This window comes from Nocardia coubleae NBRC 108252 (assembly GCF_001612805.1).
GTDB classification, from domain to species: Bacteria; Actinomycetota; Actinomycetes; order Mycobacteriales; family Mycobacteriaceae; genus Nocardia; species Nocardia coubleae.
Genome location: NZ_BDBD01000013.1, coordinates 57,672 through 153,021, shown reverse-complemented (window position 1 = coordinate 153,021; position 95,350 = coordinate 57,672). Strand labels below are relative to the sequence as shown.

Here is a 95,350-nt window from a genome sequence, read left to right as displayed (position 1 = left end):
TGTTCGCGCGGCCGGGCCGCTACGCCGCTTCGCGGCGTCCCCTCCTCGAGGTCGGGGAAAGGTGGGGGCTGGGAATGCGGTCGTGGCGGACTTAGGTGTGCTGTCGGACTGGGGGGTGGCGGCCTACCTGCCAGTACACCGGGACCTCACGTAAGGCAGCTCCGTGTTAGCGTTTTAGTGCACATTCAGGCCGACTTTCCTGCTCGAGTCGATCGAGCAAGTGGGGGAACTGTGACCGACAACGACCATAATCCGACTTCTCCGCCCTGGCTGCAGAGTCCGTCGGCTGATACGGCCGACGCTGCGTCCGGTCCCTCCGGGGTGCAGACGGTGCGCGACGACGAGAACGAAGCCGTCGAGGCCGCTGCCGAACCGGCGGCCGAGAGCACCGACAAGCCCGATGAGCAGCCGCCCGCCGAGGCGGAGGTCGGGATCTCCGAGCAGACCGTCTTCCAGCCGGGCGGGTTCGTGCCCGGACCTTTTGCGCAGAACACGTTTTCGGTGCCCGACCCGTATCAGAGCGGTGGCGCGCACCCGGTGGCGAATGCCCCGGAGCAGCAGCCGTGGCCGGGTCAGCCGGGTCAGTATCCGACGGGTGAGCAGCCGTATCCCGGTGCGCCGCCGCAGCATCCGGGCCAGGAACCGCAGGCCGGGTTCGATCAGCCGCAGTTCCCCGGACAGCAGTTCCCGGGCCAGGAACAGCCGCAGTTCCCGGGACAGGAACCGGTCGCGCCGCAGGGCCCGCAGTCGGAGCCGATCTACAGCTGGGCGCCGCCGCCCCCTCCGATGTACCAGCCGCCCATGCAGGGCGGGATGCCGCCGGGTCCGCCGCCGGGCGAGTTCGGCCAGCCGGGTCAGATGCCGTCCGGAGAATTCGGGCAGCCCGGCCAGATGCCGGGTCAACCGCAACCGGGCGAGTTCGGGCAGCCGGGTCAACCGCAACCGGGTGAATTCGGTGGGCAGCCGATGCAGCCGCAGGGGCAGTTCCCCGGTGGCGCGCCGATGGGAGCGCCCGGCCAGCAGTGGGGCGCACCGCAGCAGCAGCCGTTCCAGCCGCAGCACATGACGCAGCCCGGGCAGCCGGGTCATTCGGTCAACGACCTGAATCTGCTGAAGCGGGCGCGTAAGTCGCCGCGCAGCGGGTGGCGCAAGGCTGTGCACAAGGTGTCCGGTGGTGTCATCAACCCGGGTGAGTCGGCGGCCGATGTGGTGCATCGCGACCTCGTCGAGCGGGTGAATCAGCCGGTGCGCGGCGACTACCGGATCGCGATCCTCTCGCTCAAGGGTGGTGTCGGTAAGACGACGACCACCGTCGGCCTCGGCTCCACCTTCGCCTCCCAGCGTGGTGACCGCGTGATCGCCATCGACGCCAACCCCGACCTGGGCACCCTCGCCCACCGGGTGCCGCGCCAGACCCGTTCGACGGTGCGCAACCTGCTCGAGGACCAGAGCATCACCCGCTACTCGGATGTGCGTGCGCACACCTCGCAGGCGCCGAGCCGGCTGGAAGTGCTTGCGTCCGAGCAGGACCCGGCCGTGTCGGAGGCGTTCAGCGAGGCCGATTACCGCAAGGCGATCGGCATCCTGCAGTCGTTCTACAACATCATCCTCACCGACTGCGGCACCGGTCTGATGCACTCGGCGATGGCCGGTGTGCTGGATATGGCGAGCTCGCTGGTGCTGGTCACCTCGCCCGCGATCGACGGTGCGCGCAGTGCGTCGGCAACGCTGGACTGGCTCGACCACCACGGTTACTCCAAGCTGGTCGAGCGCACGGTCGTGGTGGTGAACGCGTCGCGGCGCGGTGCCTCGACGGTCGACCTGGACCAGCTGCGCAAGCTGTTCCTCGACCGCACCCGCGCGGTGCAGGTCGTCCCGTTCGACGACCACCTGGCCGAGGGCGCCGAGATCGACCTCGAACTGGTGAGCAAGCCGACCCGGCGCGCCCTGTTGGAGCTGGCCGCGATGGTCGCCGACGATTTCGGCTACCACGGCCAGCAGCAGTTCCAGCCGGGTATGCAGGCCCAGTTCCAGACCGGGCAGTTCCAGCCGGGCCAGTACCAGCACGGTCAGTTCTGACGTAGTCGGCCGGCGTGGCCTCGCCACGTCGGCCGTCGCACCGCACAGGCCGGCTCGATGCGCGCCTGTCGAGTCGACCGGCCTCAGCGAGTCAGCACGTCCTCCGCGGCTGCCTCGAAGGCCGCGAGCACCGTGGCGATCGCCGGACGGCGATGCGCCTGCGGCCGGGTGACGATCTCGTACACCCGCGCCGCCCGCACCCCGTCGAGCCGCAGCACCGTCAGGTCCGGGTGGGCAACGGCGAATCGTGGCATCAGCGCGACACCGTAGCCCGAGGCGACAACTGTCTCGATCACCCGGAACTCGTTGAGCCGCTGGGCGATCCGTGGTCGCACCCCGGTGACGGTGGCGATGGAGTTGAGCACGTCGTCGACCGGGAAACCGCCGCGCACACTCACCCAGGTCTCGTCGGCCAGTTCCTCCGGCCGTACCGAATCCCGGTCCGCCAGAGGGTGATCCGCCGCGACGACCACGTCGATCGGTTCGCGCATGAGTACCCGCGCGGCGAGTCGTGGCCCGGCAAGCGAGGGTGCGCGTTCGTCGCGGTGGGTGAGCACGATGTCGTAGTCTGCGAGCAGCTTCCACGCTTCGCTCGGCGGCAGATCCTCGTCGCCCGCTACGAGTTGCACACCGCTGTCGGCGAGCGCGGTGAGCACCGGCGGCAGCAGCAGGGCGGCACCGGACGGGAACGACGCCACCCGCACCTGACCACGCGGCGACCCGCGATAGTGCGCCATCTCCGCCACGGCCCGATCCATGGCGGCGAGCACGTCGTCCGCGCGGAGCACGAGGGCCTGCCCGGCGTCGGTGAGCCGCACCCGCCTGCCGTCCGGCTCGAGCAGGGCGACGCCCGCTTCCCTGGCGAGCACCTTCAATTGCTGCGACACCGCCGAGGGTGTCATCGACAGCGCCTCGGCCACCGCGGCGACGGTGCCGCGTTCGGCGAGTTCCCGCAGAATCCGCAACCGGTCGACCGAAAACATGAAGTAAATCTACTTCATTCATCCACTTTAATTCGATTGTCCTGATGATTAGCCGACCGCACGATAGACCATGTGACCACCCGTGACCGCCTGCTCGGCCTGACCGTCGTCGTCCTGTGGGGCCTGAACTTCCTGGCCATCCGCATCGGCCTCGACCACTTCCCGCCGTTCTTCTTCGCCGCCCTCCGCTTCGCCGTCATCGCGCTGCCGGTGCTCGTGTTCATTCCGCGCCCGGCCGTACCGACACGCTGGCTGCTGCTCTACGGCGCCGGTTTCGGCATCGCGCAGTTCGCGTTCCTGTTCACCGCCATGCACCTCGGCATGCCGACCGGCCTGGCCTCACTGGTCCTGCAGTCCTCGGCGCCGTTCACGGTCGTGCTCGGCGCGGTGCTGCTGCGCGAACGGTTGCGGCCGGTGCAGATCGCGGGCCTGGTGGTCGCCGTGCTCGGGATGACGATCATCGGTGCCGACCGCATGGCCCATGCCACGCTGCTGCCGGTCCTACTCACCCTCGCGGGCGGCCTCGGTTGGGCGTTCGGCAATATCGGCGCCCGCAAGGCAGGCGCCGACTCCCCCGGCTTCGACCCGCTGCATCTGACGTTGTGGATGTCGGTGGTCCCGGTGCTGCCGCTGCTCGCCCTGTCGATGGCCGTCGAGGGCCCGACGACCGGTTTCGCGGCACTCGGCTCGGCCTTTGCCGCCGAAACCGGGCCGCCCGCGCTGATCGCCGTCGCCTACATCGCGGTCCTCGCCACCGTCTGTGGTTCCGGGCTGTGGACGTACCTGATGAGCCGCTACCCGGCCGGTACCGTGGCCCCGCTGTCGCTGCTCGTCCCGGTCGTCGGCATCGCCGCAGCGTGGCTCGTCCTGGACGAACAGCCCACGGCCGCAGCCCTTTTCGGTGGCGTGATCGTCATCGCGGGAGCCTTCGCGGCGACCACCGCCAAGGCCCTTCCGGTTTCGACGCCGACCACCGAACCGGCACCTGTCCCGGTCGATGCGGCGGTGGGTCAGTCCCTGCGTCCGCCGAGCGCACGCACGATCGGGAACGAGGCGAGATAGCCGAGCACACACAGCACCACCACGACGCCCAGCCCGATCAACGCCACATTCCGCGCGGTGTTGTCGGGCGCGGGCGGAGTGGGCGGCACGGCCAGCTGCACCTGGCGTCCCTCCGCGCTCGACGGCTTCTTGACCAGTGGAGTCGTCGTGTCGACATCGTGGGTGAGCGCGGCGACGGGGTCGATGGTGCCGAACCCGCCGTAGGGGTTCCAGCCCTCCGGGGTGGAGTGGGTGGTCGCCTGGATGCGATGGATCACCTGGGCGGCGGTGAGATGCGGGAACCGGGCTCGCACCAGCGCCGCCACCCCGGCGACATACGGTGCGGCGAACGAGGTGCCCGCGATATTGCTGTCGCCCTGGTTGGTGACGGTCGCGTACGCGAGCCCACCGCTGTTGGGATCCAGCGACACGATCTGCTCACCGGGCGCCGACACCCCCACCCACGGGCCGGGCACGGTGAACGACGAGGGCTGTCCGTTGAGGTCGACCGACCCGACCGAGAGCACGTATTCGTCGTACCAGGCGGGAGTTACGGCAGTAGCCAACGAATCCCACGGATCCGCACCAGGTTTGAGCGGGTTGATCCCCGGATTGCCGGTGCAGGCCTTGTTGTCGCTGTTGCCTGCCGAGGCGATGATGACCGCGTCCTTCACCGTCGCCGCGTACGCGACGGCCGCACCGAGCTTGCGGTCGTTCATCGTCGGTGAGCCGCAAGCGACTTCGGAGATGTTGATGACGGTGGCGCCCATGTTGGCCGCGTGCACCACGGCCTCCGACAGGCTCGACACATTGCCGACGCCGCCGCCGTTCTTGGGGTCGTTCGGGTCGACCTCGCGGCCCTTGGGCCGGTACGCGCTGGACGACTGCCTGATCCCGATGATCTGCGCCTCCGGTGCGACACCGGAGAAACCGTCCGTCGAGGACGGTTGACCGGCGATGATGCCCGCCACGAAGGTGCCGTGGGCGTCGCAGTCGACGGTGCCGTCGCTGTCGGCGACGTAGTCACCGCCGCCGATGATGTTCGGCAACCGGGGGTGGCGGGCGACGCCGGTGTCGATCACCGCGACGGTCTGTCCCGCGCCACGGCTGAACTGCCAGGCCGGTTCGAGACCGAGGAATTTCTGGGCCGGTGGGGTGGAGGTGGACGGGCTGGTCCGCGTGCTCGTGCACGGGTTCGCCGCTTCGACCTCGGTGTACGGCTTGGGCGCCCCGTCGCCCGGCAGGGCCGAGGCGTCGATGGCGGGCGGCCGGGCCGCGGCGGCGGTCGGCGTGCCGATGCTCACCGAACAGCCGACGATCCCCGCGACGAGAACAACCCGTGTGACTACGTTGTGCGCCCGCCGGCGCCCCCACCAATTCCCACGCACTGCGGCATTGTCGCACATCCGCCACCTACCCGGTTCGCCGGTGAACGGCCGGACCCGATTGCCGAATCGCCGCCGCGACCGGCCGGTGATCGCTAGCATGTGACCGGTCGGTTTCGAGCTCGGCGAACTGCGCACAGGTCGATATAGCCAGGTCTTCGCCGCGCTCTAGAGTGGTGGCAAATAGCAGGCAATACTCGAGCAAGGCAGCTGAACAGCGTATGGCGGAACAGCGGTGGCCCGTATCGCGCAGGAATTTTCTGCACGGCACGGTCGCAGCGGGGGTGGTAGCGGCGGGGGCCGTGACAGGAGTGCCCGCGAAGGCCACTCCACCCGGACGCCGGGTCGCGGTGCTCGGCGGTGGTGTGGCCGGGTTGACGGCGGCGCACGAACTCGCCGAGCGCGGCTTCGAGGTGACGGTCTACGAGGCGCGGGCACTCGGCGGCAAAGCGCGCAGCATCGCCGTTCCCGGCACCGGGCGCGACGGCCGGCCCGACCTGCCCGGTGAGCACGGCTTCCGTTTCTTCCCCGGCTTCTACCGGAACCTGCCCGACACGATGCGCCGAATCCCGGTGCGCGGCAATGCCGATGGGGTGTGGAACAACCTGATCGCCGTGCCCGAGGCGCGGTTCTCCCGGCGCGACGGCGACGACATCTCGCTCGCCCTGCCGGGCACGGGCCTGCCCGTGACCACCGCCGACGCGGTCCGCGAAACCCTCACCGCGACGATCACCACCACCTCGAAAATGCCCGCAAACGAGGCCGCGTATTTCGCCAACCGGCTGCTGGTGTTCAACAGCAGCTGCCAGGCCCGCCGATTCGGGCAGTGGGAGCACACCTCGTGGCGTGACTTCGTGCAGGGGCACACGCGCTCGCACGAGTTCCGCGCCATCGTGGCCCGCACGCTCACCAGCATCATGGTGGCCGCCAAGGAAGACCTGGCCAGCACGAGGACCATCGGCAGCATGGGTGAGCAGTTCCTCGGCAACCCGCTGGGCATCGGCAACGACGGCGGCCTCGACCGGGTGCTCAACAACGCGACCAATACCGCCTGGATCGACCCGTGGGTGGCGCATCTGCGCGGGCTCGGTGTGCGTTTCGAGCTGAACGCGCGAGTGGAGGAGCTCGTCGTGCGCGATCGGCGCATCGCCGCCGCGCGGGTGGCGGGGGTCGGCGAGGTCGACGCCGATTACTTCGTGGTCGCGCTGCCCGTCGAACACGCGCGGACCCTGTGGTCGGCCGACGTGCTGGAGCTGGCGCCGCACTATGCGGCGATGGACCGGCTGCACGTCGACTGGATGAACGGCATACAGATCTATTTCCGGGCGCCGCTGCGCATCTCACGTGGTCACGCGGCATATGTGGATTCGCCGTGGTCGCTCACCTCGATCAGCCAGAACCAGTTGTGGACGCGCAAGCTGCCCACCTTCGGCGACGGTTCGGTGGCCGACTGCCTGTCGGTCGACATCTCCGATTGGCACACCCCCGGCATCCTCTACGGCAAACCGGCCACCGACTGCACGCACGAGGAGATCTTCCGCGAGGTGTGGGCGCAGCTGAGCGAGCATCTCAACGATCGCGAACAGCTGTTGCGTCCCGCCGAGGTGCATTCGTGGTTCCTCGATCCGGGAATCTCCTGGCAGGGGGGCCGCAATGCCAATGCCGACCCGCTGCTCATCAACACCGCCGGTTCCTGGGACCACCGCCCCGAACCGCACGGCCCCATCGAAAACCTTTTTCTCGCAGGTGATTACGTGCGCACCGATGTGGACCTGGCGACGATGGAAGGCGCCAACGAGTCCGCCCGCGCGGCGGTGAACGCCCTGCTCGACGTGGCCGGTTCGGCGGCGCCGCGCTGCGAGGTGTTCCATCTGCGCCGCACGCCCGGCCTCGAACCGCTGCGCGTGATCGATGCCGACCGCTACGCCAAGGGCCTGCCCAACCTGTTCGACGTGCCACTGTGATCGCGACCGGACGCAGCTCACACCGCTCCCGAAAGTCAGCCGTAACACCGCGCACATAGACTCGCGTCGTGGCAGACATCTCGGTGCGTGGGCGCCTGGCCTTGCGAGCGGCGGCGGCAGCGTCGTGGGCTTCGCAGAAGGCGGGCCGCGGCAAGGGTTCGATGATCGGCGGCCTGATCGCGCTGAAAATCGATCCGACGATCATGACTCAACTGGGTCGCGACCGCCGGACGGTGCTCATCACCGGCACCAACGGCAAATCGACGACAACCAGGATGACCACCGCCGCGCTCGGCAGCCTCGGTCAGGTCGCCACCCAGGCCGACGGCGCCAATATGGACGCGGGCATCGTCGCGGCGCTCAGCCAGCACCCCGGGGTGGCGCTGGCCGCGATCGAGGTCGACGAGCTGCATCTGCCGCATGTGTGTGACGCGCTCGACCCCGCCGCCGTCGTGCTGCTGAACCTCAGCCGCGACCAGCTGGACCGGGTCGGCGAGATCAACATGATCGAACGCAAGCTGCGCGCCGGGCTGCAACGTCATCCCGATGCCGTGGTGATCGCCAACTGCGACGACGTGCTCGTCGCGTCGATCGCCTACGACCATCCCAATGTGGTGTGGGTCGCGGCGGGTAGCGGCTGGGCCGTCGACGCCACCAGCTGCCCGCGCAGTGGTGAACCGATCGTCTGGGAGGGTGAGAACTGGCGCTCCACCGGCGCCGATTTCCATCGCCCGCAACCGGATTGGTGGCTCGACGGCGAACAGCTGTGCGGTCCCGACGGTTTCCGCGCGCCCCTGCACCTGGCCCTGCCCGGCCGGGCCAATCGCGGGAACGCGGCCCAGGCCGTTGCCGCTGCCGTGGCGCTCGGCGCCGATGCGACCAAGGCCACGGATGCCACCGGAACGGTGCGTGAGATCGCGGGCCGCTACCGCACCGTCACCGTCGGCGAACACGACGCGCGGCTGCTGCTCGCCAAGAACCCGGCGGGGTGGCAGGAGGCGCTGTCGATGATCGAGCCGTCCTCGGCCGGGCTGGTGATCGCCGTGAACGGGCAGGTGCCCGACGGTGAGGATCTGTCGTGGCTGTGGGATGTGCGGTTCGAGCACTTCGAAGGGGTGCAGGTGGTCGCCTCCGGTGAAAGGGCCACCGACCTGGCCGTTCGCCTGACCTATGCCGGTGTGGAGCACACGCTGGTGCCCGATCCGGTGCGTGCCATCGCGTCGTGCCCCGCCGGGCATGTCGAGGTGCTGGCCAACTACACCGCGTTCCGCGATCTGAATCGTGATCTGGAGGCCAGGGCATGATCGGTCAGCGCCCGGAGGAGGCAGCTTGCGTAACCACGGAGGGCGCCCGAGCACGCCGAGAGGAAACAGCATGAGCGAGTCCACTGTGCGTATCGGGCTGGTGCTGCCCGATGTGATGGGTACCTACGGCGACGGCGGCAACGCGCTCGTGCTGCGTCAGCGATTGCGGATGCGCGGGTACGACGCCGAGATCGTCGAGATCACCCTCGCCGACCCGGTCCCCGATTCATTCGACATCTACACCCTCGGCGGTGCGGAGGATTCCGCCCAGCGCCTGGCGACCCGTCACCTGCAGCGCTACCCCGGCCTGCAACAGGCTGCCGCCAAAGGTGCTCCCGTGCTTGCCATCTGCGCCGCCATCCAGGTACTCGGCAACTGGTACGAGACCTCGGCGGGCGAAAAGGTCGACGGTGTGAGTCTTTTCGACGTCACCACCTCACCCCAGGACACCCGCGCCATCGGTGAGGTGACAACCACGCCCTTGCTCGAAGGCCTCTCCGCTCCGCTCACGGGCTTCGAAAACCATCGCGGCGGAACAACTCTCGGCCCCGATGCGAAGCCCCTCGCCCGCGTCACCCGCGGTGTCGGCAACGGCGTCGGCGACGGCACCGAAGGCGTCGTCCAGGGCTCGGTCCTCGGCACCTACCTGCACGGCCCCGCCCTGGCCCGCAACCCCGAACTCGCCGACTACCTCATCGCCCGAGCCCTCGGCATCTCCCCCACCGACCTCACCCCCCTCGACCTCCCGGTAGTCGACCGCCTCCGCCGCGAACGCCTCCGCGCCTGAGTCAACACCGCAGCGCGGAAACCTCGTACTGCAGGCAGTAGGGGTCGCGGGTGACGAGAACCAGATCCTCGCAGCGAGCCTGAGCGACGAGCATGCGGTCGAACGGGTCGCGGTGGATCAGGGGCAGGCGCGCCGCTTCGATGGCGTGACGCGCGTCTACCGACAGGGGCAGGAATCCGCTGCCGACGACTCGTTCCGGCAGGTCGGGCGGGCCGACCAGCTTCCCCGACGCCTGCTTCATCGCGATCTCCCACACCGAAACCGAGCTGAGGTACACGTCGGGGTCGTGGTCCAGCCGCTCGCGCAGCTCGTCGTTCAGCGCCGGATCATCGGTGAGCCACCACAGGATCACATGGGTATCGAGCAGCAGACTCATGCGCCGAAGTCGCGCGCGATGTCGGCGTTCGTCTCCGCCGAATCCCAATCCGGGGACAGCGTCACCCGTCCGCGCAGTGAACCCCGCGCCGTCCGATTCACCCTGCGCGTCAACGGCACCACCTTGGCGACCGGCGTCCCCGCCCGACTGATCACGATTTCCTCCCCCTGCTCCACCCGCTCGATGATGCGCGACAGGTTGGTCTTCGCGTCGTGAATATTGAACCGCTCCGCCGCGTCCCCAGCCATAACGCCTCCTTAGCTAAGAGGTTAGTCCGACCGCGCTCCAGCGTCTACCGTCAGCCGACCGGGGCGACGTCTACGGAGACGTCGATGGTGGAGGTGGCGGCTTCGGTGTAGATGATTCCGCGGAGGGGGGCTACGTCTTGGTAGTCGCGGCCCCAGGCGAGGGTGGTGTAGCGGTCGTCGGGAAGTTGGTTGTTGGTCGGGTCGAAAGGGAGCCAGGTGGTGGGGGTGGGGAGCCAGACGGCGGTCCAGGCGTGGGTGGCGTCGGCGCCGATCATGCGTTCGCGGCCGGGGGGTGGCTCGGTGGCCAGGTAGCCGGAGACGTAGCGGGCGGCCAGGCCGTGGGAGCGTAGGCAGGCGGCGGCGAGGCGGGCGAAGTCCTGGCAGACGCCTTCGCGGGCGGTGAAGACGTCGGCGACGCTGGTGCTCACCGTTGTCGAGCCGGTGCGGTAGTGGAAGTCGTGGTGGATGCGGGAGTTGAGTTCGGTGATCGCCTCCAAAAGTGGGCGGCCCGGGGTGAAGCTCTGCGCGGCATAGGCTTTGACGTCGGGTGTGATTTCGGGCTGGGTCAGGTCGAGGGTGAATTCGACGGCGAGGGGGCCGGTGCTCGCAGTCGGACGGGCCTGTTCCCAGGGGAGATCGGCGTCCGGTGGTGGGGGTTGGTCGACTTCGACGAGCGATTCGGCGGTCACCACGAGTCGGCGATGTTCCTGTGTCACATGGAAATACGTGGTGGCGTTGCCGTATACGTCGGGGCCTGCCGAGCGGTCGGACGGGCCGGGGTCGATGTGGATGTCGTGGGCGAGCAAGCGCTGGCCGGGAAACTCTCGTGGTGTGAGATACGCACGTCCGTAGGAACTGCTCACCTCATCGGAGTAGGCGTAGGTGGTGTGGTGCAGCACGCGGTAGGTGCTCATCCGACCACCCTCGCGCTGCCCCACAGGGGCTGAATGCCCTGCGGCACGGTCAACTTGGAAGTCTCGAACGATTCGGCCAGCTTGCGCAACCGCAAGTGCACCCCTTCCAGCAGTTCCACCAGTTCGGTGCGCACACCGTCGTCGGCGTGTTCCAGATCGGCGGGGTCGACCCGCCGCACCATGCGTTGCGCGTCGGCGAGCAGGCGTTGCGAACGCGACGTACCCGAACTGCCCGGCAGCGCCTGGAAACCGGTTTCGAGCCGGTCGAGTTGGTACACCAGCGAGCGGGGGTTGGCGGCGTCGAACAGCAACAGATCGGCCAGGGCAACGATCTGCGGCGCCCCACGATGTCTACGCCGGTACATGACCGCCGACTCGGTGGCCGCGAGCACCGCGTCGAACAGCACCTGCTCCTCCTCCGCCGGATGCTCACGCGCGAGCGTCGATTCGAGCAGCGCCGTCAGCGCGAGCCCGCGCTCCACCCGCTTGCCGATCTCCATCACCTGCCAACCCGTGTCGCGCACAAGGGATTCCGCACCGATGCCCGACAGGGCGAGCAGGGCCGCCAGCGACAGCGAATGCACCGACGACATCGCCGTCTCACCCTCGGCACCACGGAATTCGGCCAGCGCCCGGTCCACCGCACCGAGGATCATCCAGGTATCCCCCGACGCCTGGTCGCGCACAGCCCGAGCCGCCGACCCGTAATGGTCGATCGCGTAGGCCAACGACCCGGCCCGCTGCCGATCCCCGGTCAACGCCGCCAGATACCGGAACCCTGCCGCCGATGCCCCGACGACGCGAGACGCCGCGGCCGTTACGTCCGCGACCTCCGAACCGGGAGACGACTCTTCCTCGGCAGCCCTCGGCACGCGAGACACGCCGGTGCTCGACGCCTCCGGCGAGTCCGCACCGGACCCACTGTCGGCAGGCACCCCCGCCGCTCGCTCGGCGGGCTCCTCCATCGCCTCGAGAACACGGTCGGTACCGGTTGTCACCGCGAGCGCGTGCCACAGAACCGGCAGCGCCGCACCGCCTTCCAGCCACGGCCGGTAGCGATAGTCCTGATAGACATCGTGGGTCGCGGCGAGCAGCCGGACCACCGATTCGGCTCGTTCGCCGTAGCGACCCATCCAGAACAGGTCGTTGAGGACGCGCGGGGAACTCACCGCCTCCACCACCGGCGCGGCGCGGCGCGTGCGGTCCTCGTGCGGCAGATCGGCGGCGGCGGGCGCGGCGGCCGGGGCCGCCCGGACCCAGACATCCTTGGCCGCCACCTTGATCGCGACATGACCCGGTTCGCGCCGCAACCACTGCTGGCCGAGACCACCGGCCATCGCCGTGTACCCACCACGCCGCGCCAGCGAGAACAACCGCATCCCCACCGGGGCGGGCGCCAGCCCCGACCGCTCCTGCACCGACGGCGCGACGGAGAATTCGGCGGGTTCCTGACCCACCCACCGCCACGTCTCGGCCTCGATCCGTGCCGCGAGTTCCGCGCGTTCGGCGGCGGTGAGATTCGGCCCGAAGATGGTCGTCCCGTCGACAGCCGAACGGATCACCAGTTCACCGACATGGGAAACCAGATGGGCGCGTTCGGTTTCCATCTCACCCCAGTACGACTGCACCCCGTCGAGCAGCAGTTCCTCACCGAGGACCGTCCGCGCGATCCGTGGCAGGCACACGCTCAGCGCGGGTGATTCGAGCAGCCCGCTGCCGAGGGTGTTGACCACCGTCACCGCTCCGCGCCGCAACACCTCGACCAACCCCACGACCCCGAGCCGCGAATCGGGACGCAAGTCCAGCGGATCGGCGAATTCCGCGTCGACGCGTCGCAACACCACATCGACCCGTTCGAGACTGCCGAGCGACCGCATCCACAGCGCACCGTCGCGCACGACCAGATCAGCGCTCTCCACCAGCGGGAAACCGAGGGTCTGCGCCAGATAGGCCTGGTCGAAGGCGGTTTCGGACTGCGCACCCGGACTCAGCACGACCACAACGGGTTCCGCGCCGTCGGCCGATTCGGGGGCCGCCTCGGCGAGCATCGACCGCATCGCCCGCGCGAACGGGCTCAGCGGACGTGGCCCGGCGTGTTCGAACGACTCCGGGATCGCCGAGGCGACAACGCGGCGGTCGGCCAGCGCGTACCCGGCGCCCGACGGCGCCTGCGCCCAGTCGGCGAGCACCCGGAAGTCACCGTCACCGAACCGGCTGATGTCGCAGCCGTGCAGGAACAACTGATGCGTGCCGGGCACGGTGATGCCGTGCGCGGCACGCACGTACCCGGCACTGCCGAACACCACCTGCGGCGGCAGTACACCGGAGGTGAGCAGCCTGCGCGGCCCGTACACATCGGTGAGCACCTCGTCGAGCACACGGGAACGCTGCACGAGGCCCGCTTCCAGGCGGGTCCAGTCGTCGGCGGAGACCAGCAGCGGGATGGGATCGAGCCGCCACGGTCGGGCGCTGCCGTCGGGGCCGCTGTAGGTGACGCCGTCGTCCTCGATCCGCCTGCGCACCCGGTGATCGATGTCGGCCAGGCCCGCGACACCGCGCTCGGCGAAGGCCGCCGACAGTTCGGCCCACATCGGGCGAACCCGGCCCTGACCGTCGACCAGTTCGTCGTAATAGCCCCGGGTCGGCCCGCCGCATTCGTCGAACGGCGCGTCGGCCCGGCTCGCGGACCGGTACCGGGCGAACTGCTCGGCCACCTGCGCCCGCACGCCCGGCGCGAGTCGCGCCTCATCGAGCTCGGTCACGGGCCCTCCGTATCGTCGCCGGTCGACACCACGTACATCGGCCCCGATTCTCCCCCGCCACCGTCCCGAGCGGAGTGTTCCCGCCCTCGGTGAGTTCGGTCCGAGCACCTACGTAGGGTTGACCAGGTGAGCTACGACCACATCCTTCTGCCGTCGGGCGCGGCCTCCTCCCTCGACGAGATCGACGCCTACCTGACCGCGCAGGAAGGTCTGCCCGAAACCGACGCCATCGCCGAGATCGCGGCCGAACTCAACGCCCGCGACAGCGCGCTGCCCGAGGAGGACGGCTTCCTCAGCAGTCCCGTCAGCGGCCCGACCGGCGACACCCTGTTCGTGCCGTCGCCGTACGACGCGATCGGCTTCGTCCGCAATCTGCTGTTCGACCTGGCCACCCCGCGCGGCTACGCCGTCTACGACCCGCAGCTGTCGTGGCTGATCGATCCCGCCGGGCACATCCCGATCGCCGTCACCCACGGCGGCGCAGGCGAATTCCCTTATCTCACCGAGGAATTGGCGCACCGATGGGTAGCGGGCCTGGCCGCACCGAACCCGTACCTGATCGTCGAACGCGGCGAACAGAGCTACATCCAGACCTACCGCGACCCCGACGGCACCTACACCCTCGAATACCGCGACGGCTCGGCCGACCGGCATTTCGGGACGAAACTCGGCGACGCCGCCGAGGTCGCCCGCATCATCTGGGACTGGACCAACGGCAAACCCGTTGCCGACGAAGCGAACTGGGCCCGGGTCGAGCTCTAGAGCGCCCGGCGACCCGACAGCGCACGACCGAGCGTCAGCTCGTCGGCGAACTCCAGGTCACCACCCATCGGCAGGCCCGACGCCAACCGGGTCACGGTGAGCCCGGGGAAATCGCGCAGCATGCGCACCAGATAGGTGGCGGTCGCCTCGCCCTCGGTGTTCGGGTCGGTCGCGATGATGACCTCGCTCACGTCGACACCGTCGTCCTGATTACCGATGCGGGTCAACAGCTCCCGGATCCGCAACTGGTCGGGTCCGACACCGCTGAGCGGATCGAGCGCACCACCGAGCACGTGGTAGCGACCACGGAACTCGCGGGTGCGCTCGATCGCCTGCACATCCTTGGGTTCCTCGACCACACAGATCATGGTGCGGTCGCGGCGGGGGTCGGCGCAGATCCGGCACAGCTCGCCGTCGGCGACGGTGCCGCACGACACGCAGAACTGCACGCCGTCGCGCACCTTCTGCAGCACGGCCTGCAACCGGTCGATCTCCGGCGGCTCCACCTGCAGCAGATGAAAAGCGATGCGCTGCGCGCTCTTCGGACCGACGCCGGGCAGCTTGCCCAGCTCGTCGATCAGATCCTGTACCGGCCCCTCATACATCAGAAATCAGGCAGTCCGGGCATCGAACCGCCGAGGCCCTGCGACAGCGGGCCGAGCCGTTCGGCGGCCAGCTGCTGCGCGTTGGCCATCGCGTCGTTGATCGCGCCGATCACCAGGTCCTGCAGACCGTCGACATCGGACGGGTCGACGACCTTGGGGTCGATGGTGAGGGCGGTGATCTCGCCGCTCACCTTGATGGTCGCCTGCACGAGACCGCCACCGGCCTGGCCCTGCACCTCCGATTCGGCGAGCTCGGCCTGGGCCTGCATCACGGCCTGCTGCATCTGCTGGGCCTGGGCAAGCAGCGCTTGCATGTCGAACTGACCATCACCGGGTTGCACGAAGGCTCCTGTGTTGTCGGCGGCTGGCGCCGCGGGTTTTCGGCCCCGTGAGCCGCGGCCGACGACCGGATGGTGCATCGGGTGGGGGCTCGGGCCTTGTCCACGTACCAGCCTAGTCGGGGTGCCCGGAGGGCGGTGGCTGGCCTTCGGCGTTGCGCGCGGCCTAGGATCGGGACAGGTCGGGCTACGGGTCAGCAACCCTAGGAGATCGGATGAATGCCATGCGTGCTCGTCTGGTGACCACATCGGCTCTGTGTGCGAGCCTGCTCGTTCTCACCCCGGTCGGCGCCGCCGCCGATCCACCGACACCCGTCGCCGACTACGGCGCCGGATGCGTGCTCGACCCCGGCAATCGTGCCGCGACCATCGACTCACTGCGGTTCCGCTGCAGTGTCGGCCAACAGGACCAGATCTACCGCGACGCGGGCGCCGGTGCGGTGCCGATGGGCGTCACCAACGGCTGGGTGCTCCGTCCGGAACGGCTGGACGGCATCGCGCAGTCGGTGTGGATCGGCAAGGTGTTCCGCACGGGCCCCGACGGCGGCACACTGACGAACCGGGTCACCGGCGCCGGACTCGAGGCCTTCCCGGCCGATGTCTACCGGGCGCCCTCGATCCTCGACGCCGCCCCGGCCTGGGCCCTGAACTACCCCTCGCCGGTCTACGACGAGATCAGAGAGGTCACGCCCGGCGTCTGGCTCGGCTATTCCTGGTGGCGCGGCGGCGGCCTGCTCGCGGCATTCGTGCTCACCCCGGCCTGATCGTTGACCTTCCCGCTACTGGAGGGTGTTGGCTTGTCTCCATGACAGCCACCGTGACGATCGGCGAGTTCGCCCGCCTCACGCTTCTGAGCGTCAAGACGCTGCGCTACTACCACGAGATCGAGTTGCTCGAGCCGGTCGCGGTGGCACCCGGTTCCGGGTACCGCCGCTACTCCGTCGACCAGGTCGAGCAGGCGCACCTCATCCGCAGGCTGCGCGATCTGGCCATGCCGCTGCCACGAATCCGCGAGGTACTCGCCGCGCCCGACCCGACCACGCGCGACGCGACCCTGCGCGAACACCTCAGCGCGATGGAAGCCGAACTGCAGCGCACCAGGGACGTGGTCACCTCGTTGCGCGCGCTGCTCACCGTGCCCGCGCCGATGCTGCGGGTGGAATACCGGATCGAGCCGGCGTGCACCGCGCTCACCCGCACCGACCGGGTCGCCCGCGACGCCATCGGCGAATGGTGCGGTCTCGCCTTCGACCAGCTGTTCCAGACGGTGCTCGCCGCGGGCGTGACACCGGGCGGAATCGCGGGCGCCACCTACTCGACCGAATTCTTCACCGACGAATCGGGCGAGGTGAGCGCCTACCTGCCACTTCCCCCGGGCACGGAACTCACCCCGCCACCCGGCCTCGAACTCACCGACATGCCCGCCCGCCGCTACGCCGTGGCCGTGCACACCGGCGCGTTCGACGACTTCGACCGCACCTACGGCGCCCTCGGCAGCTATGTCGCCGAACACGACGAAGCCCTGGCCGACGAACCGATCCGCGAGCGCTACCTCGTGGGACCGCAGCACACCGACAACCCGGCCGAATACCGCACCGAAGTGTGCTGGCCCATCACCGAAGGAGAAACCCGATGACCCTCGCCATCGCCAATGTCGTCGTCGACTGCCACAACGCGGCCGCCCTCGCCGAGTTCTACGCCCAACTGCTCGACGTGCCCGTCGAACCGGCGGCCTCACCGTTCTTCGCCGAGATCGGCCGGTCGACAGGCATGTCGCCGGTGCTGATGTTCATCCAGGTGCCCGACCGGACGCCGGGCAAGAACGCCGTGCACCTGGACTTCCACTCGACGCAGTGGGCCGATGCCCTCGAACGCGCGATCGGCCTTGGCGGCAAGCACATCGGCGACTTCGACCAGTACGGCGTGCAGTGGGTGACCGTCGCCGATCCCGAGGGCAACCTCTTCGACATCGGCAAATACTGACTCAGGCCAGTTCGCGCTTCAGGTTCTCCAGCAGCTCGGCCTGGATCTTCTTCAGGCCGAGCGGCGCGAAGATGCCCTCGAAGATGCCGCCGATGCCGCCCGCACCCTTCCAGGTGGTGCGCACGGTGACGCGCGAACCGGTGCCCTCGGGCGTGACGGTCCAGGTGTTGACCATCGAGGAGTTGGCGTCGCGCTCGGTGAGAATCGAGTCCGCGACCGTCACACTGGCACGCACGTTGCGCACCCGCTTCTCGGTGGCCTGCAGGGTCCACTCCACCACGGTGCCCGCGCCCTTACCGCCCTCGATCACCTTGTAGTCGCGGTAGTGCGAGGAGAGGATGCGCGGACGAACCGTCTCGTAGTCGCCGATCGCCTCGAGGGTGCGCTGCGGATCCGCCGCGACGACGATCGAACTGCTTGCACTGACCTGACCCACCGTTGACTCCTGTGTTTTTTGGAGCGCTGGCGCGCTCGAGTTCGCGGCCCCGCCGGTCCCGACGATAGGCGGGGCTGGGTTACATCTTGCCTTGCGCCCCACTGCGTTGCCCTGTCAGGTGGGCCGGGAAGAAACAGCTGAGTGACATTTCACCGTGGCGTGCATCTATCTGGTAGCCGGGCGGGCGGGCGCGTACTAGCGTCGACACAGTGGCAGTGAGTCTTTTGGGTAGGGCCGGCCACGAACCGGCCGCACGCGAGTCTGGATACGCCGCGCACCGCGCGGGTGTGGAGCGACTGCTGGCAAGCTATCGCGCCATCCCACCGGGTGCCGTCGTCCGGTTGGCGAAGAAGACATCGAACCTTTTCCGTGCCAGGGCGGCGACGACCGCGCCCGGGCTCGACGTGTCGGGGCTGGGGCAGGTGATCGCCGTCGACCCGCAGGCCAGAACCGCCGACGTGGCAGGCATGACCACCTACGAGGACCTGGTGGCGGCCACCCTTCCCTACGGGCTCGCCCCGCTGGTGGTTCCGCAGCTCAAGACCATCACCCTCGGTGGCGCCGTCACCGGGCTCGGCATCGAGTCGACCTCGTTCCGCAACGGTCTCCCGCACGAATCCGTGCTGGAAATGGACATCCTGACCGGGTCGGGCGAGATCCTCACCGCGACGCCGACCGGCGAGCACGCCGACCTCTTCCACGGTTTCCCCAACTCCTACGGCACCCTCGGCTACTCCGTTCGCCTGAAAATCGAGCTCGAAGCTGTCAAGCCCTATGTCGCGCTGCGGCACGTGCGGTTCCACGACCTGCGCACGCTGGAAACCGAGCTGGAACGCATCGTCACTGAGCGCTCCTACCAGGGCGAACAGGTCGACTACCTGGACGGCGTCGTCTTCAGCGCCACCGAGAGCTACCTGACCCTCGGCGGGCAGACCGACGAACCCGGCCCGGTCAGCGACTACACCGGCATGGACATCTACTACCGCTCCCTGCAGCACGACGACGGCGTGAAGACCGACCGGCTCACCATCGCCGACTACCTGTGGCGCTGGGACACCGACTGGTTCTGGTGCTCACGCGCCTTCGGCACCCAGAACCCGAAGATCCGCCGGTTCTGGCCCAAGTCGTTGCGCCGCAGCAGCTTCTACTGGAAGCTCGTCGCGCTCGACCGCAAGTACCACTTCGACGACCGGCGCCGGGCCCGCAAGGGACTCGCGCCGCAGGAGCGGGTGGTGCAGGACATCGAGGTGCCGGTCCACCGCACCGCCGACTTCGCCGAGTGGTTTCTGCGCGAGATCCCGATCGAACCGATCTGGCTGTGCCCCTTGCGTTTGCGCGAGACCGGCGCCGCCGACGGCAGCCGACCGTGGCCGCTGTACCCCCTCGAACCGCGCCACACCTACGTCAACTTCGGATTCTGGTCGGCGGTGCCCACCGTGCCCGGTCAGCCGGAGGGGGCTGCCAACCGCGCCATCGAGAAGATCGTCTCCGAATTCGACGGACACAAGTCCCTGTACTCGGACTCCTATTACGACGAGGCAGAATTCGCGAAGCTCTACGGCGGCCAGACCTATACCGCATTGAAGAACCGTTACGACCCGGACCAACGACTGCTGAATCTGTATTCGAAGGCGGTGCAACGCAAGTGACGACATTCAAGGACAGATCCGAGATCCTCGCCGAGCTGGGAACCCGGCTCAGCATCGCGGAGGTGTTCGAGAGCCTCATCGACGGTGACATCCCTGTCCGGCTGACGGCCTACGACGGCAGCGCGACCGGGCCCGCCGATTCGCCCTACACCCTCGACATCAAGAACCCGCGCGGCATCAACTACCTGGCCACCGCACCCGGCGACCTCGGCATGGCCCGCGCCTACATCGCGGGCGACATGGTGGCGCAGGGGGTGCACCCCGGTGACCCGTACGACATCTTGAAGGCCATGCAGGACATGAAGTTCCATCGTCCGTCGGCCCTGTCGCTGGTGACCATCGCCCGCTCGCTCGGCTGGGAGCGGCTCAAGCCGATCGCCCCGCCGCCGCAGGAGACTCTGCCGCGCTGGCGCCGCATCGCCCTGGAAGGCTTACGCCACTCCAAGACTCGCGACGCCGAGGCGATCCACCACCACTACGACGTCTCCAACAAGTTCTACGAATACGTGCTCGGCCCGTCGATGACCTACACCTGCGCGGTGTACGGCGACCGCGACTGGACCCTCGAGCAGGCACAGGAGAACAAGTACCGGCTGATCTTCGACAAGCTGCGCCTGAAGGAAGGCGACCGGCTGCTCGACATCGGCTGCGGCTGGGGCGGCATGGTCCGTTACGCCGCCAAGCGTGGCGTGCGCGTCATCGGTGCCACGCTCTCGGCCGAACAGGCGGCGTGGGCGCAGCAGAAGATCGTCGAGGAAGGGCTCGCCGACCTCGCCGAAGTCCGCCACAGCGACTACCGCGACATCGTCGAGGGCGAGTTCGACGCCGTCTCCTCGATCGGTCTCACCGAACACATCGGGGTGCACAACTACCCCTTCTACTTCGGTTTCATCAAGGACAAACTCCGCGACGGCGGCCTGTTCCTCAACCACTGCATCACCCGCCCCGACAACACCCGAACCACCAAGGCCGGCGACTTCATCGACCGCTACGTCTTCCCCGACGGCGAACTCATCGGCTCGGGCCGCATCATCTCCGAGATCCAGAACCTCGGCCTCGAGGTCCTGCACGAGGAGAACCTGCGCGAGCACTACGCCCTCACCCTGCACGAATGGTGCAAGAACCTGGTCGCCAACTGGGACGCCTGCGTCGACGAGGTAGGCGAGGGCACGGCAAAGGTCTGGGGCCTCTACATGGCAGGCTGCCGCCTCGGCTTCCAGCGCAATGTCGTCCAACTCCACCACGTCCTCGGCGTGAAACTGAACAAGAACGGAACCTGGGACGTGCCGTTGCGGCCCTGGTGGCAGCCCTAGTACGGTGACCGGCCCGGGTGACCGGGCCGGTCAAGTCAGCAGTTCGTCGAGGAAATGGCCGGGCATTCCGTCCAGGATCGGATGCTGCTGGGTGTCGTGAGCCTGGGTGCGCAGGACGTGTAGGAGGCCGACCACGCCGGGGCCCGCGTCGAGCAAGGGGCGGGTCCAGCCGAGGTCGGCGCAGGTGCGCAGGACCGGCAGGACCAGGTTGGTTGCCTCGCCGATCCAGCCTGCCGCCGCGAGGCATTCCGCGAGTAGCAGGGTGGCGTCCAGTTCCGCGCGGGGGCGGGATTGTTCGAGGACACGCGAATACAGCACGCGGGCGTGGCGGGCGGCGCGGTCGTCGGCGCGCAGGCGCTGTTCGGTGAGGAGGGTGCGGATTTCGGCGACCTGCCTCGCCTCGGTGATGAGGGCGGCGGCGCCCGTTTTGCGGCGTCCGCCGTTGCCCGACGGGTCGACGACGATCCCGTTGGCGCCGTTGCCCGGCGGCAGCCCGAGGCGCGAGCGTTCCGCACGCACATGGGCGTCGAGGCGGGCCAGGCTGTTGGCCGCGGCCACGCGCGCGCCCTCCTCGAGCCGGGCGGCGGCGGTGTACTGGTCGCCGAGGGCGGCTTTCACGCGCGCTCCGATGACGAAGGTCGCGACGAGGAAGTCGACGGGGCCCACGCGCGTGAGCAGCTGGTGGCTCTCGTCGAGCAGCCGGTCGGCCATGGCCAGGTCACCGCGCCGGTAGGTCACCTCACCCAGCATGGCTGCCGCCACGCGCGCGGCGTCCGAGCGCGGCCCGGCCCTGGTGCGTGCTGTCTCGTAGGCCTCTTCGAGACAGGCGGTGGCCGTGGCGATATCGAGTTGTTCATAGGCCGCGGCGGCGCGGGCGCAGAGCCCGAAGACCGGGCCGAGCGGGTCTTTGGACCGAGCGTGATATTCGGCCGCCCAGTCCTGGGTGTCGGTGGCCGCGGCGAAATCGAACTCGCACAGGCGCACGAACGACATCAGGTTGGCCGCCGTCGAGACGATCCAGTCCGGCAGGCCGTCCGGCGCTTCCAGGCAGGTGGCTAGCTGATCGGCCACGCCCTCGGTGTCGTCGTGGGCCACCCGGTCGGCCGCTTCGAGAACCGTTGCCGCGCAGCGTTCTTCCGCCTGCTCGGGACCGCCGGTGCTGCCCCGGGCCAGCAGATTCGACAGCCTGCCGAGGGCGGTGCGGGCGGTGCCGGACTGTTGCAGGTTCATATTGGCCCGTGCCACCGCCATCAACAGCTTCGACCGCGAACTCACCTGCTGCATGGGCAGTTTCGACACACTGCCGAGCAACGTCGCCAGCCGTGACCCGTCGATGAGGTCCATGCCGCCGCTTTCCAGCAGGTCGGCGGCCAGTTTGAGATCGGTCGCGGCCAGCGCGTGATCCACCGACTTGCGCAGCAATTGATGCTCCGCGTACCAGCGAGCGGCCTTGCGGTGCAGCACCTTCGAGCGCCCCGGGTGGTCGCGTTCGAGACGAGCGCGCAGGTGCTCGGCGAACAGCGGCTGCATGCGATACCACTCCGGATCGTGCGGGAGCCGATGCAGGAACAGCTCGCGCTGCTCGGCCTGCTCCAGCAGAGCGGCACCGTCGGGCACGTCGGCGAGCAGGGTGGCCAGCGAACCGTTCACCCGCTCCACCACCGAGATCGCCATCAGGAATTCCAGCAGGTCCGGTTCCAGCGTGTCGAGTACGTTCTCGGCCAGATACTCGCGCATCCCGTGCCCGCCTTCGGCGAGCTGCACCAGCAGCTGACCGGGATCGGCGGTGCCGCGCAGCGTCAGGCTCACCAGCTGGATGGCGGCGGGCCACCCGTCTGTCGCGGCGTGGATCTGCTCGACCTGTTCGTCGGTGAGCGCGAACCCGTTGCGCTCCACCAGGATCTGGCGGGTTTCCGACTCGGTGAGCCGCAACGCCGCCGCGTCGAGCTCGACCAGCTCGTCGCGCACCCGCAGCCTGCTGATCGGCAATCCGGCCTGGTCGCGGCTGGTCACGACGAAACGCACATGGTGACAACCGTTGTCGAGCAGCGCCGCCATCGCCCGGTGCACGCCGGGGTCCTGCACGCGGTGCCAATCGTCGACGATGACGACCACCGGCCGGTCACTGGCGTGGATCTCGTCGATCAGCGTGGCGATCACGAACGCCACCGCATCGGACGGGCGTTCCTCCAGCACCTGCTCGAGCCCGGCGCCGACATCGGGACGCACCCGCCGGATCGCCTGGATCAGGTGCGCGAGGAACCAGATCTCGCTGTCGTCGTCGGAGTCGATACCGAGCCAGGCCACCGGAATATCGCGGGCGGCGAGGTCGGCGCGCCACTGGGTGGCGACGGTGCTCTTGCCGAAGCCGGCGGGCGCGTGGATCAGCGCGAGCCTGCGCAGACCACCCGAACGCAGGATGTCGAGCAGTCGCGGTCGGGGGAAGGGATCTCGCGCCGGGGTCGGCGGGCGGAACTTGGTCGCGGCGGTGGGCGGCAGGGTGCCGGTGGTCGGCTTGTGCACCGACACCGACGCGCCCGCCGGCTGCAGGGTGAGCGGCCAGCTGCGGCGCGCGGTGACCGCTTTGAGGGCTTCCGGTGGTGGCTCGGCGAGCTCGTCGCCGGTGACGAGCAGCGCCATCTCGTCGGGCATCTGACCGTGGGCGCGCTGCACGTCGCGCAGGAGTTCGCCGAATTCGTAGGCCGAGGCCGGGCGATCGGCCGGGTCCTGGGCCATGGCCTTTTCGATGGCGGCGGCCACATCGGCGGGGAAGTCCTTGGCGCGCAGGTCGGGGACGGCCTGCGTGGTGATGCGCAGGAACTGGGCGACGACCTTCTCCCCCGCCTGCCGCTCGAACGCGGCATGGCCGGTGAGCAGCGCGAACAGGGTGGCGCCGAGCCCATAGATATCGGACTGCACGGTCGGTTCATGGCCTTTGAGTACCTCGGGGGCCGTGAACGCGGGCGAACCGGTGATGAGGCTGCTCGAGGTCTGGAAGCCGCCGGGAATGCGGGCGATACCGAAATCGGTGAGCTGCGGTTCGCCGTAACCGCTGATGAGGACGTTGGCCGGCTTCACATCGCGATGCAGGATGCCCGCCCGGTGCGCCGACTCGATCGCCGCCGCCAGCTTCACGCCGGCGCGCAGGGTGTCTTCCCAGGTGAGCGGGCCGCGATCGTGGATGAGACGCTCCAGCGAGCCGCGCGGGCAGTACGGCATCACGATCAGCGGCAGGCCGGTGCCCGTGACGTCGACCTGCAGGATATCGACGATATTCGGGTGGCCCGACAGCCTGCCCATGGCCTGTTCCTCGCGCAGGAACCGCTCGCGGCTCTCCTGATCGATCTCCGAGGACAGCACCTTCACCGCGACGACGCGATCCAGCGCGGGCTGCACCGCCCGATACACCACACCGAACCCGCCGCGCCCGATCTCGGTGGCGTCGGTCAACCCCATCGCGTCGAGTTCGGCGACCACGGCCTCGTCGGTCTCACCCGGCGCGGTGGTCCGTTGCGTATCGGTCCCGACCGGCGACGATCCGGGTCGCCCATCCTGGATGCGCGTCGGCTCCGGTTCCATGTGACCACCTCTCGATTCGAAATGGCGTCACCGGTCTTACATATCCAAGCTAGCGCGATCCGGCATCCAACGGGTGGAGATTCGATGCAGTGGCGGCAACGGATGGCCCGACGGTCAGCGAACGGCCAGAACGATCACCTGACTGCGCTGACGTGCGCTGAAGTTGTTGTCCGCGACCAGCACCAAGGTCCGCTCGCCGGAGGACAGCCGAGGTCCCCATGTCATCGCCTCGATGTTGTCGACGGCCGCGACGCCGAGGTCGGTGAGGTCGGCGACGAGACGTTTGGTCACCGGACGCGCACCCGCGACGGGCGCGTCGAGGATATTCGTCGCGCCTGCCGTATCGATCTCGAAAACACGGACCCGGTTGCCCGCACCCTCGGCGAAGGCGCGCTCGAGCACCAGGAATCGGGTCGGGTCGACGGGATCGACGGCCAGGATCGCGGTGACGCCGTTGCTCGCCCGCCCGGGCTCCGGACGCGAATCTGTGAAGACCGGTTCGAGCGGATACGGGTACTGGGCGAGGAGTGGGCCGAACCTGGCCTGCACGGTGATCCGGGTGGTCGCGCCGCTCGTCGGCGTGGCCTCGGGCCCGTCGCCGAGCAGGGGTCCTTCCAGCGCGGTGACGAACAAGGCGCCGCCCGCCGCGAAGGTCGCCGCTTCGAGTGCCTGGTTCTGGCGTGGGCCCGAATCCGGCAGCATGCGTTCGTTTTCCGGGATCGGCAATTCGGCGACGAGACTTCCGTCGGATCGGGCGACGCGCACCGAGGGATCGGCAAGCACTCCGGCCCGCTCGCCCTCCTGCGTCCAGAAATAGTCGCCGGTCAGTGGGTCGACCCGAATGTCCTCCGGGTCGACCGACTTCGGCGGATACATCGAACCATCGGCGCGACGCAACGGAACGGTTCCGGTGAATTCCACCGCCCCCACACCGGTGTCACCGAGCGGGATCCGCGCCGTGTACACCCGGGCCGGGCTCTTCTCGGAGCGATCGTCGCTGATCAGCACGAAATCGTCGCTGCCGGGCCGGTAGTCGATGCCCGACAACCCGCCGACCACCGTGCCTCGAAAATCCAGGTCGTGCTCGATGACCTGCTCCCCGAGCACCCGCACCATCGGTTCGGCGTCACCGACCGGGGCCCACACCCCGGCCAGTACCGCACCGAACACCACCGCACCCAGCCGACGTCCCATGACCGGCACGCTAGCCACCCCGGAGTGCCGTCGGGTGAACGCCGTTCGAATACTTCCACCGACCCGGCCGGACAGCGCCGATCGGTAAGCTCGGGGGCAGGCTCGGGCGCGATTGTCGTCCGTGGAAGGGGGAGCTGAGATGACTTATCCACCACAGGATCCCGCGCCGTGGGGGCAGCCGTCGAAGGAGACGGCGTATCCACAGTTCGCGCAGGAAGTTCCGCCGCTCGCGCCGCCGCCGCGCAACTCCGGCGGGGCGTGGATCGTCATCGCGCTGGTGGTGGTCGCTGGGCTTGTCGGCGGCACCGGTTTGCTGGTGTGGGCGGGTAACAACGGGGTGGACGGTTCCGCGGTCGCGGCGTCGGCGACGGATGTGCCGTCGACCCGCAAGCCGACCACGACCAGCACCACGGGTAAACCACCGTCGAAATCCGGTGAGCGCCTGAGTTATACCGATTACGAAGGGCCGTGGGATTTCAAGTTCGACAATGTCGAATTGCACGCGGATTGGGTGGACGGCCGCGATCACACCAATTGCGCCCCCATTGAGCACGCCGGGAAACTCACCGAACTCGGTTGTCAGTACGCCGCCGAACTGGTGTTGTCCGCCGAAGGCGGCAGCTTGAAATTCACCCAGTTCATCCTGGCGATGCCGGACAAGGCCACCGCCGAGGCCGCCGCCGACAAGATCGAGGACAAAGACTTCGAACTGCGCCCCGGCAGCTACATCAAGGATTTCGCCACCGGAAAATGGCGCGCGGGTTCACAGGCCGAGTTCGTGGTGATCACCCTGGCAACCGCCACCTCCGCCGTCGACGCGGCCACCGTCGAGAAATACCTCCGCTACCGCCACACCGACATCATCACCGCCATCCTGTTCCGGTAACACCCGCTCATCCGCATGAACTTCGACGCGCCCGAGGAAACCCGGCCGTTCGAACAGAACAAGGGTCGACTCGACCTGGTCAACACCGAAGCAGGCCCGGTCGGGCGGGCCGTCTTCGAACCCGGCTGGCGCTGGAGCGACCACGTGAAGCCGATCGCGGGCACCGACAGCTGCCAAGCACCCCACATCGGCTACTGCCTCTCGGGCCGCATCGTCGTCGCCATGGACGACGGCGAACAACAGGAATTCGGCCCCGGCGACGTCATGGTCATCCCCCCGGGCCACGGCGCCTGGGTCGTCGGCGACGAACCCTGCGTCATGCTCGACTGGCAGGGCTACGCCGACTACGCCAAACCCCACTGATACGCCGACAAATGCCGGTCCTCTTGGCAGTCACCGGCATCTGCCAAGGGGGCTGGCCCAGGTCAGCAGTTAGTCCGTCGCTTTCGGGTGCGCGGGGCCAGCTGCCACAATCCAAACAACACGTGCGGTCTCGTCCGGGCAGTACCAGACTCGTCCGCCTCCGGTGACTTCGTACTGCCACTGATCGAAGGTCACCCCGCCGACAATATGGGTAGACAACGCGCCCTTGAGCTTGGCCTGCCGTGAAGGGTTCTCGGGCATCGTCGGCCGCTCGGTCAACACGATCCAGGCCTCCCAGGTGCTGGCACGTGCTGCTCGGCACAACTCCTCCCAGCCCTTGGCGGCGGCGGTAGTCGCGAAACGCGCTTCCCACATTCCGGGCCGCCTTGGTGGCGCGACCCGGTCACCCCGCTTCGGCGACACGCTAGTCCACCTCTGGTTCGGGCACCGGACCGAAGTCGGTGTCGATCGGCTCCGTCAGCTGCTCGACCAGTCGCGGATCGGCGTAGATGTAGGCGGTGTTGCGCCAGTCATGCACAGTGCGATGCACCAGCGACCACTCGCCCAGTTCAGCCGAAGCCTGGAACGACCGTGCGAATTCCTTCACGAACAGCGCCTGTTCCGACTTCGGCAACAGATCTACCCACGGGAATTCATCCATCAAAGCCGCTGCCGCGATATCGGCAGGCAAGTGCATCAAGACGTTGCGCAGCGCACGCGCGGCGGCGATCGCACCTTCGGACTGACCATGCGCCCGGTCCTCGCGTGTCAGTAACAGGGCCGCGCCGTCGCGGCGCCGCACCCGCACGTCCCCCTCATCGGCCAACCGCGCCACCTGCTTCGGGTCGCGCTGTAGCTCGCTCCACTGCACTTCGGTGATCATCCGCCTACCTCAGCTATACGGCCCCGAACTTCTGAATTTTTTCAGAACTCACCCCAAGTATGACACGGACGACCACGATGTCTAAGGGCGAATACGCCGACAGCCCCGGCTCGCGGTGGCGAGGCGGGGCTGTCGGGTCAGCAGCGCCGGGGTGGGGCGCTGGTGGTTACTACTTGCGCAGGGAGGCCGGGACCTCGAAGCGGGGGCCGAACTTCTTGGCCAGTTCGTCGGCGCGGGCCACGAAGGCCTCCTGGCCACCGGGGTAGCCGACGATGAACTGGTGCGAGCCGCCCGACCAGGCCGGGAAGCCGATGCCGAAGATCGAGCCGATATTCGCGTCGGCGGTGCTGGTGAGCACGCCTTCGTCGAAGCACTTCTGGGTCTCGATGGCCTCGGCGAACATCATCCGGTCCTTGAGGTCCTGGAAGGTGACACCCTCCGGAAGCTCACGCTGCGAGTTGTACAGCGAACGCAGCTCGCTCCACAGGCCCACAGCCTTGCCGTCGACGTAGTCGTAGAAGCCGGCACCGCCCGCCTTGCCCTTGCGGTCGAACTCGCCGACCAGCTTGTCGAGCACCGCGGCGGTGGTCTCCGCGGCAGCGTTCAGCTCGCCACCGGCGGCCTTGATGGCGTCGGCGGTCTCCTTGTAGATCTTCTGCATGGTGGTGAAGTTCAGCTCGTCGCTGAGCTTCAGCGGCGCGGCCGGGTAGCCCGCCTGCAGACCGGCCTGCTCGACCGTCGAGGGGTCGACACCCTCGGCGACCATGGAGATGGCCTCGTTGATGAAGGTGCCGATCACGCGCGAGGTGAAGAAGCCACGGCTGTCGTTGACGACGATCGGGGTCTTCTTGATGGCGAGGGTGTAGTCGTACACCCGGGCCAGCGCCTCGTCGGAGGTGTTCTCGCCCTTGATGATCTCCACCAGCGGCATCTTGTCCACGGGGGAGAAGAAGTGGATACCGATGAAGTCCTCGGACCGCTTCACACCCTCGGAGAGCAGGGTGATGGGCAGGGTGGAGGTGTTGGAGCCGAGCAGCGCGTCGGGATCGACGATGTCCTCGATCTCCTGGAACACCTTGTTCTTGAGATCGGGGTTCTCGAACACGGCCTCGATCACGAAGTCGACGCCCTTGAAGTCGGCGGCGTCCGCGGTCGGGGTGATGCGGGCCAGCAGCGCGTCGGACTTCTCCTGGGTGGTCTTGCCACGGGAGAGGGCCTTCTTCTCGATGGCCTCCGAGTACGCCTTGCCCTTCTCGGCGTTGGCGAGCTCGACGTCCTTGAGGACGACCTCGTAGCCGGCCTTGGCCGAGACGTAGGCGATGCCCGCGCCCATCATGCCCGCGCCGATGACGCCGATCTTCTTGATCTCGCGCTTGGGCACATCCTTGGGACGCGAACCGCCACCGTTGATGTGGTTCAGGTCGAAGAAGAACGCCTGGATCATGTTCTTCGCGACCGGGCCGGTCAGCAGGCTGATGAAGTAGCGACCCTCAATGGTCAGCGCGTTGTCGATGTCGACCTGCGCACCCTCGACCGCCGCGGCCATGATGGCGCGCGGGGCGGGCATGTTGGTGCCCTTGATCTGCTTGCGCAGGTTGGCCGGGAACGCGGGCAGGTTCGCCGCGAGCGCCGGGGTCGACGGGGTGCCGCCGGGGATCTTGTAGCCCTTCTTGTCCCACGGCTGGGCAGCCTCGGGGTTGGCCGCGATCCACGCCTTGGCGGCGGGCAGCAGCTCCTCGACGGAGGAGACGACCTCGTCGATCAGGCCGATTTCCTTGGCCTTGGTGACGCGGTGACGCTGGCCCTGCAGCAGCACCTGCATCAGCGCGTTCTGCAGGCCGAGCATGCGCACGGTGCGAGTCACACCGCCGCCGCCGGGCAGCAGGCCGAGGGACACCTCGGGCAGGCCGATGGCCGAACCCTTGACGTCGGCCGCGATGCGGTGGTGGGTGGCCAGCGCGATCTCGAGGCCACCGCCGAGGGCGGCACCGTTGATGGCGGCGACGACGGGCTTGCCGAGCTGCTCGAGGCGACGCAGCGGGGCCTTGACACCGTCGAGCATCTTCGCGACGTCGGCGGCGTTGTCCGGGCCGACCTGCATCATGTTCTTCAGGTCGCCGCCGGCGAAGAAGGTCTTCTTGCCGGAGGTGATGACGACGCCGGTGATGTCGTCCTTCTCGGCCTCGAGGCGGTCAACGGTCGCGGCCATCGAGGTGATGTACGCGTCGTTCATGGTGTTGGCGCCCTGGCTCGGGTCGTCGATGGTCAGGACGACCACGCCGTCGGCGTCCTTCTCCCAACCGATGATGTTGTCAGTCATAGTTTTTCGTTCTCTCCTATGAGAAGTTCCGGTTGGAAGGTCAGACCCGCTCGATGATGGTGGCAACGCCCATGCCGCCACCGATGCACAGCGTGATCAGGCCGTAGCGAGCGTTGCGGCGCTCCAGCTCGTCGAGCACGGTGCCGGTGATCATCGCGCCGGTGGCACCGAGGGGGTGACCCATCGCGATCGCGCCACCGTTGACGTTCAGCTTCTCGTCCGGGACGTTCAGGTCCTTCTGGAACTTCAGCACGACGGAGGCGAAGGCCTCGTTGATCTCGACGAGGTCCATGTCCTCGATCGTCAGACCGGCCAGCGCCAGCGCCTTCTTGGCGGCCGGGGTGGGGCCGGTCAGCATGATGGTGGAGTCGGCACCGGAGGTGGCGGTGGCGACGACGCGGGCGCGCGGGGTCATCCCCGAGTTCTTGCCCGCATCCTCGGAACCGATCAGCAGCAGGGCGGCGCCGTCGACGATGCCCGAGCTGTTGCCACCGTGGTGGACGTGGTTGATCTTCTCCACGTAGGTGAACTTCTGCAGCGCGACCGCGTCGAAGCCACCCATCTCGCCGATGCCCGCGAAGGCCGGGTTCAGCTTGGCCAGGTCCTCGGCGGTGGTGCCGGGGCGCATGTGCTCGTCGTTGTCGAGCACGACCAGGCCGTTGATGTCCTTGACCGGGACGATCGACTTGGCGAAGTAGCCGCCGGTGGTGGCCTTGGCCGCCAGGTCCTGCGAGCGCACGGCGTAGGCGTCGACGTCATCGCGGGTGAAGCCCTCGATGGTGGCGATCAGGTCGGCCGAGATGCCCTGGGGCACGAAGTAGCCGTCGTAGTTGGTGGCCGGGTCGAGGGCCCAGGCGCCGCCGTCGGAGCCCATCGGCACGCGCGACATGGACTCGACGCCACCGGCGATCACGAGCTCGTCGAAGCCCGAGCGCACCTTCTGCGCGGCCAGGTTCACGGCCTCGAGGCCGGAGGCACAGAAACGGTTCAGCTGGAAGCCACCGACGGTGTCGGGCAGGCCGGCGATGGTGACCGCGGTGCGGGCGATGTCCATGCCCTGGTCACCGACGGGGGTGACCACGCCGAGGATGATGTCGGAGATCCGATCCTCGTCGAGGTTCGGGAAGCGGCCACGCAGCTCCTGGATCAGACCAACAGTCAGATCGATCGGCTTGACCGAGTGCAGCGAGCCGTTCTTCTTGCCGCGGCCGCGCGGAGTGCGGATGGCCTCGTAGATGTAGGCCTCTGTGGTCATATCGGAGTGTTTCCTTCCTTGGGGTGCGGTGGCCGCACGAACGCCACGACCAATCGTCTTCGACGCCGTACAAATCCGGCAAGCACCAGCGGAGCATAGAACCATGCCCATCCGGAGTTCCCGGCCACCCGTTCATACTACCGTGGTGTGCGAACTCCGGTTAACTTAACGCGGTATGGACGGTGGCTGTCAACCGTCGAGAGACTTTGCGCCGAGCTCGCTGCGCAGCAACGCCAGGGCGACCTCGTCCGGGTCCTGCCGGTCGCCCGGAGCCACCGGAACCGCGGCGGCGGCCAGCATCTCCTGCTCCTCCTCCGGGGTCGGCGGGGCGGGAATGCCGGGCGCGGGGCGTGGGGCGCCCGCCGACTCGCCGCCGGAATGCGCCGGATCGACGGCATAACTGTCCTGCGGACCCGGGTCGTCGGGTAAGTCGGGGAAGTCGGGCGGCGGAATGTCGTCGTCGGGCTTGCCGGTGCGCGCCCGCCCACCCTTGGCCTGGCTCGGCCGCGAGAACTGCGGCCGGGCGGCGGGCTTGCTCTCCGCTGGACCCGCCGTGTTCTTGGCCTGCGGCGCCGGGCGTGCCGCGGGGGCACCGGTCTCCCAGCGCACATCCAGTTCCCGCCCGAGCACCGCCCGCACGGCCGCCCGCACCGACTCGATATTGCGCGGATCGGACAACCGCTGCGCCAACGGAGCGCTCTGATGCGCGAAAACGACCGTCTGCCCCTCCACCCGGGACACCGCGGCCCCCGACATCAACGCATGCAACGTGAGCCCGAACTCCCGCACCTTGGTCTTGATGTCGGCCCACGCCGCGTCGACGAGGCCGAGCAGGTCTTCCGACGGCGCCTGCCCCTGTGGGGACCCGGGCCGGTCCGTCGCGCCCGACGCAGCACCTGCCGGTACGGACGTGGAGGGTGCGTCGGCTCGTCGAGCCTCCGCCACCGGCTCAGCTCCCGCACCAGCATGCGAATCGCCCTCCGTCGCACCACCGACATGCGCGGGCCCGGACGGGCTATCGGCCCGCCGAGCGTGATCACCCTGCGGCGCACCACCGACGTACGCCGGTCCCGACTGGCTATCGACCCGTGGAGAGGCTTCTCCTGGCTCATGGCCCATCCGACCGCGCGAATCACCCTGTGGCGAGGGAACTTCCGGCCCGTCGCGGCGGGTGTCCGGCGCCGGTGCAGACCCGACTGATCCGGTAGCGGAATCGGATTCCGTCGAGGTCGGCGGGTTCGGGACGACATCCTGTGCGTCGGAGACCGGCGCTGCGGAGCTGGGCGGCTGCGACTGCGTAGCCGGACCGTGTTCGTCCCCACGCGACGCTGGCGTAACTGCGTCGGGGGCACTCGACGGCGGCGCGGCAGAGTGAGCCGCCACTGACGGCGTGGTGGTCGAGTCGGTGACCGACGACTGCGTGGCGGCCGGCGGTGCGGCGGCCGAGTGTGCGGTCGACGGTCGGCCGATCGGCTCGGCGGACGGAGCGGGCGAGGGCGGGACGCGACCGTTGTCGGCGGCGTCGCGGTCGGCGACCGGGGCGTACGGGTGCGGCCCGCGGTCGGCGGCGGGACCGTCGGACGTGTGCGCGCGAGCTTCCGCGGCACCCGAAGCACCAGGCGTTTCGGCGGTGGTGTCCTCCGCCCCCGAGACACCCGACTTCCGTGCTGCGGCTTCCTTTTCCGCCATGGCGGCGGCGAGGATTTCCGCACCTCGGCGGCGGCCTTCGGCACTCGAACCTTGCGCACTCGACGAGGCCGGGCCGGGTGCGTCGGCCGGAGGGCGAGCGGGGGCGTCACCGGCAGGGCGAGCGGAAGGGATTGCGCCGGTGGCGAATCCGCGTTCCAGGCGTTCGAGGCGTTGGAGGGTGGCGGATTCGGTGTCGGAGACCGACGGGAGGAGCATGCGGGCGCAGATGACCTCGAGCAGGAGGCGGGGGGCGGTGGCGCCGCGCATTTCGCCGAGGCCCTCGTGGAGGAGTTCGGCGTAGCGGGTGAGGGTGGCGGGGCCGATGCGGGCGGCCTGGTCGCGCATGCGCTCGAGCACGTCGCCGGGGCCCGCGACGAGGCCGCGCTCGGCGGCATCGGGGACCGCGCGGAGCAGGATCAGGTCGCGCAGGCGTTCGAGCAGGTCGACGGCGAATCGGCGCGGATCGTGCCCGGCCTCCATCACCTGGTCGATCGTGCCGAACAGGGCGGCGCCGTCGTCGGCGGCGAGTGCGTCGACGGCGTGGTCGATCAGCGCCACATCGGTGACGCCGAGCAGCGAAACCGCCCGCGGATAGGTGACACCCTCGGGCCCGGCACCGGCGAGCAGCTGGTCGAGCACGCTCAGGCTGTCGCGCGGTGAACCCCCACCGGCCCGGATGACCAGCGGGTACACCGCCTCCTCAACCGGCACGTGCTCCTGCTCGCAGATCTTGCCGAGCAGTCCGCGCATGGTCGCGGGCGGCAGCAACCGGAACGGGTAGTGGTGGGTGCGCGACCGGATGGTCGGCAGCACCTTGTCGGGTTCGGTGGTGGCGAAGATGAAGATCAGGTGGGCGGGTGGTTCCTCGACGATCTTGAGCAGCGCGTTGAAACCGGCCGTGGTGACCATGTGCGCCTCGTCGACGATGAACACGCGATAGCGCGACTCGGCGGGCGCGTAGAAGGCACGGTCGCGCAGCTCACGGGTGTCGTCGACACCACCGTGACTGGCCGCGTCGAGCTCGATGACGTCGAGGTTGCCGGACCCGCCCGGCCCGAGCGCCACGCACGACGCGCAAGTGCCACACGGCCGGGAGGTCGGTCCCTCCACACAGTTGAGCGAGCGGGCGAGGATGCGCGCCGAGGACGTCTTGCCGCAGCCACGCGGCCCGGAGAACAGGTACGCATGGCTGATGCGGCCGGTGTCCAGCGCTGTACTCAGCGGGTCGGTGACGTGCTCCTGACCCACTACCTCAGCGAATGTCGCCGGTCGATATTTCCGGTACAGAGCCACGGCCCAAAGGCTACCGGTGCGGTGTGACATCCCGGCTGGCGCCGCAGAGGTGGAGCCGAAAGGCATAGCGGTACAGCAAGTTACATGTGTTGTAGATCACATAGTGGTTAAAGGTTCAACTCGAGGCCGCATAGCGGGCCCGGTGGGTGCAACTCACCGGTTATCGAGGGTTCCCGATTCGGCGAATCGGGACAGGACGAGTTCGTCGATCCTGGTTGTCACGTAATTCCGTACCCGGTCCCCGAATATCGACCCATTTCCAGATGTAACGAAAACGTGAACCGTCGTGACAGTGGCGCAAGCGGCTGGCTACCGTAGTTATCGGCAACTTCGGTGGCCAAACCTTCATCAGGTTGGTGACCCCGGCCGGTCCCTCATCCCGACCGGGGCACAACCTTCGCGCACCGATCGCTCCCCCACCGCATCGACCGGAGGAACGTTTCATCGTGCTGTCGTGTGATGACATCGCAGCCGCCTGGCTGGCCCACACCGAGTTCGCGGGCGACCACGCCGCGGTCGGACTGCTGAGCCGGGCGATCAGCCCGCAGGACTTCGACATCAAACGCGACTCCTTACCCGTCGCGGCGGCCGCCGACCCGGCCACCGCGGCCGCCATCCTGCAGCTGCTCGAGCGCGGGCAGGTGCCGACGATGGCCGCGATCCGCACCCTCACCGCGCAGAACGAGATGCGCCGTGAGGCCGAACGGATCGAACGGCTCGGCAGGCGGGCACAGCGCAGCATCGACGAGTTCGGCCGCATCCTGGCCAGGCTCGCGGCCGCACATTGGACCGAGCACGGCATCGGCCCCACCCGCCGCGACATCCTCGCCGACCCGCAGATCACCGAACTCATCGCCGACCGGGTCGGTGAGATCGCGCCGACCGCCGTGAAACACCTGTGGCTCATCGAACGCGCCCAGCGCGCGGGCTGGATCGCCTCCAACGCGAACCCGGGCTCGCTGTGCCCCGCCCGTCGTTGGCACACAACGAAATACGGCAACCGGGTGTCGCAGAAGCCGGTGAACATGATCGGGAAGATGGTCGCGGGTTTCGTCGCCGAGCACACCGCTGACAAGGGCCGCGCCCCGAGCTGGGTGGCACTGTCGCGCGACCTGCGTGACGATCGTGGCCGCCGGGTGTTCTTCGATGTGGCCGACGCGCACGCCCAGCGCCGCTGGCTGGTCACCGCCGAATGGCTCGCCGACACCGGCGACGACCTGCCCGCCCCGGGCAAACGCGGCCTGCGCGCGCTGGCCAAGGACGCTCGCGGCTGACTCAGCTCACGTCGCCGGCCGCCGCGATGAAGGTATTGCACTGCGGCGTCAAGTTTTCCAGCCCGGCCTCGAACCACTTGCCGCCGTTGTCGGCGGTGCCGTGGTCGCGCATGTCACCCGGCCGGTCGCCGCGCCCGTAGGAATCGCGGGTGGCGAGGGTGACCTGGTCCGACGACAGCGAACCGCCGCCCTTGGACGCGGCGATGAACATGGCGTCGAAACAGTTGGCCTGCAACTCGACTCGGCGCGACAGCTCGAGTCCCTTGGTCGAGCGCGCCCCGGCGTCGACCCGTTCGCTGTTGGCCTTGCGCAGGATTCCGGACTGCGCCTGGATGTGGTGCCCGTATTCGTGCGCGAACACCGACAGATACACCACCCAGTTGTCACGGAACTGATCGGTCTGCAACTGGCTGATCGGCATGTAGATGGTCTTGTTCGCCGCGCAGTAGAAGGCGGCGAAGTTGCTGGTGGAGCCGGTGCACGGGGTGGTGATGCCGTCGGTGGTGGCGGTGATGCTCAGCGTCGGCGACTCGAAGGGCAGCCCGTTGGCGGCCATCAGCGGCTTCCACGCCGCTTCCAGGCAGCCCGCGGCGGATTCGAAGAACTTGCGGGCCTTGTCGACCTGGGCGCCCCACGGCGCGTAGTCGCAGGAGGCGGGCACCAGCGAGCCGTCGGCATCGGTGACCAGCGGGTTGTCACCGGTCTTGGCGGGCGCGCTCCCCGGTTGCGGCGTGTAGGTAGTGGTCGGTCTCGGGCCGAACGCGTCGATGCCGATATCGACGCCCCTGTTCACGGCGAACTTCACCAGACCACCGACGACGAGGAAAATCACCACCAACATCAGCGAGGTGAACCCGCCGCGTCGCTTGCGTGGTGGCGGGGTGGGCCTGCCCGGCGGACCGTAGGGCATCGGCGGCGGACGGTAGCCCGGTGGCGGTCCGTAGGCCGGACGCTGCTGTGGATACCCTTGCGGCGGTGGGTATCCGGGCAGACCGTAGCCCTGTTGCGGGCGATAACCCGGGGCACGACCATAGCCGGGGGGTGGCGGAACCGGTCGTCCACCGGGCCCGTATGGGCCGTAGCCGTACGGTGGTTGGTTCACGTCCCCCGTACCCCCTCGTCTAGTTCGTCGCCGACAGCCGCTGACGCAGGATAGCAAGCTGTCTAGAGTAGGCAGCCATGCTGACTTTTCGGGGGGGCGCCGCGGGCGCGCTGCTGCTCGCTTCGGCGGGCCTGCTCGCGGCCGCTCCGGTAGCCCACACGCAGCCCGCGGGGGTGTCGATCACCGCCGATCTCACCTTGACCGAGACAGGCGTGCTGCAGGTCGTCGAAACCGTCGCGGTGCCCGCCGACGGGAACTTCACGATGTCGCTGCCGTTGCGACTCGGCCTGGGCGACGGTGTGGAGCGGGTGTTCAAGGTCACCGATGTGTCCGCGACCGGGGCGGGCACCGCGACCACCGTCGACGATCAGTTCGTCGTCGAGGCCAAGCCCGGTGAATCCAAGTTCACGTATACGGTGCACAACACCGTCGCCGACGCGCCGGGCACGCAGATGTTCCACTGGCTCGGCGTGCTCAACGCTGACATCGCCTCCCTCGATGTGTCGGTGATCAGCCCGAGCTTCCAAATGGGCATCGTCGACTGCAAATTGGGCCCCGCGGGCAGTGCGCGCCCGTGCGCCGAGGTGCACGTCGAACCCGACGGTGTGCTGTACCTGAGCCAGACCGACCTGCGCAAGGGCGACGCGATCGACCTCACCCTGCAGATGCCCCCCGGCACGGTGCCCGCCAATGCCGATGTGCGCGACGGCGATTCGAACAACTTCTTCGCCTTCACCACCCCGGTGCTCGCCGCCTTCGGCGCCCTGCTGCTGGCACTGGCCGGGATGATCGCCTACGTGCTCACCGCCCGCAAGCGCGGTGCGACGGCCCGCGCCACCAGCGACACGTTCGACCCGCTCGTCACCACCGGTGACCGGATGGAATTCACCTCCCCCGACGGTGTCCTGCCCGGCGAGGCCGGTCTGCTGCTCGACGAGCACGTCGACCCGGTCGACATCGCCGCCACCGTCGTCGATCTGGCGGTGCGCCGCTACCTGTGGATCGCCCCGGTGAACGCGCGCGGCGAGGACGACTGGCGGATCAGCCGCGTCAACGCCCCCGACGACCAGCTGCGCGAGTACGAGCGGGTCGTCTACGACATGTTGCTGCCCGAGGGCACCGACACCGTCGCCGTGCGTGAGCTGCGCGCGCCCGGCCGCCTGCAACTGGACCCGATCCGCGAGGCCATGCGCCGCGACGCGGTGTCGACCGGCGCGCTGGCCGATCCGAAGCAGCGGCTGCTGCCCCGCTGGATCGGCGCCGCGCTGATCGCCGTCGGCGCCGCGACCACCGTCGCCCTGGCGTTGACCGCCGGGCACGCCCTGGTCGGCGTGGCGATCCTGCTGGCCGGGGTGGCCGCGGTCGTGCTGCCGAACTACCTGCCGACCCGAACCACGCTGGGTGACACCGTGGTCGGCCGGATCAAGGCGATGGGACGCGGACTCGACTCGGTGTCACGCGACCGCATCCCACCGATCGATCAGGAGACGATCTTCTCCCGAGCCCTGCCCTACACGGTGATCAGCGGTCGCGCCGACAACTGGATCCGCACCTTCCGCGATATGGACCCGTCCGCCGATTCCCAGCCCGGCCTGTACTGGTTCGCCGGCTACGACCGCGACCGCAACCTGCACCGCTTCGCCTCCCAGTTCCCGTTCTTCATCACCGCTTTGGAAGGCGCGTGCAAGTAGCTACACCCGGCGCAGGGCGGCCAGCGGGTCGGCGTACAACGCGCTGAGCGAGGTGACGACGGCGGCGAATTCCTGGACCTTGCCGCCGAATCCGCTGACGCGGATGTCGGTCGGGGGCAACTGGGTGCTCTGGGTGAACGCGCGGGCCACGTGGCCGAGGGCCGGGCGGTAGCCGGTGAAGGCCTGTCCGCCAAGGACCACCCGGTCCGGGTTGAGCATGTCGCGGACCAGGGCGACGGTCTGGCCGAGCATGGTCGCGCGTTCGGCGAGCAGCTCGCGGGCGCCCTCGGAACCGGACTCGGCGGCCCGGTACAGGTCGGCGATGGTCGTGCCCGCGGTTCCGTTGTGCGCCGGGATGATTCCGCGCCCGACCGCACGCGCCTGCAGCGCCCGATCGCCGACGGTCACTTCCAAGCAGCCACGCCTGCCGCAGGTGCACTGCACGTCCGAACCGGTGGGCAGGTGCGCGATGGAACCCGGGCCGTTGCTCGGGGTGTGCACCCGCCCGTCGAGGGTGACGGCGATGCCCGCCGTCTCGCGGACGTAGAAGTACAGGCTGCTGCCGGGCTGGTCGGCGGGCTGTTCCGGACCGCGCGCGTCGAAGGTCGGCAGCAGCAGTTCCGAGGCAGCCATCGCTTCAACGTGGGGTGCGACGGAAACCGGCAGCTCGAGCACGTCACCGAGGACCTGGCCGAGCGGTGCGCCCTGCCACGCCAGTTTTGGATGGTCGACGAGACCGGTGTGCGTGTCGACCCGGCCGCCGATGGCGACGCCTGCCCACAGCGGGGTGCGCCGGTGCCAGCGCTGCAGGAACGCCTTGGCGCTGCGGGCGACCGTGGTGACGGCGAAGTCCTGCCCGGTCTGCGGTGTCGCGATGGCAAGCCCACCGAGGATGCGGCCGCGCAGGTCGGCGGCCACGATTTTCGTCGCCGCGGCGCCGATGTGGATGCCGATGGTGAGGTAGGCGTCGTGGTCGATCTCGAAGGGCACCCGTGGCCGCCCGACCGCACCGGCGGCGGTGAGGTCGGCGCGTTCACGCAGCAGGCCGGCCGAAAGCAGCGCGGCCACTTGGCGGTTCACCGTCGCGATGCTCAAACCCGTTGCCCGGGCGGCATTGTCGCGGGAAATCGGGCCGCCGACAGCCGCGCGCAGCACGGCGGCGGCAGGGTTGTCGCTGCGCCGCAGTTCAGGGGCGACGACGGGACGCGAAACTCGGGGACGACCGGTGACCACCCGCGAAATCGGGCGGTCGAGAATGGGGGCAGACATATGCAGTTCCTTGCCGAAAATCCCGTTTCACCAACGGGTTTGCCTACACGAGGGGTGTGGCAGCTCGCGAGCCCGACAGGCTCAGCTGCAGCGGCAGGAACAACACAGTTCGCGCGTCAACGGCAACCGCAGACCCAGCGCGGCGGTCACGTAGGTGACCCGCGGGGCGAAGTGATGGTTGCCGGACATAACAATCAAATTAACACCGAATCGCCACCCATCCAAGGCCGACCGGCGAATTGTGCGGTGACACACAGCAAATCACCAGGTCAGCGCGGTGCGGCGGAAGGCGTAATGGTGCTGTGACACAGCACGAACCCCTCCCGACGACGCCGGGAGGGGTTCGTGCGCGGGTGGCCTACTTGGCCGGTGGCGTGAAGGGCTGGTTGATGGTGGTGAAGTACTGGATCGCGGCGGCGACGGCTACCGGGCCGGTGACGAACAGCTGCCCGGCGATCACGCCGAGAAAGCCGACGGCGGCCGCACCCGCGACGCATCCGCCCAGCGGGCCGAGGCCGAACAGGGTGAGCAGCGCACCGGTGGCGACGAGGCCGAGCGCCGCACCCGCGATGCAACCGGCGGCGGCCCCGCCGAGCCCGCCGACCAGGGTGCCGATGGTCGCGCCCATCGCGATCGTCGAGGTCAGGCGCGACCAGGCCGCCTGCTCACGCTCGTACTCCGACTTCCAGGGCGCCTTGTCCTCGTACGGCAGGGCGACCGGCTTGTACACGGCCTTGGCCGGGTCGAGCTGCGGGGTGAGGGTGGCGGTGTTACCCGAGATCTCGGCGGCGATCGGCAACTCGAACTCGTCGAGCCGGAACGTCAGCGGGGTGGCCGCGACGGTGGTTCCATCGGCGGCTTTGATCTTGAACGCACCGTCCTCGGTGACCAGCGATCCGGCGTCGGTGGTGACGACGGCCCTCGACTCGTCGACGACCTCGGCGGTGTAGTTGATCGGTGCTGCTTGCTCGGGCGCCGCGTTGACGGTGCCCGCGGTGACCCCGGTCGCCACGGTCAACAGTGCCGCAACCACGGCGAACTTCCTCATCTTCATGCCGGAAAGCTTCCGGTAAACGCGTTCGCCTGACGAGGAATAAACGCACCGAGATCACAATCGCCGAATTCACTCGGCCGCTTTGGCCGCCGCTTTCGCTTGTTTCTTGAATTCCCTTACTTCGGCGAGGGTTTCGGCGTCGACGACGTCGGCGACCGAACGGCGCGAACCCTCGTCGCCGTAGGCACCCGCCGCTTTTCGCCAGCCCGCCGGTTGCACACCGCGTTGTTTGCCGAGCAGGGCGAGGAAGATCTTCGCCTTCTGCGCACCGAAGCCCGGCAGGTCCTGCAACCGGCGCAGCACTTCCTTGCCGTCGGGGTCGCCCTCGGTCCAGATCTTCGCTGGTACACCGTCGTAGTGCTCGATGATGTAGTTGGCGAGCGCCTGCGCGCGCCGGGCCATCGAGCGGCCGTACCGGTGGATGGCGGGTGGGGTGGCGGCGAGTTCCTCGAATTCGGCCGGGTCGGCCTCGGCGATACGGCGCAGATCGAATCCGCCCATTCGCCCGGCCAGTTTCTGCGGCCCCCGAAAGGCGTGTTCCATCGGGTACTGCTGATCCAGGAGCATGCCGAGCAGCAAGGCGAAATCGTCGGTGCTGAGTAGTTGATCGGCCTCGGCGTCCTGGGCAAGGCACAGCGTTCGGGTCATATATTCATCGTGACACATTTCACTGCACCCACATCGGCGGTACGAATGACGGATTACACCCCACGCCCGGACCGTTTCGATCGGGCGGGACAACCCCAGCTGATCGATGCCCATGACCTGGAGGTGACACAGCCCGGCGTGCGCGCTCTCGGCGCCTGGACCCATGAACGACTCGGTTTGCGGCCCGGCGACAGCGCGCTCGACATCGGTTCCGGCACCGGCTCGGAAGTGTTCACCTTCGCCGACGCGGTCGGCCCCCGTGGCACCGCCGTCGGCGTGGAACCCGACCCGGATCTGCTCGCCTCCGCCACCCGGCGCGCGACCGAACGCGGCTCCACCGCCACCTTCGTCTCCGGCGACGCCTACGGATTGCCCTTCGGCGACAACACCTTCGACGCCGTTCTGTGCGAACGCGTCTTCCAGCACCTGACCGCCCCCGCCCGCGCCGCGACCGAAATCGCGCGCGTCCTGCGCCCCGGCGGCCGCGCGGTGGTCGTCGACGCCGACTGGGCGACCGCCATCATCCACCCCGGCGCCCCCGAGGTGGCCCGCGCGGTGATCGACACCCTGATCTCCGGCACCACCAACCCCTTCTCCGGTCGCAGACTGGCCGGCCTCCTCACCGACGCGGGCCTGACCGTCGACGAGATCGGCTCCCACGCCCTGGTCCAGGACCGAACCATCGGCGCGGGCGCCCTGGTCAACCGCATAGCCGACCTCGCGGTCCTGCGCGGAACCGTCACCCCCGAAGCCCGCGACCAACTCCGCACCGACCTCCAAGAGGCCGCGGCCCGAGGCCACACCCACATCTCGGTCACCGTCTTCGCGACCCTGGCCCACAAGAAATGACGAAACCCCGCGTATCCCGGCAAGCGGGGTACGCGGGGCCTCGTTCGTGGTCAGGCTTCGAGCAGCTTCTCCGTCGCGGCCAGCAACACGCAGGTCGCCAACCCGTCCATCGCCTTCTCCAGCTCCGGCAGCTGCGGGAAACTCGGCGCGATCCGGATGTTCTTGTCCTCGGGATCGTTGCGGTACGGGAACGCCGACCCGGCGGCCGTCAGCGCGATCCCCGCGTCCTTGGCCAACGCGATCACCCGCGCCGCCGTCCCCTCGAGCACATCGAGACTGATGAAATACCCACCCTTGGGCTCGGTCCACGAAGCGACCTTCGACGCCCCGAGCCGATCCTCGAGAATCCGGCGCACCAGCGCGAACTTCGGCTCGAGCAACCGCCGATGCTTCTGCATGTGCTCACGCACGCCTTCGGCGTCGGTGAAGAACCGCAGGTGGCGCAGCTGGTTGAGCTTGTCGGGGCCGATGCTCTTCTTGCCCGCGTGGTCGAGATACCAGTCGATATTGGCCTTGGACGCACCGAAGAAGCTCACGCCCGCACCGGCGAAGGTGATCTTGGAGGTCGAGGCGAAGACCAGCGGACGGTTCGGGTGACCGGCGGTCGCCGCCATGCCGAGCACATCGAGCACGGGTGCGGCGGTGTCGGTGAGCGGGTGCACCGCGTAGGCGTTGTCCCAGAACAGGCGGAAGTCCGGTGCGGCGGCGGGCATCGAAACCAGTTCGCGCACAATCTCTTCGGAGAAGACCACGCCGGTGGGGTTGGAGTAGTTCGGTACCGCCCACAGACCCTTGATCTGCGGGTCGTTTGCCAGCAACCGCGCGATGGCGTGGGTGTCGGGGCCGTCGTGGCGCATCGGGATGGTGATCATCTCGATGCCGAGCGCCTCGGTGATGGCGAAGTGCCGGTCGTAGCCGGGGGCGGGACACAGCCACTTGATCGGCTCGTCGGAGGCCCAGCGGCGCGGGGAGTCGGGGGTGCCGTAGAGCATCGAGAAGACGATGATGTCGTGCATCATCTCGAGGCTGGCGTTGTTGCCCGCCACCAATTGGTCGACGGGGATGCCGAGCAGTTCGCCGAAGATGGCGCGCAGTTCGGGCAGGCCGGTGAGGCCGCCGTAATTGCGGCAGTCGGTGCCGGTGCCGTCGCGGAAGTCGCCGTCGCCGGGTAGGGCTAACAGGGGCGAGGAGAGGTCGAGCTGTTCCGGTGACGGCTTACCTCGGGTGAGATCCAGCGTGAGCTTCTCGGTCTTGAGCGTCGCGTAGTTCGCGGTCTGGGACTCGTGCTCGGACACGAGTTCCGCGTGGCTCATCAAACCGATCTGCGTTTGCCGGGGCATCCTGGGCAGCCTTTCGAAGCAGCAAGGTGGGTGTACCCGCAACGTTACCCGGCGGTTGCCGGGAATCGGCAGGGTATCCGGGGAGGATGGGCTCGCACGCTGCGAAGGTGTGCAGCGGAGTCCCGAAATTTAAGGGGACCCCGCGCACCCGGCAGAGCCCGTTGACCCTTGCTGCCTTCCGGCCCTGGGGGAGTTCACAGGATGCGCGCCGCGCGGGATCCGTCGGCCAGTGTAGCCGCAATCGCGCGTACTAGCGATTTCGGGGTTCGAACAGCAGGTCGGCGGCTCGGATGAGCACCTCGACGCGGGTGCGGCCCTCGTGATCGGCGGCGAGGAAGTGCCCGCCGATCACGGCGCAGAAGGCGAGCAGGGCGCGGGCTTCCACCTCATCGGGATCATCGCAGAATTCGCCGATCGTCTCGCGCAGCAACGCCATTCGCGCGTTGTCGACGCGGCGCAGGCGGGTGGCGACGTCGTCGTCACGGCGGGCCCAGTCGCGAACGGCCAGATCGATGGGCAGCAGCCGGTGATCCGAGAGGGTGAGGACACCGGCCATGCGCGCCCGGTTCTTGGGATCGAGGCCCGCGTTGTCGACCTTGGCGAGCACCTCGTCGACGGCCTCGCGTTCCCAGGCTTCCAGCATCGCCGTCAGCAGGGCCTCGCGGTCGGCGAAGTAGCCGTAGAAACCGCCCTTGGTGACGCCGATGCGTTTGGCGAGCGCTTCCACTCGCACCGCGTCGACACCCGAGGTGGCGAGCACGTGCAGCCCCTCTTCGATCCACCGTTCGCGTGGTGTTCGCGCGACGCCCACGTGTGCTCCGTTTCTGCTCGCCCGACGACGGAAGAACCAGTGTACGTAGGCGTATAGATACGTCATCGCCTGACGAAGCTGGCTACGATCAGTGCGATATCGGCAAGGGGGGCCCGGTTCCCCATGACTACGAGGGGGTTCCGCGCGTGACCGGCCCGAACCAGCAACCGCCCGGCGGCGACGTACCGCCGTCCGACCCGACTGTGCAGTGGTGGGAACGCCCAGGCCCCGACTCGGGTCAGCCACCACAGCAGGCCGATCCGACCATCCTGCGCGGCGACATCGGCACGCCCGGCCCCTACACCGCGCCGCCCGCACCGCAGCACAGCGGCGCCAACCCCTACACCGCTCCCCCGGCGGCGACGCCGTACCAGAGCGGTGCCAACCCGCAGCCCTACACCGGCCTGCCCTACCAGGCAGGCGCCACCGCACAGCCGTTCGCGGCCCCACCGCAGTACCCGGCCCAGCAGTGGGGCACGCCGCCGCGTCCGCCGTCGTCGGGCAACAAGGCCGTGTGGTGGATCGTCGGCGGCGCGGTGCTGCTGGTCGGCGTGCTGGTGATCGGCCTCATCGCGTTCGCCGCGAACAAGGCCGACGAGACCAACCCGTTCGGTCCCAACCCGTCCGAATGGGAAGGTGACTATGCCTTCCAGAAGGGCAAGAACGCCTGCGACCTGATCGACCTCACGGTGCTCAACCAGTGGTCCTCGACCAGGGAGACGACCACGCACACCGAGCGTGAGCCCTCGGAGTACGGCGGTGGCGGCTCCTACAACTGCGATGCCAAGAACCAGGACTCCGGCCGCAGCGGCACCGGCGCGAAGATCTCGCTCGAGGTGGCGTTCAAGTCCAGCTACGAGACCGAATCGGACTACTCGCGCTGGAAGGGTTACGACACCAAGACCACCGGTAAGGACTACGACCACGGTCCGCTCAGCGGCCTCGGCACGGAGGCGTACTACGCCTACGAGCAGCGCATCTACGGTTCCATCCCGAACGACTACATCTACGTGGTCGCCGCGCACGACAGCAATATCTCGGTGAAGGTGGAGATCGAGGTGGACAAGATGGGCAGTGTCGACAAGTCGACCCTGCGCTCGGCCGCCGAAACCCAGGTCCGCAAGGTCCTGACGGCACTGAAGAAATAGCAGGTCAGCGGGGTAGGACGGGGGCCGGTTTGGCATCGGCCCCCGTCGACCCGCTATGCTGCTCCACGGAGGATTCGCCTAGTGGCCTATGGCGCTCGCCTGGAACGCGGGTTGGGTTAACGCCCTCAGGGGTTCAAATCCCCTATCCTCCGCCACAGCAGGGCCCTGATCGGTTCGCCGGTCGGGGCCCTGTTCGTTTAATCCGGTGGATCTGTCGGTGGGTGTCCGTAGAGTGACCCCCGATGGTGCGGGAGACCCCCACCGCACCCGACCGCCGTCGTCGCCGCGATAAATCGCGCGTGCAGACACAGCGGAACTGGGTATTAAAGGCTTCGTGCCCGTCGAAACCGACGGCGCACACCGGCCGGCGCCGAGAGCGCCTGCCGAACACACCAAGAGGAAACTTTCGTGAGTACACCTGACACGACTATCGGTCGCGACACGGCGGGCCCGATCCGGCTGATGCTGCGCGACCGCAAGACGGCACCCGGCCCGATCGACGGCGCCTGGTGGCCGCGCACCGACGCGCCGATGACCGAGATGCACCAGCTGGTCACCGCGGTCGGCCCGCAGATCGGCAAGCTGGCCCAGCTCGGATTCGACTGGACCGCCGACGAATCCGGCGCCGACGAGGCCGCGCGCATCATGCACCTGGTCGGCAGCAACGGCGCGAGCCTCGCACTACTCGTCATCCCCGCCTCCACCGAGGCGGCCGCCGCGCGCAGCCAGATGCGCTGGGCCGCGGGCAAGCCCCGTATCCAGGATCCGGCACCGGCCGACACCGCCGCCGACGGACCGCGCACGCTGATGGGCGCGGTCTGAGTCAGCGGTCGCTGGTGTAGGTCGGGTCGAAGTCGCGCGGTGTGCCGCGGCGGCTGAGCAACCGGTCGAACCATTCACCGAGAATGACGCCGGCCGCCAGCGCGCACCCCACGCCGAAGGCACCGAGAATCTGCCCGAACCCGAGCAGCGTTTCGTCCTCGAGCAAGGCGTACAGCCCTCGGTACACCTTCAGACCAGGCAGCAGCGGCGTAATGCCCGCGGCCGCGACGACCAGCGGCGGAGTGAGCGCGCGCCGCGCCATCAGACCACCGGCCATGCCGATCAGCGTGGCCGCCGCACCCGAGGCGACGACCGGCCCGAACCCGATGTCCTGGACGACGAGGTAGGCCGCGGTGCCACCCGCACCGCTGAGACCGGCCGCGAACAAGGCCCGCCGCTCGGCGTAACAGGCCATGGCGAACGCGACCGCCGCCACCGCACCGGCACTGAGCTTGAGCGCGAGGAACTCGGTATCGCGACCCGCGTTCGCCGCGATCTCGGGCACCTCGATCCCGAGAATCGTCGAAACCCGCAGGGCCAGACCGATGCCCGCGACGATGCCGCCGGTCATCATCACCACTTCGAGCATGCGGGCCGCGGCGGTGACCGGCGCACCGGTGATGGCGTCCTGTACCGAACCGACCAGTTGCAATCCGGACAGCAGCACAGTGATCCCCGCCGCGACGATCAGCGCCGCATCGGCTCGCCATTGGTCACTGAACGCGGCCAGCGCTATCGCGGGAGTCGAGGCGATGACGCCACCGATCATGTTCTGGAAGAACAACGGCAGACCGAGCTGATGCAGCGCCCGGTTCACCAGGTCGATGACGGCGGTCGTGGCGAAACTGATCACCGCGAGCATCACGCCGCCGCCGAGCAGCACCGCGATGGCCGCGGCCAGCAGCGACCAGCCCGCCGTCGAGACCCAGCGTGGATACGGGTGCCGGGCGGAGACGATCTCGTCGAGCGCGGCGTGCGCGTTCTCCACCGGAACCACCTGAGTGCGGATGCGCCGGGTCAACCGGTCGACGGCGGCGAGGCGGGTGAAGTCGAGCGAGCGGTACTTCACCACCCGCATATCGCTGGCCGGTGGCAGGTACGGGCCGCGGTCGGCCCAGATGCGGATGGCGTCGAAGGTGACGTCGATATCGCATTTGTCCAGACCGTAGGTAGAGGCGATGAAGCGCACCTGCGCGGAGGTGTCGCCCACACCGGTACCGGCGGCGAGCACCACCTCACCCACCCGTACCGCCAGATCGAGCACCTGCGACACCTCGGCGTCGTCGGTGAGGTCGATCGGCCGCAGCGGGGTGGGCGCGGCGACGATGTTGTCGGCGGTCGCGCGTTCGAGCGGACGCCAGAACGGGCGGCGCAGACGCAGACGCGGACGCGAACCGAGGCGTCCGAGGGACGAATCGTCGTCGTCCGCCGTGTGCTCCGCTGTCATACTTCGACCGTAACGGCGTTTCGTGCCGGTTCGCCGTCTCGTCACGAGTTCGTCAACGTGTCGTTCGTAACTCCCCCCGACCTGCTCAGATGTCGTCGATCAGACCCGTGCTGTAGGCGGTGGCGGCGAGGTGCTGCAGGCAGCGTGGTCCGCACCCGTCGTGCTCGGTCAGCACGAAACGGGCCTGCTGGAGCGAAGAGATGGGAGAATCGGCCACGCAGTCGGCATGTGCGGTGCGCCAGTGATGTTCGATATCGCCGGTGACGACCCGTGGCGGCGGGTCCGGCGCGGATGTGTCGGGCAGGGTGTGACGGTAGGGGCCGGCAATGGAGGCGATGACTGTATGAACACCGGGACGGGGAAGGTGATTCAGGAGCGGCGGCGCTTGCTCGGGCTGTCGCAGCCCGCGCTCGCCACCGCCATCGGGGTGAGTTCGCGGCAGATCACCCGGTATGAATCCGAGGAGCAGTCGCCGACCCTTCCGGTCGCGATCCGGCTGGCCGACGCGTTGCGCATCTCGCTGGCGGAGCTGGCCGGGATCGTCGACAACCGGGTCGACCTGGCGGGCCGCTGGTGGGCAGCCTGGCAGAAGGCGGCGAAACACGGCGACGAGGTCGAGGTAGCGGAGGTGACGATCCGGCACGAAGGCGACCACCTGCTGCTCGACACCGCCGAAACCGCTGCGGCCGAGGACGATCCGGGGCCGGGTGTGCGCGGCGAGATGCGGGTATGGGACGGCGACGCGATCACCGGCTGGGTGCGTGGCATGGATGTCGCCTTCCCGGTCGGCACCATCTACTACTCGCTGCACCCCCAGGGCGCTCATGCGGTGGGCTCGTGGACGACGAAATCGGGCCCCGACGGGGTGGTGCGCGGCTGGAGCGCACTGGCCAGGGAGAAGTCCGACGCCGAGAAGCTCCTGCTGGAGATGTTGCGCGGCGACGGTGTCGTCGAATCGTGGCCGGGCGCCCGCTCGGACTGAATCCTGCGGCGGATGTCGGCGACGGTCGGACGGCCGGCGACGGTCTCGGCGGGCGGTAGTAACAGCAGGTACCGGGTGAGTGCCCCGAATCCCAAGAGGCCAAGGGCGATCCACAGGTAGACATCCATGCTTTCCCCTCCGAACGTGTCAGTGCTGCACGGGTGGCGCGGTATGGTTCTGGTGAAGCCGCCAGGGAAAAGTATGGTCACTGTCAAGACCTTTTGGACAGCAAAAAGCGTCTACAAACGTCTACAGTTCTCTACGATGGCTGCATGTCCAGTCGGGGCGAGCAGGGGAGACTCGTAGGCGCGCGGTTGCGGCGGCTGCGGGAAGAAGCCGGATTGTCCTTGGCGGGGTTGGCCACCCGCGTTCCGTACAGCCGGGCCGCGCTCGGTCACTACGAAACAGGCACGCGCGCCGCGCCTTCCGAGGTGATCGACTGGTACGAGCGGGTGCACGCCCAGGCGGTGCCCGCCCTCCCCCGCGTGCGGCGCGATCCGCGCGCGGCCGACGCGGCACTCGCCGCCGCTATCGCGCATCGGACCGGCCGTCCCCTCATCGAGATCGGCCGCCCACACCAGGGTGATTCGGGGTACTTCTGTCCGTTCCGGATCGACGGGTTGATCGAGGGTGAGGCGGCGGGCACCGATGCGGCCACCGCGCTGCGTTCGGCGCTGCGGGCGATCGGCGACGAGCTGGGGCGGGCGGGCAAGCGTTAGCCGCGCACGGCGTCCACCGCTTCGGCGAGCAGGGCCAGGTACCGATCCGGATCCGGCACGGCCGCTTTGTCGGAATGCACGGAGAACGTGATGGTTTCACCGAGCCCGTGGATGCCGTGAGTCAGGTGCATGACGGTGCCGAGCGCCGGAAACCCGCCGGTGAATAGGACCGGTGCGCCCGCGAAGGTGAGGTCGGCGGCGCCACGATTCACGCTGGAGACGACGGTGTTGCCGTCGATCGCCTGCGGTGGTGTGTCGAGATCGGCGCGGGCGACGTCACGCACCGCGAACAGCGCGGGAACGGTGTCACCGACTCGATCCTGCACGGCGAGAAGCGGATTCAGCGCGCGTTCGCGACGGGTTCGCAGTTCGTCGGCGATCAGTTCGGCACGGGCGCGCAGGTCGGGTTCCTCGATGTGCAGGTCGATGGACAGGCTCCGGTAGTTGTTGTGCGCGTCGCTCGATGCGGGCACGGCCATCGGCAGTGCGGCGCCGAGGCGGTCCGGTGCTCGACCGTGCTCGGTGAGGTAGGTGGTGAGTGCGCGCGAAATCGCCGTCAGCGCAAGCACTGTCACTGTGACGTGCGGGCAGCGGAGCATGTCCGCGGGGACGACGAGCATGCGGACCTGATGGTCGAGCGCCGCGACGGGCCGCATCGTATTGAGCGCACCGGGCGTGAAGCCGGTTGTGGGCGCGGGGACTTCGCCGACGGCGGTGCGCTCGGCGAGTTCCCGGTGGGCACGGCCCGCCGCCAGACCACGGCGGAACGTCGCGACCAGCTGCTGGGGAAAACGCAGTACCCCAAGCACACTCGGATCCATCCATCCACAGAGTTGTCCCCAGTAATCCACAGGGCTCACCGGCGTTTTCACAGGATCCACTCGGTGTTTCACCGAGTTATCCACAGGTGCATCGGGAACCCTGTGGATAAAAAGGGATCTGGTGAGTGCGGCCGCACGGGTGCCGTCGGCGAGAGCATGGGAGATCTGAACCACCGCGACCAGCGACGGCCCGGTCGACATCGGCGCATCGCGAACGCCACGGAAAACGTGCAGCCGCCAGGGTCGTTCGGTGGCGTCGACGCCGGTGCCCAGAAGTTCGCCGAGCCGGTCGAGCAGAGTGGGCCACGGCAGGCCGTCGGGCCGGTGGGCAATGAATTGCTGGGGAATGAATTCGGCCGGAATCCAGTGCGGATAGTCGAGGTCGTGCGCGGTCTCGCGCAACCGGCGGCACAGATCGGGAATGAGCGCTACGCGTTCGGCAACGGCGGCGCGCAGTTCCTCGGTAGGAGTAGGGGTTTCGGCGAAACAGTAGAGCAGGAACACATCATTGGCGGTGCGGCGCGACAGCCAGAACATCGTCGCGTCGCGCGGGGCCATTCCGGTCACCCGGTCACGATAGGCCACGCCGAGAGAAGGCCCCGAGTCCTATCGACCCGGGGCCCGGACTGCCCGGTTCAGGCGCATTCGCGGTTCAGCCGCGCGCGAACTGTCCCGCGGTGACGTCGGCGAGAAACGCTCGCCACGCTCCTGGTCCGAAGGCCAGCACGGGGCCACGCCCGTGATCCTTGGTGTCGCGGACCGCGATTTCGCCGCCGGTGAGAAAGGCGACTTCCACGCAGTTTCCATCGGGACCGCTGTAGGTGCTCTTGCGCCACACAGCGCCCGTCACATCAACCTCCACAGCACTTGCTCCTTTGCATCAGTGAGAACGGGATAACACCGCCGAATCGGTTCAGCATTTCCGATTTACGGCGCGACCGACGAGTTACTTCGTGGCACCCACAGCACTGCCACCCGGAACGCGCAACCGATCGGCACGAACCAGCGCATGAGGCGTTTCCGCCTCCGGGGGCTGCCCCCGCGGAAGAAACACTAGCAGGTCTTCCGCAAGTTTGCGGATGAGAATTTGCTTTCTCATATCCGTTTGCCAAGCTTGCGAAGGTTCGGGTTTGCGGCGGCATTGCCGGAGCCTCTTACCCATTCCCCACGGGCTTGACACATGCGGATTTACTTCCATGTGATTGGTTCGTGATACGTCACTTTCCTGCTCGTCTCACAGGCCACATCAGCACCATCCGACGTGGACGTGGATCATGGGGGAATGATCTCCCGTGACCGCGACGCCGCAGGTCGTGCCCGTAACGACCGCCCACGCGACCGACTCGGCCGACCACTGCCGCCCGGCAGTGCCGGAGTCGCCCGAATTCCCGACGATCTCGAGTTGACCCCCCAGCAAACTCTGACCTTCGCCCAGCAACTGCTGGACGACGGATTGGCATTCAACGCACACGAGGTTTTGGAGGCGGCCTGGAAGAACGGGCCGGTTGCCGAGCGGATGCTCTGGCAGGGTCTTGCCCAATATGCCGTCGGCCTGACCCACATCCAGCGTGGCAACACCAAGGGCGCGACGACGCTGCTGCGGCGCGCCTGCGAGCGGCTCGGCGCCTACCCGGCGAATGCCCAGCAGCACGATGTCGACCGTGTGGGCCTGATCTCCTACGCCGAACAGCTGCTCGACGCCATCGACGGCGGCGTCCAGCTCACCGACGAACAGCTGCGGCCGAGGCTGCGTCGCACGACCGACTAGGATCGGACAGGTGTCCAGTTCACCAGGTGCAGGCCGCTACGCCCCGAGCCCCTCGGGCGAGCTCCACCTGGGCAATCTGCGCACCGCCATCCTGGCCTGGCTCTACGCCCGCACCACCGGGCGCGCGTTCCGGATGCGCATCGACGACCTCGACCGCGTCCGTCCGGGAGCGGCACAACGCCAGCTCGACGACCTCGCCGCCATCGGGCTCGACTGGGACGGGCCGGTGCTGCGGCAATCCGACCGGCTCGCGGTCTACGAGTCGACGATCGAGGAACTCACCGCGGCCGGGCGCACCTTCGAATGTTTCTGCACCAGACGCGAAATCCAGCAGGCCGCCGCCGCACCGCACGGTCCGATGGGCGCCTACCCCGGCACCTGCCGCACTCTCACCGACGCACAGCGTGCCGCTCGCCGGGCCGAAGGCCGTTCACCCGCAGTGCGATTGCGCGCCGACGTGACCGACTACGAGATCACCGACCTGCGCCACGGCCGCTACCGAGGCGCCGTCGACGATCTGGTGCTGCGCCGGGGTGACGGCATCCCTGCCTACAACCTCACCGTCGTGGTCGACGACGCCGCCCAGGGTGTGGATCAAGTGGTGCGCGGCGACGATCTGTTGCCGTCCACCCCGCGCCAGGCCTATCTCGCCGACCTGCTCGGCCTGCCACGACCCATCTACGCCCATGTTCCGTTGGTACTCAACACCGAAGGTAAAAGGCTTGCCAAACGTGATGGGGCGGTGAGCCTTTCCGACCAGATGGCGCTCGGCAACACGCCCGGCGATGTGGTGGCGGCGATCGCCGATTCACTCGGATATGCCGCTCGCACAACGGCAGAGCTCCGCGAGGTTTTCGACCCGGCGCGCATCCCGGAGAAACCATGGATACTCGAGCCTATCGGGTTGTTCCAACCAGACCGATGTCCGTAACGTACGCAACGACCGATCTACTGATCACGACGAGGACGAATTTATGACCAGCGGTGGTTACGACCCCAATCAGTACCCGCAGGGCGGTCAGCCCGGCGGCTACGGCCAGGACCCCTACGGCCAGCAGCAGCCGGGTTACGGACAGCAGCAGCCTTACGGTCAGCCGAATCCGGGATACGGCCAGCCGGTGCCCGGTTACGGGCAGGCCGACCCGTACGGTCAGCAGCAGCCCGCCTACGGCCAGCAGCCGTACGGGCAGCCGCAGCCCGGTTACGGTGCCGATCCGTACAACCAGCAGGGTTTCGGTGGCTCGCAGGCCGGTGACCTCGGCACCCGCCTCGGCGCGCGTGTCATCGACGGTTTCATCATCGGTATTCCGCTGGGAATCCTGAACTTCGTCCTCGGTATGGCACTGATGGACAGCCCGTTCCTCGCAGGCATCATCCTGTGGGTGATCATGGGCATCGCTTACGTGGGCTACAACGTGGGCTTCGAAGTGACGCAGGGCACCACTCTCGGCAAGAAGCTGCTCGGTCTGCGGGTCGTCGCCCCCGGTGGCGCGCCGAAGCTCACCCCGGAGGCCTCGCTCAAGCGCAACATCTTCCTTGCGCCCCTGGCCATCTACTGCCTCGGTGGCCTGGTCACCACCGGCCTTTCCATCTACATCGCGGTCACCATCAACAACGACCCGAACAAGCAGGGCTGGCACGACAAGCTCGCAGGCGGAACCCAGGTCGTCAAGGGCTGATTCAGCTCCGACCTGCGAAAACACCAAGGGGCGCTTCCGGATTCCGGAAGCGCCCCTTGTGTTGTCCGCGAAAGTCAGTAGGTGGACGAAGAATCCATCCCGCCGACCACACCCAGGACCACCACGAAAACGATGTAGAGCAGCCAGAGCACCAGGGAGATGGCACCGATCCAGATGCCGGCCTGCGCCATCCCCTTGCCTTCGCCGCCGCGTTCCTTGATCTGGTTGATCGCCATCACACCGAGGATGATGCCGACGATCGAACCGACGCCGCAGCTGCACAGGCCGATCAGCGACGACACCAGCGCGCCGATGGCGAGGCCGTTGGTGCCCTGCGGCTGGGGGTACCCACCGTAGGGGTTGTAGGCCCCGGCCGCCGGGTACCCGCCGTACTGCGGCTGCTGCGGATACTGCGGCGCGGCAGGCTGCTGATAATTCGGATACTGCGGCTGCGACGGCGGCTGCTGCTGCGGGTATTGCGGCGCGGACTGCTGCGGGTTGGACGGGTAGCTCGAAGGCTGCGACGGCGGGGCGGTCGGGTACTGCGGCACCGAACCCGGCGCGCCGGATTCCGGGGACACGCCGGAACCGCCGTACTGCTTCCACCACTCGTCGGAATCGCCGGGATTCGTCATTGCTACAGACTATGGCATGCATCCTCGGAGCGCTGGCGCGCTCGAGGCGGGGGCCCGCGGGCCCCTGCTGGGAAGATGTAACCCGTGACTGATGCAAATTCGCTCGACAAACCCGCCGAATCTGGGCACCCCGCGCCGGAACATGCGGCATTCGCCCAGGTAGCGCGGGGGTTCTATCCGGTAATCGTCGCCGTGTTCACCGCGACGCTGATCATCTCCAATATCTGCGCCACCAAGGGCGTGGAGTTCTTCTCCGGCAGTTCGGTCGTGCTCGGCCCGCTGCAGATCCTGCCGATCGCCACCGACGGCGCCTTCTTCCTGTTCCCCCTGGCCTACATCCTGGGTGACGTGCTCAGCGAGGTCTACGGCTTCCGCGCCACTCGCCACGCCATCTACACCGGTTTCGCGGCGCTGCTGCTCACCGTCGGCTGTTTCTTCGTCGCCGTCCGGCTGCCTGCCGCCGGTTTCTACGAGAACCAGGAAGCGTTCCGCACCGTTCTCGGCACCACCCCGCAGCTGGTGCTCGCCGGGCTCGCCGGGTACTTCGTCGGCCAGTTGCTGAACTCGGCGACGCTGGTGTTCATCAAGGAACGCACCAAGGAAAAGCATCTGTGGGCCCGGCTGATCGGGTCGACCGTGGTCGGCGAGTTCGCCGACACCCTGATCTTCTGTTCGATCGCCGCCCCGGCGATCGGCATCGACACCTGGCAGTCGTTCGTCAACTTCGTGATCGTCGGCTTCGTCTGGAAGACCGTGTGCGAGGTGCTCGTCCTCCCGATCACCTACCGCGTCATAGCCATCCTGAAGAAAAAGGAGCCCACCTACGCTCCCGCGAAGGTAGACGCGCTACACGACTGACGCCGGTCAGGTGATCACCACGCTCTGGTGGCGGCATCGCCCGAGAGCCCCACGCCACCAGAGCGTGGTGATCGAACGTCCAGCGCCGACTACTGCCCCGGCGCTTTGATACGGCCCTGCCACTGGCCGAGGAATTCCTTCTTGAACTCGTCGAAGTAGCCGCCTTCGATGCTCGCCCGGATCCGGTCGACCAGGCGGACGGTGAACCGCTCGTTGTGGATGGTGCACAGCGTCGCCGAGAGCATCTCCTTGGCCTTGAACAGGTGATGCAGGTAGGCGCGGGTGTAGTGCGCGCAGGTGTAGCAGTCGCAGTTCTCGTCGATGGGGGTGAAATCGCGGCGGAAGCGGCTGGTGTTGATGTTGAACCGGCCCTCGTCGACGTAGATCGCCGCATTGCGCGCCACTCGCGAGGGGTTAACGCAGTCGAAGGTGTCGGCCCCGTTCTCGATGGCGACGAACATGTCCTCGGGCTCGCTGATGCCGAGCATGTGCCTCGGTTTGGCCTCGGGCAGCTCGTCGCAGCACCAGCCGACGATGGTGCCGAGATTGTGTTTCTCCAGCGCACCGCCGATGCCGTACCCGTCGAATTCCGTTCCGCCACTGCCCCGGATGGATTCGAGTTCACGACAGGCCTTGCGGCGCAGGTCTTCGTACTGCGCGCCCTGGATCACCGCGAACAGCGCCTGGTAGGGCCGGTGCGTGCGGGCGGCGGTGAGCCGTTCGTGCTCGTCGATGCAGCGTTGCGCCCACTCGTGCGTGCGCTGCAGCGACTTCTCCTGGTAGCCACGGGTATTCATCAGGGTGGTCAGTTCGTCGAAGGCGAACATGATGTCGGCGCCGAGCTGGTGCTGGATGCCCATCGACACTTCGGGGGTGAACCGGTGCTTCGAGCCGTCGAGGTGGGAACGGAAGGTGACACCGTCGTCGTCGACGGTGGCGAGCCGCTCCTTGCCCGCCGCGATCACCTGATCGGAGCGCACCCCGACCGCCTCCATCGCGAGCACCTTCTTGAAGCCCACACCCAGCGACATCACCTGGAAGCCACCGCTGTCGGTGAAGGTCGGCCCGTCCCAGTTCATGAACTTCCCGAGCCCACCCGCCTCGTCGACGATGTCGGACCCCGGCTGCAGATACAGGTGGTAGGCGTTGGCGAGCAGCGCCTGCGCCCCCAGCTCCTTCATCGTCTCCGGCAGCACCGCCTTCACCGACGCCTTCGTCCCCACCGGAATGAAGGCGGGCGTCGCGATCTCCCCGTGCGGCGTGCTGATGACGCCGGTACGCCCGTGCCGGTCACCGTCGAGACGGGTACCTACCGTGAAGGAGAATTCGCTGCTGTCGGCCACCCGCCCATGGTGCCAGGGCGCTACTGAGCGGCCGCGAACTGGGCGTTGTAGAGGCGGTAGTAGGCGCCTCGCTCCTCGAGCAGGCGTTCGTGGTTGCCGTGTTCGACGATGCGGCCCTTCTCCATCACCACGATCAGGTCCGCGTCACGGATAGTCGAAAGCCGGTGGGCGATGACGAAACTGGTGCGGTCGCGACGCAGCGCGGCGGTGGCGTGCTGCACCAGCAGTTCGGTGCGGGTGTCGACCGAGCTGGTCGCCTCGTCGAGGATCAGGATCGACGGCTTGGCCAGGAACGCGCGGGCGATGGTGATGAGCTGCTTCTCACCGGCGCTCACCCCGCCGCCTTCCTCGTCGATCACCGTGTCGTAGCCGTCGGGCAGCGAATGCACGAACCGGTCGACGTAGGCGGCGCGGGCCGCGGCGATGATGTCGTGCTCCGAGGCATTGGGATTGCCGTAGGCGATGTTCTCGCGGATGGTGCCCTGGAACAGCCAGGTGTCCTGCAACACCATGCCGATACGCGAACGCAGGTGGTCGCGGGTGATGGTGGTGATGTCGACGTCGTCGATGGAGATGGTGCCCGCGTCGATCTCGTAGAAGCGCATCAGCAGGTTCACCAGCGTGGTCTTGCCCGCACCGGTGGGGCCCACGATGGCGATCACATGACCCGGGTCGGCCACCAGCGAAAGCCGTTCGATGACAGGGGTTTCCGGGTCGTAACCGAAGGACACCGCGTCGAACTCCACCCGGCCGCGGTCGACCGGGCGCGAGTTCTCCACCAGCGGGTCGGGGCTCTGTTCCTCGGCGTCGAGGATCTCGAAGATCCGCTCGGCCGAGGCCACCCCGGACTGCAGCAGATTGGCCATGGCGCCGATCTGGGTGAGCGGCTGGCTGAACTGGCGCGAGTACTGGATGAAGGCCTGCACCTCACCGAGCGAGAGATTGCCGGTGGCCACCCGCAGGCCACCGACCAGCGCGATGAATACGAAGTTCACGTTTCCGAGGAACATGATCGCGGGCATGATCAGGCCGGAGATGAACTGCGCCTTGAAGCTGGCGTTGTAGAGCTTGTCGTTGCGCTCGTCGAACTCCCGGCCGACCTCGCGGCTGCGGCCGAACGCGGTGATGATCTCGTGGCCGGTGTAGGCCTCCTCCACCGAGGAGTTCACCTCACCGGTGTATTTCCACTGGTTCACGAAGTGCGGCTTGGACCGTTTGGCGATCTGCGCGGTGACGATGATGGCCGCGGGCACCGTGAGCAGGGCGATCAGCGCCAGCAGCGGCGAGATCCAGAACATCATGATCAGGATGCCGACCACGGTGAACAGCGAGACGAGCAGCTGGCTCATGGTCTGCTGCAGGCTCTGGGAGACGTTGTCGACGTCGTTGGTGACGCGGCTGAGCACGTCGCCGCGCGGTGCGGTGTCGAAGTAGCGCAGCGGCAGGCGGTGCAGCTTGTTCTCCACGTCGTCGCGCAGGCGTTTGACCGTGCGGTTGATGACGACGTTGAGCAGATAACCCTGCAGCCAGCCGAACACCGCGGCGACCACGTAGAGCACGAGCACCAGCGTGAGCACCCGGCCGACCGCACCGAAATCGATACCGGTGCCAGGGATCACGTTCATGGCCGAGAGCATGTCGGCGCGGGTGTTCTCCCCGCGCTGACGCAGCATCTCGACGGTCTCGTCCTTGCTGAGCCCCGCCGGGAGCTGCTTGCCGACGAACCCGTCGAACACCAGGTTCGTCGCCTTGCCGAGCAACCACGGGCCGAGCGTGTTGAGCACCACCGAGGTGACGACGAGCGCGATGATGACCGCGACGGAGAATTTCTCCGGCGCGAGCCTGCGCAGCAGCCGCTTCAGCGACGGAACGAACGATTTCGGTTTCGTACCCGGGGCGCCGGGGACGGGCGCACCCGGCCTCATCGAGCCTCCTCCACACTGAGCTGGGACTCGACGATCTCGCGGTACTCCGGGCACCGCTGCATCAGTTCGTCATGGGTGCCGAGGCCTGCCATGGCGCCGTCCTCGAGGACGACGATCTGGTCGGCGTCACGAATGGTCTGGATCCGCTGGGCCACGATGATCACCGACGCGTCGGCGGTCTCGGGTTTCAGCGCCGCGCGCAACCGGGCGTCGGTCGCCACGTCGAGCGCGGAGAACGAATCGTCGAACAGGTAGATGCGCGGCTTGCGCACCAGCGCGCGGGCGATGCACAGGCGCTGCCGCTGACCACCCGACACCGTTGTCCCACCCTGGGCGACCGGAGTGTCGAGGCCCTGCGGCATCTCGCGCACGAAGTCGGCCGCCTGGGCCACCTCGAGCGCGTGCCAGAGCTCGTCGTCGGTGGCGTCGGGTTTGCCGTAGCGCAGGTTGCTCGCGACGGTTCCGGAGAACAGGTACGCCTTTTGCGGCACCAATCCGATTCCGCCGCGCAGGGTTTCGAGGTCCAGGTGCCGCACGTCGGTGCCGCCCACGTACACCGCGCCGTCGGTGACATCGATCAGGCGCGGGATCAGATTGACGAGCGTGGTCTTGCCCGCACCGGTGGAACCGACCACGGCCGTTGTCGTTCCGGGTGCGACCTGGAAGCGGATGGCTCGCAGCACCGGCTTCTCCGCGCCGGGGAAGGCGAATTCGGCGAACTGCAGGTCGACGGTCGCCGGATCGCCTGCGAAGGGCTGCGGCAGGCGCGGCGGGCGCACCGAGGACTCGGTCTCGAGCACCGCGCCGATCCGGTCGGCCGAGACCGCCGCGCGCGGGGCCATCATCGCCAGGAACGAGGCCATCATCACGGCCATCAGGATCTGCATGATGTAGGACAGCATCGCGGTGAGCGAGCCGATCTGCATGGTGCCGTCGTCGACGTGATGCCCGCCGAACCAGATCACCCCGACGGCGGTGACATTGGAGATGAGCATGACGATCGGGAACATCAGCGCCATCAGCTTGCCCACGCGCAGCGAGGCGTCGGTGAGCGAGGTGTTGGCCATCCCGAAGCGCCAGATCTCCTGACGTTCCCGCACGAACGCGCGGATCACCCGGATACCGGTGATCTGCTCGCGCAGCACCCGGTTCACCCCGTCGATGCGTTCCTGCATCTGCCGGAAGCCCGGCACCATCTTCGCGACGACCAGCCCCATGCTCAGCGCCAGCGCGGGCACCGCGATGAGCAGCAGCCACGAGAGCCCGGCGTCTTCGCGCACCGCCATGATGATGCCGCCGACGCACATGATCGGTGCCATCACCAGAATCGTCACCGACATCACGATGAGCAGCTGCACCTGCTGGATGTCGTTGGTGGAGCGGGTGATGAGCGAGGGCGCGCCGAACAGGCCGACCTCGCGCGCGGAGAACGTCTCGACCCGGTGCAGCACCGCGCCGCGCATGTCCCGGCCCGCGCCCATCGCCGCCTGCGCACCGAAGTACACCGAGGCCGACGAGGCGATGATCTGCACGCAGCTCACCGCGAGCATCCACAGGCCGGTGGTCCAGATGTAGCCGATGTCGCCCCTGGTGATGCCGTTGTCGATGAGGTCGGCGTTGAGGCTCGGCAGGTAGAGCATCGCGATGACCGAGACCAGCTGGAGCACGAGAACCCCGGCCAGCTGGGCGCGGTACGGGGCCAGGTAGGTCCGCAGCAGGGTGATCAACATGATGGACGCAGGCTACCGCGTGCGGCGAGGCCACGCCCCCGGGTTATCCAGGCGTTTCACCAGGCCTGTGGATAAACCCGAACCTGTGGATAAATCACGCGTCGGCGGGCGTACGTGGCTCGCGCCGCGCCCAGGCGCCAGGATCCGCGATCAACTCATCGATGAAACCGGGCAGTCGGTCGGCGGCGATATCGGCGATCGACACGTTCTCGAGCACGGCCCGGATATTCACCCGCAGCGCGATCCACACCCGCTGCAGCGGCTCGGCCGCACCGGGGTAGCGCACGTCCTCGGGGCGCTGCCCGCGCACCGAGGCCAGCGGCGACTCGACCCCACGGATCACGTCGGCCACCGAGATCTCCTCGGCGGGCCTGCCCAGGCGGTACCCGCCGTCCGGTCCGCGCCTGCTGCGCACCAGTTCGGCGCGACGCAGCTCGGCGAGCACGGTCTCGAGGACCTTCGGCGGGATCTGCGCCGCGGCGGCGATGGCCTCGGCCTTCACGACCCCGTCGGCCGCGGCGAGCTCGAGCAACGTTCGCACCGCGTAATCGACCCTTGCGGTGATATGCACGGTCTCGAACCTACGCGGTCGCGCCGCCGGCCAGCACGGCGGTCGCCGCGTCGAGCAACGTCTGCTCGACGAGCGCGTCGGTGGCTCCCGGCGCCAGCTCGATCGACAGCAGCGCCACCCCGAGCACCTCGATGGCACCGGCCGCGCGCAGCATCGACTCCGGCGTCGGATTCGGTCCGGACAGCCAGGTCCGCAGCTCGCGAGTGGGTTCCATGAGATCCGGGTAGCGGTCGGCGATGGCGTTGACGATGGCGGCGGTGTCGCGCACACACAGCGCGCCCGCGTCGCGGTGGCGGATCATGCCGCGCAGATAGGTGCGCAGGACGGCGCGGATGCCCTCGCTGTCGTAGGGGACGGCGTCGATATCGGTGACGATATCGCGCATGTGATCGATGATCGGGTCGATGATCGCCAGCAGCAGATCGAGCTTCGACGCGTAGTGGTAGTACAGCGACGCCTTTGTGATTCCCACCATATCGGCCACTTCGCGCAGGCTCGTCTGCTCGAAGCCTTTCGCGGCGAACAGCCGAAGCGCGGCATCACGAATCGCCTGTTTAGTGCCTCCACCTGCGGTAACGGTGTCGGCGGTGTCCCGGGCAGCCATGTCGTAATCCTCCCATGAATCGTTGGTGATCTATCCGGCGCCCATAAAATTGAGGTTGCCCCTCCGCTTACGCCGTCGGTAGTCTACCTACCGCACGGTAGACAAATCATTCGCGATGTGGAGGCGGGGACACGTGTCCGTATACCTGTACCGATGGGGAAAGTTCGCTTTCCGCCGTAAATGGATAGTGTTGCCGGTCTGGCTACTGCTGTTCGTTCTGCTCGGCGGGCTCGGCGCCACCCTCAGCAAGCCGATGAGCAACGACTTCAGCATGCCCGAGCTGCCCTCGGCTCGCGCCAACGAAATCCTCGACAAGCACTTCCCCGGCATGTCCGAACAGTTCAAGTTCGACGCCGTGGCAGGCACGTACGTGATCGCCGCGCCGGAAGGCCAGCAGCTCACCGATCCGGCCAACCGTGCCGCGATCGAAGCGTTCATCGGCAAGCTCGGTGAACTGCCGATCGTCGACAAGACCAAGCCGCTGGCCAACCCGATCGAGATGACCGACAAGATGGGCTGCCTGAGCAACCCTGACCCGTCGACCTGCTCGGGCGCCCCGCTCAACGTGCTCAACGAAACCGCGCCGAAGACCGTCGCCACCCTCAACGTGCCGTTCACCATCGAGAACGTCACCGACGTGACCGACGCCGAGCGCGACGCCGCCTTCGAGGTCGGCGCCGACGCCCGCAACGCCGGCCTGACCGTCGAACTCAGCGGTTCCATCGCGATGAAGCAGGAACAGCCGAGCGGCAAGTCCGAGCTCATCGGTATGGGCGTCGCCCTGATCGTCATGGTGATCGCGTTCGGCGCCATCGTCGCCGCGGTCGTCCCGATCGTCACCGCCATCGTCGGCCTCGGCGCCGCGACCTCGACGATCATGCTCGGCACCTCCTTCATGGAGGTGCCAGGCTTCACCACCTTCCTCGCCTCGATGATCGGTATCGCGCTGTCGATCGACTACGCGCTGTTCATCGTCTCGCGCTACAAACACGAACTGTCCGTGCGTGATTCGGCCGAGGAAGCCGCCGGTACCGCGCTGGGCACCGCCGGTTCGGCCGTGGTGTTCGCCGGTCTCACCGTCATCATCGCGCTCGGCGCGCTGAGCATCGTCGGCGTGGAGTTCCTGACCTTCATGGGTCTCGGTGGCGCCATCGCCGCCGCGTTCGCGGTGCTCACCGCCGTCACCCTGATGCCCGCCCTGATGGGCGCCTTCGGTAAGGCCTTGTTCAAGCCGAAGCTGCCGCTGGTGGCCCAGCACGATCCCGAGGACGACAGCTCGGTCACCAACGGCCAGCGTTTCGCCCGCCTGATCGGCAAGGCGCCGTGGGTCGCACTGATCCTGTCGGTGGTCGTGCTCGGTGCCCTCGCCGCACCCGCCGCGGGCCTGAACCTCGGCCTGCCCGGCGAGGACAGCCTGCCCAAGACCTCGACCGTGCGTAAGGCCTACGACCTGCGCACCGAGGGCTTCGGTGAGGGCAGCAACGGTGTCCTCATGGTCGTCGCCGACCTGAGCGCCACGCCCGAGGGGCAGCGTGAGGCGGCGCTCGGCGCGCTGCGCGACAAGCTCGCCTCCTACGAGGGCATGGACTACGTCACCGAGCCGCAGTGGAGCGAGGACAAGCAGGGCGCCATGCTCAACGGCGTCCCGGTGTCCGGTCCGAACAACCAGGAAACCAAGGATCTGGTGCAGTCGGCGCGCGGCGCCGAGGCCGAGCTGCAGGCGCAGTACGGCATGCAGTACGGCATCACCGGTACCACCGCGATCTACGCCGATGTCGACCATGCGCTGCTCAGCAAGATCGTGCCGTACCTGGCGATCGTCGCCGGTGCCGCGTTCATCCTGCTGATCCTGGTGTTCCGCTCGATCCTGGTTCCGCTCACCGCGGCGCTCGGGTTCCTGCTGTCGATGGCTGCCACCTTCGGTGCCACCGTGCTGATCTTCCAGGAGGGCACCTTCGGGCTGATCGAGGACCCACAGCCGCTGGTCAGCTTCCTGCCGATCATGTTGATCGGCTTGGTGTTCGGTCTCGCGATGGACTACCAGGTGTTCCTGGTGACCCGCATGCGTGAGGAATTCGTGCACGGCCGTTCGCCGAAGGAAGCCATGGTCGCCGGTTACCACCACGGCGCCCGCGTGGTCACCTCGGCCGCGATCATCATGATCTCGGTATTCGGCTCCTTCATCATGGAAACCGACGTCACCGCGAAGTCGTTCGGTTTCGCGCTGGCCGCCGGTGTCGCCATCGACGCCTTCGTGGTCCGCATGGTGATCGTGCCAGCGCTGCTGGTGATCATGGGCAAGTGGGCCTGGTGGATGCCGAAGTGGCTCGACCGCATCGTTCCCGATATCGACGTCGAGGGCGCCAAGCTCGAGCAGCTGCGCAACTCGGGTACCGAGACGGTGAAGCACCCGGTCGCCGTCGGCTGACCGTAATGCCCTACACGACCCCGCGATCCGCCCCATGGATCGCGGGGTCGTCGCATGTGCGGGCCCGGTTGCTTGATATCGCGGTATCGCGGCACCAGACTCAGGACTAGTTCGACCCGGCTCTACTCCACGCTCTGCATCGAATCACCGAGGAGAAACCCGTGTCCGTCTATCTGTACCGGTGGGGAAAGCTGGCCTTTCGCCGCAAATGGATCGTGCTCCCCGTCTGGTTACTCTGCTTCATGGTGCTCGGCGGACTCGGTGCCCAGCTGCAGAAGCCGATGACCGACGACTTCAGCATGCCGAACCTGCCGTCGGAGCGGGCGACCGAAATCCTCGACAAGCACTTCCCCGGTATGTCGGAGGCGTTCGCGTTCGACGCGGTCACCGGCACCTACGTCGTCGGCGCGCCCGCAGGCCAGAAGCTCACCGACCCGGCCAATCGCCAGGCCGTCGCGGCGATGATCGAACGGCTCGAGCAGTTGCCGATCGTCGATCACACCGAACCGATCGTGGACCCGATCACGGCCACCGAGGAGATGGGTTGCCTTACCGCGCAACCCGATCCGTCGACCTGCAGTGGCGCGCCGCTCAATGTGCTGAACGAGTCGGCACCCGACACCGTCGCCTACTTCAGCGTGCCGTTCACCATCAAAGAGTTCGCCGATGTGAAGCCCGAGGACCGCGAGGCCGCCTACGCCGTCGGCGACGACGCCCGCGCCGCCGGGCTCACGGTGGAGATGAGCGGCAGCCTGCCCATGGAGCAGGAGATGCCGAGCGGTAAGTCCGAGATGATCGGTATGGCCGTTGCCCTGGTGGTGATGATCGTGGCGTTCGGCGCGATCGTCGCGGCCTTCGTGCCGATCATCACCGCCATCGTCGGCCTCGGCGCCGCGACCTCGCTGATCTTCCTGTCCACCACGGTGCTCGAGATCCCGAGCTTCACGACGTTCCTCGCCTCGATGATCGGTATCGCGCTGTCGATCGACTACGCGCTGTTCATCGTCTCCCGCTACAAACACGAACTGACCGTGCAGGATTCGGCCGAGGAAGCCGCCGGTACCGCACTCGGTACGGCGGGCTCGGCGGTGGTGTTCGCCGGTCTCACCGTGATCATCGCGCTCGCCGGGCTGGCCATCGTCGGTGTCCGGTTCCTGACGTTCATGGGTCTCGGTGGTGCGGTGGCGGCCGCGTTCGCCGTGCTCACCGCCATCACCCTCATGCCCGCGCTGCTCGGTGCGTTCGGCAAGGCCCTGTTCAAGCCGAAGCTGCCGCTGATCGCCCAGCACGATCCCGAGGACGACAGCGTCGTCACCAACGGCACCCGCGTCGCCCGGGTGATCGCCAAGTTCCCCGCGGTGACGATGATCCTGGCCATCGTGGTGCTCGGCCTGCTCGCCGCGCCCGCGCTGAACCTGAACCTCGGCCTGCCCGGCGAGGACAGCCTGCCCAAGTCGACCACCGTGCGTAAGGCCTACGACCTGCGCACCGAGGGTTTCGGTGAGGGCAGCAACGGTGTGTTGCAGGTGGCCGTCGACCTGGCCGACACCCCCGCCGATCAACGGCCCGCCGCGCTGAACGCCTTGCGCGACAAGCTCATGTCCTACCCCGACATGGAACTGGTCACCGAACCGCAGATGAGCTCCGACGGTGCGGGCGCCCTCATCAACGGCATTCCCAAGGCCGGACCCAACGATCAGTCGACCAAGGATCTGGTGCAGTCGGCCCGCGATGCCGAGGCAGCGCTGCACGAGCAGTACCAGATGTCGTACGGCATCACGGGAACCACCGCGATCTACGCCGATATCGACCACGTGTTGTTGAGCAAGATCGTGCCGTACATGGCGATCGTCGCGGGCGCCGCGTTCATCCTGCTGATCCTGGTGTTCCGCTCGATCCTGGTCCCGCTCACCGCGGCGCTCGGGTTCCTGTTGTCGATGGCGGCGACGTTCGGCGCGACGGTGCTGGTCTTCCAGGAGGGCAAGCTCGGGCTGATCTCGGACCCGCATCCGCTGGTGAGCTTCCTGCCGATCATGTTGATCGGCTTGGTGTTCGGGCTCGCGATGGACTACCAGGTGTTCCTGGTGACCCGCATGCGCGAGGAGTACGTGCACGGCTCCGAACCGACCGAGGCGGTGGTGAAGGGTTATCACCACGGCGCGCGCGTGGTCACCTCCGCGGCGATCATCATGATCTCGGTGTTCGGTTCGTTCCTGCTCGAATCCGATGTCACCGCGAAGTCGATGGGCTTCGCGCTGGCGGCGGGCGTCGCGCTCGACGCGTTCGTCGTGCGCATGGTGCTCATTCCCGCTCTGCTTGTGCTGCTGGGCAAATGGGCGTGGTGGATGCCCGCCTGGCTGGACAAGATCGTTCCCGATATCGACGTGGAGGGTTCCAAGTTGCGCGAGATCCACCGCAACGACCGCGAGATGGCGGCCGCGGAACTGTGAGACCCTGGCCGGGCACTCGTTCGGGTGCCCGGCCTACTTGCTCGGCTGCGGAACCTCGCATTCGGTGACCCTCGGGTTCAGCCCGATGTAGTTCCCCGGTCCCGCCGCCGCCGTAACGGCGATCGTCGCCCAATCCGAGCACTCCCTCGGGAGTTTCGAGAAATAGTGCCGCTGACCTGCGGCGAGCAGCCCCACGGCCACCCACCCGAGCACGATCAGAACCAAGAGCTTCCCCCCGAGCCCGATCCCGGACTTCGCGGGTGGCGGCACACGCCCGCGCATAATCATCGTTCCTTCCCGGATTTCGGTGTAACTCAGTCTATTACGCGAGTACTACACCGCAGGTCGGACGCAGGTGAATAGCCGTCGACAGCTCTCGATCAGCGCGTTGTGGGTTTCGCGGGTTCACGCCGGGCGGCGGCGGGCGGGCACACACCGTGCCTGATGGCGTTCGCGGCGTGAATGCCGAGTGCGAATTCCTTCAATTTCTTCCACATGAATCCATGGTCGCGAGCTGCGAAGGCCACGAGAAGTGGCGTAGACGACGACTATCGCTAAGATTCAGACATGGGTTCGACCGTGTCGGTGCTGGCCTACGACGGGATGACGGCGTTCGAGGCCGGCATCGTCATCGAGGTGTTCGGCCTCGTGTGGCCCGACATCGATCAGCCCTGGTACGAGCTGAAGGTCTGCACCGAAACCCCCGACCCCATCCGGGTGATCGGCGGCGCGACCATGAGCAGCCCCTACGGTCTCGCCGACTTCGCCGCCGCCGACACAGTGGTGGTGCCCAGCGTCGCCGACCCCCGCGCCGCCACCTCACCGGAGCTGATCGAGGCACTGCGGCAGGCGCATCGCAACGGGGCACGCATCGTGTCGATCTGCTCGGGTGCTTTCGCGCTCGCGGCGGCCGGGCTGTTGGACGGTCGCCGGGCCACCACGCACTGGCGATACGCCGATCTGCTGCGTGAGCGGTATCCCGCCGTGGTCGTCGACGCCGAACCGCTCTACACCGACGACGGCGACATCCTCACGAGCGCGGGCTGCGCGGCCGGCCTCGACCTGGCGCTGCACCTGGTACGCACCGACATGGGCGCGTCCGTCGCGAACGCCGTCGCCCGCAGGCTGGTGATCCAGCCGCACCGCACCGGCGGGCAGGCGCAATACATCGAGTCCCCGATGCCGCCCGAACCCCTCGACGACCCGGTCGGCCGCAGCCTGGCCTGGGCCGCCGAACACATCCACGAGCCGCTCGGCGTCGCCGACCTCGCCCGGGTCGCCGGCCTGTCCCAACGCACCTACCTGCGTCATTTCGTTCGGTCCACCGGCACCACTCCGAGCAAATGGCTCACCACGCAACGTATTCAGGCCGCCCTTGCGATGCTCGAAACCAGCGATGCCCCGGTGGAGGAGATCGCCACGGCCGTCGGCTTCGCCACCGCGGTCACCTTCCGCCACCACTTCGCGAAGGCGCTGCACACCTCCCCTTCGGCGTACCGCAACACCTTCCGAACCGCACAAAGCAAAAGCCCCTCACCTGTCGGAACAGGTAAGGGGCTTGCTGGCGGTGGCGGAGGGATTTGAACCCTCGGACGGGGGTTACCCGTCACACGCTTTCGAGGCGTGCTCCTTAGGCCGCTCGGACACGCCACCGCCGACTACGGTACCGGATAGGGGGCTCGATCACTAAATCGGCTGGTCAGCGCTGGTTGCGGAAGAAGGTGTCGAGGAGGGCGACGCACTCGGATTCGAGGATTCCGGCGCGTACCTGAGGGCGGTGGTTGAGGCGGCGGTCGCGGACTACGTCCCACAGGGAGCCGACTGCGCCGGTCTTGGGTTCCCAGGCGCCGAAGATCACCTTCTCGACGCGGGCGAGAACCAGCGCGCCCGCGCACATCGTGCACGGTTCCAAGGTGACAGCGAGGGTCGCGCCTTCGAGCCGCCAACCGTCGCCGTGGACGGCCGCGGCTTTTCGCAGGGCGAGGACTTCCGCGTGGGCGGTCGGGTCGCCGAGGGCTTCGCGGGCATTGGCCGCGCGGGCCAGCTCACGGCCCTGCGCATCGAAGACGACGGCGCCGACCGGCACATCGCGCGGGTCGGCGTCGGCGGCGGCCGCGAGTGCGGCGCGCAGCATGTCCTCGTCGGTCACTTCTGCAGTTTGTCCAGCACCGCCGCGTATTCGTCGGCGAAACCGAGGCGCTCGGCGATCAGTTTCAGCTGTTCGTCCGGGTAGAGGTCGGTATCGGCGAGGATCACGCTGAGTACCGGTTCGGGTAGGCCGAGGTCGGCGAGTACGCCGAGGTCGCCCTCTTCCCACGGTTCGATGTCGTCGAGCTCGTCGGGGTCGATGTCGGGGATCTCGACATTGAGTGCGTCGAGGACGTCGGCGGCGATGTCGTAGTCGATCGCGGCGGTCGCGTCGGAGACGAGCAGCCGGGTGCCGCTCGGCGCGGGCCGCAGCACGATGAAGAACTCGTCGTCGACGTCGAGCAGCCCGAACACCGCACCGGAGCTGCGCAATGCCTTCAATTCGGTCTCGGCGGTGGAGAGGTCGACGAGGGCGTCGTGGCTGAGAGGACTGCACCGCCACGTACCTTCTTCGCGGACCACCGCCACGGCGAACCCTTCGACGTCGAAGTCGTCATCCGACGCCGCCCTGTTCGTGCCCGAGCGCTGTGCTGCCATGGACCAAACGGTAGTCTGTCCCGCCCGTAATGATGAACTCGTGTGCCAATCTGTTCTCGTGAGTATCGACGAGCGTGGTGCCGTGTGTGTCCTCGGAACGGGTCTGATCGGCGGCTCCGTGCTGCGCGCGGCCGTGGACGCCGGGTACGAGGCGTTCGGGTACAACCGGTCGGCCGACGGCGCGCAAGCCGCCCGGCTCGACGGTTTCGACGTGTCGGGTGACCTGCCCGAGGTGCTCAGCCGGGCCGCTGCCGCCGACGCGCTCGTGGTGCTCGCGGTGCCGATGCCCGCCGTCGCGCCGGTGCTCGCGGAGGTCGCCGCCTATGCGCCGGAGTGTGCGCTGACCGATGTGGTCAGCGTGAAGGGGCCGGTGGCCGACGCGGTGCGCAAGCAGGGACTCGAGGCTCGGTACGTGGGCGGTCACCCGATGGCCGGTACATCCGAATCAGGCTGGGCGGCAACCGATCCCGAGCTGTTCCGCGGCGCGGTGTGGGCTGTGGGCGTGGACGAGGGCACCCGGGTGGAGCCGTGGTCGCGGGTGGTTCGGCTGGCTTTGGACTGCGGTTCCGTCGTGGTTCCGGTCGTCGCCGAGGAACACGACCAGGCCGTCGCGCGGATCTCGCATCTGCCGCATGTGCTGGCCGAGGCGTTGGCCGCGGCCGGGGCGGGCGGTGGTGAGCTGGCGCTCGGGTTGGCGGCCGGTTCGTTCCGCGACGGGACCCGGGTGGCCGGTACCGCGCCCGACCTGGTTCGCGCGATCTGTGAACCGAATGCCGGGGCATTGGAACTGGTGCTCGACGAAACCATCGAGGCGCTGATCGCCGCGCGTGACGCACTTCGCGCCGACGGCACGCTCGGCGAGGTTGTCGAGGCGGGTTACCGGGGGCGGTCGGCCTACGACAGCCGGGCGCAATGGGAGATCACGGGGGTGCTGCCCGGCGCCGACGGCTGGCTCGACGAGCTGCGGCGTGCTGGTCGGCGCGGTGGGGTGCTGCGGGCGCTGTAGTCGGTCGCGACCGTTCCCCGGCCGCCGCGGCCAGGTCGATCAGGACATCGGGCGGTCGATGCCGGCAGGTGGCCGCCTGCGATGGGCGGCCGGTGCCGCGGTTCAGACCCGCTCGGCCAGCCCCGGGTAGTCGAGGACGAACCCTTCCGGGTCGACCGTCAACGTGGCACTCGAAACCGGGGAGAGCACGTTGATGCCGTCGGCGGCACTCGAATAGGTGAGTTCGGCCTCCTGCACCAGCAGGTCGGGCAGACGCACGTAGACGACCGGCACCTGCACGTCACCAACGGCGTTCTGCAGGCAGAACCGGCGGATCGGCAAGGTGTTGAAGAACGGGCTGAGCACCACGTCCACATCGAGGGCGCCGGCGAACGTCGAGCGCACGTGGGTGCCGCCCGCGTCGACGAGCCAGTAGTTCTCCTCGTCCCGCGACACCGAGGCGTGGCGTTCACCGGCGGCGGTCGTGGTGCGCAGCGACAAACGCCTGGTCGCGCCCGCTTCATCGGTGACCAGATCGTAGGAGGCGCTGAACGCCGGGTGCTCGTGGTTGGCGCTGCCGATCATCCGGCCCGCGGCCCTGATCCGGTTGCCGTTCACCGTCACCCGGACCGATTCCATCCGGGAGTTGTCGTGGGCTCGCCAGGTGAGCACCGCCGGCCACCGAGAGGCCGGTCTGTTCTCGGTGGGGCCTGCGGCCGGGCCCGGGGCTGGGGTCGTCACCTCTCTACGGTAAGCGACACCGGCCCCCGCGCTGTACAACACGAGCGCATCACACCAGCGAATCCCGCCAGGCGGCGTGCAGTCCCGCGAAGCGGCCCTGGCCCGCGATCAGCTCGGCCGGTGCGCCGTCCTCCACCACGCGGCCGCCGTCGAGCACCAGCACCCGGTCGGCAATGGCGACCGTGGACAGGCGATGCGCGATGATGACGGCCGTCCGGCCCCGCAGCAGCGTCTCCAGCGCACGCTGCACCAGGCGCTCACCGGGGATGTCGAGGCTCGACGTCGCCTCGTCGAGCACGATCACCACCGGATCGGCGAGGAACACCCTGGCGAAGGCGACCAACTGGCGCTGACCGGCGGATAATCGCCCGCCCCTGGTTCGCACGTCGGTGTCGTATCCGTCCGGTAGCGACCCGACGAACTGGTCGAGTCCGACCGCGCGAGCCGCCGTCCGCACCTCGGCATCGGTGGCCGATGGCCTGCCGAGCCGGATGTTGTCGGCGATCGTGCCGGAGAACAGGTACGCCTCCTGCGTGATCATCACGACGTGCCTGCGCAGCTCGGTATCGGCCAGTTCGCGCAGGTCGACGCCGTCGAGGGTGATGGTGCCGCCGGACGGGTCGTAGAACCGGGTGAGCAGCTTGGCCAGCGTCGACTTGCCCGCCCCGGTGGCACCGACCAGTGCCACGATCTGCCCGGCCGGGATGTCGAGGTCGAATTCCGGCAGCACCGGCGAGGCCGCGTCGTAGCCGAACCACACCTTGTCCATCCGCACCGCACCGTTGGGATGCTCGACGGTGACCGGCTCGACCGGTTCCGCGACCGCCGGTTCCTCCTCGAGCACACCGGAGATCTTCTCCAGCGCTGCCGCGGCCGACTGGTAGGAGTTGAACACCTGGGCCAGCTCGTCGAGCGGGCCGAAGAACTGGTCGAGGTAGAGCAGGTAGGCCGCGAGCACTCCGATGGCCAGGTTGCCCTCCATCACCTGCCAGGACCCGACGAGCAGCACGACCACGGTTGTCACCTTGCCGATGAAGTTCGACAGGCCGACGTAGTCGCCGACGCCGCGCATCGCGGTGGTCGTCGCCTTCTGGTACGCCGCGTCCTCGACGCCGAGCACTTCCTGGTTGCGGTGTTCGCGCCGGAAAGCCTGCACCGCCCGCATACCGCTCATCGATTCGACGAACTGCACGACCACCCTGGCGATCGCGCCACGGGTCCGCCGGTAACCCGCCCGCTGACGCCGCTGCGCCCACCGGGTGACGAACACCAACGGCACGAACCCGAGCAGCACGATGGCCGCGAGCATCGGGTCGAGCCAGACGAGCAGGACGGCGATGGTGACCACCGAGAGCAGCGCGCTCGCCGCCTGGTTCAGCGCGCCTTCGAGCAGGTCCTGCAGCGCCTCGATATCGCTGGTGAGCCGGGTGACGACCTTGCCCGAGGTGTATTTCTCGTGGAACGACACACTCAACCGCTGGGTGTGCGCGAAGGTGCGCACCCGCAGGTCGAACAGCACCCGCTGGCTCAGCGCTCCGGCCGCGCGCAGGAAGGCGAAGGTGGTGAGACCCGACAGCACCGTCACCGCGATGAACCCGGCGACGGTCGCGATCAACGGCGTCCAGTTGCCTTGGCGCCCTTGGGTTATCCCGTGGTCGAGCCCGTAGGCGATGAACAACGGCACCGACACCTTCGCCGCGTTGTCAAGCACGATCAGGACGAAGGTGAGGACGGCGAGCTTGCGGTAGGGCCGGACCAGATCGAGCAGCAGTCTGCGGGAACGGCCGGCGAGCACCACGTTTCCGGTGCCGGTGACGGCGTCGTCCTCCTTGGCGATGCCGCGCCAGTCGGCCGCCTGATCCTGTTGTGGTTCAACTGTTTCGGTGGTGGTCATCAGGCACCGCCCATCAGTTCGCGGTAGTGGCGGCTGGTGCGAAGCAGCTTGTCGTGGGTGCCCTCGGCGACGATGTGTCCGTCGGCGAGCAGCGCCACCCGGTCGGCAAGTGCGGCGGTGGACGGGCGGTGCGCCACCAGCAGGGTCGTCGCACCGGAGAGCACCGCGCGCAGCCGATCCTGCACGCGCTCCTCGGTTTCCACGTCCAGCGCGGAGAGCGGGTCGTCGAGCACCATGATCCGGCCCTCGTCGGCATCCGCCGCACCGGTGAGCACCGCCCTGGCCAGCGCGAGCCGTTGCCGCTGCCCGCCGGACAGACTCATGCCCTGCTCGCCGATCCTGGTGTCGAGCCCCCACGGCAGCGCGTCGACGAACTCGGTGGCCTGGGCGATGTCGAGCGCGCGCCGCACGTCGTCGTCGGTGGCGCTCGGGTCGCCGAGGGCCACGTTCTCGCGCACACTCGCCGAGAACAGCACCGGCTCCTCGAAGGCGACCGTCACCACCCGGCGCAGGTCGGCCAGTCGCAGCGTGGCGATGTCGACGCCGTCGATGGTGATGCGACCGGCGTTCACGTCGTAGAGGCGCGGAATCAGCTCGAGCAGTGCGGTTTTGCCGCTCCCGGTCGCACCGACGAGCGCGACCGTCTCGCCCGGCCTGATCCGCAGCGAGACATCCTCCAGCACAGCGTTTTCCGGACCGCCGTCGGCGCGCGGGTAACCGAACCGGACGCCCTCGATCACCAGTTCGCCGCGCACCGGCACGGGCAGGTCGACCGGGTCCGGCGGGTCGGCGATGTCGAGCGGGGTGTCGATGATCTCCCAGTACCGGTCGGCGGCGGTCCGTGCCTCGAACAGCTCCGACAGCAGGAAGCCGAGCCAGATCACCGGCCACTGCAGGAACGTTTCCAGCGTGACGGCGGCGACCAGGGTGCCGATGGTCATGGAGCCCTGCGCCACCGCGTATCCGCCGACACCGAGCGACAGCGCGATCGCGATGGTCGGCAGAGCCACCAGCGCCGACCACAGCGTGGCGTCCAGATGCACCTTCGTCAGCTCGGTGCGTTGCAGTTCACGCGACAGCGCGGTGAAGCGGGCGCCGAAGAACTGGCCACGGCCGAGCGCCTTGAGCACACGCACGCCCTGCGCGGATTCCTGGGCGATGGTCGCCAGGTCTCCCGCCTGGTCCTGGGAGCGGCGCGAGGCCACCTCGAACCGGCGGACGAAACGCGCGCAGTACACGGTGAGCGGCAGGCAGGTCACCGTGAAGATCAGTCCCACCTGCCAATTCAGCACGAACAAGGCGATGAGCCCGACGGGCGCGATCACCGAGTTGACGATGAGGAACGGCCCGGCGAACGCGACGAACCGGCGCAGCGCCGACATGTCGTCGATCGCACGCGAGAGCAGCTGACCGGATTGCCACCCGTCGTGACGGCCGATCGACAACGCCTGCAGCTTCGCGAACAGCTTTGCCCGCATGGTGATTTCGAATGTCGTCGCCGGTTTGGACACCAGCCAGCGTCTGCCCCACATGCCGAACGATTCGAGTGCACCGAGCAGGAACACGAACGCGACCGGCACGAGCAGCCCCGCGAAATCTCGGCGGGCGATCGGTCCGTCGATGATGCGGGCGATGACCAGCGGTGTCACCACCGCGGTCGCGGCCATCATGATGGCCAGCAGGTTCGCCAGGATCAGCGGAACCCGGTACGGCTTCAGGTAGGGCAGGAACCGGCGCAGCGAGCGCATACCCCCGCGCGCCGGCTGTGTGGGCTGCCCGGAACTGTCGGCCTCCGATTCGGCGACCGCCAGTTCTGATGTGACAGACAAAGACTCCCCCTCGGGTCCGGTTGGATGGTTGGTTACCGGAACGGACTCCCAGACGATGTTCGCATCGGGGTCCGACAAGTAGGCCCTTCCAGAGTCGCACCGGAGCACCGTTCCCGGCCACCGATTTTTCTGCCGGACGAAAGCATCCACAGCAGTGCACAGCCCCGGCCGCTACGCCCTCTGCCGCTGTTCAGCGGCCCGATACAATGCCGCAGGCGCGAGAAGTGGGTGGTCGCGCGTTCCGACAAGCACAGGAGGACTGTTGACGCGGATGGTCGGGTTGTTCGCCGGGATCGGCGGGCTCGAACTCGGCCTCGGCAGACACGGATGGTCCACCGAGTTGCTGTGTGAGATCGATCCGGGTGCGCAGGGCGTGCTCGCCGCGCGTTTTCCCGAAACACCACTGCACGCCGACATCACCCGCCTGCGTTCGCTGCCCGCGCGCACGGAACTGGTCGCGGCGGGGTTTCCGTGCCAGGACCTCTCCCAGGCCGGGCGCACCGCGGGCATCACCGGTCGCCGTTCCGGCCTGGTCGACGAGGTGTTCCGGCTGGTCCGGCGGCAGCGTGGGCCGCGCTGGCTGCTGATCGAGAACGTGCCGTTCATGCTCCAGCTGGGTCGTGGTGCGGCGATGCGCCACATCACCACCGCCCTGGAGGAACTCGGCTACACCTGGGCCTACCGGGTGGTCGACGGTCGCGCGTTCGGCCTGCCGCAACGGCGCCAGCGCGTGCTGATGCTCGCCTCGCGCACCGAGGACCCGCGCCAGGTGCTGTTCGGTGACGACGCGGGCCCGCGCGACTACGGCGACCCCGACCGCGACCCGTGCGGCTTCTACTGGACCGAGGGCGTGCGCGGCCTCGGTTGGGTGGTGAACGCGGTGCCGACCTTGAAGGGTGGTTCCGGGCTCGGCATCGCCAGCCCGCCCGCCGTGCGGCTTCCGGCGGGCGAGATCGTCACCCCTGGCATCATCGATGGGGAACGATTACAGGGTTTCGATGCCGAGTGGACCGCGCCCGCGCTCGACGTGCCGGGTGTGCGGCAGGGGCATCGGTGGAAGCTGGTCGGCAACGCGGTGAGTGTGCGGATGGCGAACTGGGTGGGTGAGCGGCTGGCCGCGCCGCTGGAGCCGCTCACCGTCGGTGCGCCGCTGCGACCGGGCGCACCGTGGCCGAGTGCCGCGTGGGGGCATGCGGGCGTGGTGCATCAGGTGCCGCTGTCGACGTGGCCGGTCCACGAGCCTTACGAGGATCTGAAGAACTTCCTCACCGAACCGCGACTACTCTCCCCGCGGGCCACGGCCGGGTTTCTGCGACGAACGTCCATGGGCAACTTGCGTTTTCCGCCCGGATTCCTCGACGACGTGCGCGACCATCTCGATCGCATGGGTGGCTGGGCGGCATGACGGGGCGGCGGGACCACGGAGACGCTCCGCGGTCGGCACCCGTCACCGACGCGGCGACCAGCGCGCGGATGTCGCGCCAGCGCCGTGCCGACACCGCTCCCGAACTCGCCCTGCGACGCGAGCTGCACCGCGCGGGCCTGCGCTATTTCGTCGACCGTGCGCCGATCAGGGGCCAGCGCCGGCGCGCCGATGTAGTTTTCCCACGCCGTCGTGTCGCCGTGTATGTCGACGGCTGCTTCTGGCATCGGTGTCCCGAGCACGCGACCGATCCGAAGAACAATGCCGAGTGGTGGGCGCAGAAACTGGCGGGCAATGTGGCACGCGATCGCGCTACCGATGCCGCGTTGATCGAGGCGGGCTGGCAGGTGGTGCGGGTGTGGGAACACGAGGACCCGCGGGTCGTCGCCCAGCAGATCGTCGCGTTGGTTCGCGGAACGGGCTGATCGCGGTTCGGCCCTCGCCCGAGAATGCCCGGTGACCGGGCGCGCTTGGTCAGCGGCGGTGGGGCGAGCGGTCGGCGCGGACGCGGACCAGGGAACGGGGTGCGTTGGCGGCGGCGTAGCCGGAGACCACCATCGCCAGGATCGTGGCGAAGCCGGCCAGTGCGATCACGTAGCTCATCTAAGACCTTCCGGTTGGTTACATCGCCCAGCTTGCCCGCCCAACCTGACAACAACCTGTGCGCCCTGTGATGAAACCGCGTGTGACGCGGTCACACACCCCGTTCGCCCCACCTACTCCACGGTGATCTTCACCGTATGACCTCCCACCTTCGCGGGCAGCTTCGTCGTGTCGACCACCAGCACCTCACCGGTGTCCTGTAATCCGTTGGACAGCGTCTTCGGCTTCAACCCGAACGGCGGCTGCTCGCCGGTGCTCGCGGCGAGACCGAAGTCGCTGTCGTTGGCGATGTAGATGGTCTTGCCGCCGTCGAGGGAGGCGATGCCCTCGATCTTGTCGTGGCCGAAGAACCTGCCCTTGTCGTCGAGCGCGGTGACCAGGGCCGCCAGGTCGAGGTTGCTCTTCTTCTCGACCGGCGTGATGCCCGATTTCTTCAGTGCGGCAACGCCATCGGCCGTGGGGACGGTGCCGATCAGAGTCTCGAGCGGTTTGCCGTCCACCAGCAGGCCGCCCTGTTCGGCGTCGTAGCGGGCGCCCGCGAGCGTGGACTGGGGGCCGACGTCGGTCGCGCCCGCGATGTCGATCGTCCAGATCTTCTTGTCCGCCTTCGGCGCCAGGTTGCCGTCACGTTCGGCGACCAGGAAGGTCGTCGCGCTCAGCGCGGTGATCTCCGAGACCGCGACCTTGCTCTGCTTCGGGTTCTCCAGTGGGTACAGGAATTCCTTCTGCGCCTTGGTCTTCAGATCGACGGTGACGATCCGGGCGAAAGGCACCTCCTTGGCCGAGCCGTCCAGGCCGGGCGTCTTCAGCGCGCTCTGCACCATCCCGACCAGCGTGCTGCCGTCCGGGGTGATGGTGAGTCCTTCCATGCCCTGGTTGGGGCTGCGCAGGGCGATCTCCTTCGGCAGCCCGGTGCCGGGCGCCAGCCGTTCGATCTCGGTGCCGTCGGCGGCGAAGTGCACCAGGAACGGTCCGTATTCGTCCGATACCCAGAACGTGCCGTCGGCAAGGGCGACAAGGCCTTCCGGGTCGATCCCGTGATCGGTGGCCGGCAGTACGGTGCCCGCCAGATCCTTGATCGTTTCGCCGGTGCTCGCCGCCGAATCGACCTGGCCGTTGAACGGCACGCCGGCACGATTGCGCAGTTCGATGGTCGACTGCAGCACGGCCCGGCCGCCGACCAGTTCGAACTTGCCGATCTTCGGAACGAACGACGGTGTGGGCGAGAGCTTCTCGTTCTTGCCCGGTCCGTCGACGTTCGGGCCGCGGTCGGTGAGGCCGTAGAACTCGTCGGTGCTGCCGGGCACCGGCGTCCAGGCAGAGCCGAAACCGCTGCCCTGCACGGTGGTGCCACCGAACTCGCCGAGCAACGGAATATCGGTGGTGTACAAGCGAACCGCGTCGCTGGTGTGCACTGTGAATTGGTCGAGCCCCTTGTACCCCGCAGCCGGGGTGTACAAGTAGGCCTCGTCGGCTACGCGGGTGAGACTGCCGTGCTCCGGTTCGAGGCTCACCCCGACGACGGCGTCGCCACCTACTTTCGCGCTGAGTTCTTCCAATGAGATCAGCAGCGCCTGCCCCTCGGCCACGGTGAAGTCGGGATCAAAGCTCGGCGTCGAGCATCCCGCCGTAACGGCGGCAGCGCACAGCGCGGCCGTGAGCGGGAAGAGACGAAGAGCTGGTCGTGCGTTCATCCGCCTTGCGTACCGCGCGCAACCGACCAGCAGACGACCGGGAAATGAATTGTCCTCCCGCAGCCGGTGCCTCATTCTGGCCACCATGACAACAACCCGGTTCAACATTTCCTCGGCCTCCGACTTCGAAGATGTCGTCGGGTATTCGCGCGCCGTGCGGGTGGGCGACCATGTGCTGGTCAGCGGCACCACGGCGGCGCTGCCAGGTGGGGGCGCCGTCGGTGGCGACGATATCGGCGCCCAGACCCGCGAGATCCTCGCGCGGATCGCCACCGCACTCGACCAGGCGGGCGCGAGTGTGCGCGATGTGGTGCGGACCAGGATGTTCGTCACTGATATCTCCCGTTGGCCGGAGGTCGCGGCCGCTCACGCCGAAGTGTTCGGCGATATCCGGCCCGCGGCGTCGATGTACGAGGTCACCGCGTTGATCGCGCCGGGGCTGCTGGTGGAGATCGAAGCCGATGCGATCGTCGCCGGCTGATCGTCGCATCACGGGCACTTCGCGCCCCGGGCGTCGACGGCGAAAAGTGCACAGTTGTCCACAGGTTTCGAGTTATCCACAGGGCCGGGTCGCGGGCGTCGTGAACGCCGGTGTCGCGCGCACCGAACTACTACCCTCGATCTCGTGACCAGCGAAATGGCAACGCCCACCGACCTGTTGGCTCAGGTCTCCGCTTCCACCGCGCGTCTCGGAGCCTCGATCGACGCGCTCGGCGAATCGGCCCTGGCCGAGCCGTCCCAGCTGCCCGGCTGGACCCGCGGCCATGTCGTCGCCCACTTGGCCCGCAATGCGGACAGCTTGCTGAACCTGCTGCTGTGGGCGCACACGGGCATCGAGATCCCGCAGTATCCGAGCGTGGCGGTGCGCGACGCCGACATCGAAACCGGTGCGGGCCGCGCGCCCGACGTCCAGCGGGCCGACTTCGCCGCGTCGGCCCATCGCTGGCAGGCCTTGGCCACCACCATGTCCGCCGCCGACTGGGCGGCCGAGGTCCGCAACCGCCAGGGCGGCACTCTCACCGCCGACATCGTCCCGTGGATGCGTCTGCGTGAAACCGAGATCCACCACGTCGATCTCGGCGTCGGCTACACCCCCGCCGACTGGCCGAAGGAATTCGTCGCCCGCCTGCTCCCCGAAACCGTCGCCGACCTGTCGGCCAAGGTCCACCCCGAGGCCACCCCGACCTTCGACATCCAAGCCACCGACACCGACTTCATCGCCACCATCGGCCCCGACCGTCCCCACCACACCGTCCTGGGCCCCGCCACGTCCCTCCTGGCCTGGCTCCTGGGCCGCACCCCCGGCACCGACCTGACCGGCCCCCTCCCCCCACTCCCCGCCTGGAAATAACCACACAAAAAAAATCCGCCTCCTACCGGGGATACCGATAGGAGGCGGATTGTTGTGCGCCCGAAGGGATTCGAACCCCTAACCTCTTGATCCGTAGTCAAGTGCTCTATCCGTTGAGCTACGGGCGCATGGTCTTCAGTTGTACCGGCGAACCGGTGTGGCGGAGGCGAGAGGATTTGAACCTCCGGTCCCCGTGAAGGGACAACTCATTAGCAGTGAGTCCCATTCGGCCGCTCTGGCACGCCTCCTGGAGCCTTCTCTTTCGAGGGCACCGGTCCTTGTCGAACCGCCGGGAATGAAGATTACACGAGCAGTCGTAGGAGTCCAAAACGCCTGGTCAGCTAGCGTAAATTGCTGTCGAACCAGTCGTAGATGCGGGTCTGGGAATCGATGCGGATGGCGGCGGCAGCGTCGTCGTCGGGGTCGGGGCGGTCGGCGCGGTGACGCAGGCCGGGATAGGTGACGGTGAGACTGGCCACATTCGCACGGGCGGTGGCGTCGCGGAGTTGGTCGACGGCCTCGGGTGGGGTGGCGGGATCGTCGGCGCCGAACAGGCCGAGCCAGGGGGCTTGCAGGCTCGGGGCCACCTCCACCAGTGAGGTGCGCTGGTCGGGGAGCGGGTCGACGATGCCTGCGGCGGCCACGCTCACGGCGGCGCCGATGGGTCGGTTGGTGGCCACGAGGAAGGCGGCCGTGCCCGCGGTGTCGAAACCGAGGACGCCGATGGTGTCGGGGAAGACTCCGCGGCGGGTGAGCCAGTCGAAGCCCGCGTCGAAGTCGGCGAACAGCTCGTCGCCGAACACCTCGTGGACGTCGTCGTCGGGGAGACGATCGAACAGGTGCGGGGCGACGACGATCCAGCCCTCCTGGGCAAGCGATCGCATGAGCTCGACGAGCTGGGGCGGGAACTCCCGCGATTCGTGCAGGACGACGATGCCGCCGCGCGCCGTTCGCTCCGGCTCGACGACGGTGATCGGCACCGAGGTGCGCGCGCTGGTTTCGGCGCCACCCGGCTCACCGGCGGACTCCACCGGCCGCAGTGGGGCGACATCGTTGTAAGTGCCCGGCATATTCCCAGCGTAGGCGGCAGAACTGGTCTTGGGTAGGGTGGAGCGGTGACAGCGCGTATCCGGCCCGACCTGGCCACCATTCCCGCCTATGTTCCCGGCCGCACCCACCCGGACGCGGTGAAGCTCGCCTCGAACGAGACGACGTTCGGCCCGCTGCCGAGCGCGGCGAAGGCGATCGCGGCGGCGGCCGAGCAGGCCAACCGGTACCCCGACAACCAGGTCACCGAGCTGCGGGCGGCGCTGGCCGAATTCCTCGGTGTGAGCGTTGCCAACGTTGCGGTCGGCTGCGGCAGCGTGGCGCTGTGCCAGGAACTCGTGCAGATCACCTGCGATGCCACGACCGACGAGGTGGTGTTCGCGTGGCGCTCGTTCGAGGCGTACCCGATCGTCACCCAGGTGGGCAATGCCACCTCGGTGCCGGTGCCGCTGACCGCCGATCATCGCCACGACCTGGACGCGATGGCCGACGCGATCACGGAACGAACCAAGCTGATCTTCGTCTGCAACCCGAACAATCCGACGGGCACGGCGCACCCACGCGCCGAGCTGGAGCGTTTTCTCGATCGGGTGCCCCCACACGTGCTGGTGGTGCTCGACGAGGCGTATTTCGAGTACCTGCGGTTGCCGGAGACCGACGGTATCGAGATCGGCCGCACCCGACCCAATGTCGTTGTACTGCGGACGTTCTCGAAGGCGTACGGCCTGGCAGGGTTGCGCGTGGGTTACGCCGTGGGCGATCCCGAGGTGATCACCGCGCTGCTGAAGGTGCACATCCCGTTCAGCGTGAACCGGGTGGCCCAGGCGGCCGCGATCGCCTCGTTGGAGGCGCACGGCGAGCTGCTCGATCGCACCGACGTGCTCATCACCCAGCGGGCGCGGGTGCGCGACGCATTGCTGGCCGCCGGGTACGAGGTGCCACCGAGTGAGGCCAATTTCGTCTGGCTGCCGCTCGGGGCGCGCAGCCTGGAATTCGCCGAGGCGAGCGCTGCTGCGGGTGTGCTGGTTCGCCCGTTCGCCGGTGACGGCGTGCGCGTGACCATCGGCGACCCGCACGAGAACGAGCGTTTCCTCGCCTTCGCCACCGCACCGGAGACGACGCTCCGCTTCCGCTGACCGCTGCGCGACTTGCCTTTTCGGGCGCAAAGATGGACGACCGACCGATTACGTCGCGTCCTTCGCGGCCCGATCTCATAACCGCGCCCTCACCTCGGGTTGTTTGGTCCCCTGGACCCCGGGTATTTGCCGCCACGTAGCTGATCTGGTCAACCCGGTCACTGCGTCCCGACTGGTCACCCACAACCACGCGGACCGTCACCCCGGATCCGGATCGACGGCTCCGCTCCCGGTAGGAGGGATGAAAATGAGCAAGGCAACATTGGATTCGCTGATCGGCGCCACCGCCTATGACGAGCGGGGCGAGAAGATCGGCAAGGTCAAGCAGATCTACATCGACAACAACACGGGCTCCCCGACCTGGGCCGCCGTCTCGACCGGCCTGTTCAGTGCCGACTCGCTGGTGCCGCTGGCAGGCGCCGAACACAAGGCCGACGAGGACACGTTGCGTCTGCACGTCGACAAGGAGCAGGTGAAGTCCGCCCCGCACCTCGACGACGGCGGCCGCATCAGCGCCCAGTCCGAGCAGGAGCTGTTCCGCCACTACCACGTGGACCCGCGCTCGGCCGGCTGGAACACCTATGGGCGTCAGCAGATCCGTCCCGGAACCGACGAGCCGATGACCCACGGTAATCCGGCGGCCATGAATCGTGGCACGACCGACGATTCGATGATCCGTTCGGAGGAGCAGCTGCGCGTCGACACCGAAAGCGAGGAGGTCGGCACCGCACGGCTGCGTAAGTACGTGGTGACCGAGGAGCAGACCATCAAGGTCCCGACCACCCACGAAGAGGCGCACATCGTCCGTGAGCCGATTACCGGCGAGCGCACCGGTCGCACCGAGATCGGTGACGACGAGCGCGAGGTGACGCTGCACGCCGACCAGGTGCACGTCCAGAAGGAAGCGGTCCCGGTGGAACGTGTCCGTCTCGAGGTGGACGAGGTCGCCGACGAACAGACCGTCTCCGACACCGTTCGCAAGGAGCGTGTGGAAACCGAAGGCTTCGACGACGACCGTCGTCGGAACAAGCCGTGACGTAAATGCTCTCGCGTAGGCCCCGGTTTCGCACCGGGGCTTAGGCGCGTCCGGGGTCAGATCGCCAGGGCGATCCAGGCCACGACCAGGAGCACACAGAACGCCAACGCCACGTAACTGAGGGCCACTCCGGGCGTGGCCTGACGTTCCGCACCGAGCGCACCCTTCATGTAGATCTGGGCGGGCGCGGAGTAGTGCACCTCGGTGGTATGACCGGGGAAGACCTGGACGGAGGCATGGTTACTGCCGTAGCCCATCCCCCATTGCGAGGTCTCGACGGTCAGCATGTGCGTACCCGGCGGCACGGGGACGAAGTTGGCGCCCCACGTGATGTTCGGAACCTCGAAACCGTCGACCCTGACCCGTGCACCGATACCGAACGCGATCGGCAACTTCCGCGTGTGGACGACGACCCCGGTCTGCCCCGGTACAGCTCGGAACTGCGGAGCCGCGGGAAATGCAGCACCGGTCATGAGAACTCCCCCTCGAAACAACCTGACGCCGGGCGAAAAGCCCGGCCGTGGCGGAGACGGAGGGATTTGAACCCCCGATGGTGTTACCCATGCTCGCTTTCAAGGCGAGTGCATTCGGCCGCTCTGCCACGTCTCCCTGAGCAGAAATACTAGCGGACGCGACCGCGACAACAGATCTCGCACGAACATGGGTAACTCCCCGGGCACGGGCTGCCCCGCCCCAACACGATTCGCAAGGCGCCAACGCACAGCCCCACGCACTTAGTCTGGCCATAAAGACGCGAGAGGCGGAACAGCATGCGTGCTATCGAGCTGAACGGGTTCGGTGGGCCCGAGGTGATGGAGTGGACCGTGACGGTCGATCCCGAACCCGGCGCGGGCGAGGTGTTGATCGAAGTCGTTGCGGCAGGGGTGAACCGGGCCGATGTGATGCAACGGCGTGGCTTCTATCCACCGCCCCCGGACGCCAGTTCGGTGCCCGGTCTCGAATGCTCCGGAACCATCGTCGAGCTGGGACCGGGGGTCACGGATTGGAAGGTCGGTGATCGGGTATGCGCGCTGTTGGCTGGCGGTGGGTACGCCGAGTTGGCGGCCGTGCCGACCACCCAGCTGTTGCCGGTGCCCGAGGAGATGGACCTGGCTGCCGCCGCCGGCTTGCCCGAGGTGGCGGCGACGGTGTGGTCGAACCTGGTGATGACCGCGGGGATGCGCTCGGGGCAGCTGGTGCTGATCCACGGCGGTGGCGGTGGCATCGGTACGCACGCCATCCAGGTGGCGCGGAGGCGGGGCGCGCGGGTGGCGGTGACGGCCGGGTCGGACGCGAAGCTGGCCAAATGCGCGGGCCTCGGCGCCGAAATCCTCGTCAACTACCGCACCCAGGATTTCGTGACCGTACTCGCCGACGCCGGTGGCGCCGACATCATTCTCGACAACATGGGCGCCGCCTACCTGGAACGCAATGTGGAGGCGCTCGCCCCGCACGGCCGGTTGGTGGTGATCGGGTTGCAAGGCGGCACTACCGGGTCGCTGAATATCGGTGGGCTGCTGCGCAAATGGGGTTCGGTGCATGCCACGAACCTGCGCGCCCGACCGCGGGCGGGCGAGGGCAGCAAGGCCGAGGTCATCGCCGCGGTGCGCACGCAGTTGTGGCCGGATGTGGCGGCGGGCGAGATCTTTCCGGTGATCTCGGCAGAACTACCCGTCGCCGAAGCCGGTCGCGCCCACGAATTGCTCGACGCACCCGAAACTTTCGGCAAGATCGTGCTGCGCGTGCGCGACTGAGCGAAAGATCGGCGTGGACTATTCGAGCGAGCTGAGGGCCCGGCCGAGCTGGTCGATTTCGTAGCGCGTGGTGTACGGGGCCAGGCCGATGGTGACGGCCCCGCCCTCGTCGTTGACACCGAGGGCGTCGAGTAATCGGCTGCCGCCGTGCACCCCGCTGACCGTGCCGATGCGGGCGTCGGCCAGTTTGGCCGCCACCTTCTCCGCCTGCATGCCCGCCATCGTGAAGCTGACCGTGGGAATGCGGGTGGAGGCACGGCCGATCACGGTCAGGCCCTCGACCTGCTCCAACACCTGCATGAGGTGGTCGAAGAGCTGGTCGTGGTAGTCCTGCAGCGAGGTGATCGAGATTTCGAGGCGCTCGCGGCGGGTGCCGGTGGCGCGCTCGTCGAGTCCGGCGAGGAAGTCGATCGACTGGGTGAGCCCGGCCAGCAGCGCGTACTGATGCCCGCCGACCTCGAGGCGTTCAGCCCCCTTGGCGTAGGGGTTGAGCGACATCGACGGGATGCGGTCGAGAAAGGCGGGGTCGCGGAACACCAGTGCACCGACCTGCGGACCGCCCCACGACGGCGCGCTCAGGGCGACCACGTCGGCATTGAGTTCGTCGATGTCGATCAGCGCGTACGGTGCGGCGCCGAACGCGTCGGCGACCAGCAGACCGCCCACATCGTGGACCCGGTCGGCGGCCACCCGAACAGCGGGCGCGGAACCGACGATCGGCGACGCGGCGGTGAGCGCGACCAGGCGCGCGGTCGGCCCGATCAGCTCCTCGAACTGCCACGACGGCATCTCACACGTCTCGATCTCCACCTCGGCCCAGCGCACGTGCGCGCCGTAGCGGTTGGCGATGCGCAGCCACGGCGCGACATTGGCCTCGTCGTCGAGGCGGGAGAGCACGATGCCCGTGCCGAGACCCAGGCGCGAACTCAGGGACTCGGCCAGCCAGGCGAGCAGAACCGCACGATCGGGACCGAGCACGACGCCGGCCGGATCTCCGCCGACGAGGTCGGCGACCGCCTCCCGGGCGGCGTCGAGGATCGCGCCGCTGCGGGTCGCCGCACCGTGGCGGCCGATGTGGGAAAACGAGGAGGTACGGAAACCCGTTGAGACGGCACGCGATACCGAATCGGGAACCAGCATCCCCGCCTGCGGGTCCAGATGGATCCAGCCGTCGCCCAGGGACGGTATCAGGCCCCGAACCCTCGCGACGTCATAAGTCATGGTGGCCACTTTAAGGGCAGCGGGCGTCGCGGTGTAACCGCGTGGGGGTTTTAGCGCGAAGCCGACACACGCGCAATGATGGGGCTATGACGCACTCGGAGGACACCCCCGAATCCATCGTCGTGATCGGTCCCGACGGTCGGCCGGTCACCGTGCCCGCCGACTCCGACGCCGCGGCCGAATACACCGCGCAGGTGGTCGACGGGGACAAGAAGGCCGACGACGACCGCGACGAGTCGGCCGAGTCGCTGGCCGACATGGTGGAGCAGCCCGCCAAGGTGATGCGGATCGGGACCATGATCAAACAGCTGCTCGAGGAGGTGCGCGCCGCTCCCCTCGACGACGCGAGCCGCTCGCGCCTCAAGGACATCCACAAGTCCTCGGTCCGCGAACTCGAGCAGGGCCTGGCCCCCGAACTGCGCGAGGAACTCGAACGCCTCACCCTGCCCTTCACCGACGAGTCCGTCCCGTCCGATGCCGAACTGCGCATCGCCCAGGCCCAGCTCGTCGGCTGGCTCGAAGGCCTGTTCCACGGCATCCAGACCGCCCTGTTCGCCCAGCAGATGGCCGCCCGCGCCCAACTCGAACAGATGCGCCAGGGCGCCCTCCCGCCCGGCATGCACGCGGCCGACGGGAAGGCAGGCCATGGCCATGTCGGCGGCGGGCAGTACCTGTAAGGTCGGGGATCGTGCCCGCTGCTGCCGCTCGTTCCGAATCGGTCTCCGACCAGGGTGACGCGCGTACCGAAGAGAGCCCCGTGCATACCGACGACACACCGACCGAAGCCGAGGTGGCCGACGCGGCCGCCGCCGAGCAGACCGCCGACGCCCCGCTGCTGGTGAAGACGCCGATGGTGTCGGATTCGCAGACGTTCCGGCGCGCGTTCAAAGACATGCGCGACGGGTTCCATCAGCGTGAGCTGTGGTTGTCGCTGGGTTGGCAGGACATCAAGCAGCGCTATCGCCGGTCGGTGCTCGGTCCGTTCTGGATCACCATCGCGACCGGTCTGCAGGCGCTGGCGATGGGCCTGCTGTATTCGACGCTGCTGGATCAGCCGATCAGCGAATACCTGCCGTATGTGACGGTCGGTTTGATCGTCTGGAACGTGATCAGCGCGTCGATCCTCGAGGGTTCGGATGTGTTCATCGCCAACGAGGGACTGATCAAACAGTTGCCCTCGGCGCTGAGCGTGCATGTGTATCGCCTGGTGTGGCGCCAGTTCCTGTTCTTCATCCACAACGCGGCGATCTACGCGGTGCTGCTGCTCGCGTTCTCCATCTGGCGCGATCTGGACTGGACGTTGTTGCTGGTTGTTCCGGCGATCCTGCTGCTGTTCCTCAATGCCATGTGGGTGTCGATCGTGTTCGGCATCTTCTCCACCCGCTACCGCGACATCGCCCCGATCCTGGGCTCGATGACGCTGATGCTGTTCGTGCTGACCCCGGTGATGTGGTCGACGAAGGCGCTGGAGAACTCGGTCGGCGGCATGAGCGACCGGGCCAAGCTGATCGAGATCATCCCCACCTTCCACTACCTCGAAATCGTGCGCGGCCCGCTGCTCGGCGAGCCCACCGACTGGCATTCCTGGGCCATCGTCGGCGCGATCACGGTGGTCGGCTGGGTGGTCGCGATCCTGGCGCTCAAGCAGTACCGTGCCCGCGTCCCGTACTGGGTTTAGGAGACTGTCGTGAGCCGTGTGAGTATCGAAACCCATGACGCGTGGGTCGAGTTCCCGATCTTCGACGCCAAGTCGCGGTCGCTGAAGAAGGCTTTCCTCGGTAAGGCGGGCGGCGCGATCGGGCGCAACAGTTCCGACGTGGTGGTGGTCGAGGCGTTGCGCGAGATCAACCTCTCGCTCAAGGAAGGCGACCGGGTCGGGCTCGTCGGGCACAACGGCGCGGGCAAGTCGACGCTGCTTCGCCTGCTCTCGGGCATCTACGAACCCTCGCGCGGCAGTGCGCGCATCCGCGGCCGGGTGGCGCCCGTGTTCGACCTCGGTGTCGGCATGGATCCGGAGATCTCCGGCTACGAGAACATCATCATCCGCGGCCTGTTCCTCGGACAGACCCGCAAGCAGATGCTTGCCAAGATCGACGAGATCGCCGACTTCACCGAGCTCGGCGAGTACCTGTCGATGCCGTTGCGCACCTACTCCACGGGTATGCGGGTACGCCTGGCGATGGGTGTGGTCACCTCGATCGACCCCGAGATCCTGCTGCTCGACGAGGGTATCGGCGCCGTCGACGCCGAGTTCATGAAGAAGGCTCGCACCCGGCTGCAGTCGCTGGTCGCGCGGTCGGGCATCCTGGTTTTCGCCAGCCACTCCAACGAATTCCTCGCCCAGCTGTGCGATACCGCGATGTGGATCGATCACGGTCGCATCCGCGAGCAGGGCGGCATCGAAGACGTTGTGCGAGCGTATGAAGGGCCCGAGGCGGGTAATCACGTGGCACAGGTGCTTCGCGAGCTGGAAGCCGAGCAGGGCGACAAAGAATTGGAGCAGAATCAGGCATGAGCGGTCACAGTGAGGACGCTGTCCCGGCCGCTGTGCCCGGTGGGTTCAGCATGGCTGATCGGCTCGAGGCGGGGGTTGCCCCGGTGGAGCCCGCCGCCGTGCTGCCCGTGACCGAGGAGCCCGAGCTGCCCGCGGGCGCCGAACCGGCCGATCTGAGCACCGACACCGGACCGGACGCGCGGATCATCGCGGTCGTCGTCACCCACAAGCGCCGCGAACTGCTCGCCGAATCGCTGAAAGTACTTGCCTCGCAGTCGCGTCCGATCGACCATCTGATCGTCGTCGACAACGCCAACGAGGACGAGGTGGCCGAGCTGGTCGCCCAGCAGCCCATCGAGGCGACCTACCTCGGTTCGCGCCACAACCTCGGCGGCGCGGGCGGTTTCGCACTCGGCATGCTGCACGCGCTCACCCAGGGCGCGGACTGGGTGTGGCTGGCCGACGACGACGGCCGGCCCGACGGCCCGGAAGTCCTCGCCACACTGATCGATTGCGCGCGCAGGCACAACCTGGTCGAGGTATCGCCGGTGGTGTGCGATATCGACGACCCCGATCGGCTCGCTTTCCCGCTGCGCCGGGGCGTGGTGTGGCGCAGGCGACGCTCGGAGCTCGGCGACGAGGACTTCCTGCCCGGCATCGCGTCGCTGTTCAACGGCGCGCTGATCTCGGCGAAGGCCGTCGACCTGATCGGTGTCCCCGACCTGCGCCTGTTCGTGCGTGGCGACGAGGTGGAGGTGCATCGGCGCCTGGTCCGGTCGGGCCTGCCGTTCGGCACCTGCCTGCAGACCGCCTACCTGCACCCCAACGGTGCCGAGGAGTTCAAGCCGATTCTCGGTGGGCGCATGCACACCCAGTACCCCGACGATCCGGTGAAGCGCTACTTCACCTATCGCAATCGCGGGTACCTGATGTCGCAGCCGGGTATGCGGAAGCTGTTGCCGCAGGAGTGGATTCGATTCTCCTGGTTCTTCCTGGTGACGCGCCGCGATCCGGCGGGCTTGAAGGAATGGTTCCGGTTGCGCTCGCTCGGACGCAATGAGCAATTCGGCAAGCCGGACCAGCGAGGCCCCCAGAAATAGGGGCATAGTTCCTAGGGCTTGCGACCTAGGATTCGACAGGTGACCTTACGAACGAGTTTCGCGCCCGCCGCTGCCGCCGTTCTCGCAGGCAGTGCGCTGTGCCTGATTGCGCCGGGCACCGCAAGCGCTGATGACACCTGTCAGCTCGGCGTCTCCAATGTCGGCCCCCGCTCCTGTGTGATGAACGAAGTGCGGACGGCCCCGGTGCCCACGCTGGGCAACGGCGTGTGCTTCGGCATCGTCAACGTGGGCGGCACCGCGTTCGACGGACCGCTCAACGACCCGAGCGTGGCGCCCGGCGCCACCCACAGCATCTCGCTGCGCATCTCGCACGGCTTGCTCGGCAACATGGCGCCTGCCCTGCTCACCTGCGATGTGAACGTCATCGTCGACTGGCGGAACCTGGACAACGGCGTCACCGGCTCGATGACGCATTTCGTCCCCGCCCGGCACAACGGCACCTATCCGTTCCAGGTGATCGCCCCCACCGGTCCCGGCCGGTTCCAGCTCACCGTGCGCACCGACCGGCCGAGCCTGCCCGCCTCGACCGAGGTCGTGGTTCCCTGACCTGCGTCGATGCCACCGGGGAGCCGATCGGGCGCTCGCCGGCATAAATCGGTTGTGCGGTGTCGCGGGTATGCGGCACAGTAGGAGCAACGTTGGAGAGGAGGTGTATGTCCGTGAGTACAGACGTGTGGATTGCCGTGCCCGGGGTGCGCGATGGCGCCCCGACCGCTCCGGACATCACCTCTACTCGCTGAGCCCGACGTCGGGCTCGGCGCCCGACGAAGGACTTCTACCGATGGTCGACTACGACCTGCTCGTCCCTTACGGCTGGACCGAAGCCGTAGCTTCCGAATATCTCCCGCTGCTCGGCGATCTCGTGCCCGCACGCATCGTCCGGATGGATCGCAGCGAATGCGATGTGGTCGCACCGGGCGGCCCGTCTCGTGCCGCCTGTCCGCGTGACATCACCGGCTTGTGCACCGGCGACTGGGTCGGTCTCGATGCCGAAGGCACTGTGCGCCTGCTGCTTCCGCGCCGCTCGGCGATCATGCGATCGTCGGTGTCGGGGCGCTCGGTCGCCCAAGTGCTCGCCACCAATGTCGACACCGTGCTGATCTGCAGTGCCGCCGACGGCGACGTCGACCTGGGACGGATCGAGCGCATGCTCGCCCTCGCCTGGGAGAGCAATGCCCAACCCGTGGTCGTGCTCACCAAAGCCGATGCGGCGGATCATCTTCCGCTCGACGAGGTGCGCGCGGTCGCGCCGGGGGCGACGGTGCTCGCGGTGAGCGCCGCCGCCGAGACCGGGCTGGATGTGCTCACGGCCGTGCTGCACGGGACGGTTGCCTTGATCGGGCCGTCCGGCGCGGGCAAGTCGACCCTGGCCAACGCCCTGCTCGGCGCGGAAGTGTTCGCCACCAATGTCGTTCGCGCGGTCGACGGCAAGGGCCGCCATACAACGGTCCACCGGGAACTGCGACCGCTCCCCGGCGGCGGCACCCTCATCGACACACCGGGGCTACGTGGTATCGGTCTCTACGACGCCGCCGACGGTATCGGCAAGACCTTCAGCGACATCGAATCCCTCGCCGCTGATTGCCGTTTCGCCGACTGCGCGCACGAGACCGAACCGGGCTGCGCGGTCCAGGCGGGCATCGCCGACGGCACCATCACCGAGCGCCGCCTCACCAGCTACCGCAAGCTGGCGAAGGAGAACGAGTGGATGGCCGCGCGCACCGACAAGCGCCTGGCCGCCGAACGCGAACGCGCCTGGCGCTCCATCGCCAAGCAACACCGCAAGCAGTACCGCGAACGCGGCTACCGCTGACCTAGCCGATCACCACGCGCTGGTGGCGGAAGCCTCTCGGGCGATGCCGCCACCAGCGCATGGTGATCTCGGTCAGCTGGGGTCGATGCCGTAGAGGCGGGCCCAGTTCTCACGGCTGGTGAGTTCGGGGACCGCCGCGCGGTATTCGGCCTGGAGCCTGGGGAGTTCGCGGCGGAGTTTGCGCAGCGTGCGGTAGGTGCGGATGAGCAGGGCGCGGGCGCGTTCCTTGTCGCGGCGGCGCACGCGGACACCCGACTGGGAGGCGTCGGTGACGACCACGTGGTCGAACAGGCCCACATGCCACCAGTGCGCGTCCTCGCGGGTGACCCCGATCAGGCCGTGCTGGGTGCGCCCGGTCCACTGCATGATCGCGCGCTTGATGAGCACGAGGGTGATGCGGCTCGGCTCACCGCTCGCCCGGCGCACCTGGATCTCGGCGGAGTTCACCGGCGGGGTCGCGGCGGGGTGCTTGATGGTCTCGGGGTAGTCGTTGCGGGAGGTGCGGGCCGCGGCCAGCGCCTCGATTCCGCCGTCGCGCAACACCTTCGGACCCTTCATGAAGTCCTCGATGCCCTGCAGGGTGGTGTGCACCAGGCCGTACTGCATGCCGACGAGGTGTTCGGCGATGTAGCGGAAGAAGTCCTTGGTGATGGCCTTGCCGTCGAGATCGGTGTGCAGGGCGCCGACGATGAGCGAGTTGCGCGTGGAGAAGTAGCGCGCCCAGTCGTCGTAGTCCTTCCAGTAGAAGTCGGCGTGCCAGACGGCGGCATTGGGCAGGGTGACGGTGACGAAACCGTGCTCGCGGGCCCGGATGCCGTATTCGACGTCGTCCCACTGGAAGAAGATCGGGACCGGAAGGCCGATCTTCTTCACCACCTCGGCCGGGATCAGGCAGGTCCACCAGGCGTTGTAGCCGGCGTCGACGCGGCGCTCCTGGTTCTTCTTGAGCATGGAGGTGTTGCGCAGCGCCTTGGGGACCTTCTGCCCGTGCTTGAGCTCGCCCAGGCGCACGTCCTCGGCGCCCACGTTGAGGTAGTCGGGGTTGAGCAGGAACAGCATCTGCGCGCCGACCAGTGTCGGCTCGACGGTCAGGTTCGCGAAGGCCTGCAGGCGAAGGACCGTCTCGGGCTCGCAGAGGATGTCGTCGTCCATCAGGATGACGTCGGCATGCTCGTTGGCCGCCGACACCTCGTACAGCCCACGGGTGAAGCCGCCAGCGCCACCGAGATTGGGCTGACGGATGTAGCGCAGCTTGTCGCCGAAATCGGGGCGGACCTGCTGGAACAGCGGCCGGTTCTCGACCGGGTCGGTCCCCTGGTCCACGACGTAGACGGCATCGATGGCGGCCAGCACCGTGGGGTCCGAGGCCAGCGCGGCGACGGTGTGGGCGCAGTCCTCGGCCCGGTTGAAGGTGCAGATCGCGATGGCGACCGGGCGAACCGTCTCGGGCGCCTTGGCGGTCCAGGTGAGCTCGGTGATGTCGAGTTCGCCGCCGAGCGCGTCGAACTCGAGCCACAGCGCGCCACCGTCGACGTACTGATCCAGCGGCGCGGACAGGCTCACGAACCCGCTGCTGGTCGCCACGAGTGAGGCGACGATGCGGCGGTGGCCGGCGATATCGGAGGCGACCAGGCGCACATTGGCCTTGTGTCCCACCCGCAGGTTGGCCGTGGCGGTCACCTCGGTGACGGTGGTCCAGCGCTGCCAGTAGCTGGCGGCGAAGCGGCCGAAGTAGGTGTTGGTGTGCGCGGTCGCGCCCTTGGGCAGGTGCAGCGACAGGCGCTCGCGGATGGCGGCACCGCCCTTGACCACGGCGTAGAGCTCGTCGCTCACCCGGGCCGACGGGCCGGTGAAAATGCCCCTGGCCAGGACCAAGCGTTCGGGTGCCGAGTGTTCACCACGCAGTGACGCGGGTGCGGCCTCGTGCCGTTCGTTCGATTCGGTCACGACTCGAGTAGCCGACTGCTCCATGAAGTCCTCGAAATTCTCGGTATCGACTGCGCCGACGCAAGCAGTCACGTAAGGAAAGGGCGGCGCGGCGGGCGGGGTGAGGATATCAATCACCGCCGCGCCGGGCGCCGTCAGTGAGGGGTAACAGCACCCCGCGCGTGTTGCTCACCGGTTGCCTCGGCACCGGTGAACACGAATTTGTCGTAGGCCCAATAACGGAATATGACAGCAAGCGTCTGGCCGATGACGGTCGCGGAAATGTTGTCCGACAGCGGTGACGACAGGTCCAGCACATAGCGGGAAAAGCCGAGGCAGCCCAGTTGCAGGCCGATCGCCACGACATTCACCAACGCGTACAACAGGTATTCGCGACCCGCGCTGCCGGACTTCTTGTGCGCGAAGGTCCACCACTTGTTGCCGAAGTAGGTGACCACCGTCGCCACCACGATCGCGACGACTTTCGCGGTGAGCGGGGAGTGATAGAGCACACCTTCCGACAGCGACAATCCGCCGCCCCAGAACACCAGCAGGTTGTACGTACCGGCGTCGACGAGGAAACCGACCGCGCCGACGACGAGGAACGCCGCCCCCTGCCGCAACGCCGTCGTCACCTTCGTCAGCAGCGAAGCGGGGGCGGGCTCGGATAGATCAGGGTGGGACACGGGCCGACGGTACACCGAGGACCGGCGTGTCCCCGAGTTACGCTCGGCGAACCGGATGAGCGCCGAAGACCTGTGCTGTGTACCCTCCCGGTGACCCTTTTAATGCCTACATCTGAGGATTGACCCGGGTGGACTCCACCGAGCTTCGCATTGCCGCCGTGGTCCCCTGCCACAACGAAGAGGCCGCGGTCGCCAAGGTCGTCGCCGACCTGAAGGCCGCCGTGCCGGGGATCGTCGTCTACGTCTACGACAACCTGAGCACCGACCGCACCGCCGAATGCGCCCGTGAGGCCGGGGCGATCGTGCGCTACGAGAACACCAAGGGCAAGGGCAATGTGGTTCGCCGCGCCTTCGCCGATATCGAGGCCGACGTCTACCTGATGATCGACGGCGACGACACCTACGAGGCGTCGGCCGCGCCGCTGATGATCAAGACCCTGCTCGAGGGCCCCTACGATCACGTGCTCGGTGTGCGCAAGCAGGACGAGGACACCAACGCCTACCGGTCCGGGCACGAGACCGGCAACAAGGTGCTCAACGGCGTGGTCGGCAAGGTGTTCGGCGACAATGTCGAAGACATGCTGAGCGGCTTCCGGGTGTTCTCGCGCCGCTTCGTCAAGAGCTTCCCCGCCGTCTCCCGCGAGTTCGAGATCGAGACCGAACTGACCGTGCACTCGCTGCACCTGCGGGTTCCGCAGACCGCGGTGCAGGTGGGTTTCCGCGATCGCCCCGCGGGCAGCGAATCGAAGCTGCGCACCTACCGCGACGGCACCAAGATCCTCGCGCTGATCCTCGGCCTGGCCAGGCACGAACGCCCGGTCGCCTTCTACGGTCTGTTCGGCACGTTGGCCCTGCTGTTCTCGGTGATCCTCACCGTGCCGATCGTGATCGAGTTCTACAACACCCATGAGGTGGCGCGGTTCCCGACGCTGTTCTTCGCGTTCACGCTGATGCTGCTCGGCTGCCTGGCCTGGACCGCTGGGCTGATTCTGGACGGCATCCGCCGGTCGCGGCACGAAGCGGCGCGGCTGGTGTATCTGCGGTATTCGGCCGTCGGCGAGAGCACGGACATCGCGGCCGGAGACCGTCGGTGACCAGCACCGTCGAACCGGAAACCGTCGCCGCCGAACAGGTACCCGCGACCGAACGCAAAGACCGCCTGCCCGCCCCGGTCCGTTCCCTGACCGGCCGGTTCGGCGCCGCGACGGTGGCGTTCGCCGTGCTCGCGACGGTGTTCGGCGCGCTGTTCGCCGTGCTCACCCCCGCGTTCTGGGGCCACGACGAGATCACCCAGTTCGGCCGCGCCTACCAGGTGGCGCACGGCGGGGTGTTCCCGCAGCGCATCCACGACGATCGTGGTGTCGCCTACGGCGGGCAGATCCCGGTGAGCATCGACGAGCTCATGGGCTACGCGTTCCGCGACTACAACGACAACCCCGAGGAACCGGGCGCGATGGTCGCCGACCCCGGCGCCTACGACCGGCTCGCCGGTGCCGACATCTCCTCGGCGACCCGGCCGATGTGGTTCACCAACACCGCCGCCTACTCCCCC

88 protein-coding genes, 5 tRNA genes and 1 other RNA gene (1 of these 94 running past the window's edge) are annotated in these 95,350 nt (G+C 68.0%); 44 read left to right on the top strand and 50 right to left on the bottom strand.

Annotated elements, in window-relative coordinates:
• Positions 1-330: 330 nt before the first annotated feature.
• On the top strand, positions 331-2,079 hold the full coding sequence (locus tag NCO8_RS15685; RefSeq protein WP_439951678.1) for a MinD/ParA family ATP-binding protein: 1,749 nt from the start codon (positions 331-333) through the stop codon (positions 2,077-2,079).
• Between the two features lie 83 nt (positions 2,080-2,162).
• Here NCO8_RS15685 and NCO8_RS15680 read toward each other — a convergent pair whose 3' ends face one another.
• Positions 2,163-3,062 (bottom strand): LysR family transcriptional regulator, encoded by a 900-nt coding sequence (locus NCO8_RS15680; protein ID WP_067640403.1) that lies wholly within the window; start codon positions 3,060-3,062, stop codon positions 2,163-2,165.
• A 72-nt stretch (positions 3,063-3,134) separates the two neighbouring features.
• Here NCO8_RS15680 and NCO8_RS15675 point away from each other — a divergent pair, with 72 nt between their 5' ends.
• Positions 3,135-4,124 (top strand): EamA family transporter, encoded by a 990-nt coding sequence (locus NCO8_RS15675; RefSeq protein WP_084457207.1) that lies wholly within the window; start codon positions 3,135-3,137, stop codon positions 4,122-4,124.
• Here the strand turns inward: NCO8_RS15675 and mycP are convergent.
• Positions 4,073-5,407 carry a type VII secretion-associated serine protease mycosin gene (gene mycP, locus NCO8_RS15670; protein WP_243750020.1) on the bottom strand — a complete coding sequence of 445 codons (1,335 nt, stop codon included), beginning with the start codon at positions 5,405-5,407 and terminating at the stop codon, positions 4,073-4,075. The two genes, NCO8_RS15675 and mycP, sit on opposite strands and share 52 nt — an antisense overlap.
• A gap of 383 nt (positions 5,408-5,790) precedes the next feature.
• Here mycP and NCO8_RS15665 point away from each other — a divergent pair, with 383 nt between their 5' ends.
• From NCO8_RS15665 to NCO8_RS15655, 3 genes are all read left to right on the top strand, one after another.
• Positions 5,791-7,452, top strand: coding sequence for a hydroxysqualene dehydroxylase (locus tag NCO8_RS15665; RefSeq protein WP_245655382.1), 1,662 nt, complete (start codon positions 5,791-5,793; stop codon positions 7,450-7,452).
• Between the two features lie 68 nt (positions 7,453-7,520).
• Complete coding sequence (locus NCO8_RS15660; RefSeq protein WP_067640398.1) at positions 7,521-8,756, top strand: Mur ligase family protein; 1,236 nt, start codon at positions 7,521-7,523, stop codon at positions 8,754-8,756.
• A gap of 70 nt (positions 8,757-8,826) precedes the next feature.
• Positions 8,827-9,543 carry a type 1 glutamine amidotransferase gene (locus tag NCO8_RS15655; RefSeq protein WP_067494578.1) on the top strand — a complete coding sequence of 239 codons (717 nt, stop codon included), beginning with the start codon at positions 8,827-8,829 and terminating at the stop codon, positions 9,541-9,543.
• Position 9,544: 1 nt separating this feature from the next.
• Here NCO8_RS15655 and NCO8_RS15650 read toward each other — a convergent pair whose 3' ends face one another.
• Genes NCO8_RS15650 through NCO8_RS15635 form a run of 4 tightly spaced genes read right to left on the bottom strand, consistent with a single transcriptional unit; the run spans position 9,545 to position 13,843 of the window.
• On the bottom strand, positions 9,545-9,919 hold the full coding sequence (locus NCO8_RS15650) for a type II toxin-antitoxin system VapC family toxin (protein WP_067640396.1): 375 nt from the start codon (positions 9,917-9,919) through the stop codon (positions 9,545-9,547).
• Positions 9,916-10,167 (bottom strand): type II toxin-antitoxin system Phd/YefM family antitoxin, encoded by a 252-nt coding sequence (locus NCO8_RS15645; RefSeq protein WP_067640394.1) that lies wholly within the window; start codon positions 10,165-10,167, stop codon positions 9,916-9,918. Before NCO8_RS15645 ends, NCO8_RS15650 begins: the two co-directional genes overlap by 4 nt.
• A 50-nt stretch (positions 10,168-10,217) precedes the next feature.
• On the bottom strand, positions 10,218-11,081 hold the full coding sequence (locus tag NCO8_RS15640; protein WP_067640422.1) for a transglutaminase family protein: 864 nt from the start codon (positions 11,079-11,081) through the stop codon (positions 10,218-10,220).
• On the bottom strand, positions 11,078-13,843 hold the full coding sequence (locus tag NCO8_RS15635) for a circularly permuted type 2 ATP-grasp protein (protein ID WP_245655381.1): 2,766 nt from the start codon (positions 13,841-13,843) through the stop codon (positions 11,078-11,080). The genes NCO8_RS15640 and NCO8_RS15635 overlap by 4 nt, the downstream gene beginning before the upstream one ends.
• Positions 13,844-13,969: 126 nt before the next feature.
• On the opposite strand from NCO8_RS15635, the gene NCO8_RS15630 reads away from it, so the two are divergent.
• Positions 13,970-14,605, top strand: a complete 636-nt coding sequence (locus NCO8_RS15630) for a hypothetical protein (RefSeq protein ID WP_067640392.1) — start codon at positions 13,970-13,972, stop codon at positions 14,603-14,605.
• Here NCO8_RS15630 and recR read toward each other — a convergent pair.
• Positions 14,602-15,210 carry a recombination mediator RecR gene (recR, locus tag NCO8_RS15625; RefSeq protein WP_067640390.1) on the bottom strand — a complete coding sequence of 203 codons (609 nt, stop codon included), beginning with the start codon at positions 15,208-15,210 and terminating at the stop codon, positions 14,602-14,604. The genes NCO8_RS15630 and recR overlap by 4 nt on opposite strands.
• The gene (locus NCO8_RS15620) at positions 15,210-15,524 is read right to left on the bottom strand and encodes a YbaB/EbfC family nucleoid-associated protein (RefSeq protein WP_210740525.1); all 315 of its coding nucleotides are present in this window, start codon (positions 15,522-15,524) and stop codon (positions 15,210-15,212) included. The genes recR and NCO8_RS15620 overlap by 1 nt, the downstream gene beginning before the upstream one ends.
• A gap of 239 nt (positions 15,525-15,763) precedes the next feature.
• Between NCO8_RS15620 and NCO8_RS15615 the strand changes: the two genes are divergently transcribed.
• The 3 genes from NCO8_RS15615 to NCO8_RS15605 are packed head-to-tail and all read left to right on the top strand — an operon-like array spanning position 15,764 to position 17,531.
• Positions 15,764-16,312, top strand: coding sequence for a hypothetical protein (locus NCO8_RS15615; RefSeq protein WP_067640388.1), 549 nt, complete (start codon positions 15,764-15,766; stop codon positions 16,310-16,312).
• A gap of 41 nt (positions 16,313-16,353) precedes the next feature.
• Positions 16,354-17,184: a MerR family transcriptional regulator gene (locus NCO8_RS15610; RefSeq protein WP_067640386.1), complete on the top strand. Its 831-nt coding sequence runs from the start codon at positions 16,354-16,356 to the stop codon at positions 17,182-17,184.
• Positions 17,181-17,531 carry a VOC family protein gene (locus NCO8_RS15605; protein WP_067640384.1) on the top strand — a complete coding sequence of 117 codons (351 nt, stop codon included), beginning with the start codon at positions 17,181-17,183 and terminating at the stop codon, positions 17,529-17,531. The genes NCO8_RS15610 and NCO8_RS15605 overlap by 4 nt, the downstream gene beginning before the upstream one ends.
• A gap of 1 nt (position 17,532) precedes the next feature.
• Here the strand turns inward: NCO8_RS15605 and NCO8_RS15600 are convergent, their stop codons facing one another.
• A complete protein-coding gene (locus NCO8_RS15600; protein WP_067494599.1) occupies positions 17,533-17,967 on the bottom strand; it encodes an SRPBCC family protein in 435 nt (144 codons plus the stop codon).
• Positions 17,968-18,182: 215 nt separating this feature from the next.
• Between NCO8_RS15600 and NCO8_RS15595 the strand changes: the two genes are divergently transcribed.
• A complete protein-coding gene (locus NCO8_RS15595) occupies positions 18,183-19,616 on the top strand; it encodes an FAD-binding oxidoreductase (RefSeq protein WP_067640382.1) in 1,434 nt (477 codons plus the stop codon).
• Positions 19,613-20,929: a class I SAM-dependent methyltransferase gene (locus NCO8_RS15590; protein ID WP_067640380.1), complete on the top strand. Its 1,317-nt coding sequence runs from the start codon at positions 19,613-19,615 to the stop codon at positions 20,927-20,929. Before NCO8_RS15595 ends, NCO8_RS15590 begins: the two co-directional genes overlap by 4 nt.
• 30 nt (positions 20,930-20,959) lie before the next feature.
• On the opposite strand, the gene NCO8_RS15585 is transcribed toward NCO8_RS15590, so the two are convergent.
• Together NCO8_RS15585 and NCO8_RS15580 are read right to left on the bottom strand one after the other, a co-directional pair.
• Positions 20,960-24,508, bottom strand: coding sequence for a serine/threonine-protein kinase (locus NCO8_RS15585; protein WP_067640378.1), 3,549 nt, complete (start codon positions 24,506-24,508; stop codon positions 20,960-20,962).
• A 114-nt stretch (positions 24,509-24,622) separates the two neighbouring features.
• Positions 24,623-25,702 carry an esterase-like activity of phytase family protein gene (locus NCO8_RS15580; protein ID WP_067640375.1) on the bottom strand — a complete coding sequence of 360 codons (1,080 nt, stop codon included), beginning with the start codon at positions 25,700-25,702 and terminating at the stop codon, positions 24,623-24,625.
• Positions 25,703-25,841: 139 nt separating this feature from the next.
• On the opposite strand from NCO8_RS15580, the gene NCO8_RS15575 reads away from it, so the two are divergent.
• Both NCO8_RS15575 and NCO8_RS15570 read left to right on the top strand, forming a co-directional pair.
• The gene (locus tag NCO8_RS15575) at positions 25,842-26,588 is read left to right on the top strand and encodes a hypothetical protein (RefSeq protein ID WP_067640373.1); all 747 of its coding nucleotides are present in this window, start codon (positions 25,842-25,844) and stop codon (positions 26,586-26,588) included.
• A gap of 15 nt (positions 26,589-26,603) precedes the next feature.
• A complete protein-coding gene (locus NCO8_RS15570; RefSeq protein WP_067640371.1) occupies positions 26,604-26,951 on the top strand; it encodes a cupin domain-containing protein in 348 nt (115 codons plus the stop codon).
• Positions 26,952-27,020: 69 nt separating this feature from the next.
• Here NCO8_RS15570 and NCO8_RS15565 read toward each other — a convergent pair whose 3' ends face one another.
• The 5 genes from NCO8_RS15565 to NCO8_RS15545 form a co-directional block, all read right to left on the bottom strand.
• Positions 27,021-27,326, bottom strand: coding sequence for a hypothetical protein (locus NCO8_RS15565; RefSeq protein ID WP_210740447.1), 306 nt, complete (start codon positions 27,324-27,326; stop codon positions 27,021-27,023).
• A gap of 49 nt (positions 27,327-27,375) precedes the next feature.
• Positions 27,376-27,834, bottom strand: a complete 459-nt coding sequence (locus NCO8_RS15560; protein ID WP_067640367.1) for a hypothetical protein — start codon at positions 27,832-27,834, stop codon at positions 27,376-27,378.
• Positions 27,835-28,003: 169 nt separating this feature from the next.
• Positions 28,004-30,154, bottom strand: a complete 2,151-nt coding sequence (locus tag NCO8_RS15555) for a 3-hydroxyacyl-CoA dehydrogenase NAD-binding domain-containing protein (protein WP_067640365.1) — start codon at positions 30,152-30,154, stop codon at positions 28,004-28,006.
• A gap of 40 nt (positions 30,155-30,194) precedes the next feature.
• A complete protein-coding gene (locus NCO8_RS15550; RefSeq protein WP_067494619.1) occupies positions 30,195-31,409 on the bottom strand; it encodes an acetyl-CoA C-acetyltransferase in 1,215 nt (404 codons plus the stop codon).
• A gap of 189 nt (positions 31,410-31,598) precedes the next feature.
• Complete coding sequence (locus tag NCO8_RS15545) at positions 31,599-34,391, bottom strand: DNA polymerase III subunit gamma and tau (protein ID WP_067640363.1); 2,793 nt, start codon at positions 34,389-34,391, stop codon at positions 31,599-31,601.
• Between the two features lie 446 nt (positions 34,392-34,837).
• Here NCO8_RS15545 and NCO8_RS15540 point away from each other — a divergent pair, with 446 nt between their 5' ends.
• The gene (locus NCO8_RS15540; protein ID WP_067640361.1) at positions 34,838-35,665 is read left to right on the top strand and encodes a hypothetical protein; all 828 of its coding nucleotides are present in this window, start codon (positions 34,838-34,840) and stop codon (positions 35,663-35,665) included.
• 1 nt (position 35,666) lies between these two features.
• On the opposite strand, the gene NCO8_RS15535 is transcribed toward NCO8_RS15540, so the two are convergent.
• The gene (locus tag NCO8_RS15535; RefSeq protein ID WP_245655380.1) at positions 35,667-36,767 is read right to left on the bottom strand and encodes a neutral zinc metallopeptidase; all 1,101 of its coding nucleotides are present in this window, start codon (positions 36,765-36,767) and stop codon (positions 35,667-35,669) included.
• A 77-nt stretch (positions 36,768-36,844) separates the two neighbouring features.
• Between NCO8_RS15535 and NCO8_RS15530 the strand changes: the two genes are divergently transcribed.
• Positions 36,845-38,458 (top strand): DUF2207 family protein, encoded by a 1,614-nt coding sequence (locus NCO8_RS15530; protein ID WP_067640357.1) that lies wholly within the window; start codon positions 36,845-36,847, stop codon positions 38,456-38,458.
• Here the strand turns inward: NCO8_RS15530 and NCO8_RS15525 are convergent, their stop codons facing one another.
• The 3 genes from NCO8_RS15525 to NCO8_RS15515 all read right to left on the bottom strand — a co-directional run bounded on the left by NCO8_RS15525 (position 38,459) and on the right by NCO8_RS15515 (position 41,429).
• The gene (locus NCO8_RS15525; protein WP_067640355.1) at positions 38,459-39,727 is read right to left on the bottom strand and encodes an ROK family transcriptional regulator; all 1,269 of its coding nucleotides are present in this window, start codon (positions 39,725-39,727) and stop codon (positions 38,459-38,461) included.
• 358 nt (positions 39,728-40,085) lie between these two features.
• On the bottom strand, positions 40,086-40,781 hold the full coding sequence (locus tag NCO8_RS15520) for a DUF8020 domain-containing protein (RefSeq protein WP_067640352.1): 696 nt from the start codon (positions 40,779-40,781) through the stop codon (positions 40,086-40,088).
• Positions 40,782-40,850: 69 nt separating this feature from the next.
• Complete coding sequence (locus tag NCO8_RS15515; protein ID WP_067640350.1) at positions 40,851-41,429, bottom strand: HhH-GPD-type base excision DNA repair protein; 579 nt, start codon at positions 41,427-41,429, stop codon at positions 40,851-40,853.
• Between the two features lie 45 nt (positions 41,430-41,474).
• Between NCO8_RS15515 and NCO8_RS15510 the strand changes: the two genes are divergently transcribed.
• Positions 41,475-42,278, top strand: a complete 804-nt coding sequence (locus NCO8_RS15510) for a methyltransferase domain-containing protein (RefSeq protein WP_067640348.1) — start codon at positions 41,475-41,477, stop codon at positions 42,276-42,278.
• Positions 42,279-42,328: 50 nt separating this feature from the next.
• Here NCO8_RS15510 and NCO8_RS15505 read toward each other — a convergent pair whose 3' ends face one another.
• The 3 genes from NCO8_RS15505 to NCO8_RS15495 form a co-directional block, all read right to left on the bottom strand.
• On the bottom strand, positions 42,329-43,618 hold the full coding sequence (locus tag NCO8_RS15505) for an aspartate aminotransferase type Ic (protein WP_067640346.1): 1,290 nt from the start codon (positions 43,616-43,618) through the stop codon (positions 42,329-42,331).
• Between the two features lie 129 nt (positions 43,619-43,747).
• An RNA gene (ffs, locus tag NCO8_RS15500) (signal recognition particle sRNA small type) lies at positions 43,748-43,842 on the bottom strand.
• A gap of 26 nt (positions 43,843-43,868) precedes the next feature.
• On the bottom strand, positions 43,869-44,429 hold the full coding sequence (locus NCO8_RS15495; RefSeq protein ID WP_067640344.1) for a TetR/AcrR family transcriptional regulator: 561 nt from the start codon (positions 44,427-44,429) through the stop codon (positions 43,869-43,871).
• 146 nt (positions 44,430-44,575) lie between these two features.
• On the opposite strand from NCO8_RS15495, the gene NCO8_RS15490 reads away from it, so the two are divergent.
• From NCO8_RS15490 to NCO8_RS32040, 3 genes are all read left to right on the top strand, one after another.
• A complete protein-coding gene (locus tag NCO8_RS15490; protein WP_067640342.1) occupies positions 44,576-45,577 on the top strand; it encodes a hypothetical protein in 1,002 nt (333 codons plus the stop codon).
• 67 nt (positions 45,578-45,644) lie between these two features.
• Positions 45,645-45,732 (top strand) — tRNA-Ser (locus tag NCO8_RS15485).
• A gap of 253 nt (positions 45,733-45,985) precedes the next feature.
• On the top strand, positions 45,986-46,399 hold the full coding sequence (locus NCO8_RS32040; protein WP_133734144.1) for a DUF5994 family protein: 414 nt from the start codon (positions 45,986-45,988) through the stop codon (positions 46,397-46,399).
• A gap of 1 nt (position 46,400) precedes the next feature.
• On the opposite strand, the gene NCO8_RS15475 is transcribed toward NCO8_RS32040, so the two are convergent.
• Both NCO8_RS15475 and NCO8_RS32775 read right to left on the bottom strand, forming a co-directional pair.
• A complete protein-coding gene (locus tag NCO8_RS15475) occupies positions 46,401-47,846 on the bottom strand; it encodes a threonine/serine exporter family protein (RefSeq protein WP_084476706.1) in 1,446 nt (481 codons plus the stop codon).
• A gap of 85 nt (positions 47,847-47,931) precedes the next feature.
• On the bottom strand, positions 47,932-48,063 hold the full coding sequence (locus NCO8_RS32775; RefSeq protein ID WP_255284036.1) for a hypothetical protein: 132 nt from the start codon (positions 48,061-48,063) through the stop codon (positions 47,932-47,934).
• 126 nt (positions 48,064-48,189) lie between these two features.
• On the opposite strand from NCO8_RS32775, the gene NCO8_RS15470 reads away from it, so the two are divergent.
• Positions 48,190-48,828 carry a helix-turn-helix domain-containing protein gene (locus NCO8_RS15470; RefSeq protein WP_166655806.1) on the top strand — a complete coding sequence of 213 codons (639 nt, stop codon included), beginning with the start codon at positions 48,190-48,192 and terminating at the stop codon, positions 48,826-48,828.
• Between the two features lie 272 nt (positions 48,829-49,100).
• On the top strand, positions 49,101-49,547 hold the full coding sequence (locus NCO8_RS32035) for a helix-turn-helix domain-containing protein (RefSeq protein WP_084457204.1): 447 nt from the start codon (positions 49,101-49,103) through the stop codon (positions 49,545-49,547).
• Here NCO8_RS32035 and NCO8_RS15460 read toward each other — a convergent pair.
• Together NCO8_RS15460 and NCO8_RS15455 are read right to left on the bottom strand one after the other, a co-directional pair.
• On the bottom strand, positions 49,544-50,926 hold the full coding sequence (locus NCO8_RS15460) for a wax ester/triacylglycerol synthase domain-containing protein (RefSeq protein WP_245655383.1): 1,383 nt from the start codon (positions 50,924-50,926) through the stop codon (positions 49,544-49,546). The genes NCO8_RS32035 and NCO8_RS15460 overlap by 4 nt on opposite strands.
• A gap of 94 nt (positions 50,927-51,020) precedes the next feature.
• Positions 51,021-51,230 carry a DUF397 domain-containing protein gene (locus tag NCO8_RS15455; RefSeq protein ID WP_067494664.1) on the bottom strand — a complete coding sequence of 70 codons (210 nt, stop codon included), beginning with the start codon at positions 51,228-51,230 and terminating at the stop codon, positions 51,021-51,023.
• Between the two features lie 420 nt (positions 51,231-51,650).
• Between NCO8_RS15455 and NCO8_RS15450 the strand changes: the two genes are divergently transcribed.
• The 3 genes from NCO8_RS15450 to NCO8_RS32770 are packed head-to-tail and all read left to right on the top strand — an operon-like array spanning position 51,651 to position 53,815.
• Positions 51,651-52,136 (top strand): DUF309 domain-containing protein, encoded by a 486-nt coding sequence (locus NCO8_RS15450; RefSeq protein WP_067640336.1) that lies wholly within the window; start codon positions 51,651-51,653, stop codon positions 52,134-52,136.
• Positions 52,137-52,146: 10 nt separating this feature from the next.
• Positions 52,147-53,067: a tRNA glutamyl-Q(34) synthetase GluQRS gene (gene gluQRS / locus NCO8_RS15445; protein WP_245655379.1), complete on the top strand. Its 921-nt coding sequence runs from the start codon at positions 52,147-52,149 to the stop codon at positions 53,065-53,067.
• 43 nt (positions 53,068-53,110) lie between these two features.
• Positions 53,111-53,815 carry an RDD family protein gene (locus tag NCO8_RS32770; RefSeq protein WP_067640332.1) on the top strand — a complete coding sequence of 235 codons (705 nt, stop codon included), beginning with the start codon at positions 53,111-53,113 and terminating at the stop codon, positions 53,813-53,815.
• A 74-nt stretch (positions 53,816-53,889) separates the two neighbouring features.
• Here the strand turns inward: NCO8_RS32770 and NCO8_RS15435 are convergent, their stop codons facing one another.
• Positions 53,890-54,450: a DUF4190 domain-containing protein gene (locus tag NCO8_RS15435; RefSeq protein WP_067640330.1), complete on the bottom strand. Its 561-nt coding sequence runs from the start codon at positions 54,448-54,450 to the stop codon at positions 53,890-53,892.
• Positions 54,451-54,534: 84 nt separating this feature from the next.
• Between NCO8_RS15435 and NCO8_RS15430 the strand changes: the two genes are divergently transcribed.
• Positions 54,535-55,308: a queuosine precursor transporter gene (locus NCO8_RS15430; protein WP_067640328.1), complete on the top strand. Its 774-nt coding sequence runs from the start codon at positions 54,535-54,537 to the stop codon at positions 55,306-55,308.
• Positions 55,309-55,397: 89 nt separating this feature from the next.
• On the opposite strand, the gene tgt is transcribed toward NCO8_RS15430, so the two are convergent.
• From tgt to NCO8_RS15405, 5 genes are all read right to left on the bottom strand, one after another.
• A complete protein-coding gene (gene tgt / locus NCO8_RS15425; RefSeq protein WP_067640326.1) occupies positions 55,398-56,651 on the bottom strand; it encodes a tRNA guanosine(34) transglycosylase Tgt in 1,254 nt (417 codons plus the stop codon).
• A gap of 20 nt (positions 56,652-56,671) precedes the next feature.
• Entirely contained in the window at positions 56,672-58,576 is a 1,905-nt protein-coding gene (locus tag NCO8_RS15420) for an ABC transporter ATP-binding protein (RefSeq protein ID WP_067640323.1), read from the bottom strand.
• Positions 58,573-60,306, bottom strand: a complete 1,734-nt coding sequence (locus NCO8_RS15415; protein WP_067640321.1) for an ABC transporter ATP-binding protein — start codon at positions 60,304-60,306, stop codon at positions 58,573-58,575. Before NCO8_RS15415 ends, NCO8_RS15420 begins: the two co-directional genes overlap by 4 nt.
• Positions 60,307-60,400: 94 nt before the next feature.
• Positions 60,401-60,877, bottom strand: a complete 477-nt coding sequence (locus NCO8_RS15410) for an RrF2 family transcriptional regulator (protein ID WP_067494693.1) — start codon at positions 60,875-60,877, stop codon at positions 60,401-60,403.
• A gap of 10 nt (positions 60,878-60,887) precedes the next feature.
• Positions 60,888-61,481, bottom strand: a complete 594-nt coding sequence (locus NCO8_RS15405) for a TetR/AcrR family transcriptional regulator (protein ID WP_067494697.1) — start codon at positions 61,479-61,481, stop codon at positions 60,888-60,890.
• Positions 61,482-61,614: 133 nt separating this feature from the next.
• On the opposite strand from NCO8_RS15405, the gene NCO8_RS15400 reads away from it, so the two are divergent.
• Positions 61,615-63,909, top strand: a complete 2,295-nt coding sequence (locus tag NCO8_RS15400) for an MMPL family transporter (protein WP_067640319.1) — start codon at positions 61,615-61,617, stop codon at positions 63,907-63,909.
• 161 nt (positions 63,910-64,070) lie between these two features.
• The gene (locus NCO8_RS15395) at positions 64,071-66,359 is read left to right on the top strand and encodes an MMPL family transporter (protein ID WP_067640317.1); all 2,289 of its coding nucleotides are present in this window, start codon (positions 64,071-64,073) and stop codon (positions 66,357-66,359) included.
• Between the two features lie 33 nt (positions 66,360-66,392).
• Here NCO8_RS15395 and NCO8_RS15390 read toward each other — a convergent pair whose 3' ends face one another.
• The gene (locus NCO8_RS15390) at positions 66,393-66,641 is read right to left on the bottom strand and encodes a hypothetical protein (protein ID WP_067494949.1); all 249 of its coding nucleotides are present in this window, start codon (positions 66,639-66,641) and stop codon (positions 66,393-66,395) included.
• Positions 66,642-66,926: 285 nt separating this feature from the next.
• On the opposite strand from NCO8_RS15390, the gene NCO8_RS15385 reads away from it, so the two are divergent.
• A complete protein-coding gene (locus NCO8_RS15385) occupies positions 66,927-67,943 on the top strand; it encodes a GlxA family transcriptional regulator (protein ID WP_084457202.1) in 1,017 nt (338 codons plus the stop codon).
• Here the strand turns inward: NCO8_RS15385 and NCO8_RS15380 are convergent.
• The 3 genes from NCO8_RS15380 to NCO8_RS15370 all read right to left on the bottom strand — a co-directional run bounded on the left by NCO8_RS15380 (position 67,922) and on the right by NCO8_RS15370 (position 69,044).
• Positions 67,922-68,012, bottom strand: a tRNA-Ser gene (locus NCO8_RS15380). The two genes, NCO8_RS15385 and NCO8_RS15380, sit on opposite strands and share 22 nt — an antisense overlap.
• 46 nt (positions 68,013-68,058) lie before the next feature.
• Positions 68,059-68,493, bottom strand: coding sequence for a nucleoside deaminase (locus tag NCO8_RS15375; protein ID WP_084457211.1), 435 nt, complete (start codon positions 68,491-68,493; stop codon positions 68,059-68,061).
• 11 nt (positions 68,494-68,504) lie between these two features.
• A complete protein-coding gene (locus tag NCO8_RS15370; RefSeq protein ID WP_067494712.1) occupies positions 68,505-69,044 on the bottom strand; it encodes a tRNA adenosine deaminase-associated protein in 540 nt (179 codons plus the stop codon).
• Positions 69,045-69,084: 40 nt separating this feature from the next.
• Between NCO8_RS15370 and NCO8_RS15365 the strand changes: the two genes are divergently transcribed.
• Positions 69,085-70,050, top strand: a complete 966-nt coding sequence (locus NCO8_RS15365; RefSeq protein WP_067640314.1) for a prephenate dehydrogenase — start codon at positions 69,085-69,087, stop codon at positions 70,048-70,050.
• Positions 70,051-70,152: 102 nt separating this feature from the next.
• Here NCO8_RS15365 and NCO8_RS15360 read toward each other — a convergent pair whose 3' ends face one another.
• The 3 genes from NCO8_RS15360 to NCO8_RS15350 are packed head-to-tail and all read right to left on the bottom strand — an operon-like array spanning position 70,153 to position 74,493.
• Positions 70,153-70,770, bottom strand: coding sequence for a putative glycolipid-binding domain-containing protein (locus NCO8_RS15360; RefSeq protein ID WP_084457200.1), 618 nt, complete (start codon positions 70,768-70,770; stop codon positions 70,153-70,155).
• Between the two features lie 49 nt (positions 70,771-70,819).
• Complete coding sequence (locus tag NCO8_RS15355; protein ID WP_067640312.1) at positions 70,820-72,664, bottom strand: ABC transporter ATP-binding protein; 1,845 nt, start codon at positions 72,662-72,664, stop codon at positions 70,820-70,822.
• A complete protein-coding gene (locus NCO8_RS15350; protein ID WP_067640310.1) occupies positions 72,664-74,493 on the bottom strand; it encodes an ABC transporter ATP-binding protein in 1,830 nt (609 codons plus the stop codon). The genes NCO8_RS15355 and NCO8_RS15350 overlap by 1 nt, the downstream gene beginning before the upstream one ends.
• A 271-nt stretch (positions 74,494-74,764) precedes the next feature.
• Between NCO8_RS15350 and NCO8_RS15345 the strand changes: the two genes are divergently transcribed.
• Entirely contained in the window at positions 74,765-75,898 is a 1,134-nt protein-coding gene (locus tag NCO8_RS15345; protein ID WP_067640307.1) for a DNA cytosine methyltransferase, read from the top strand.
• On the top strand, positions 75,895-76,341 hold the full coding sequence (locus NCO8_RS15340) for a very short patch repair endonuclease (protein WP_067640305.1): 447 nt from the start codon (positions 75,895-75,897) through the stop codon (positions 76,339-76,341). Before NCO8_RS15345 ends, NCO8_RS15340 begins: the two co-directional genes overlap by 4 nt.
• 49 nt (positions 76,342-76,390) lie before the next feature.
• Here NCO8_RS15340 and NCO8_RS32765 read toward each other — a convergent pair whose 3' ends face one another.
• Together NCO8_RS32765 and NCO8_RS15335 are read right to left on the bottom strand one after the other, a co-directional pair.
• Positions 76,391-76,519, bottom strand: coding sequence for a hypothetical protein (locus NCO8_RS32765; RefSeq protein WP_255284037.1), 129 nt, complete (start codon positions 76,517-76,519; stop codon positions 76,391-76,393).
• A 113-nt stretch (positions 76,520-76,632) separates the two neighbouring features.
• Positions 76,633-78,213 carry an esterase-like activity of phytase family protein gene (locus tag NCO8_RS15335; protein WP_067640303.1) on the bottom strand — a complete coding sequence of 527 codons (1,581 nt, stop codon included), beginning with the start codon at positions 78,211-78,213 and terminating at the stop codon, positions 76,633-76,635.
• Between the two features lie 85 nt (positions 78,214-78,298).
• Here NCO8_RS15335 and NCO8_RS15330 point away from each other — a divergent pair, with 85 nt between their 5' ends.
• Together NCO8_RS15330 and NCO8_RS15325 are read left to right on the top strand one after the other, a co-directional pair.
• The gene (locus tag NCO8_RS15330) at positions 78,299-78,694 is read left to right on the top strand and encodes a RidA family protein (RefSeq protein WP_067494731.1); all 396 of its coding nucleotides are present in this window, start codon (positions 78,299-78,301) and stop codon (positions 78,692-78,694) included.
• Between the two features lie 144 nt (positions 78,695-78,838).
• Positions 78,839-79,564 carry a maleylpyruvate isomerase family mycothiol-dependent enzyme gene (locus NCO8_RS15325; protein ID WP_067640301.1) on the top strand — a complete coding sequence of 242 codons (726 nt, stop codon included), beginning with the start codon at positions 78,839-78,841 and terminating at the stop codon, positions 79,562-79,564.
• A 55-nt stretch (positions 79,565-79,619) separates the two neighbouring features.
• Here the strand turns inward: NCO8_RS15325 and NCO8_RS15320 are convergent.
• From NCO8_RS15320 to NCO8_RS15310, 3 genes are all read right to left on the bottom strand, one after another.
• Positions 79,620-79,692 (bottom strand) — tRNA-Arg (locus tag NCO8_RS15320).
• 30 nt (positions 79,693-79,722) lie between these two features.
• Positions 79,723-79,812, bottom strand: a tRNA-Ser gene (locus NCO8_RS15315).
• Positions 79,813-79,905: 93 nt separating this feature from the next.
• The gene (locus NCO8_RS15310; RefSeq protein WP_067494737.1) at positions 79,906-80,634 is read right to left on the bottom strand and encodes a dienelactone hydrolase family protein; all 729 of its coding nucleotides are present in this window, start codon (positions 80,632-80,634) and stop codon (positions 79,906-79,908) included.
• Between the two features lie 45 nt (positions 80,635-80,679).
• Between NCO8_RS15310 and hisC the strand changes: the two genes are divergently transcribed.
• Both hisC and NCO8_RS15300 read left to right on the top strand, forming a co-directional pair.
• Positions 80,680-81,747, top strand: a complete 1,068-nt coding sequence (hisC, locus tag NCO8_RS15305; protein WP_067640299.1) for a histidinol-phosphate transaminase — start codon at positions 80,680-80,682, stop codon at positions 81,745-81,747.
• A 247-nt stretch (positions 81,748-81,994) separates the two neighbouring features.
• The gene (locus NCO8_RS15300; protein ID WP_067640297.1) at positions 81,995-82,783 is read left to right on the top strand and encodes a DUF2382 domain-containing protein; all 789 of its coding nucleotides are present in this window, start codon (positions 81,995-81,997) and stop codon (positions 82,781-82,783) included.
• A gap of 56 nt (positions 82,784-82,839) precedes the next feature.
• Here the strand turns inward: NCO8_RS15300 and NCO8_RS15295 are convergent, their stop codons facing one another.
• Entirely contained in the window at positions 82,840-83,256 is a 417-nt protein-coding gene (locus tag NCO8_RS15295) for a hypothetical protein (RefSeq protein ID WP_067640295.1), read from the bottom strand.
• 48 nt (positions 83,257-83,304) lie between these two features.
• Positions 83,305-83,392 (bottom strand) — tRNA-Ser (locus NCO8_RS15290).
• A 161-nt stretch (positions 83,393-83,553) separates the two neighbouring features.
• Between NCO8_RS15290 and NCO8_RS15285 the strand changes: the two genes are divergently transcribed.
• Positions 83,554-84,537, top strand: a complete 984-nt coding sequence (locus tag NCO8_RS15285; protein ID WP_067640293.1) for an NAD(P)H-quinone oxidoreductase — start codon at positions 83,554-83,556, stop codon at positions 84,535-84,537.
• Positions 84,538-84,555: 18 nt separating this feature from the next.
• Here NCO8_RS15285 and NCO8_RS15280 read toward each other — a convergent pair whose 3' ends face one another.
• A complete protein-coding gene (locus NCO8_RS15280) occupies positions 84,556-85,758 on the bottom strand; it encodes a cysteine desulfurase-like protein (protein ID WP_067494785.1) in 1,203 nt (400 codons plus the stop codon).
• 86 nt (positions 85,759-85,844) lie between these two features.
• On the opposite strand from NCO8_RS15280, the gene NCO8_RS15275 reads away from it, so the two are divergent.
• The 6 genes from NCO8_RS15275 (at position 85,845) to rsgA (ending at position 91,186) form a co-directional block, all read left to right on the top strand.
• Positions 85,845-86,435, top strand: coding sequence for a bacterial proteasome activator family protein (locus NCO8_RS15275; RefSeq protein ID WP_067640291.1), 591 nt, complete (start codon positions 85,845-85,847; stop codon positions 86,433-86,435).
• 113 nt (positions 86,436-86,548) lie between these two features.
• On the top strand, positions 86,549-87,436 hold the full coding sequence (wzm, locus tag NCO8_RS15270) for a galactan export ABC transporter permease subunit Wzm/RfbD (RefSeq protein WP_439265789.1): 888 nt from the start codon (positions 86,549-86,551) through the stop codon (positions 87,434-87,436).
• 18 nt (positions 87,437-87,454) lie between these two features.
• Positions 87,455-88,273: a galactan export ABC transporter ATP-binding subunit Wzt/RfbE gene (gene wzt, locus NCO8_RS15265; protein WP_067494791.1), complete on the top strand. Its 819-nt coding sequence runs from the start codon at positions 87,455-87,457 to the stop codon at positions 88,271-88,273.
• Positions 88,270-89,352: a galactofuranosyltransferase GlfT1 gene (gene glfT1 / locus NCO8_RS15260; RefSeq protein ID WP_245655377.1), complete on the top strand. Its 1,083-nt coding sequence runs from the start codon at positions 88,270-88,272 to the stop codon at positions 89,350-89,352. Before wzt ends, glfT1 begins: the two co-directional genes overlap by 4 nt.
• A 39-nt stretch (positions 89,353-89,391) precedes the next feature.
• A complete protein-coding gene (locus NCO8_RS15255) occupies positions 89,392-89,919 on the top strand; it encodes a hypothetical protein (RefSeq protein ID WP_245655376.1) in 528 nt (175 codons plus the stop codon).
• Positions 89,920-90,154: 235 nt separating this feature from the next.
• Positions 90,155-91,186, top strand: a complete 1,032-nt coding sequence (gene rsgA / locus NCO8_RS15250; protein ID WP_067640287.1) for a ribosome small subunit-dependent GTPase A — start codon at positions 90,155-90,157, stop codon at positions 91,184-91,186.
• A 72-nt stretch (positions 91,187-91,258) separates the two neighbouring features.
• Here the strand turns inward: rsgA and NCO8_RS15245 are convergent, their stop codons facing one another.
• The gene (locus NCO8_RS15245) at positions 91,259-93,157 is read right to left on the bottom strand and encodes a glycosyltransferase (protein WP_067640285.1); all 1,899 of its coding nucleotides are present in this window, start codon (positions 93,155-93,157) and stop codon (positions 91,259-91,261) included.
• A 110-nt stretch (positions 93,158-93,267) separates the two neighbouring features.
• Complete coding sequence (locus tag NCO8_RS15240; protein ID WP_067640283.1) at positions 93,268-93,798, bottom strand: GtrA family protein; 531 nt, start codon at positions 93,796-93,798, stop codon at positions 93,268-93,270.
• 128 nt (positions 93,799-93,926) lie between these two features.
• Here NCO8_RS15240 and NCO8_RS15235 point away from each other — a divergent pair, with 128 nt between their 5' ends.
• Both NCO8_RS15235 and NCO8_RS15230 read left to right on the top strand, forming a co-directional pair.
• On the top strand, positions 93,927-94,892 hold the full coding sequence (locus NCO8_RS15235) for a glycosyltransferase (protein WP_067494802.1): 966 nt from the start codon (positions 93,927-93,929) through the stop codon (positions 94,890-94,892).
• Positions 94,889-95,350 carry the 5' portion of a DUF2142 domain-containing protein gene (locus NCO8_RS15230; protein WP_067640281.1) on the top strand. It continues 1,056 nt past the right edge of the window, so only the first 462 of its 1,518 coding nucleotides appear in the window; its start codon is at positions 94,889-94,891; its stop codon lies beyond the right edge, outside the window. Before NCO8_RS15235 ends, NCO8_RS15230 begins: the two co-directional genes overlap by 4 nt.

What these genes read in the sequence shown, in the direction of transcription:
- NCO8_RS15680 (WP_067640403.1), bottom strand. Translation starts at nt 3,062, where the DNA reads ATGTTTTCGGTCGACCGGTTGCGGATTCTGCGGGAACTCGCCGAACGC.
- NCO8_RS15655 (WP_067494578.1), top strand. Translation starts at nt 8,827, where the DNA reads ATGAGCGAGTCCACTGTGCGTATCGGGCTGGTGCTGCCCGATGTGATG.
- NCO8_RS15650 (WP_067640396.1), bottom strand. Translation starts at nt 9,919, where the DNA reads ATGAGTCTGCTGCTCGATACCCATGTGATCCTGTGGTGGCTCACCGAT.
- NCO8_RS15645 (WP_067640394.1), bottom strand. Translation starts at nt 10,167, where the DNA reads ATGGCTGGGGACGCGGCGGAGCGGTTCAATATTCACGACGCGAAGACC.
- NCO8_RS15640 (WP_067640422.1), bottom strand. Translation starts at nt 11,081, where the DNA reads ATGAGCACCTACCGCGTGCTGCACCACACCACCTACGCCTACTCCGAT.
- recR (WP_067640390.1), bottom strand. Translation starts at nt 15,210, where the DNA reads ATGTATGAGGGGCCGGTACAGGATCTGATCGACGAGCTGGGCAAGCTG.
- NCO8_RS15620 (WP_210740525.1), bottom strand. Translation starts at nt 15,524, where the DNA reads ATGCAAGCGCTGCTTGCCCAGGCCCAGCAGATGCAGCAGGCCGTGATG.
- NCO8_RS15615 (WP_067640388.1), top strand. Translation starts at nt 15,764, where the DNA reads ATGAATGCCATGCGTGCTCGTCTGGTGACCACATCGGCTCTGTGTGCG.
- NCO8_RS15610 (WP_067640386.1), top strand. Translation starts at nt 16,354, where the DNA reads ATGACAGCCACCGTGACGATCGGCGAGTTCGCCCGCCTCACGCTTCTG.
- NCO8_RS15605 (WP_067640384.1), top strand. Translation starts at nt 17,181, where the DNA reads ATGACCCTCGCCATCGCCAATGTCGTCGTCGACTGCCACAACGCGGCC.
- NCO8_RS15585 (WP_067640378.1), bottom strand. Translation starts at nt 24,508, where the DNA reads ATGGAACCGGAGCCGACGCGCATCCAGGATGGGCGACCCGGATCGTCG.
- NCO8_RS15580 (WP_067640375.1), bottom strand. Translation starts at nt 25,702, where the DNA reads ATGGGACGTCGGCTGGGTGCGGTGGTGTTCGGTGCGGTACTGGCCGGG.
- NCO8_RS15575 (WP_067640373.1), top strand. Translation starts at nt 25,842, where the DNA reads ATGACTTATCCACCACAGGATCCCGCGCCGTGGGGGCAGCCGTCGAAG.
- NCO8_RS15570 (WP_067640371.1), top strand. Translation starts at nt 26,604, where the DNA reads ATGAACTTCGACGCGCCCGAGGAAACCCGGCCGTTCGAACAGAACAAG.
- NCO8_RS15565 (WP_210740447.1), bottom strand. Translation starts at nt 27,326, where the DNA reads ATGTGGGAAGCGCGTTTCGCGACTACCGCCGCCGCCAAGGGCTGGGAG.
- NCO8_RS15560 (WP_067640367.1), bottom strand. Translation starts at nt 27,834, where the DNA reads ATGATCACCGAAGTGCAGTGGAGCGAGCTACAGCGCGACCCGAAGCAG.
- NCO8_RS15555 (WP_067640365.1), bottom strand. Translation starts at nt 30,154, where the DNA reads ATGACTGACAACATCATCGGTTGGGAGAAGGACGCCGACGGCGTGGTC.
- NCO8_RS15550 (WP_067494619.1), bottom strand. Translation starts at nt 31,409, where the DNA reads ATGACCACAGAGGCCTACATCTACGAGGCCATCCGCACTCCGCGCGGC.
- NCO8_RS15530 (WP_067640357.1), top strand. Translation starts at nt 36,845, where the DNA reads ATGCTGACTTTTCGGGGGGGCGCCGCGGGCGCGCTGCTGCTCGCTTCG.
- NCO8_RS15525 (WP_067640355.1), bottom strand. Translation starts at nt 39,727, where the DNA reads ATGTCTGCCCCCATTCTCGACCGCCCGATTTCGCGGGTGGTCACCGGT.
- NCO8_RS15520 (WP_067640352.1), bottom strand. Translation starts at nt 40,781, where the DNA reads ATGAAGATGAGGAAGTTCGCCGTGGTTGCGGCACTGTTGACCGTGGCG.
- NCO8_RS15515 (WP_067640350.1), bottom strand. Translation starts at nt 41,429, where the DNA reads ATGACCCGAACGCTGTGCCTTGCCCAGGACGCCGAGGCCGATCAACTA.
- NCO8_RS15510 (WP_067640348.1), top strand. Translation starts at nt 41,475, where the DNA reads ATGACGGATTACACCCCACGCCCGGACCGTTTCGATCGGGCGGGACAA.
- NCO8_RS15505 (WP_067640346.1), bottom strand. Translation starts at nt 43,618, where the DNA reads ATGCCCCGGCAAACGCAGATCGGTTTGATGAGCCACGCGGAACTCGTG.
- NCO8_RS15475 (WP_084476706.1), bottom strand. Translation starts at nt 47,846, where the DNA reads ATGACAGCGGAGCACACGGCGGACGACGACGATTCGTCCCTCGGACGC.
- NCO8_RS15470 (WP_166655806.1), top strand. Translation starts at nt 48,190, where the DNA reads ATGAACACCGGGACGGGGAAGGTGATTCAGGAGCGGCGGCGCTTGCTC.
- NCO8_RS32035 (WP_084457204.1), top strand. Translation starts at nt 49,101, where the DNA reads ATGTCCAGTCGGGGCGAGCAGGGGAGACTCGTAGGCGCGCGGTTGCGG.
- NCO8_RS15460 (WP_245655383.1), bottom strand. Translation starts at nt 50,926, where the DNA reads ATGGCCCCGCGCGACGCGACGATGTTCTGGCTGTCGCGCCGCACCGCC.
- NCO8_RS15450 (WP_067640336.1), top strand. Translation starts at nt 51,651, where the DNA reads ATGATCTCCCGTGACCGCGACGCCGCAGGTCGTGCCCGTAACGACCGC.
- NCO8_RS32770 (WP_067640332.1), top strand. Translation starts at nt 53,111, where the DNA reads ATGACCAGCGGTGGTTACGACCCCAATCAGTACCCGCAGGGCGGTCAG.
- NCO8_RS15435 (WP_067640330.1), bottom strand. Translation starts at nt 54,450, where the DNA reads ATGACGAATCCCGGCGATTCCGACGAGTGGTGGAAGCAGTACGGCGGT.
- NCO8_RS15420 (WP_067640323.1), bottom strand. Translation starts at nt 58,576, where the DNA reads ATGAGGCCGGGTGCGCCCGTCCCCGGCGCCCCGGGTACGAAACCGAAA.
- NCO8_RS15415 (WP_067640321.1), bottom strand. Translation starts at nt 60,306, where the DNA reads ATGTTGATCACCCTGCTGCGGACCTACCTGGCCCCGTACCGCGCCCAG.
- NCO8_RS15405 (WP_067494697.1), bottom strand. Translation starts at nt 61,481, where the DNA reads ATGGCTGCCCGGGACACCGCCGACACCGTTACCGCAGGTGGAGGCACT.
- NCO8_RS15390 (WP_067494949.1), bottom strand. Translation starts at nt 66,641, where the DNA reads ATGCGCGGGCGTGTGCCGCCACCCGCGAAGTCCGGGATCGGGCTCGGG.
- NCO8_RS15385 (WP_084457202.1), top strand. Translation starts at nt 66,927, where the DNA reads ATGGGTTCGACCGTGTCGGTGCTGGCCTACGACGGGATGACGGCGTTC.
- NCO8_RS15375 (WP_084457211.1), bottom strand. Translation starts at nt 68,493, where the DNA reads ATGCTGCGCGCCGCACTCGCGGCCGCCGCCGACGCCGACCCGCGCGAT.
- NCO8_RS15370 (WP_067494712.1), bottom strand. Translation starts at nt 69,044, where the DNA reads ATGGCAGCACAGCGCTCGGGCACGAACAGGGCGGCGTCGGATGACGAC.
- NCO8_RS15355 (WP_067640312.1), bottom strand. Translation starts at nt 72,664, where the DNA reads ATGACCACCACCGAAACAGTTGAACCACAACAGGATCAGGCGGCCGAC.
- NCO8_RS15345 (WP_067640307.1), top strand. Translation starts at nt 74,765, where the DNA reads ATGGTCGGGTTGTTCGCCGGGATCGGCGGGCTCGAACTCGGCCTCGGC.
- NCO8_RS15340 (WP_067640305.1), top strand. Translation starts at nt 75,895, where the DNA reads ATGACGGGGCGGCGGGACCACGGAGACGCTCCGCGGTCGGCACCCGTC.
- NCO8_RS32765 (WP_255284037.1), bottom strand. Translation starts at nt 76,519, where the DNA reads ATGAGCTACGTGATCGCACTGGCCGGCTTCGCCACGATCCTGGCGATG.
- NCO8_RS15335 (WP_067640303.1), bottom strand. Translation starts at nt 78,213, where the DNA reads ATGAACGCACGACCAGCTCTTCGTCTCTTCCCGCTCACGGCCGCGCTG.
- NCO8_RS15330 (WP_067494731.1), top strand. Translation starts at nt 78,299, where the DNA reads ATGACAACAACCCGGTTCAACATTTCCTCGGCCTCCGACTTCGAAGAT.
- NCO8_RS15310 (WP_067494737.1), bottom strand. Translation starts at nt 80,634, where the DNA reads ATGCCGGGCACTTACAACGATGTCGCCCCACTGCGGCCGGTGGAGTCC.
- NCO8_RS15300 (WP_067640297.1), top strand. Translation starts at nt 81,995, where the DNA reads ATGAGCAAGGCAACATTGGATTCGCTGATCGGCGCCACCGCCTATGAC.
- NCO8_RS15295 (WP_067640295.1), bottom strand. Translation starts at nt 83,256, where the DNA reads ATGACCGGTGCTGCATTTCCCGCGGCTCCGCAGTTCCGAGCTGTACCG.
- NCO8_RS15285 (WP_067640293.1), top strand. Translation starts at nt 83,554, where the DNA reads ATGCGTGCTATCGAGCTGAACGGGTTCGGTGGGCCCGAGGTGATGGAG.
- NCO8_RS15280 (WP_067494785.1), bottom strand. Translation starts at nt 85,758, where the DNA reads ATGACTTATGACGTCGCGAGGGTTCGGGGCCTGATACCGTCCCTGGGC.
- NCO8_RS15275 (WP_067640291.1), top strand. Translation starts at nt 85,845, where the DNA reads ATGACGCACTCGGAGGACACCCCCGAATCCATCGTCGTGATCGGTCCC.
- glfT1 (WP_245655377.1), top strand. Translation starts at nt 88,270, where the DNA reads ATGAGCGGTCACAGTGAGGACGCTGTCCCGGCCGCTGTGCCCGGTGGG.
- rsgA (WP_067640287.1), top strand. Translation starts at nt 90,155, where the DNA reads ATGGTCGACTACGACCTGCTCGTCCCTTACGGCTGGACCGAAGCCGTA.
- NCO8_RS15245 (WP_067640285.1), bottom strand. Translation starts at nt 93,157, where the DNA reads ATGGAGCAGTCGGCTACTCGAGTCGTGACCGAATCGAACGAACGGCAC.